The following is a 103,212-nucleotide window of genomic DNA, read 5'->3' as shown; positions in this document are numbered from 1 at the left end:
AATAAGTTTTTTTAATATTTCGTTTTTGTTAAACATAAAAAGTGTGCACCTTCCTTTTATATAGTGATATTTAATATTTTAATTATCACCATTTTTTAGAAGAATACACACTTTATTTTAAAGACCCATGAACTTGCTTTTTTATTATATTAAAGTTTTAAACTGATAACCATTGTCTTTAAAATATGTTATAATTTGGTCTAATGCATTTACTGTTTCTTGTTTTCCATAAGTATCATGCATTAAAAGAACGACCATTTCTTTCCCTTCAGAAGATTTCTTTGCATGTTCAAATAACTCTTGAGCATTTTTCTTTTTACCTTCTGCATCAGCATTTAGAGCATTCCAATCAATTGATGCCATGTTTTTCTCTTTTAAGTAGTTTCCGAGAGGTTCCATATTTTTCCATGACATATACCCACCTGGGCATCTAACTACATTTGAGGAAAAATTCTTTCCTAAAACTTTTTTCATAGCTTCATCAGTTTTGTTAAGTTCATTTACGAATGTATCAAGGTTTAGGCTTCTGCCAGGATATAGTTTTTTGTAGTCATGAGTATAAGAGTGATGAGCTATTGCATTTCCTTCGTCAAATGTTCTTTTTAAAATTTCATTAGCTCCTTTTCTTTCAAGAGAATCACCTTTAATAAAGAAAGTTCCTCTAATATCATGTCTCTTTAAGATATCTAGGACTTGTGGAGTATTAGTAGTAGATGGTCCATCATCAAATGTAAGAAAGACTATCTTTTCTCCATTGTTTGAATAGTCGTATTTGCTAAGTTTGTCCCAAACTAATTTTGCATCGTATCCATAGTCTTTTGCAGCTTCTTTTTTCGCACCAATAATAGGTTCATTTTTTTCTTTTTCAATTCTTTCTTTTTCTAATTTTTCAGCTTTAAGTCTTTCCTGAGTTTCTTTCATTTCTTTTTTTCTAGACATATCCGCCCATGCCATAGAAAAAATACCAATAACTATTACAACAATTATAGTAAGTGCAACAGTTTTATTCTTTCTTTTTTTTACCATGATTACAGCATTCCCCCTTTTGTCGAATTGTATCAAAAATATATTATAATTATATCGAAGAAAGTAGAAAAAGTAAACCGACAAAGTTGTAACCAAGATAACTAAAGTGTAACTTATATGACATTATTTGCATAATATTAAAGTATCACAAATATCAAAATTATCTATAAAATATTAAAATTATCTATAAAAAAATTTAGTATAAGTAAAAAAATATAAAAATTTATTAAAAAGGTGTTTACAAAAAATGATTAATATATTACTGTTAAATAGTGGATATAAATTTGGGCTCAAAATGCATGTAAATTTAGATTTAAAATACTGAAAAAATTTACTATATTAATTTATAGTAATGCTTATAGAAAAACTCTCTTGCTGTTTAGGGGGTTTATAATTTTGCAAAAAAATAAAAAGGAGGGGGCTTTATTGAAAAAATACTTTGGAGAAATAGGACTAATATTTATATCAATTATATGGGGAAGTGGCTTTGTAGCAACCCAATTTGCATTAGACGGTGGGCTTACACCTCTACAAATCATAACTTTAAGATTTTTCTTAGCGGCTATATTTATGAATTTACTGTTTTTCAAACAGATTCATGCCAATATGGGAAAAAAATTATTAAAAGCAGGAGGGATTTTAGGAATATTTTTATTTCTAGCCTTTACAGTACAAACCATTGGACTTATGTACACTACGCCATCTAAGAATGCATTTATAACAGCAGCAAATGTTGTAATAGTTCCATTCATAGGATTTATACTTTATAAAAGGAAACTTGATAAGATAGGAATAATAAGTAGTTTAGTAGCTCTTATAGGGATTGGGATACTTTCTTTAGAAGCCGATTTTTCTATTAATTTTGGAGATTTACTAACACTTATATGTTCATTCGGATTTGCATTTCATATATTCTTTACAAGTGAGTTTGCAAAAAATAACAACCCAATAGCATTGACAGCTATTCAATTTACTGTAGCGTTTTTAATGTCTTTAGTAGTTCAAACATTTGCAGGCCAACTAAAGATGGAAGCTGAATTATCTGGTTATATGGGAACTATGTACCTAGCTGTATTTAGTACTACAATAGGATTTTTATTTCAGACTATATGTCAAAAAAAGGTTGATGGAACTAGAACGGCTATAATATTATCCACAGAAGCTATATTTGGTACTATATTTTCTATAATAATTCTAAAGGAACTTATTACAGTAAAATTGGTTATTGGTAGCATCTTAATATTTGTTGCAGTCATAACTGCAGAAACTAAATTATCTTTTTTAAAGAGCAAAAAAGTAAAATTAAAGAGCAAAAAAGTAAAACTTAAAGACTCAGAAGAGTCTTCGTTGGAAAGTGTTTAATATGACAATTATTTCCTAATTAATCAAATAAATTATATATTATGTAGAAATTTGACATCAAAACTTGGTTGATACTGGCGTTTCAAAGTGATAAAATTAATTAGGAAATAATTTTATTTTTAGTGTTTAAACTACAAAGCCGGGGGTATATATATTCTTGTAGCAAGTTATTAAACTTAAAAATAAAAATTTAATTATATAAAATTGGGAGGAAATTAATTATGAAAAAATTTGTTTGTACAGTATGTGGATATATACATGAAGGAGATGCTGCACCAGCACAATGTCCAGTATGTAAAGTTGGAGCTGATAAATTCGAAGAAATGAAAGGCGAAATGGTTTGGGCTGACGAGCATAGAATAGGAGTAGCTCAAGGTGTAGATGCAGAGATAATAGAAGGATTAAGAGCTAACTTTACTGGAGAGTGTACAGAAGTAGGAATGTACTTAGCAATGAGTAGACAAGCTGATAGAGAAGGTTATCCAGAAGTAGCAGAAGCTTATAAGAGAATAGCTTTTGAAGAAGCTGAGCATGCTGCTAAATTTGCAGAACTTCTTGGAGAAGTTGTAGTTGCAGATACAAAAGAGAACTTAAGAGTTAGAGTTGACGCTGAATATGGTGCAACTGATGGAAAATTAAAATTAGCTAAGAGAGCAAAAGAATTAGGATTAGATGCTATACATGATACAGTACATGAAATGTGTAAAGACGAAGCTAGACATGGTAAAGCATTCTTAGGATTATTAAACAGACATTTTGGAAAATAATAATTAAAAATATAGATTAAAAGGAGAAACTTTGGTTTCTCCTTTTTTGAATTATACAAATAAATTGTTTTGATAAAAGGATGGAAATAATATGAAGTCAGTATCTGTTAGGAGTTGTAAAACTTACAATTATGAAAAAGTAAGAGATTCTATTGAAAAAAATTTAGAAGATATTGGAGGAATTGATAAATTTGTTAAAAAAGGGAGTAAAGTACTTGTAAAGCCAAATTTATTGATGAAAAAAAGACCTGAAGAAGCTACGACCACGCATCCTATGATTGTAAGAGTTGTATGTGAAAAGCTTTTAGAGTTAAATTGTGATATTACAATAGCAGATAGCCCTGGTGGTCCATATAATCAAAGTTCTCTTAAGAGTATCTATAAGGTATCTGGAATTGAAGGGGTAGCAAATGATTTGGGTATTAAGTTAAATTATGATGTTTCAGATGTTAAGATACATAGTGAAAAAGCGTATGTTCTCAAATATATGGATATTATTAAACCAATAGTAGATTCAGATTACGTAATAAATCTTTGTAAATTAAAGACTCATGTAATGGCAACTTTTACTGGTGGTACAAAAAACTTATATGGATGTATAGCTGGATTGAAAAAAGCAGAAATACATTACAGATTTCCTACAGAAGAATTGTTTTGTGAAAATGTACTTTTAGATATTTGCGACTATGTAAAGCCGACATTGACAATTATGGATGGGATAGTAGGTATGGAAGGTGATGGACCTTCAGCTGGCACTACTCGAGAAATAGGTGTCTTATTAGCATCACAAAATCCATATGCTATAGATGTTGTTGCATGTAAGATTATAAGTTTACTTCCAAATAGAGTTGCTACAATTAGAGGTGCTATTAAGAGAGGATATATACAAGAAGATTTTTCAGATATTGAGACTTTAGGTGAAGATATAAATGATTTAATTATAAAAGATTACAAGGTTCCAAATGTAAGTAAAGATTTAAGACTGTTTTCCGTAAAACTACCAAAATTTTTAAATGAACCTATTTCAAAGCTTATAACACCAAAGCCTGTGGTTAGATTTCAAGATTGTATAAAATGTGGAAAATGTAAGGAAGCTTGCCCTGCAACTACTATAGAGATAAGGGATAAGGGTGCTATTATAGACTTAAGTAAATGTATAAGATGTTACTGTTGCCATGAACTTTGTCCTAAAAAGGCTATTGATGTCAAACGTAATTTTGTATTTAAGTATGTAAAATAATGTATAATATTATATGAGTCTATATAAATTAAAAATATAAAGGAGAAATAAGATGATTTTAATTAAAAATGGTAGAGTAATAGACCCTAAAAGTCAGAGAGATGAGAATGTTGACTTAATTATAAAAGAAAATAAAATTTATAAGATAGGTAGGTTTGATGAAAGTGATGAATATGAAAAAGTAATAGATGCTAGTGGTAATGTAGTTGCGCCAGGTTTAGTAGATGTACATGTACACTTTAGAGACCCTGGATTTACATATAAAGAAGATATAGAAAGTGGGGCTAAATCTGCTGCTAGAGGTGGATTTACAACTGTTATATGTATGGCAAATACTAATCCTATTGTAGATAATGAAGATACTTTTAATTATGTTAAAGAAAAGTCAAAAAATGCATGTATAAATGTTTTACAAGCAGCTGCTATAACTAAAGGTTTTGAAGGGAAAGAGTTAGTTGATATGGAAACTCTTAAAAAAGCTGGTGTACCAGGATTTACTGATGATGGATTACCTTTAATGGATAGCAATCTAATTATGGAGGCAATGATTAAGGCAAAAGAGTTGAATGTACCACTTAGTTTTCATGAAGAAGACCCTTCTTTAGTTGGAAATCCAGGTGTGAATGCAGGAAAGATAGCTTCAGAGCTAGGATTAAAAGGTGCATCAAGTGTTACAGAAGATGTTATGGTAGCTAGAGATTGTATGTTGGCACTAAAGACTGGTGCTAAGATTGATATACAACATATAAGTTCAGGTGTGTCTGTTGATATGGTTAGATTTGCAAAATATCTAGGTGCAAATGTAGTTGCAGAGGCTTCACCACATCACTTTACACTGACTGAGGAAGATGTATTAGAGTTTGGAACAAATGCAAAAATGAATCCACCCCTAAGAAGTAAGTGGGATAGAGATAAGATTATAGAGGGATTAAATGATGGCACTATTGAAATAATAGCAACAGACCATGCACCACATAGTAAAGAAGAAAAAGACAGAGAATTCATCAAAGCTCCAAGTGGCATTATTGGGCTTGAGACTTCTTTATCTCTTGGAATAACAAACTTAGTGCATAAAAATCATCTTAGCATGATGCAGTTAATAGAAAAAATGTCTACAAACCCTGCGAAACTATACAATTTAAATATTGGCTTTATAGAAGAAGGGGCAGTAGCAGATATTGTTATATTCAACCCTGAAGAAGAGTGGACAGTTGAAAGCTTTGCTTCTAAAGCTGATAATTCACCGTTTAAAGGGAAGTCTCTATATGGTAAGGTTAATTATACAATATGTAATGGAGAGATTGTATATAACGCTTAATTTAGAAAAATGAATCATAGTGACTTTGAGGAAATAAGAGTTTGAAAATTTAAAATCTACGTAATTTAGATATAGAGAAAGAGAAGCTTTTTTAACAGATTTTATAAGAGAAATAATAGACTAGAAACTAAATAACGCACTACTATATTTGAAAAAGATTAAATTCTTAATCTATCATATATAATAGTGCGTTATATATTAAATTTGTTTTAGATAAATAAATATAAAAATCATAAATCTTTATATAATGTCTATTTATAAATTGCCTTTATAGGGTCGAGTTTAGAGGCTTTGAAGGCCGGTATCAGACCAAATACAACCCCAGTTAATATAGTAGCTACAATAGCATAAAATAAGCTATTTAAACTAGGAATGGCTTCAAATCCGATGTATTTAGAAACATAATTAGTAGCTATAAATCCAACCATAGTTCCTAAAATTCCACCACATACTGTTATAAATACAGCCTCAACTAAAAATTGAAATAATATGGACCTAGGTTTTGCACCAATAGCACGTCTTATACCAATTTCTCTTTGCCTTTCCATAACAGATACATACATTATGTTCATTACACCAATGCCACCAACAAACATTGCAACTACAGTTATTATAGATACATATTTGTTTACATTGGAATTAATGCTTTCAAGATAAGCTGTCTGTTCAGTTGGGTCTGGTGTAGTATAAGAACCATTGATACCAGGGTGCATCTCATATAATTTAGCTATGACATTGTTTGCAACTTCATTTACATTATAGCCTTTAGAAGAAACTAAGTCTAACTGGTAAATTTCATTTGAATAAGAATTTTGACTCATTAAAGTGTCAAAAGCCTTTTTAGGTATAAGGGAAGTAGTAAACTGTATATCTTGGTAACCTCCAAAGAATCCTCCAGCTTGGTTTTGCTGAGAGTCATCTAATACCCCTATTATCTCAAATATAGTTCCATTTATATTGATACCATGACCTAAGGCATCTTCTGGATTTTCAAAAATTTCACTTGTACTTTGTAATGTAAGCAAAATTACTTTTCTTTTTTCATCATCTAAAGAAAAATCTCTACCACAAATTAAATTTATTTTAGAATCTCTTTTTACTGGTCCAACATCAACATACGTAGTCTTTTTGTCAAAAGATGCTTGTGAAGAGTAAACCGAATCAAGATTAAATCCATCTCTTGAAGGAGCTATTCTTTCTACTCCTTCAACAAAGGATAATTCTTCTAAGTCTTTTGCATTAAATGGTTTTAAAAAAATACTCATATCATCAGTAAGACCTGTGTTATCAGCCGATTCAAATGAAATAGTAGTTTTATTAGGGTTTACATTATTAACTGATTTCTTAATTTCTTTTTGAAATCCATTACCTATAGAACTAACAAGTATTACTGAAGTTATTCCTATTATAATCCAGAGTAAAGCTACAAATACACGAAGCTTGTGACCTTTTAAATTAGCCAAAGAATTTTTTAATAAACTCATGATTACACCTCCGAAGTAAACACACCATCTTTAAGTCGTATAACCTTAGTTGCATACTTAGTTAAATCTTGATCATGTGTAACCATTATTATAGTCTTACCTTGTTTGTTAAGCTTTGTTAAAAGCTCCATAATTTCTCTGCTAGTTTCACTATCTAATGCCCCAGTCGGTTCATCTGCAAAGATTATTTGAGGGTCATTTGCCAAGCAGCGTGCAATGGCTACACGCTGTTGTTGACCACCAGATAATTGAAGTGGTTTCTGTTTAAGCTTGTCCAAAAGCCCAACAGAATCTAACTTATCTTTAACAATTTCTTCTCTATCAGATTTTTTTAGCGTTTTATTGTAAATTAGAGGCAACTCTACATTTTGATATACATTTAGAGTTTCTATTAAATTAAATTGTTGGAAAACAAATCCAATATTAAGATTTCTAAAAATAGAACGTTCATTTTCACTCAAATTAGTTACGTTTGTTCCGTCAAATATATACCTTCCTTCATCAAATACATCTAGAAAACCTAAAATATTGAGTAAAGTGGTTTTACCACTACCAGATTTGCCCATTATCATGACAAATTCCCCAGATTCAATTTCTAAATTTAATGATTTTAAAACATGTAATTCATCTTTCCCTACTTTGTAATATTTTTGAATATTTTCTAATTTAATTAACATATGTAAATTAATTCACATCCATATTAACTTCTTCTACTTCTTTGTTTGGAGTAGCATCTCCATTATTAGAGCCAGCAGTTACGCCATTGCCTTGAACTGGGTCTCCTTCTTTCATTTCTTTAGTAGGGTGTTTTATTACTATATCTCCTTGTTCAATACCGCCTCTAATTACAGCAAAATCATCATTTTGACTTGCTACATCTACAATTTGCTTTTTCAAAATACCATCTAAATCCTTAAATACATATGAGTGTTTTTTGTCTTTAAGAACACAAGATGCTGGTATTTTAAAGCTTGAATTGGCTACTTCAAGTGATGCTTGAAGATGAAATCCATTTACTAACCCTTCTTGACTATCGAATGTTATGTTTATATCATAATAAGATAGAGTATTCTGCTGAGCTCCCATCTCAGTATTTGGAGTAGATGGTTTATCAGATATAAAGTTTATTCTACCAGTAAGGTTTTGGTCAGTTGAGAAAACTAATATATTAACCATTTGGTCAATCTTCATTTTAGGTAAATCTTGCTCACTTGCTTGTCCTTTCATATAAAACTCTAGACCTTGAATAGTCATAAATGAGACTGGTTGGTCTGGGTTTCCGGTTTGGTTATTTAAGTATACTGTGCCATCAAAAGGAGCAGTAACTCTGTCATATGCTTTTCTATCCAGAGAAGTTATCTGAGAGTTTAAAGCAGTTATCTGAGCATTTATAGAAGCAATAGCATCTCTATTTTCAGCAATATTATAAAGTGATATTTTTTGTTTTTTGTATTGACTAAGTTGTGATTTTAAACTATCTATTTCTGCTATTATAGTTGGATTTTTGGCAGTAAAAAGAAGGTCTCCTTGATTTACTTTTTGACCATTTGTAACATTAACATCACTTAGCTCATAATCTCCAGATATATTGAAGTCCTTAGTTTGCTTAGGAATAACCATACCATTTATAAATATTTTTTCATTTTCAGGAATAGTATATGTTTCGATAAAGTTTTCCTTAGCTTGTAATCTAATGTTTTTTGAATCAACATAAGCAAGCACTCCTAGAATTAAAAGTATGATTATTACTATGCCTAAATATGTTTTGAATCTTTTATTTTTAAAGGGATTGTTTTTAAAACCTTTATTTTTAGACTTGAAGCTACTGCTTCCAAAACTGTTATTTCTAAAGTTGCTACTTTTAAAACTGTTATTTCTAAATTTTTTATTTTTAAATTTTTTTAGAAAAGACATGTCTTCCTCCTTTTTATAAAAACTACTTATTATATACTGGGATGTACATATAGAATTACTATAAGAAGTTGAATATAAGTTAATGAAAATAAACTATCAATAATAAGATACTATAAATCACATTTAAATGTAATAGTAAATTTTGTATATTGATTGTACTCTGAATCTACATCAATTTTATGACCAAGTTTGTCACAAAGTTCTTTTACTAAATAAAGTCCAAGCCCTGTAGATTTAGAATTATTTCTTCCATTATTACCTGTAAATCCTTTACTGAATATTCGATTTAAATCTTCCTTTTTTATACCACAGCCAGTATCTTCCACTCTTAATTGTAAATAATTTTTGGTTTTTTTGCAATAGATAGATATATTATCTCCTAATAAGGAGTATTTTAGGGAATTACTCAATAATTGCTCGAATATGAAGTAGAGCCATTTTTCATCATATAAAACTTTAAAATTCAAATGATTTAAGTTTAAAATAATTTTTTTTGAAATAAAATACTTTGAGTATTTTCTTATAATATCCCTAATAATTTTTTCGATATTTACTTCTTGAATCAAAAAATCCTTATGAAAATCATCAAGTCTCGATAAATATAAAATTTTTTCATCAATTAAATTTTCATTTTGCTCGAGGATAAGTTTTATTATAGCAATAGGCATTTTTACATCATGTACCCACATATTCAAAATCTCTTTATTTTCTTCAAACTTCTTAATATTATTGTTTATTATGTTATTGCACTGATATTGATAATTATAAAAACACAACATTTACAATTAATATATATAAAATAGTATCAATTAGAAAAATATCTACAGGAGAAAATATAATAACAGCTATTGTAAAAATTAAGAAAGTAAAATTGTATACTAAAAAACCTATTTTATCTTTGAGGAAATCTTTAAATCTCATAAATTCACCTACTTAGAGTTATTTTAACTGATTATATAACCCAATCCTCTTTTTGTTTCTATAAAATCTTCCAGACAAATTTCATTTAATTTTGAGCGTATTCTATTTACATTGACAGTTAATGTATTATCATCTACAAACCAATCATTTTCCCATAATTTTTTTCATGAGTTTATTTCTACTTACTATCTGATCTTTGTATTTCATAAGTTTATGAAGAATTTTAATTTCATTTTTTGTTAGCTGAGTAGTGTTGTCTTCATAACTTATGGTTGCAGTTGATAAATCTAAAGTAACATCATTGTGAACAATCTGATTTGAATTATTCTCAATAAAATTATAAGTTCTTCTTAAAAGGGCATTAACTTTAGCTACTAAGACATCTATAGAAAATGGTTTTTGTATATAATCATCTGCACCTAGATTTACACCCATTATTACATCCATATTAGAATTTCTTGAAGAAATAAAGATTATAGGAACTTTTGAAATTTTTCTTATTTCATTACACCAATGAAAGCCATCATAAAATGGAAGGTTTATATCCAATAAAACTAATTGTGGTTTATAGTTTCTAAACTCTTCTATTATATTTTCAAGATTTTCTATTTGATGCACATCATGTCCTCATTTAGAAAGACATTCTGCTATGATATTTTTCAATGAGGCATCATCTTCAATTACCATTATTTTAAACATTATTACCTCCTAATTCAAAATAGTTATATTAACATAACTATATTCTACTTGATAAGTTAAAATTTTTCTACCTTATTATTTAAAATAATTATATTAGAATAACTATATTTTACTTCCATTAGTTGTAGGTACAGTTCATAATTTATTTGCTATGTCGATAGCACAAAAGTTTATACCAAGGTCATTACTTGCACCAATTATCATAACTCTGGTCATTTATTATAATAGGATACTTCATATATTATTTCTTAACATTAAAATATGCTCAAAACATGATAACAGAATAAATAATAAATTATTTTTTATTTAAAAGAATTAGATGTATTTTTTGAATAAAAAGACTTATTTAAGTGAAGATAGAAAATATTAGAATTAAAATTAAGATATTTTTTAATGATGAAATTAAATATAGGAAAAAGTTTATATTTTATATCATTTTATATCATTTTATATCAGTTATATTACCTGATGTTATATAATAAATCTAAGCAAAATATTAAATAAAAAATGACAAGGAGCTGAAATTTATGAAGTTTAATGCTTACCAACATAAATATTCATCAATAAGAAATGTCGTGTATGCTAAAAATGGAGCAGTTGCAACATCAACACCACTAGCATCTCAAGCTGGGCTTGAAATACTAAAAAAAGGTGGAAATGCTATTGACGCAGCAGTTGCAACAGCTGCCACATTAGCAGTAGTAGAGCCTACAAGCAATGGTATTGGAGGAGATGCATATGCCCTTGTTTGGATAGAGGAAGAAAAACGTTTGTATGGTTTAAACTCTAGTGGTTTTGCTCCAGAAAAGATGGAATTAAAAAATTATAATAATATCAAAGAAATGCCAAAATATGGGTTTGGAGCAGTAACTGTACCTGGAATACCTGCGGCTTGGTCAGAATTAAATAAAAAATATGGGAAACTTAGCTTAATGGAATGCTTATCTCCAGCGATAAACTATGCAAGAGATGGTTACGTAGTATCTCCTAATGTAGCTAAGGTATGGAAAAAATCATATGAACTATATGAACAAGAGTTTGTTGGGGAAGAGTTCAAGCCATGGTTTGATACATTTTCTAAAGATGGTAAAGCTCCAGAAGCTGGAGATGTATTTATATGTGAAGAACAGGCGAGTACCTTAGAAGAAATAGCAAACACTCAAGCTGAAAGTTTTTATAGAGGAAGACTTGCTGATAAAATAGATGAATATTCTAGAAAGTTTGATGGGGCTATAAGAAAGAGTGATTTAGAGTGTTTTTACCCAACATGGGTAGAGCCTATAAGTACAGAATATAAAGGATATAAAATATTTGAAATCCCGCCAAATGGACATGGAATAACAGTTTTAATGGCACTTAATATATTAAAAGAACTGGAGATAGAAGGAAATATAGAAAATGTAGAAGATATACATAAGATTATAGAGAGTTTAAAATTGGCTTTTGCAGATTCTAAAACTTATGTAACAGATATAGAACATATGAAAGTAAAGGTTCAGGAATTACTAAGCCAAGAGTATGCAAAAAAAAGAAGTTTATTAATTGATAATAAAAAGGCTTTGTATCCAACTGCAGGAGAGCCGTATTGTGGTGGTACAGTATATCTTTGTACTGCAGACAAGGATGGAAATATGGTTTCATACATACAGAGTAATTATATAAACTTTGGTTCTGGAATTGTTATACCAAACACTGGAATTGCTTTACATAGTAGAGGTAATAATTTTAATTTAGACCCTGAACACCATAATGTAGTAAAACCATTTAAAAAACCTTATCATACTATAATACCTGGATTTTTAGGTAAAGAAGATAAAGCTATAGGGCCATTTGGTGTAATGGGAGCCTTTATGCAACCACAAGGACATATTCAAGTGCTAACAAATATGATAGACTTTGGCTTAAATCCTCAAGAGGCACTAGATGCTCCAAGATGGCAGTGGATAAAAGGAAAGGAAATAGAAGTTGAATCAGAGATGCCAAAGCCTATAATAGATTCATTAATTGAAAAAGGTCATGAAATAAAAGTAATTCATGATACTGTCGACATGGGGCGAGGTCAAATAATATTTAAAACGGAACAAGAGAGTTATATTTGTGGGACAGAATCAAGATGTGATGGTCATGTTGCAGTTTATTAATATTATCAACTAAAAATATATATAATGAATTTAAAGGGTGTCTAAAATAATAATTAAAGGCGAAAGTCTACAATGACTAACGCCTTTACAAAATTTAAGGTATTATACTGGTTTTATATATTATTAGCTCTATTCTTGACCAGTTTTAATTTCATTGTCGTCATAACTAATCCAGTCACTAAAGCTACCAATATAAATCTTATGAGGTATATCAAGTTCTCTAAGGGCAAGACTGTTAACACAAGCAGATATCCCTGAACCACAAGATAAAATTACTTCATCATAATTATTTAAATCTTTAAAGAATTCTTTTAAAAATTTTATGTCTTTAAGTGAGCCATTTTCAAAATCACTTTTTATTAAATCCTTACAAAAATAATTTTTTGCACTTGGTATATGACCAGCTTTTGAGTAAGCAGGTTCAACTAAACCCTGATATCTTTCATTGGCACGACAATCTATTATTACAGTATCCTTTTTGTATAATTTAGATTTAACGTATTCCATTGGGACAACCAAATCATTATTTATATTTGGTTTAATCTCCTTACCTGTACAATTTGGTATATTTACTTTCTCTTCTAATTCTCCACCTTCCTTCACGAAAGATGTTATTCCTCCATCTAGTACATAGACATTTTTAAGACCCAAGTGTTTTAATTGGAAAAATAATCTACAAGCTCCATTTAAATCTCCATCATCATAAGTTACAATCGTAGTGTCGTTATCAACACCCATTTTTTCTAATTTTTCTTTTAATATTAAAGGGTCTTGTAAAGGATTTTTACCACCATGTTCTTTTGTAGGAGATGATAAATCCTTGTCTATATCTAAGATGAAACTGCCTTTTATGTGTCCTTTTTTATAAGAATCAATACCATAAGTTCTATTGATAAGGTCAAATCTACAATCTATTACAACTAGATTATCATTTTGTTTTATTTTTGATATAAGTTCTTTTGCAGAAATAATGTTTTTCAAAGAATGTACCTCCTATGTTTATATTCTTTTAATTTATATTAATTATTAACTTTATAAGCTAATATTATTATAATTTATTACATAAGTAAATAAATCTTTAGAAATTGTAAAAATTTTATATAAAAATTCAAATAATTAATGAATATTGAAAATTTTAGATATATAATAAAATAAGAGCATATTTTATACAATATGAAAGATGATATTGCAATAGATTAAAGTCTTATACACGTTTAATTTTTAAAGAAATTAGTATTATTATGAAAATCCAAGTTAATTTATTAAGTAAATAATTGAATAAAAAAATTTTATTATGTATTTATAAAATTTTTGTTACAAATTTGGCATAATATAGTATACTTTAAATGTGTATTAGGTTAAATCTATAACAAATTAGACATATGATATAGACTTAGTTTTTATTGGCAGTTAAAAGAAATTTGTTAATATCAACTATTTGTAATTTGGGCAGTTACAATTACTATAGGGGGGATGTCCAATACAAAACATTTAATCAAGGACTAATATTGTATTATAAAAAGTTATAGTTTTGTGTGTTTATGTTTTTAATTAAATTTAAAGTGGGAAAAATATATTTGTTAGAATGGAGAATAGCGAGATGAGTAATAAAATAGTTAGTAAGAGACAATTAACAGATAGTATTTATTTAATGGAAATAGAGGCACCTAGAGTTGCAAAATCTTCTCAACCTGGTCAATTTATAATAATTAAAAATGACGAAAAGGGAGAAAGAATTCCTCTTACAATAGCTGACTATGATAGAGAAAAAGGAACAGTAACTATTGTATTCCAAACAGTTGGTGCTTCAACTAAAAAGTTAGCAATGTTTGAAGAAAACGATTTTGTAATGGACTTTGTAGGCCCACTAGGACAAGCAAGTGAATTTATACATGAAGATATAGAAGAATTAAAAAATAAAAAAATATTATTTGTAGCTGGTGGAGTTGGTTCTGCTCCAGTGTATCCACAAGTTAAATGGTTTAAAGAGCATGGATTAGATGTAGATGTAATAATTGGTGCAAGAACTAAAGAATTAATTATATTAGAAGATGATATGAAAAAAGTAGCTAAAAATGTATACGTATCAACAGATGATGGTACATATGGATTTAATGGAAGAGTTACAGACCTATTAAAAGATTTAGTTGATAATCAAGGCAAAAAATACGACCAAGCGATAGTAATTGGACCAATGATAATGATGAAATTTATGTGTCAATTAACTAAAGAGCTAAATATACCTACTATAGTAAGTTTAAATACAATAATGATTGATGGAACAGGTATGTGTGGTGGTTGTAGAGTTAGCGTTGGAAATGAAACTAAGTTTGCATGTGTAGATGGTCCTGAATTTGATGGTCATTTAGTTGATTTTGATCAAGCAATGAGAAGACAATCTATGTATAAGACTCAAGAGGGAAGAGCTATGCTAAAACTTGAAGAAGGCGATAGTCATCATCATAGTAATTGTGGATGTGGAGGTAACAAATAATGGATGCTAAAAAAGTAAAAGTACCAGTTAGAGAACAAGAACCTGCTGTTAGAGCAACAAATTTTGATGAAGTATGTTTAGGATATAATAAAGAAGAGGCTATAGCAGAGGCTAATAGATGTCTAGCTTGTAAAAAACCAAAATGTGTAGGTGGATGTCCAGTAGGAATCGACATCCCAGGATTTATAACAAAAATTAAAGAAGATGATATAGAAGGTGCTGCTAAAGTAATAGCTAAGAGCAGTTCATTACCGGCTGTTTGTGGTAGAGTATGCCCACAAGAAAGTCAATGTGAAGGTGTGTGTATACTTGGAATAAAATCAGATGCCGTGTCAATAGGTAAACTAGAAAGATTTGTAGCAGATTGGTCAAAAGAAAATGATATAAATTTATCTGATACAGAGCCTAAGAAAAATCAAAAGGTAGCAGTAATAGGAAGTGGTCCAGCAGGTCTAGCTTGTGCTGGTGATTTAGCTAAAAAAGGTTATGATGTAACAATTTTCGAAGCAATGCATGAGCCAGGTGGAGTTTTAACTTATGGAATACCTGAATTTAGACTTCCAAAACAAGCTGTTGTTCAACCTGAAATAGATAATATAAGAAAATTGGGTGTAAAAATAGAAACTAATGTAATTGTTGGTAAAACAATTACAGTAGATGAACTTATAGAAGATGAAGGATTTGAAGCTATATTCATAGGTTCAGGAGCTGGTCTTCCAATGTTTATGAACATACCAGGAGAAAATGCAAATGGAGTATTTTCTGCAAATGAGTTTTTAACTAGAGTAAACTTAATGAAAGCTTATAGAGATGACTATGATACACCTATTAGTTCTGGTAAAAAAGTTGCTGTAGTGGGTGGTGGAAATGTTGCTATGGACGCTGCTAGAACTGCACTAAGATTAGGTTCAGAATCATATATAGTTTATAGAAGAAGTGAAAAAGAGCTTCCAGCAAGAGCTGAAGAAGTTCACCATGCAAAAGAAGAAGGTATTATATTTAATACATTAACAAATCCTAAAGAAATTTTAGTAGATGAAAATGGATATGTTAAAGGTATGGTTTGTATAAGAATGGAATTAGGAGAGCCAGACGATTCTGGAAGAAGAAGACCTATAGAAATAGAAGGTTCTGAATTTGTACTTGATGTAGATACAGTTATAATGTCACTTGGAACAAGTCCAAATCCATTAATATCTTCTACAACAAAGAGTCTTGATATAAATAAGAAGAGATGTCTAATAACGGATGAAAATGGTCAGACTTCTAAAGAAGGTGTATTTGCAGGTGGAGATGCTGTTACTGGAGCAGCAACGGTAATATCTGCAATGGGTGCTGGAAAAACAGCAGCAGCTTCAATAGATGAATACTTAAAAGCAAAAGTTAATGCTTAATTTGTAAATTAAAAATACCAATCTAGAATATAATTTCTAGTTTGGTATTTTTTGATTGTGTAATAATGTAACAGTTATTATTGTAATATTTGATACTAAGTAACATAGTTCTGTGTAATTATGATAAAATATATAAGTAAAGGTTTTATAAGGAGGGAGTAATGTGTGGAGAATAAAATCAAATTTGTTAAATTTAATCTTAGATAACAGAAAAACAAATTGTATAATTAATGGTATTTTAATATGAAAAGAAATGAAAAAGTATTTGGTGGGCTAGCTTTTAAGCATATATTAATTTTATTAATACTATTAGTTTTAATTGATTTAACAAGCACTATTATGTATGCAAGTAATTATATGGAAGTTACTTCTAGAAATATGATTGAGGCGTCAAAAAGAGAACTTGAAGACTATTTAAAAGTAAACACATCTTTATTAAAAGCTCTTAGTCAAGATGATAGATTTTCTAATAGTGAAACATCTTTAATTGAAAAAGGAAAATTATTAACACCATATCAAAAAGAATATAATATTTTTATGATTGGTATAACGGATACAAAAGGAAATACTTCAAGTACATATAGGGAAAAGGTTAGCCAAATAAAAGATAAGCCTAGTTTTGAGAAAGCAATTAAAACAAAGCAAGTAGTAGTATCAGATATTGAAGTTAGCAATGTGACAGGTGATAAAGTATTTATTATATATGTACCTATTATAAAAAATAATGAGGTTTTTGGAACCATTTTTGCTTCTTTTTATTTTCAAGATGTAAATAATTTAATAAATAGAAGCTGTTTTGATGATTCTATTAAATTTCTAATGATAGATAAAGATTATACTATTATTTCTCATCCAAATAAAAAGTATGTAAATGATAAAAGTAAGATGCTTACTTTAGAAGGAAATATTATAAGAACGACTAAAAATAAAACCTTAAAAAATATAAATCAAAAGCATCAAGATAATTTTTTATCTTGGGATAATTGGAGATTATATAACATAAAATATACGAATGTAAAGTGTACTAATTGGACTTTAGTATTAAAATGTAATATATTTAAGAATTTTAAAAGTCTGATAGTTAATTTTATAATCAAATTGTATTTTTATATAGTAATATTTATGATATTGTGGAAATTAAGTAATGCTAAATTAATAGAACGACTTAAGAAACTAGCTTATTATGATTCTTTAAGCGGAATAAAAAACAAAGAAAAGTTTAGAAAAGATTCTATGTATATTTTAAAGAATTATTATCAGGATAATTTTTACTTGGTGCAATTAGATGTCAATAAATTTAAATACATAAATGAGATGTTTGGTTATGCTGAAGGAAATAAGATATTAATACATATAGCACAGGTTTTAAATAATAATATGAATAAATATGAAATTTGTGCTAGGATGGATAATGACCATTTTATATTGTTGATTTCTTGTGATACTGAAGACAAACTTTTAGATAGATTGTCTAAAATAAATAATGAAATTTGCAATTTAAAAACTATTAATTCATCTAAATATAAAATTGTTATGTCAAGTGGTATATATAAGGTTACTAAAAAAGATGATATTAAAAAGATTGACTTGTTAATTGATAGGGCAAATATTGCAGCAAAAAGTAAAAAGGAAAAATATGAACATTCATATTCGTTTTTTAATGAAGATACAAGGAATCGATTGTATAAGGAAAAACAATTGGAAGATAATATGAATAAAGCTCTAGAAAAAGGTGAATTTATATTGCATTATCAGCCTAAGTATAGTCTAAATGATATAAATGAAATTAAAGGAGCAGAAGCTTTGATAAGATGGAATAGCCCAGAACTGGGATTTATTTCACCTGCAGATTTTATACCTTTATTTGAAAAGAATGGTTTCATTGTAAATATTGATATGTTCGTATTTGAAGAAGTATGCAAAACCTTGAATAAGTGGATAAATAAAGGATATACTCCTGTACCAATATCTGTAAATATGTCTAGGGTTCATTTATACAGAGATAATTTTATAGAAAATATAACTGATTTGATAAATAAATACAATATATCTCCTGAGTTTATCGAACTTGAACTAACAGAAAGTGTTGTATTTGATAACTTAAACATATTGATTAATATAATGAAAAAGATTAAAAAAATAGGATTTCTTATATCAATGGATGACTTTGGTTCAGGATATTCATCTTTAAATCTATTAAAAGACCTTTCTTTTGATGTTTTAAAATTAGATAGAGGATTTTTAATTGAAACAACAGATACAAAACGTGGAAAAATTATTATTTCTAAAATAGTGGAGATGGCAAAAGCAATTAATATTGAAGTAATCTGTGAAGGAGTAGAAACTTATGAGCAAGTAGAATTCTTAAAAGAAATAGGTTGTGATAAAGTTCAAGGATACTTATTTGCTAAACCTATGCCATTAGATGAATTTGAAAATCATTTAAGCTTTAAATTTGATTAATGATTAATAACTATTAGACTATGAGGTACCCTAACAATTGACTTACAAATATGTAAGCTAATTGTTAGGGTATTTTTATGGTTAAAGCAGTATATTCACGATATTATAGTATTGTAGTAAAAATAAAAAAATTATGGAGAATATAAAATGAACATGTTAAGTATTAGATAAATTTAATTTAAATATTTATCAATTTAATATAACTATTTTCTTTGGAATATTGCCCTAAAGCCACTATTTGTATCATCATGCTATTACCTTTTAAATTTATTTTTATATAATAAAATGCACATATTTTCTTTTTAATTTGCTTATAATTTAATGGTTTGATATAAGAATTTAAATTATTTTCTTTTAAATACTTATAGTTTTCTTCACTTTCATATCTATAATCACAAACAATATTTTTAAATTCTTTATTGTAATTGTTTTTTATATTATCTAAAATATATGGTATAAGTTTAGTTACATCAGATTTGTTACTGCTAACATCTAAAATCATTATATGATTACTTTCAACATCAATTTGAACATTATAAGCATATTCTAATTGTCCATTTTTCATATCACAATTGTTACATAGATTATGGGTTCCTAGGAATCTGTTTTTTATTTTTTGTCAAAAGATAAGGCTGTCTCAATTTTGAGACAGCTCTATTATTTTTATATTCGAATTAATATTAAGTTTGTTTTTTAATGTTTTTGTAACAATTACCTCACTTGCTTAACATTATTTGTTTTATGAAAGTTGTGTTATAACAAGATGTGCAGAAACAGGTCTTGTTCCACCTGCAAGAGGTGTAATTGTTAATGCTGTTGAATTACCTGCAGGATTTCTTACTGTTAGTGTTGAATTAATAGTACTGGTAGTAACAAGTGCCATACCTATAATTTGAGAAGTACCTGTTGCTCGACCAACCACAGTGTATAATAGATCAGCACCATTAAGGGTTAAAATTAATTGTCCTGCTTCATCTACACCAACTTGAAATAATATTTGATATGTGCCAATTAATGACAAGTTGAATGCACTAGGGCTTATACGTGTAATAACTGAACCGCCAGAGGGTCCATCCTGAGGAAAGCTTACATCAATACCAGGTGCAACTGTTGCTGCATTATCAGGAGGCATTAATGCAAAAAAGTCTGCAAAACTTAATATTCCTCCAGTGGCGCCAGTAGGCCCAGTATTTCCAGTAGGCCCAGTTATACCAAAGCCAGTAGGCCCAGTAGCTCCAGTAGGCCCAGTGATTCCTGTGATACCAGTGGCGCCAGTAGGTCCAGTAGCTCCAGTAGGCCCAGTGATTCCTGTGATACCAGTGGCGCCAGTAGGTCCAGTATTTCCAGTAGGACCAGTTATACCAAAGCCAGTAGGACCAGTAACCCCAGTAGGACCAGTATTTCCAGTAGGTCCAGTAATTCCTGTGATACCAGTGGCGCCAGTAGGCCCAGTATTTCCAGTAGGCCCAGTGATTCCTGTGATACCAGTGGCGCCAGTAGGTCCAGTATTTCCAGTAGGACCAGTTATACCAAAGCCAGTAGCTCCAGTAGGCCCAGTAGGTCCAGTGATTCCTGTGATACCAGTAGGTCCTGTATTTCCAGTAGCACCAGTAGGCCCAGTAATTCCAGTGATACCAGTGGCGCCAGTAGGCCCAGTATTTCCAGTAGGTCCAGTGATTCCAGTGATACCAGTGGCGCCAGTAGGCCCAGTTATACCAAAGCCAGTAGGCCCAGTATTTCCAGTAGGCCCAGTAATTCCAGTGATACCAGTGGCGCCAGTAGGTCCAGTATTTCCAGTAGGCCCAGTTATACCAAAGCCAGTAGGACCAGTAGCCCCAGTAGGACCAGTATTTCCAGTAGGGCCAGTTGCTCCTACTCCCGGACCAGTAGGCCCTTGTGGACCAGTAGCCCCAGTAGGCCCTTGTGGACCGGTAGCACCTTTTGGTCCTCGTGGACCAGTTATACAACATGGAAAATATTCACAAGAATCGCAACATGAATTGCATCCTTTATGATAATGATTACCTGAACAATTATCCATTAACTTATCTCCTTTATTATAATATTTTGTAACCATAAATTAATTCCATTTAATTAGTTACTCTTATATATTATGAAACTAGGTGGACACAAGTTCATATTGAGGTTGTGAATTATATATTATAAAATTTTTTTATCGGTTTATTTTAGTTAGGAAAAAATATGTCTAAATTTATTAATGAAATTTGTTTATTAATTTTTATATTATTATGATATTCATGTGTGTTTTTATTTCGAGTTCGTACTTTATTCTTTTTAAATAAAGTATTAAATAGTAGTTTTAACTTAGAAAATATGGGTATATTACTAAGGATATTCTATATATTCACTTTATTTTTATCTGTTAAAAAAATTTTATACTAGAAAAGTTTGGTTTTTTGATTAAAGTGGTATATAATAGATATATAAAATTAATATTTAAAAAGTAGTTAATATTAAGGGAGGGCATTTGCACCTCCCTTGTAATATGTGAAAAATTGAATATTAGAAGAAGGAGGAGACTTGATGGAAAATCAACAATTATTAGGAACAGAACGAATTAGTAAATTACTACTGAAATATTCTATACCAGCTATAATAGGTATGTTGGTAAATAGTTTATATAATGTAGTAGATAGAATCTTTATTGGAAATATACCAGGAGTTGGGCCACTTGCAATAACAGGTCTTGGTGTAACAATGCCAATAATGACAATAATACTTGCATTTGGAATGTTGATAGGTATAGGAACTACTACTACCATATCGATAAAGCTTGGGCAAGGTAAAGTAGAAGATGCAAGAAAACTTATAGGAAATGCAATGACTTTATCTGTAGTAACAGGAATTATCATAATGATATTTGGAATATTATTTGCAAATAAAATACTTACATTGTTTGGAGCAAGTGAAAATACTTTAATATATGCAAAATCATATATAAACATTATATTATTAGGTACAGTAGTAAATCTTCTTTCCTTTTCTTTAAACCACTCAATAAGAGCTGATGGTAGTCCTAAAATTTCAGCAGGAATAATGATAGTAGGATGTTTAACTAATATAGTTTTAGACTGGATATTAATATTTGGATTAAATTTGGGAATACAAGGAGCTGCAATTGCTACAATAACTTCTCAAGCTCTTACAGCTATTTTAACTATAGGATATTATATAAGTGGAAAATCAAACTTACGATTCAGTAAATCTAATCTAAAATTAGATAAAAAGCTAGTAAAAGCAGTGTTTGCAATAGGTATGTCGCCATTTGCGATGCAACTTGCAGCAAGTTTAGTTCAAGTAATATCGAATATTGCACTTAAAACTCATGGTGGAGATTTAGCTATAGGGGCTATGGCTACTATTTCTTCTATCGCAATGGTATTTTTAATGCCTATCTTTGGAATAAATCAAGGGGCGCAACCTATTATAGGTTTCAATTATGGAGCTGAAAAATATGATAGAGTTAAAAAAGCATACTTAGGTTCACTGGTAGTAGCTACCATAATTTTATGTATGGGTATGGTAGTAATTATGCTTTTCCCAGAAGCTATTATAGGTATATTCAATAAAGACCCTGAACTTATGAATATATCTGTTAATGGATTAAGAATATACCTACTTATGTTGCCAATTGTAGGCTTATCAGTTACAGGAACAAACTTTATACAATCTATAGGAAAAGCTAAAATGGCTATGTTATTGAGCCTTTTAAGACAAGTAATTTTATTGATACCAGCAGTACTAATTCTTCCTACATTCTTAGGTTTACAGGGTGTATGGACAGCTCAACCAGTATCTGACTTTATAGCCACAGTAATTACAGGTATAGTTGTATTTAGAGAGTTAAAAAGATATACTCCTAAAAGTGAAAAGTTAAATGAAAATGAAAGATTAAATGAGATAACTACTGAATAAAAAATTAAATTCAGATAATTGAGCAAGAAATTGCAAAAAATACGATTATATGATAAAATAAAACCGCTGTTAAGGATAAGAGAAATTCTGATTATGGAGTGATTTTATGGAATTTACAAAGAAAAGCAAATTAAAAAATATGTATGTAAACATGAATGTAGCTAGAATGTTGTCTAAGATAAATGAATATAAGGGTAGACAACTGCTTTACAAAAAACAACCAAAAGAAATTTTGGAAAGCCTAGAAAAAAAGTCTTTAGTAGATTGTTCAGAGTCTACATACATTGGAAATCAAAGAGATAGTAGTAATTTTAATTTAGAAAAGTTAATAAGTAATGAAGTTACACCTAGAAGTAGAGAGGAATTAAGTATTGTTGAATACAGAGATGTAGTAAAAACTATTAACAGTGCTTATGAAAGTATTCCAATAAGTTCACAAACAATTCTTGAGCTTCATGGATACTTATATAAATTTTCATCTACTAGAGGAGGAAGTTATAAGTCAGATAATGATTTTATTGAACATAATTTAAAATCTAGTGAATTTATAAGTATTGATTCAAGTGTCAATAAAGTCGAAAAAGCTGTAGAAGAAATATGTGAAGCTTATAATATATTGGTAGAGGAAGATGAAATTGATATATTAATATTAATTTCAGCATTTGTGTTAGATTTCATATTGATACATCCATTCAAAGAAGGTAATATAAAAATGGCGAGAGTACTTATTCTATTGTTACTAAATAAAAATGGATATGAAGTTGGAAGATATATTAGTTTAGGAAAAATATTTGATGATAGTTCATATGAATATTATAGTAATCTAAATTATTTGAAAGCTTCTATAGGCAATGAAAAAGCAGATATGAATGCGTGGATTGAGTATTTTTTAGAGACAATATTGACTGCATATGAGAAGTTGGATGATAGTTTAAATATATCTGATAAGAAAAGGCAGACAAAAACTAGTAGAATAGAAAAAATAATAAATTCTACTCTTGGATATTTTACAAAAGAAGATATAAGAGATTTATGTCCTGATATTCCAGAGCCTACTATAAATAGAGTTTTTAATAATCTAAGAAAACAAGATAAGATAGAAGTTGTTGCAAGAGGTAGAAGTGCAAAATGGAAGAAAAAATATTAAAAAATATTTAAATAACTGTAATGTGGGTGTCTCAAAATGAACTTTTTAGTTCATGAGGCACTCTTTTTTGTATGAAATCAAGTATATTTTTATCATTTCAATAATGAAAAAGAGTCTTATCTCTATTTTGATACAATCACATTTTTAATATTAGTAGCATGGGCAATAATTTGACAGTTTAAGTAATATCAATTTTATTTATTGATTATTTTTGTATGGAATATGGAATTATATGGTATAATGTTGACATAAATAACAGACAATATGAATGTAGTTAATATTTAAAGTAAGGAGTATAAAATGCAATTAGATAAAAATTTTCTAAATAAAAATGGGTTTATAACAATAAATATAGCAAGAGAATTAATATTATTATCAGTAGGTGATAAAATAAAGACTATAAATGAATATAGCAACAAATTTAAAGTTGGTAGAGGAACTATACAATCTGTAATTAAGCATTTTGAACAGGTAGGTGCAATTTCTTTAGAAAGAAAGGGACATTTAGGTACATTTTTATCACAAGTAGATTATAAAATTCTATGGAGCTTTACAAAATACAACACTATAGTAGGTGTAATGCCTTTACCATATTCAAAATTATATGAAGGGCTAGCCACAGGATTGAATATAACACTAGAAAAGGAAGAATTTTCTATAGCTATGGCATATATGAGAGGTGCAGAAACAAGAATAAATAGTTTAAAATCAGGAAGATATGACTTTGCAATAACATCTAAATTAGCAGCTACAAGCATATTAAGTACTGATGAAGATATGGAAATAGTTTTAGATTTAGGTGAAAATAGCTATGTAAATAAACATGTATTAGTGTTTTCAGGGCAAGATGATATCGAGATAAAGAAAGGCATGAGAGTAGGTGTAGATAGAAGGTCTATAGACCAATATTCACTAACCTTAAAAGAGTTTGAAGGAATAGATGTAGAATTTGTAGATATGTCATATAATCAAATTGTAACAAAAATATTAAATAAAGAAATAGATGCGGCAGTATGGTCTATAGATGAAATAAAAGAGAAAGAAATACATTTAAAGCATAGAGATTTAAAAAGTAATACTAGTAAAGAATCAAATACAGCAGTTATTGTAATTAATAAAAATAATCTAGGAATAAAGGGATTCATTGAGAAATTTGTAGATGCTAAAAAAGTGAGAGAGGTACAACAAGATGTTATAGATGGCAGGTTATCACCAAGATACTAATTGAAAATTAGCAAAAAATGTTAGAAAATATTTGACAAATAAAAAAAAAGAAATTATACTATACAGTATAAGTTAAATTTTAAACTTAAAGTACAAAAAACTGTATATTGAATATTTTTTTAAATTTAAAGTACAGAAAATTGTACATTAATCAAAAAAGTGAGAGGTGGATTATGGAAACAAGAATTATGATGTTATATCATGCAGGAATGATAGACGAAAGTACTAAAGACTATTTAATCTATGTGATAAATCAATTGGAATCAAAAGGATTTGATAAAGAATCAGACAATATGGCTAGGATGATTACTCACTTTGCAATGGCAATATCTAGACAACAACAAGGTAAGATTGTTGACGAAATGGATTCATTTTTGTTTGAGGATATTAAAAATAATGAAAACTATGAACAAGCAAAGAATCTATGGGATGATATGAATTTAAAATTGCCAATTAAATTTAATGAAAATGAGGTAAGATTTATGATGTTACATCTGAGTACATTAGTAGGTAATAAATAAAAATTATTTATATATTGGGGAGGATATATTGTATGTTAAAAATAGTAGTAGGTGGACAAATGGATAAAGATAGGATAGCTAAAAAGATAGAGGAGATAGCTAAGGATAAGGTATCAATAGAAGTTAAAAGTGATTTGGAGGCTGCTATGGCAATGAAAAATGGACAAGCAGACTATTATTTTGGAGCCTGTAATACAGGTGGGGGTGGAGCATTAGCGATGGCTATAGCTTTATTAGGTATGCCAATGTGTTTAACAGCTTCAATGCCAGGAAGCATGTTATCAAAAGAAGAAATCATAAAAGGTATAGAGGCAGGAAAGAAAGCTTATGGATTTACACCACAGCATGCAGAACAAGTAATTGAGATTATATTAGAGAAAATCTTAGGATAATAAAGGGAGGTGTTTTGTATGGATACACGAACAGTGGAAACTAAGAATTTAAATGATATTTTTAAAAAGGCTGTGTTACTAGTATGTATAGGAATTATATTTTCAGTAATATATTACTTAACAGTTGATATGGCTAATATATTTAAGTATATAGTTGCAGCTTCATTAGGAGGTCTGTCATGTATATTAGTAAATAAAGGGATAGCAACTTTTAATGATGCATTAAGACCTATTATGCCTGAGTACATAGAAGGTAGAATGACACGTGCAGAATTAGCAGCTACTAGTTTTGCATTAGGATTTGGATTAGTTATAGGATTTGGGATACCGTTTTCTATAGGCTCACCAATAATATTGGCACATAGTATATTATTGGGGTCAGATATTATAGGAACATGGTGTCCAGATTCCAAAAAAGGAACTATATTGTCTGGAGTTATAGGCTCTTTATATGGAGTAGGCATAGTTTATGGACTTGAAATAGTGGTAAATTTATTTGCAATGCTACCAGTAAATTTCCTAGATGCATTAGGAAGTGTAGGTTCACCTGTAGTTGCAGCATTTTCAATATTTCCAGCAATTGTTGTTGGATATCAACATGGGTTTGGTAAGGGAGCAATTACATTTATAGTAATAGCTCTTGTAAATCAGATAACTGTAAAATATGGTGTTATACCAGTAGGAGATGTTACAGTTAAGTTAAGTGCAGATGGAATGGCTTTATTGGTAGGTGTACTTATGATGTTGGTATTTGCTATGTATGAAAAAAGTGATGGAAGTAATTCCAATCAGGCTTTAGTCGGTATATTTGCAGAAAGATTAAAAAATATAAAGAAGAACATATTTGTAATAGCAGTGATGGGTGGACTTGTAGCAGCAGCAACTTCTCTAAGTTTCTTTGCAGGAGATCCAATATCATTAGAACTATTGAGTGCTGGAAAAAGTACAGAAGCATCTATTGCAGCATTTGCTAGAGCTATAGGTTTTATACCTCTTGTATATACAACAGCAATAACTACAGGCGTATATGGACCAGTAGGAACAACACTAGTATTTGTAGTAGGAATAATTTTAATAGGAAATCCAATAGTAGCATTTCTAGTAGCGTCAGTAGTAATGTTTTTGGAGGTATTATTACTAGAAAAAGCTGCTGCAGGGCTTGATAAATTCCCAGGAATAAAAAAATCTGGTGACCATGTAAGAACAGCAATGAATAAAGTTTTAGAAATTGCTATCATGGCAGGTTCAATGATGGCAGGTAATACCTTAGCTCCGGGAACAGGATTCTTATTTGTAGCTGGTGCATATGCTTTAAATAAGACAGCTAAAAAATCTTTGGTTGAGATAGCTGTAGGACCAGTAGCTGTAATAGTATTAGGTATATTGTTAAATATATTATTTGTAATAGGTCTATATACACCAATAGCATAATTAATATAAGATGGGCTGGGATAAGATTTAGGTATGATTTATACTCAAGGTTTTATTCAGCCCATATTTAAAAGTTTAATGTATAAAAAATTGTAAGTTGAGGTTTATATAATGATTAACTTGTTAAGAGTAGTGAAATATGGAAAATCAACAATTAAGGCAATACATAATGTAGGTAAAAGTGTAGTAAGTGTAAATGAAGATGCAATACTAGATTATGTGGAAATGATTGAACAAGGAAAAAAACCATATTATATGGGTGTAAAAGATACTAAAGGTATAGGGAGAGAAATATTAATAAAGTTAAAAAAAGAGGGATTTATATTTCATACAATCGATGAAAAATCAGTAGGAGGAAGGGCTGTAGATACAAAACTTATAAATCCATTGACTGGTAGATTTATGACAGGGTCATCAAGTGCTACAGCAATAAACGTACTTTTAGGTATGAATGATATTGGAGTAGGGACTGATGGAGGGGGATCTGTGCTAGCTCCAGCTATATCAGTTCAATTATACTCATTTTTAGCAAAAGGCATGGGACTGAAAGTAAATCTTAGAAAAAATTCTACTGATGGTATAAGTTTTGAAGCAGGAATAGGATTTATAGCACAAAATATGGATGTTCTTGAGAAGGCAGTTAATGTGTTTAGAAAAGAGGAAATCAGCAATAAGTATGAAATTTGCATTATTAAAAGTAGGTTGGATGAAAGTTACATAAGGTTTAATGTTGATAGAGTAGAGATTACTACAAAAATAATTGATTTATATAGTGATAGAGAAACATTAATTGATAATTTAAATAAGCTTAATAAGAAAAATACAATATATATATCCTATGAGAAAAATATTGATACATATGGAATTGGAGATTCTGTTGTTGGTATGTTTTCAGATAGTGGAAGAATACTCCAACAAAAAGCAAACAAGGGGGTAATAAGAGTATTAAATATGGTAAATGCAAATTGTCTATCAATTCCTGATAAGGAGTTAGGTTCTGCGTTTGTTTTATATAGTTTTGATAATAATATGACAAAAAATATGCTAGATTTAGGGCGATATATTGATCAAAACATAAGTAAAAACAAGGTGTTTGAAGGGTATTTTAAAGATAACTATGAGCTAAGAAAAAATAGTATAGTGTTTGATTTAGAATAGCTGAGTTTATGATTATTTAGGGAGTATAAGTTATGAAACTAGTAGACGGAATTACATTATGTCATGAGCATATGTATATAGATTTATCTGGAATTAAAGAAAATGAAGATTGTAAACTAGATTGTCAAGAAGAAACTATAAAAGAAATGAGAGAAATATATGCAAGTGGGGTTAGGAATATAATAGAAGTAACAAATATAGGTATAGGCAGAAATTTAAATTATATAAAAAAAATACAAGAAGAAACTAACATTAATTTTTTACTATCCACAGGATTTTATAAAGAACCATTTTTACCGAAAGAGGTTAACTCGAAAACAAACAGAGAGTTAGCAGATATAATGATAAAAGAAATTGATTTAGGAATAGATGATACTGATATTAAAGCAAGTATCATAGGTGAAATAGGTACGAGTAAAAATTGTATGACAGATTTAGAGAAAAAAGTTTTTGAAGCATCTGCAATAGCCCATATGGAAACTGGTGTACCTATAACTACCCATACAACACTAGGAACCTATGGTATGGAACAGGTTCAACTATTTAAGTATTATGGAGTTGATTTGTCTAAAGTAGTAATAGGGCATGTAGATTTAAGTGGTGATTTAGACTATATATTAAGACTTATAGACCAAGGTATATATGTTCAATTTGATACTATAGGAAAAGTTAATTATCTAGACGAAAATAAAAGAGTAGATTTATTGTATGAAATAATAGCTCGAAATTTAGAAGAAAGAGTATTATTGTCAGTGGATATAACTAGAAAATCTCACCTTAAGTATAAGGGTGGAATAGGATACAATTATTTATTTGAAACGTTTATACCTATGTTAAGAGAACGTGGAGTTAAAGAAAATGTTCTAACTAAGATATTAGTAGAAAATCCAAAACAATTATTTAAATAAGGAGATACAGCATGAAAACTTATCCGTTAAAAAGTATATCATTAAAGGAAGCTACACAATTACAATTTAGACTTATAGATGAAATAACAAAGGAGTTTAAGGGAGATGAAATATTAACTAGAGGTGATTTAGGTGTTGTAAAGGGTTTGAATAAACCAAAAATGACTCTCAAGGTGGAAAAGGTACTAGCAAAGTTTTTTAATTCAGAAAAAGCTATGTTAGTGAGAGGTGCAGGTACGATGTCTATAAGAATAGCGCTCTATTCATCTATAAAAAGAGGAAATAAAGTACTTATACACAAAGCACCAGTATATCCAACAACAAGTGTATCCATAGACATGTTAGGTATAGACACAGTAGAGGCAGATTTTAATGATTTAGAAGATATAAAACGTGTTTTAAAAGGAAATGAAGATATAAAAGGTGCAATAGTTCAATATACAAGACAACAACCTCAAGATTCATATGAGGTTAGAGATGTGATAAAAACTATAAAAGAAGTAGATGAAAATATAGCTGTAATAACAGATGATAATTATGCAGTTATGAAAGTCCCCTATATTGGAGTAGAAGGAGGAGCTGACTTATCTTGTTTTTCATTATTTAAAATATTAGGTTCAGAAGGCATAGGGTGTATAGTAGGTAAAGAAAAATATATTAATAAACTAATAGAGACAAATTACTCAGGGGGGCTTCAAGTACAAGGGCATGAAGCAATAGATTCTTTGAAAGGACTAGTATATGCTCCAGTTATGTTAGCAATTCAAGCTGAAGTAAGTGAAAATATAGTCAAGAGACTGCTAAATAAGGAAGTTGAAGGTGTAAGTAATGCATTTATCGCAAATGCACAATCAAAGGTTGTATTGGTGGAATTAGAAGAAGAAATTGCAGATAAAGTTTTAGAGGAGGCAGAAAAGTTAGGTGCAGCACCAAATCCAGTAGGTGCAGAATCTAAGTATGAATTTGTACCCATGTTTTATAGATTATCGGGAACTTTTAGAAGCTACAATCCCTTATTATCTAAGAAAATGATAAGAATAAATCCTCTTAGAAGTGGAGAGGATACAGTACTTAGAATACTTGAAGAATCAATAAATAACGTAAAAATAAATAAATAACCATATGAATTTAACAGAGAGAGGGAAGAAAATGTTCTTAAAACAGACACTAAAGGATAATAAAAATCTTGTAGACTATTCTATAAAGCTACATAAAGAGGGAAAAATACTTCCAGATACTTATGTTATAGATATGGATATGTTAATACAAAATGCTAGTAAAATATATGAAAAAGCCAGCAAATATGGAATTAAACTATATCAAATGACTAAGCAAATAGGAAGAAACCCATACATAGCAGCTAAATTGCAAGAGATAGGATATGAAGGTGTAGTAGCAGTAGATATAAAAGAAGCATTAATAATGCATAGGAATGGAGTAAAAGTTTCTCATGTAGGTCATCTAGTACAAACTCCAAAATACATATTAAAGAAATTAATTAAAGATGTAAGACCAGAAGTAATAACTATATTTTCTTTAGAAAAAGCAATACAAATAAATAATGTATGCAAAGAGTTGAACACAACACAAAAAATACTTATTAGATTTGTTGAAGAAGAGGATACAATATATCCGTTACAGTATGGTGGATTCAAAATAGATAATATTAAAGAAATTATGGTGGAATTATTAAAGCTTGAGTATATAGAAATCGAAGGTCTTACTGCATTTCCATGTTTTTTATTTGATAGCAAGAAGCAAAGTATAATAGAAACGAATAATATTTCTACTATTAAAAAGGCAAAACAGATAATAGAAACACAATTTAATATTAAGATAAACCAAATGAATATGCCATCATTAACATCTGTATATAATATGAGCTTAATAGATAAGCATGGAGGTACTCATGGTGAGCCAGGTCATGCTCTTACAGGAAGTACACCACTACATTCAGTAAAAAATCTAGAAGAAAAGCTATGTATGTTATATGTATCAGAAATATCTCATAATCTTAAAAATACAGCATATGTCTATGGAGGAGGACACTATAGAAGGTCACATATGAAAAATGCGTTAATAGTGGATGATGTGTACAATGAACATATTGTAGAAACGTTATATAATAATCCAGAAAACATAGATTATTACTTTGAAGTAAAAGGAAATCATCAAGTTGGGGCTACTGTAATAATGAATTTTAGAACACAAATCTTCGTTACAAGAAGTGATGTAGCGATAGTCAGTGGTATTGGCAAGAATACGCCTAGATTAGAAGCAATCTATGATAGCTTAGGTAGAAAAAAGGAGCTATATTAAATATGGGAAGGTTTATTGTTATAGTTTTAGATGGATTTGGAATTGGAGAGATGAAAGATACAAAGGAAGTTAGAGTAAAGGATGTAGGGTCTAACACATTTAAGCATATAATAGGATATAGAAGCGTAAATTTACCTACACTTGAGAAGTTAGGTATATGTAATTCTGCTAATATAGAAGTTGGTAATATGAAATTTTCAAAGACTGCAAAATTCGGAAAGGCTAATTTAATGCATTTTGGGGCAGATACGTTCTATGGTCATCAAGAAATAATGGGATCAAAACCAAAAAAACCATTAAAAGAGGCTTTTTCATTTGTTAGAGATAAGGTCAAAACGGAATTAAAAAAACATGGTTATTCAGTTAGAGAATATGGTAAAGGTGTAAAAATATTAGTTGTAAATGAGTGTGTAACTATAGGAGATAACTTGGAAACAGATTTTGGACAAGTATATAATGTTACATCTGCGCTTGATTTAATTAGTTTTGAAGATGTTAAGAAAATTGGAAAAATAGTTAGAGATAATGTATATACTTCAAGGGTAATCACTTTTGGAGGAGAAGGTATAACATTACAGAATATACTAGATGCATATGTAGAAAAAAGTAAAATCTATGCAGGAATTGATGCTCCTAAGAGTGGCGTATATAACAGAGGATATAGTGTTGTTCATTTAGGGTATGGAGTAGATTCTAATACACAAGTGCCAACAGTACTAGGAAAAAATAATATAGGCGTATATCTATTTGGAAAAGTCGCGGACATAGTACAAAATGATTATGGAGTAAGTTTGCCTGGTGTTGATACAGAGCAAGTATTTGGGAAATTAATAGAAAAACTTAGAGGCAATACAGAAGGATTTTTTTGCCTAAATGTTCAAGAAACTGATTTAGCAGGTCATCAACAAGATGTAGATAAGTATATAGAGGTTCTTAAGATATCAGATAAAAATATTAACAAAGTCATTGAACTTATGAATGATGAAGATATACTGATTGTAATGGCTGATCATGGTAATGATCCTCTGATAGGACATAGTCAGCACACTAGAGAGCAAGTGCCAGTTTTAATATATAAAAATAATATGGTGCCGGGTTATATAGGAGAGCTTAGTACATTATCGGATATAGGAGCAACAGTGTTAGATTACTTTGGATTTAGTGGTATTGATAATGGACGAGCATTTAGTATATAGTTTAAATATAAAATATAATAAAAGTGTGAGGTTTAGTAATTAACAAATTACGAGGCTTCACACTTTTTTATAAAATAAATATACTATATTTTAGTTAATATGCTTACAAAAAATAAAATATATACTATAGTGCTACAGATGTTAAACTATTTTCTAAAATATCTAATTTTGTATTAAATCTTAAGGATGGATACTTAGATACAGTGGTTAGTAAGCAATCGAATTAACTCAAAATTTAAGTGTCTAAATCATATTGAATTAAATTTTCATAGACAGAAAAAATAAGTTCATTTTTATGTATTTTAATCTTAGTTTTTGTAGTACTGATGATTATATTAAGTATGTGGAATAAGAGATTATTATCATAGGATTATTAAGTTTATTAATTTTAAGTATAGAAAATGTAAGTGTTACTTATTTAGGTGAGAGTATAAATAATAAAAAAATAGAAATTATGTATATCAAAATATATAAGTCTACATTTTACAATAATAATTATTTTATAATTCAACAAAAGAATAGAATGGGTATATTTGTGAAATAATAATATAAAATAATCTTAGGAGTGAGCTTATGAAGAAAAAATTATTATATATAAATGTAAATTCAAAGCCTGAGGACTTGTCTTCAAGTAAAACTGTAGCAAGAAAATTTATAAATAAATTTATGGAAAAAAACAAGGATTTTGAAGTTGAAGAGATAGACCTTTATAAAGAACATATACCAAGACTTGAATATCAGTACTTTGAAAAGAGAAATAGCATAGTTAGTGAAGAAAATGCTAAGAATCTAGATGATAAGGATAGAAAAGAGCTTACAAAGATTAGAAATCTTTGTGACCAATTTGTGAGTGCAAGTGTATATGTAATAGCAGCACCTATGTGGAGTTTATCTTTTCCAGCACCACTTAAAGAATATATAGACTGTATAATTCAAGATGGAAAAACTATATCCTTTGAAGGTAATGATAAACCACAAGGAATTTTAAATGATATTGATAGAAGTATGGTGTATATACAATCTTCAGGTGGACACATACCATGGGTGTTAAAACCAGTTATGAATAAAGGGTTAAATTATGTGGAAAGTATCATGAAGTTTATAGGAATTAAAAAATTTGATGAATTATTGGTAGATGGAACTGGAACTAGTGAAGAGGAAAGACAAAGTGCAATAGAAAAAGCGTCTGAAAAAATAGATGGTATAATAGATGATATGAAGTTCTAGTTATAATATTTTATCAAAAATATAAAGGAAAAACCTCTTTTAATGTAGAAACTTATATTGAAGGAGGCGAGAATCATGCGAGAAGAAAAAAGTAATGAAAAGTATGATTGTTATTGGTGTAATCAAGAAAATAATTTCTGTGTAGAAATAAAAGACAATGTAGTTATGATAGATGATGGCACTGGTACATTAAAACAAGCCGTTTTCATAGGGTATAAACAAATCCAAATTAATTTAAATTGTTCACATTGTCAAAACTTAAATAGAATAAAAGTAAATTTGTAGAACTTTAAAATGGAGATTATTGGAAGAATTGAAAATAGAAAGTATTAATATTTAGACTGAAAATTATATTTTATACAATAAAAGTTGATTTAAGTAATATTGTATTTTAATATTTATTTTCAGTCTTACTTTATTAAAATTATTTTTTGGCTGTCTCAGGAAAGTATATATCTACTAATTTTTCTGAAATATTTTTTAATTGGTCAGCCATTGAAGTTAGACTTAGTAAGGCTATCAGCAAATCATCTTTATTTTCTGGGTTTATATTGATATTTTCAAAATTAGACTCTATAAAGTTTGGTATATTCTTTCTTTGATTTTTTTTTATCAATATGAATTTTTCGTAACATGCAACTAAGTCTTTTTCATTGAAATCGTCTTTTTCATACACACCATGTAAGATTCTTTTAATTTCTTGTATTGTAAGTGTATTTTTCAGCGAATAAATAATTATCATTTGTAAAATTTGTTCTTTAGTATACTTTTTTCCCTTAATTGGTTTAATTAATCCCTCTTTACTGTAATTATTTATCATGGTTTTTGTAAGAATTTTGTCACTCTCAAATCTTTTATTGGCAGAAAGCTTATTGTCAATTAGAGAAATAATTTGATCCATATATAAGTCAATAGAGGGAATATCATTTGAGGTTATATCTGCATTATTTAGTGTTTCTAGTATTATAGTATTAAGTTCATTATTCATCATATGTTACCTCCATAATATATATAATACACTAAATTAGAAAGCAAAACAATATTAAGACTTGTAAAAAAAACATAAAGTGGTATAATTAAATATATAATATAGTAATGAAAACTATATTAATGAATGTGATTTTTAAAATACATAATTGTAGGAGGACGAAATGTATCAATTTTTTTTAAAGGGTAGAGACCCAATAAGCAGTTTAACTCATTTTATAGGTGCTTGTTTATCTCTTTTAGCAACTATAATTTTAGTTTTTCAAGCTGTATCATTACAGGAAACTTCTCTTTTGATGATAGTATCTGTATCGATATTTGGACTGTCGCTAATTGCTTTATATAGTGCAAGTTCGTATTATCATTTTTTAAAGGGAACGCCAGAACAAGAGTTATTTTTTAGAAAAGTAGACCATGCAATGATTTATGTATTGATTGCTGGCTCTTACACACCAATATGTCTGAATTTTATGGGAAAAAAAGAGGGCATAATATTTGTTGCAGCAATATGGATAGTTGCTTTTATTGGCATAATAATAAAAATCTTTTGGATGGATGCACCTAGATGGTTGTCTACGAGTATATATTTACTTATGGGTTGGGCAATTGTTTTTGATGTAAATGCGTTCAATTCAATTCCTAAGGATTGTCTTAGATTATTAATTATGGAAGGTACATCTTATTCTATAGGTGCGATTATTTATATAATTAAGAAACCTAATATAAGTCCTGAATTTGGATTTCATGAAATATTTCACATTTTTATTATGATAGGCTCTTTATTTCACTTTTTAGCAGTTTTATTGTATGTTTTATAGTTTTAAAAGATTTGATTAATTGATACTAAAATTCTACAATGAATAAAATGAAACTGTCTTATATAGATTATATCTTCTACAATAAGACAGTTTCCTTATTATTATTATAAATATTAAATTCTATTTATAATAAATTTTTGATAAAAATAGTCCATTCAAAATGTCTATTCCATGACTCCTTTAATGTACTTTTCATTTACGACATATAGTTTGAATTTATGTACTATAATTATATCCTCTAAATTCTCTGAAACACTAACAATTCTGACACATTTATTTCTAATTTCTACAGGTAAATCTAAATCATTTGTTAAATTCACATAGTCATCATATTTATACATAAAATCATCCCTTTACATTAAGATATACTTATTATACTATATTTTAATAAGTTTTTTTAAATTATTACAATTTTTCCCGAAATTTCATTTTTTATACATAAAATTTCCAATTTAAGTGAGGATTAAATTTTTAACTGTATAAACAAAAGTTACATATAAAATATTTTATTCAATTTTCTAAATAACTATTGCCAATTTTTGAAAAGTATATTGTTATTAATAGTAATAAAAATACTGTAAATTTAGAATATTAATAAAAATTATTTGGAAGGAAATTATCATGGTGAGATTAAATATAGCAAAATTAAATACAAAATTAAATCATCATCATCATCATAGATTAAAGGGATTGTAATATGAAATTAATTCATAGACACAAGCCCTGTTTTTAGTGTAATTGGTCTTGTATCTATGATGGGAAGTAATTTTAAGAGAAAATTATAGCCATATAGGTATAAAGCCTATATGGTTTTTTATTGTTTTAAATTTGAAAATGTAAGAGTAATTTTAATGAAGAGGGTGAGAATATGAAGTTTTTGAGGATTGAAGATGAAGTTATTTATTCTAAAAAAAGATATAAATTAAAAAGAGAAATAGATAAACTTTTTTTAGATGAAGAATATTTTCAAATAGAGCCACAATTGTTTGAAGAATACGATGAATTTACAACTATAAACAATAAAATTCCAGAAGAATCTATGGTAAAGGTTGTAAATGGAAAAGTAATGGTACTTAGAGCTGACATAACTACAAGTATAATAAAAAGTCTTGTACCAAGATGGGAAGATGGTTTAAAGCTTAAGCTTTTTTATAATTCGTCAATATATAAAAATAAAAATACCGTTGGAATAAAAGAAATAAGACAAATAGGTTGCGAGTATCTAGGAGAATCTTCTGTAGAAGCAGATAGAGAAGTAGTAAAATTAGCTCTTAAGATACTTGAAAAATACAATAATAATTTTATCTTAGAGGTTGGAAGTAGTAAGTATATTCATGGTTTGTTAGAGGAATTAAATTTAAATAAGAATTGTGAAAATCAAATTAGAAATTTACTATATACGAAGAACACTCATGAATTAAAAGTATATATTGAAGAGCTAAAAATTAAGAGTGAAGTAAAAGAATTATTCTCAAATATTTTAAGTTTACAAGGAAATTTATACAACGTTATTGAAAAATCAAAAAAATTCTATTGTAATAATAAGATGAAGCAAGCTCTTGAAGAATTAAAGCAAGTGAATAATTTAATTGAGGAATGTAATTTTTTGGATAAGGCTAGATTCGATTTGTCAATGGTTACAATGCTTGACTATTATGAAGGTATTATGTTTAGAGGATACTACCCAAATTCATATAAAGAAATTCTTAGTGGTGGAAGATATGATTCTTTAACTAAAGAATATGGAAAAGAAATTCCGGCTATTGGATTTACATTAAGTGTTGATGAACTAATGAAGTATGTATATAAATAAGACTGAAAAGGAGCGATTATTTTGGATTATTTGACTATAGCACTGGCAAAAGGAAGAATTGAAGGAGAATCATTTAAAAAATTAAAAAAAATGGGCTTGGGAGATAGTATATACATAGATACAAGAAAACTAATCTTTAAAGATGAAGAAAATAAAATCATATATATACATGTCAAACCATCAGATGTAGTTACATACGTTGAAAAAGGAGTCGCTGACCTTGGCATAGCAGGTAAAGATACTATTTTAGAGAATGAGACAGATGTATATGACTTAGAACTTTGTCAAAGGCATTTGGATTGGCTGGAATAAGAACAGGATATATGTTATCTAATAGTAGTTTAATAAATTCTGTTGAAAAGGTAAGACCTCCATATAATTTAAATTCATTATCAGATTTTATTGCTACAAGAGCACTTAGAAATAAAGATATAGTAAAGGATTATATAAAGGAAGTAAAAGAGGAAAGAGAAGTTTTATATAAAGAAATGCTTAGTATAGGAATTAGGGCATATAAATCACAAGCAAATTTTATATTATTTTATTCTGAAATCGAAAATTTATCACAAAAACTTATTGATAGAGGAGTTTTAATAAAAAAGTTTTCTGGAAAGTTAGAAAATTATTATAGAGTTACAATTGGCGATAAAGAAGAAAATGATATATTTATAGATGCTATAAGAGACATTTTGGAAAAGGAGAAGTAGGTATGAGAATTTGGAGGATAGAAAGAAATACTCTTGAAACACAGATTTCAGTGGAACTAAATGTTGATGGCTCTGGTAAATCTGAAATAGATACTGGAATAGGATTTTTAGACCATATGCTTACTTTAATGGCATTTCATGGCAAGTTCGATTTAAAAGTGATTTGTAAAGGTGATACATATGTAGATGACCACCATAGTGTGGAGGATATAGGTATAGCTATAGGTGAAGCATTTAAAAATGCTCTAGGTGATAAAAAAGGAATAAGAAGATATTCTAATATCTATATACCTATGGATGAATCTCTATCAATGGTGGCAATAGATATAAGCAATAGACCATATCTTGTATTTAACGTTAAATTTGATACTCAAATGATTGGTAGTATGAGTACTCAATGTTTTAAAGAATTTTTCAGAGCTTTTGTAAATGAATCTAGAGTAACACTACATATTAATCTTTTATATGGAGAAAATGACCATCATAAGATAGAAAGTATCTTTAAAGCATTTGCAAGAGCTTTAAAAGAAGGTAGTGAAATAGTTTCTAATGAGATAGTATCTTCAAAGGGGGTTTTGTAGAATGAATATAATAGTAGACTATGGTCTTGGAAATATAGATTCTGTGTCTAGAGGTTTTAGAAAAGCTGGAATAGAAACTAAAATTTCTAGTGATATAAATGAGATAAAGAATGCTGATTCACTTATACTTCCAGGAGTTGGAGCTTTTAGAGATTCTATAAGTGCCTTAGATAAACTAGGCTTGATAACGATAATAAAAGAACATGTTTCTAAGGGGAAATTTATGATAGGTATATGTTTAGGAATGCAGTTGCTTTATGAAAAAAGTTATGAGTATGGAGAATATGAAGGATTAGGGCTTATAAAAGGAAGTATTGATAAACTGGGCATAAGTTTAAAAGTGCCACATATGGGATGGAATAATCTAAAATTTAGTAAGGCAAATGATGATATACTTAAGTATATAAACGAAGATGACTATGTATACTTTGTTCACTCATATTATGCAAATTCATCAAATGACGAACTAATTGCATTTTCAGAGTATGAAAAGAAAATTCCTGCTATTGTTAGAAAAGGTAATGTATATGGTATACAATTTCATCCTGAAAAAAGTGGAGAAGTAGGTTTAAATATATTAAGAGCATATGGGGAGATGATAAAATGATAATATTTCCAGCAATAGATATAAAAGATAATAAGTGTGTAAGACTCACTCAAGGAGAGTTTGACAAAGTAAATGTATATTATGATAATCCATTAGAAGTAGCATATAAATGGAAAAATGAAGGAGCAGAATACATACATATAGTAGATTTAAATGGAGCTAGAAGTGAATTTGGTGTAAATACCAAAATAATTGAGGATATAGCAAACAACATAGATATACCTATTCAAGTTGGTGGTGGAGTTAGAGATAAGGAAAAAGTCAAAAGTTTAATAAATGCTGGTGTTACTAGAGTAATATTAGGTAGTATGGCGATTGAAAATTTAAATTTGCTTGAAGAATTGGTCAATGAATATAAAGATAAAATTGTAGTTTCTATAGATGCTAAAGATGGAAAGGTAGCAGTTAGAGGTTGGGAAGTTTTAAGTAATGTAGACTCCTTAACATTATGTAAACAACTTGAAAAGATAGGTGTGCAAACTATTGTTTATACAGATATATCAAAAGATGGGATGTTGCAAGGTCCAAATTTTGATATATATGAAAAAATAGCAGAGGAAACGTCATTAAATGTTATTGCTTCTGGAGGAGTAACTTCTATAGAGGACGTAAAAAGACTGAAAGATATGAACTTATATGGTGCAATAATAGGTAAGGCACTTTATGATAAAAAGATAGATTTTAAGGAGGCACAACGATTATGCTTACTAGAAGAATAATACCTTGTCTAGATGTAAGAAATGGAAGGGTCGTAAAAGGAAAAAAGTTCAAAGATATAGTAGATGTTGACAGTCCAGAAGTACTTGGAAAATTTTACAGTGATTGTGGTGCAGACGAACTTGTATTCTGTGATATAACTGCATCAAATGAAGAGAGAAAGACATCCTTAGAATTTGTGACAAAAGTTGCAGGAAATATAAATATACCATTTTGTGTTGGTGGAGGAGTGAATAAATTAGAAGATTTTACTGATATTTTAAGAAAAGGTGCTGATAAAGTTTCTATAAATTCATCAGCAGTTAAAAATCCTGAATTAATAAGAGAAGCTTCATTAAAATTTGGAGCACAATGTGTTGTTTTATCGATAGATGCAAAGAAAAATGAAGAGGGTTCATGGAGTGTATATATCAAAGGTGGAAGAGAAAAGACTAATCTGGATGCAATTGAGTGGGCTGTTAAAGGCGTAGAACTTGGGGCAGGAGAAATTGTTGTAAATAGCATGGATGAAGATGGAATGAAAAATGGATACGATATAGAATTATTATCAAAAATAACTACTTTAGTAAATGTACCTGTCATAGCATCTGGAGGTGCTGGAAAAATGGAAGATTTTTATGAGGCAGTTAAAAAGTCTGATGTAGATGGAATTTTAGCAGCATCTGTTTTTCATTTTGGTGAGATAAAAATAAATGATTTAAAGAAATATTTAAAAAGCATGGGCATAGAAGTAAGATTATAAGTTAAATACCTAAAAGGAGATTAGAAAGATGGATAATAAATGTAACAATGTATACAGTGATGAAGTAGAAGAATTTATAAGAAGTGTAAAATTTGATGATAAAGGGTTAGTTCCTGTTGTTGTTCAAGAGGTATTGAGTAAAGATGTACTGATGTTAGCATATATGAATAAAGAGGCTATAAGGAGAACCTTAAAAGATAAAGTGGCTTGCTATTTTAGTAGAAGTAGACAAGAACTTTGGGTTAAAGGTGAGACGTCTGGTAATACTCAAAAAGTGGTTAAGATGTCTTATGATTGTGATGTAGATACTATACTACTTTTTGTTGAACAAACTGGTGTAGCTTGTCATACAGGAAATTATTCTTGTTTTTATAGAGATTTATTTGATGATACTGCTAAAATGGAGTTTGAAGTACAAAAAAATATATTGAAAGAATTATATGATTTAATTAATGAAAGAAAAAGTAATCCGGTTGAAGGTTCTTACACTAATTATCTTTTTGAAAAAGGTATAGATAAGATTCTTAAAAAAATAGGTGAAGAGAGCAGTGAGGTAATTATAGCATCAAAGAATACAGATAAAAGTGAACTCATTTATGAAATTAGCGATTTAGTATATCATACATTGGTTTTAATGATAGAAAAAGATGTTGAAATTGATGAAATAAAAAAAGAATTACTTAAAAGAAGAAAATAGAATAAGGTAGATTGATGGAAAATAAGAAAATATACCGCTTTTAATAAAAAGTGGTATATTTTTTTATTTTATATTTTCGATTTATAGAATAATATTTAAATTACTTGCTAAAATTAACTATATATATAATTTATTAATAAAATAATTGTAGTACATTATTTATTTTAGAAAAAATATAATTATCTAATTATATTTAAGGATAATAATATGAAAATAATTTTTATATTAAAAATATGAATGAAAATCGTGGGTTTTATTAAAAAATATATTTATATTTCAACATATAAAAGGAGTTTTCAAACATAATATTTCATTTTTAAATAAAAAAATAAAATATTAGTTTTGATTTCTGGTTTAAATTGGGTTATAATAAATTGTCAAATTATTTATTACTATAAAATAGACTATAAAACAAGCAAAAATCATACTATTATGTAAAAGACATTAAGAATAGAAAATTACAGAAAGAAGTCAAAATGTTTTTGAAAAATAGTGAAATTTTATTGCAAAAAATTTAGAATGATTTCAACTTAATAGTTATAATGTATTTTTAGTGTTATAAATATACAATATATATTATACAGTATAAAAAATATATTTACTTTTACGAAATATTATTACATTTGGATTTATAATTTTTTAAAATATTTTGAACTAGAATAAAAGTAAAAGATTACAAAAGTTGAGTAGAGTTTATTTTAATAGATAATAAAACTGTTTTTCTATAATATTGGCATAATATGTGGTTATTTAACTATGAAATTAAAATTAAATAGGATTAAGTAGGAGGAAAAAATGGGAAGTAATGAACTAAAAAAGACTCTTGGCGTATCAGCAGCATTATCAACTGTTGTTGGTTCCGTTATAGGAGCTGGTGTGTTTTTTAAACCACAAGCAGTCTATACATTAACTGGAGGAGCTCCAGGTCTTGGTATATTGGCGTGGTTAATAGCTGGAATGATAACTATAACAGCTGGTCTTACAGCTGCAGAGGTATCAGTTGCGATACCAAAGACTGGTGGAATGATGGTATATATAAAAGAAATTTATGGAGAAAAATTAGGTTTTTTAACTGGATGGATGCAAACTGTATTATTCTATCCTGGGATGGTGGCAGCATTAGGTGTTATATTTGGAGAACAAGCATCAGCGTTAATTGGTAGTCCATCACTGTTACTTCCAATAGCAATTGGAATTATAGTAATAGTTGCAGGGCTTAATATGCTAGGTTCAAAAACTGGAGGAGCTATACAGACAGTTTCTACAATTTGTAAATTAATACCACTTATTTTAATAATGATTGTTGGATTTATTAAAGGTGGTGGAGATAATCCAATACTTACACCTATAGTTGGTGAAGGATTAAGTCTAGGGAGTGTATTAGGTCAAGTTTTAATTGCTATATTATTTGCATTTGATGGATGGATGAATGTTGGGACTTTAGCTGGAGAAATGAAGAATCCTGGAAAAGACCTTCCAAAAGCTATAATAGGTGGATTATCAGTTGTTATGGCTGTTTATTTTATAATAAACTTAGCATATCTTTGGGTGTTACCAGCTAATGAATTAGCAAATTATGCTTCTCCTGCATCAGCAGTTGCTGAAGTTATATTTGGTTCAATAGGTGGAAAAATAATATCCGTAGGTATATTAATTTCAGTGTTCGGAGCATTAAATGGATTTTTACTAACTGGTTCAAGGGTGGCATATACTTTAGCTACAGATAAGACTTTACCAAAATATAGTATATTTTCTAAATTAAATTCTGCTCAAGTTCCAGCAAACGCTATAACATTAGTATCTGTTATTGCATCTATATATGCTTTATCGGGTCAATTTAATTTATTAACTGACTTAGCTGTATTTGCTACTTGGATATTCTATGTATTAACATTTATAGGAGTAATGAAACTTAGAAAGACTCATCCAGATATACCAAGAGAGTATAAAGTACCATTATATCCGATTGTTCCAATAATAGCTATAGCAAGTGGTATATTTGTTGTAGTTAATCAATTATGTTTTGCAGGTATGAAAACTACTATGATATCTATAGGAGGTCTTATAATAACGGTTATCGGCTTACCAGTGTATGCTTATATGACTAAAGGGATAAAAAGATAGTCTAAGTAGTTTACAAATGCTTTATAATTATTTAAAAAATAAAAGTGGCTATCTCAAAATAGAGATAAGCCTTTTTTTCATTGTTAAAATGATAAAAATATATTTGATTTCATACAAAAAAGAGTGTCTCATTAACTAAAAAGTTCATTTTGAGACACTTTTTTTTATGTTTAATTTTTGGAATACAAAATTAAACATCTAAAAAATTATTTGCTTTAAAATACTTTATTTTTAAGTATTTTTTTACCAAACTAAATGATGTTTATATAGCAAATAGTATACATAATTTTATGAAAATTAAATCTTTCCATTATAGATAATAGGATATTGTATTAAATAGAAAACATTACCTGATTAATGTAGTGGTTTGTGAATAAGATTAGGAATTTTTATTTGATAACAAAAATTAGCTGACATAAATATATAATGTATGTATTAAAAATGTGATATAGCATGGTTTTAGTATTTATTTTTTATTTAATATTTCTAATCTATAAAAAAAATCATAAATTTTAAAACTTATAAATGACATTTTAACTAGAATTAATTGTAAAAAACACTATATAATACTCAATTTTCAACATTCTATACAATTATACAGAAATTATACAGCATAATAATCATCAAAATAACAAATTTTAAAAATTAAGCAAAACTTTTTGTCGAAGTTCAACGTCTATATATATGTAGTGTAAATTTTTGGTATAAAATACTACAACAATATAAATGTAAAAATATAGTAATATTGGAGGTCGAACTATGAGAAATAAAAAGAAAAAAATAAATAGAAAGAAACTGTATTTGCTTTTAAGTGCTATTGTAGTGTGTCTGGCTTTTATAGTGGTTGGTATACGCGTTAGCTCTTTAAATATGAAAGAAGATGAAATTAGTAGAAATATAAAGTTGTCAAGTTCTACTATTACGGATATAGTATCTAATACAGCAACGGAAGTTAGCAAAGGGCCAAGTAAAAGTTCTGGAAAAGTAGCATACATAACTATAGATGATGGTCCGTCTAAATTTACTGACCAGATGATAAAAACTTTAAATAAATATAATGTTAAAGCAACTTTTTTTATGATAGATGGAAATATGAAGGAATATCCACAGCAAGTTAAAAATATAATTAAAAATGGGAATACAGCAGGATTTCATAGTGTATCACACGATATTCATAAGCTTTATGTTACTAGTACATCAGCAAAAGAGGAATTTGATACAAATGACCAAACTTTTTATAAGATAACTGGTAAACATTCAAAAGTAATAAGAATACCCTATGGAAGTAAGCCATATACACCACAGGCTTCTTATCAAGCTTTAATTGATGCTGGATATAAGATTTGGGATTGGGATTTAGATACAGAAGACTGGAAGTCAAACTCTGCTCAAATTGTACAAAATGTAAAAAGTAATATTAAGAATAAAAAAGGTGAAGATAAAGACCAATTAGTAGTTTTAATGCATGAGAAAAAACAAAGTAGAGAGGCGTTAGATTCAGTTTTAAAATTCTTATCAGATGAAGGTTATGAATTTGCAGCAGTAGACCAAAATCAAATGCCAAAAAATTATTGGTTACGTAATTTAGAGTAGTTAAAATATAAGAATATTTATTGAAATTTTAAAAATTGAGAATAAAAATGAGTGAGGTGTAGGTATATTGAATAAAAAACTTTATATAGGAATGGTCGGAATACTATCTTTGATGATGGTTGGTTGCAATAAAAGTTTAGCAAAAGTAAACGATGTGGAAATCACAAAAGAACAGTATAAAAAAACGAAAGCAGTTTTATCTGCTACTAATAATTATATAAATGGTCAGTCTTTAGATGAATTAGAAAAAACTTTGGATAAAAAAGGTAGAAATAAATTAGAAAATGTTATAATATCGTTTATGGTGGATAATGAACTTTTATATCAAGAGGCTAGGGATAAAGGATTAACTCCAAGTAAAAGTGAAGTAGACTCAAAATATCAAGAACTAGAAGAAAAAATGAATTTGAATGCTAGTTATAAAGAAAAAATGGACAAAGCAGGTATTGATAAAGAATATTTAAAACAAGAAATATCTAAAGATTTAGCCATAGATAAAAATAAAAAGGTCTTTGAAGATAGAATAAATATAAGTGATGCTGATATGGAAGCTTATTATACAAGTCATAAGAAGGATTTTAATGTAGAAGAAGTAAGTGCTTCTCAGATACTTATATCGACTTTAGACAAAAATAAAAAAGAAGTAAGTAAGGATAAAAAAGAAGCTTTAAAGAAAGAGGCAGATAGTATATTAACTAAAATCAAAAATGGAGAAAGTTTTGAAAATTTGGCTAAAAAATATTCAGATGATAAAGCAACTGGAAAAAATGGAGGACAGCTAGGATATTTTTCAAAGGATGACAAAAATGCTGAGTTTACAAAAGAAGTGTTCAAATTAAAGAAAAATGAAGTTTCAAATGTATTTGAAACTAGTTATGGATATCATATAGTCAAAGTTACTGATAAAAGAGAAAGACAAAAAAGTTTTAATGAGTGTCAGAGCTTAATAAGAGAATCTATTTTAAATAAAAAGTATATTGAGCATATAAAAAAATTGAATGAAGATGCTAAAATAGACAGATAGAATTTCTAAAAGTTCAATCCTAGCCTGTAATCGGAGGGAGATTTTACAGGAATGTTTAAGAGTTTAAAGAGAACGAAAGTTGAGAAATACATTATCGATAATAAGGACTCTTTTTATAGAATTGCATATAGTTATACAAAGAATGAAGAAGATGCCTTAGATGTGGTTCAAGAAGCCATGTATAAGGCACTATGTTCAGTGGAAAATATTAAAGAAGTAAATTATATAAAGACATGGTTTTATAAAATTTTAGTTAGAACGAGTATAGATTTTATTAGAAAAAACCGTAAATATAGTAATATGACAGATATTGACCTTGTAGATGAGACTGGAGAATATGATAAATATACTGATTTGGATTTAAGAAGAGCTTTGGAAGAATTACCTATTGAATACAAATCTATTATAATATTAAGATTTTTTGAAGATTTAAAGATTGAAGAAGTAGCAATAATATTGGATGAAAATGTGAATACTGTTAAAACTAGGTTATATACTGCTTTAAAAAAACTAAAATTAAAAATTGAAGAGTAGGGATAAAAAGAATGACAAGCAAAGAAAGGTTAAATAAGTTAAAAGAGGAGTATCATAAAATTCCAATACCAAAGAAACTAGATACTATAATAAATCATGAAAAAATAGAAAATATATATCGAGAGAAAAATAAAAAGGTAAATAGATTAAGATTTAAAGTTGCAATAGCTTTTGTATGTGTATTTACAGTATTAGTAAATATAAGCTCTGTGTTTGCAGATAACTTTTCTAAGATACCTATAGTTGGGGCAATAGTAGAAGTAATAACTATAAAAAATTATAGTTTAAAAAGTGAAAATTATGAAGCCGAGATTGATATTCCTAAAATACAAGGTTTAAAAGATAAAAACTTAGAAAAAAGATTAAACAGTAGTTTTATGGAAGATGGAAAAAGGCTTTATCATGAATTTCAAGAGAGAATGGATAAGATACAATCATCAAAGAATAAAGGATATAAGTCTTTAAGTTTGAGTTATAGTGTGAAAAATAATTCTAAAAATTTGCTATCAATAGAGATGACAAAAAATGAGATAGAAGCTTCGTCATATGTGAGTAAGGTACATTATAATATTGATAAAAAAAGACAAATAGTTTTGACTTTGCCAATGCTTTTTAAGAACGATAAGTATATAAAAGTTATCAGTGATAATATAAAAGAACAAATGAGAGAACAAATGAAAAAGGATAATACAAAATCCTATTTTATAGACCAAAAAAAAGATTTACCTGTTGAAGATTTTAAAACAATCAGTAAATATCAAGATTTTTATTTTAATAAAAATGAAGACCTTGTAATTTGTTTTGATGAATATGAAGTAGCACCTGGTTATATGGGTGCAGTTGAGTTTGTAATACCATATAAAATAATAAAAAATTTGTAAATTGAATAGGAGTTTATATAAATATATTAAGTAGGTCAATATGAATACATATAAAAAACTTAAAAAATCTATATTTAAAAGTACTATAGTTTCAATATATTTATTGGTATCATTGGTAAATATAAACCCTATATTTGCAGGTAATTTCTCTAAGGAGGATTTAAACAATAATACAATAAGGATGGTAAATGCTAAGAATCTCAACTTTAAACAAGGTAATTATGAAGTGAAGGTTAGCATTCCTAAAATAAAAGGTTTAAAAGATAAAGATTTAGAGAATAGATTAAATAATGAATTTTTACAAGATGGGAAAAACTTTACAGTTAATTTCAAAATAAAATGAAAAAAGAAAATAATAAAGGTCATAGATACCTAAATGTAAGCTATAATGTCAAAAATAATTCTAAGGACTTTTTATCAATAGAAATGGAAAAAGAAGAGATAGAAGCTTCTTCATCTGTAACTAAAAAGCATTACATTATTAATAAAAATAGAGAAATACTATTAAATTTGCCAATATTTTTTAAAGATAGTAGATATATTAGAGCTATAAGTGATAATATAAAAGAGAAGATGAGAAATCAAATTTAAGAAAGATAATACAAAATCTTATTTTATAGACCAAGATAAAGATTCACCAGTGAAAGATTTTGAATCTATAGATAAGTATCAAGATTTTTATTTTAATAAAAATGGAAACCTTGTAATTGGCTTTGATGAATATGAAGTAGCGTTTGGTTATATGGGAGCAGTAGAATTTGTAATACCAAATAAAGTAATAGAAAACCCAAGATAGATATATAGAAGATTTTTAGATAGACTGGTAAGGAGAATTATATGAATATATATGAACAAGCAATAAAATTAATAGAAAATAATGAGGATTTTGCATTTGCTACAATAACTTCTCACTCAGGTTCAACACCACGTGAAACTGGAGCAATGATGATTGTAAAAAATGATGCTACTATATTTGGTTCAGTAGGTGGAGGTAGTGTAGAAGCAGCATGTATAAAACATGCAATTAATGTTATAAAAAATAGAGAATCAATGTTGTATAAATTTACTTTAAACAAATCTGATATAGCAAAACTTGGAATGATATGTGGAGGTACTGGAGAAATACAAATAGATTTTATAGATAGTAAATTAAAAAGTAATATAGAAAAATTCAACAGAAGTCTAAAAGAGAATACAAGCAAAGCGTACATATTTGGGGCAGGTCATATTTCAAGAGATGTTGCTGTAATACTATCTCTTTTGGAATTTAGAACAGTAGTAATAGATGATAGAGAAGAATTTGCTAATTATGAAAGGTTTCCAGATTCAGAAGTAATAGTTTTAGATTCTTTTGAAAATATACCAGATTTTCCAACTGATGAAAATAGCTATATAATTATTTTAACAAGAGGGCATTTATATGATTCAAGTGCTTTAGAATGGGCTCTTAAAAGAAATTCTGGTTATATAGGTATGATTGGAAGTAGAACAAAAATTGGATTGACATATGAAAAGCTTATGAAAAAAGGTTTTAAAAAGGAAGAATTATCAAAAGTACATGCACCAATAGGCATAAAATTGGATGCTCAAACACCAGCTGAAATAGCTGTATGTATAGCTGCTGAACTTATAAATTGTAGAGCTAATAAGGAAAAATAAACTAATGAATACAAGAAGTAAAGATGTTGATATTTTAAATGTTACTTTTAGAGGTAAAGAAATAAAAGCAATTTTAGTCTATAAAAATAGAAAAAATATTTCTATAAAAATAGACTCATTTGGCAAAGTAATTGTAATAAGTCCTCCTAAAATATCTAAAAAAATAATAAAAGATATAATAATTGAAAAAGGAGACTGGATACTTAAAAAATTAGAAAAATATAAAGATAGAGAAGAAGTATACAGACAAAGAATGTTTATAACTGGCGAAAAATTTCTTTATTTAGGTAAAGAGTACCATCTAGTTATAAAAAAATTATTAGAGGACTCTGTCAAAAAAAGTAACTGTAGAATAAATATTGATGAATCTGAGATAATTATTCAAACAAATGATGTAAGTACAGAGTTTATTAAAAAATCTTTAAAGTCTTGGTATAAAATGGAAAGTGAAAGAATAGTTTTAGAGAGAATAGATTTTCTTAAATTAAATTGTGAAATAATGAATCAATTGATTCCAGCAAGCGTTAAGGTAAAAGAACAAAAAAAGAGATGGGGAAGTTGCACATCTCAAAAAAATATTTATATAAACTCAAAAATATCTATGGCAAGACTAGATGTAATTGAGTATGTAATAATACATGAGTTTAGCCATTTAGCACATATGAATCACTCTAAAAAATTCTATGATTTGGTAAAATCTATTATGCCAGATTATAAAGATAAAGAAAATTGGCTAAAAATAAATGGATATAAGATAACAATCTGAAAACGATTATTCCAAAATATATACTTAGAATATAAAAGAAATATTATTGCGAAAAAAATAAATAATCTGAAAATTTTAAAAAAAGTCGTTGACATTGTAAATAATAGGGAATATAATCTATATTAACAACAAAACAGAATTGAAATATAAAATTAAAAAAGCAAAAGCAATGACAGAGACAACAGTACTAATAGTGTTATCCACAGAGAACCAATGTTGCTGAGAATTGGTGTTAACAGTAGTATAGTGATCACTCTGGAGCTTTTGTACTGAATATTTTTAGTAAGTACAAACGTCTGCCAACGTTACATGGCTAAGGTTAAGGTAATTAATTATCCGACCTGAAAAAAGAGGGGTAGATGTATTTTTTATATCTACAAATAAGGTGGTACCGCGGAATATAACTTTCGTCCTTATAAGTAATATTTATATTGCTTATAAAGATGAAAGTTTTTTTATTTTAAGCGATATAAAGAAATTTAATCCATATAAAATTAATAAAAAATAATAAAAATAAGGAGGCATTTTTATGGAAAATACTGTATATGCTAAATTAAACCAAGGAATAGATTCTTTTTTAAGAGTGGCTATGACTCTAAGAAGAAGAGAAGTTGATATACAATCAATAAGTATGACTGTAGATAATATGAATAACTCAGGTATAAAATTAATAGTAAATGAAGAAAAGACATCCTTAGATTCTGTCTTAAACCATATGAAAAAACTACATGATGTAAGAGAGATAACTGTTGAGAAGATGAGACATTAATTAAATATGCTTTATAAAACTAAAGATAAATACACTTATTTTAAAATAAAAAGCTAAAGATAAATATTAAATAAGAAAAATCTTAGATTTAAAATACAAGTATCATTGAATTTATTAGTTTATTATAGTTAATGAATTAGTTTATTATAGTTAATAAAAACTGAAAATTCTAAAATATAATTTTTAAATTATATAAATTGAGAAATTAAATCTGTTAAATAGTATCAAATCAATGATAATGAGTATGAATTTCTAATAAAAATAAATATCATAAAATGAGAAAAAGTATTGGGAGGAAATAAAAATGGCAAAAATGTATTATGAAAATGATGTGGACTTAGAGGTTTTAAAAAGTAAAAAGGTTGCAGTTTTAGGTTATGGAAGCCAAGGACATGCACATGCACAAAATCTTAGAGATAATGGTGTAGATGTAGTGATAGGGCTTTATGATGGAAGTAAATCAGCACAAAAAGCAAAAGAAGATGGATTTGAAGTTAAGAATGTAGCAGAAGCTACAAAAGAAAGTGATTTGACAATGCTATTAATGCCTGATGAAAAGCAAAAGAAAGTTTATGAAGAAAGTGTAAGGGATAATTTAAAAGAAGGTCAGACCTTAGCATTTGCACATGGATTCAATATACATTATAATCAAGTACAACCACCAGAATTTGTTGATGTTGTAATGGTGGCTCCTAAAGGTCCTGGTCACCTAGTTAGAAATGTATTTACAAAAGGAAGTGGAGTTCCTGCATTATTTGCAGTATATCAAGACTACACTAAAAAAGCTACAGAGACAGTTTTAGCATATGTAAAAGGGATAGGAGCAACAAGAGCAGGTGTTTTAGAAACTACTTTTAAAGAAGAAACAGAAACAGATTTATTTGGAGAACAATCAGTACTTTGTGGTGGAATAAGTGAACTTATAAAGTTGGGATATAAAACACTTGTAGAAGCAGGTTATCAAAAAGAAGTAGCATACTTTGAATGTCTACATGAAATGAAACTAATAGTCGACCTTATATATGAAGGTGGATTTGAAAGAATGAGATATAGCATAAGTGATACAGCAGAATATGGAGATTATGTATCTGGTAAAAGAGTAATAACTGATGCAGCAAAACAAGGTATGCAAAATGTTTTAGAGGATATACAAAATGGAAAATTTGCAAAAGCATGGATTAAAGAGAATGAAGAAGGACGTCAAAACTTCCTAAAAACTAGAGAAGCAGAATATACTACAGAAATTGCTGAAGTTGGTAGAAATCTAAGAAGTATGATGTCATTCTTAAAATAAATGTATTAAATGGATTAGTTTGAGGGAAAGAGTGGTGTATAGTAGTGCGTATGAACGGAGCAAAGGTAATTTTAGAATGTTTAAAGAAAGAGGGAGTTGACACGATATTTGGATATCCTGGTGGAGCAGTGATACCTCTTTACGATGCTCTATACGATTATCCAGATGATTTTAGGCATATAAGGACATCCCATGAACAAGGTCTGGTTCATTCTGCAGATGGGTACGCAAGAAGTACTAATACAGTGGGGGTTTGTTTTACAACATCTGGTCCAGGAGCAACAAATGCTATAACCGGAATAGCAACAGCCTTTATGGATTCTTCACCTATGGTTGTAATCTCAGGTCAAGTTCCAACAAGTTTATTAGGTAAAGATTCTTTTCAAGAAATTGATATAACTGGAGCAACATTATCTATGACAAAACATAATTATTTAGTTAGAAACACTAAAGAATTAGTTCCTACAATAAAAGAAGCTTTTAAAGTTGCAAATTCAGGTAGAAAAGGACCTGTACTTGTAGATGTTCCAAAGGATTTATTTTTAGCAGAAATGGATTTTAGTGATGAGGATTATGATTTATGTCAAATAGATGATTATATGGATTATAAGAGTGATTTTGGTCTAGATGACGAAACTAATGTTAAGCTTTTAAATAAAGCAATAGATATCATAAAAGAATCTAAAAGACCTGTAATATATGCTGGTGGAGGAGTTAAGTCTTCAGATAGTGAGGATATTCTTGAAAAATTTGCAACTAAAATAGATACACCTGTACTAAACACACTTATGGGTCTTGGCAATATAGATAGAAAAAATGAATTATCTCTTGGAATGGTTGGAATGCATGGAAGCAGAGAAAGTAATTTAGCCCTTTCTAATTCAGATTTAGTGATAGCAATAGGTGCAAGATTTAGTGATAGAGTAATAAGTAAAAGCTCTGAATTTGCTAAAAATGCAAAAATAATACACATAGATATAGACCCATCTGAAATAAGCAAAAATATAAAATCTAATATATCTTTGGTTGGAGATGTGAAGTTAGTTCTTAGTTTACTAATTGAAGGAGTTGAGAGTAAGAATAATAGTAATTGGAAAGAAGAGATAAAGACATTTAGAAAGAGTGAAGGGGTACAAAAGGGAGAATTTCATCCACAAAATATACTTAAAAAAATAAATGAGAAATATGAAAAATTAGGTAATTCTACTGTAGTGGTAACTGATGTTGGTCAACATCAAATGTGGACTGCTAAGTACTGGAGTTTTAGAGGGAGTAAAAGTTTTATAACATCAGCAGGGTTAGGAACTATGGGCTTTGGTTTAGGTGCAGCTATTGGAACTAAAGTTGGTAATGTAGATAAAAATGTAGTTTTAGTCACTGGTGACGGAAGTTTTAGAATGAACTGTAATGAACTAGCTACAGTTGCAAATTATAATGTACCTATACTTATTTTACTACTTAATAATAGAACATTAGGAATGGTAAGACAATGGCAGAAATTGTTTTCCAATCAAAGATACTCTCAAACTGACATTAATGAAAATGTAGATTATGTTAAACTCGTAAATGCATATAATATTGATGGATATAAGATATCTGATATGAAAGAATTAGAAAAAGTTCTAGACATAATAGATTTTAATAAACCTGTATTTTTACAATGTGATATAGATAAGGATTATGATGTTTATCCTATTGTAGCACCTAATGATAAACTTGAAAATTTGATATGTAACTAAAATTTATACTGAATATTGATAAAGTTTTTATTAAAATTTTGTTGATGTTCAGTTTCTGTTTAGGTATAGATTGGCGTTTTTTACCTTTGTAAATAAATTAATGAATATATAATTAAGAATTTATTAAATTTTAATTATACAATTTAGAATATTATTACAACTTAAGTAAATAATAATTTTGAATAATAATTTACGGAGGTATTTAATATGTTTAAACACGATAAAGCACTATTAAAAGAAGTAAAAGTAGAAAGACCAAATCCTCAATATGCTGTTTTAATGCAAGAACAGTTGGGTGGTGCAAATGGAGAGTTAAAAGCAGCAATGCAATACTTGTCCCAAAGTTTTAGAATAAAAGACCCTCAAATAAAAGATTTATTTCTTGATATAGCAGCAGAAGAGCTTAGCCATATGGAAATGGTAGCACAAACTATAAATTTATTAAATGGACATGATGTTGATTATAATGCAGTTGCTACAGGTGAAATAGAAACACATGTATTAACTGGTCTATCACCAGTCTTAATAAATTCATCAGGAGCTCCATGGACTGCTAATTATGTTACAGTTACAGGTGATTTAGTGGCTGACTTACTTTCAAATATAGCTTCTGAACAAAGAGCTAAGGTAGTTTATGAGTATTTGTATAGACAAATAGATGATAAATATGTAAAAGAAACAATAGATTTCTTACTTAATAGAGAAGAAGCACATAATGCTTTATTTAGAGATGCTTTAAATAAAGTTAAAGATACAGGTTCAAATAGGGATTTTGGAGTTACAGAAGATTCTAAATTGTATTTTGATTTATCAACTCCAGGACCAAATCATGATACTAAGATAGATGTTAATCCTCCTTCTTTTGAAAAACCTTTGAAAAAATAATTTGATATTTTTTATGTTGTTTTGTTTTAGTAGATATTAAAAAAATTATTTATCTAGAAGAATTAATTAGATAAAAACTTAAATGTATATAGTTAAAGATGGGTATACACTTATTATAAGTGTATATCTATTTGTTTATTGTAAAACATATAATAAAATAACAAATGAGGTGGTATTTTGAAAAGTAGTAGAAAACCAAATAATCTAATAAATGAAAAATCTCCATATCTTTTACAGCATGCATATAATCCTATAAACTGGTATAGTTGGAATGATGAAGCTTTTAAAAAAGCAAAAGAAGAAGATAAACCAATATTTTTAAGTGTAGGATATTCAACATGTCATTGGTGTCATGTTATGGAAAAAGAATCTTTTGAAGATGAAGAAGTTGCTGAAATAATGAATAGAAATTTTATAGCAATAAAAGTAGATAAAGAAGAAAGACCAGATATAGATAGTGTATATATGACAGTTTGCCAAGCTATGACAGGTAGTGGCGGATGGCCAATGACTATAATAATGACACCAGATAAAAAACCTTTTTTTGCGGGAACATATTTCCCAAAATATTCAAGATATAATAGACCTGGAGTTATAGATTTATTAGAGAATGTATCTAAAAAATGGGATACAAGTAGAGATATATTAATAAAATCTGGAGATGAAATAGTAGAAGCTCTTAAGGATGATTTTGGGGTGAAAAATACAGAGGGTAATTTATCAAAGGAGATGTTAAGTTCATCAGTTAGGGTATTTAAGGCTATTTATGATGAAAAGTATGGCGGCTTTGGCAATGCACCAAAATTTCCAAGCCCTCAAAATCTTATGTTTTTGATGAAATACTATAGTATAGAAAAAGATAAAGATGTATTAAAAATGGTAGAAAAAACTTTGGATGGAATGTATAGAGGAGGTTTGTTTGATCATATTGGATTTGGTTTTTCAAGATACTCCACTGATAAAAAATGGCTGGCTCCTCATTTTGAAAAAATGTTATATGACAATGCTATGCTTACTATAGCTTATTTAGATGCGTATAAAATAACAAAGAAAGAGCTGTATAAAGAAATTGCTATAAAAACCATAGATTATGTAATTAGAGAGATGAAGGATAAAGAGGGTGGATTTTATTCAGCTCAGGATGCCGATAGTGAAGGTGAAGAGGGAAAATTTTATACATTTAATCCTCTTGAAATAGTTGAAGTGTTGGGTGAAGAAGATGGAACTTTCTTTAATAATTATTTTGATATAACTAGTAGTGGAAATTTTGAAGGTAAAAGTATTCCTAATCTTATAAAAAATAAAGAATATGAGAGACCTAATGAAAAGATAGCTAATCTTAGTAAAAAGGTATTTGAATATAGAAAAGAAAGAACATCTTTGCATAAAGATGACAAGATACTTACATCATGGAATGCATTGATGGTAGTTGCCTTGGCAAAGGCATATAGCACTTTAAAAAGTGATACGTATTTAGAGTATTCAAATAAGTGTCTTGATTTTATAAATAATAATCTTGTAAATGAGTCAGGTAGATTGTTAGCTCGATATAGAGATGGAAGTTCTGATTATTTAGCTTATTTGGATGATTATGCTTTTTTAATATGGGCGTATATAGAGCTTTATGAGTCAACATTTAATATGAAATATTTAGAAAAGGCGTTAAATTTGAATGAAAGCTGTATCGACCTTTTTTGGGATTATGAAAAAAATGGATTTTATATATATGGTAAAGATAGTGAAAGTTTAATAGCAAGACCAAAAGATTTGTATGATGGAGCTATTCCATCAGGAAATTCTGTTCAACTATACAATCTTATAAGGCTTGCAAAAATTACTGGCGATAATAAACTTGAAGAAATATCATATAAACAATTAAAACTGTATGTAGATAATGTAAAGAGTTCTCCAACAGGGTACAGTTTTTATATGCTTTCATTGATGTTTGAACTTTATTCTACTAAGGAAATTATATGTATTTTTAAAGAAGATTCTGATTTAATTGCATTTAAAGAATTGATAAGTGAAAACTTTATACCAAATACAACTTTTTTAGTAAAGAAATACGATGAAGAAGATACTAAGATAGATTTTTTAAATAACTATAAATTAAAGAATGATAAGACTAGTTATTATGTGTGTCAAAATAATAGTTGTAGTCAACCAATTAATAATTTACAAAAACTAAAAGATATGATTTTGGAAGTAGAATAACCAGAATAGTGTAAAAGGAGATGTATCAAAATAAAAATTTGAATCATCTCCTTTTTTGTAAAAAAACAGAAAAAGAATTCCTAAAAACGCCTAATCTATGTAATAATTTCTATGAATAATTAATAAATCCTAAATTTCTATAGAAAGATTTTGACTTGAAAATACTTGTAATATAATATATAAATTAATATACTAAATAAAATCAATCTGGAGGGATAATTATGAAGTGTACAAACTTCACTTTCAAAGGAGAGGAAGGTTTAGATATATATACATATAAATGGGAGGATGAAAATATAAAAAATCCAAAGGCAGTTGTCCAAATTGCACATGGAATGGCTGAAACTGCACAAAGGTATGAGACTTTTGCTAAGGAGCTTACTAAAAATGGCTATATAGTATATATAAACGACCATAGAGGTCATGGTAAGACTGCAAAGACAGTAGAAAATGTTGGGCATTTAGCTGAGAAAGAAGGCTTTAGATGTCTTGTAGAGGATATGTATGCTTTAACAAATATTATAAAAAAGGAAAACGAAGATTTACCAATTTATCTATTTGGTCATAGCATGGGTTCATTTGCAAGTCAAAGATACATAATGGATTACAGTAATAATTTATCTGGTCTTATACTATGTGGTTCAAATGGAAAGCAAGGAATCATCTTAAATTTTGCTCACATGATAATTAATCGTGAGATTAAAAAGTATGGAAGACATTCTAGAAGTAATAAAATAAATGACTTGATATTTGGTGGAGAAATAATAAAAAGAAATAAAAAGACTAAGTTTGATTGGTTAAGTAGAGATAAAGAACAAGTTGAGAAATATATAAATGACCCATTTTGTGGAGTAGTGTGTAGTTGTGGCTTTTTTTATGATTTAGTTCAAGGATTAAAAGAAATTGAGGATAAAGAAAACTTAAAAAAGGTGCCTCTTGATATACCTATTTACATAATATCTGGAGATAAAGACCCTATAGGAAAAAATGGAAAAGGTGTCTTAAGACTAAGGGATAGATACATAAAGTTAGGAGTAAAAGATGTGGCTTGCAAACTTTACAAAGGTGGAAGACATGAATTATTGAATGAAATAAATAAGGAAGAAGTTTTTGAGGACATAATTTGTTGGCTAAATAATAAAATAGAAAAGAAAGTGCTTCAAAATGATTCTTTGTTATAATGCCATTTATTGCAAAGACAGGTGTTATTATAAATATGTTGTTAACATTAGGTATTGTTATCATTGTATATGGAATTTATTTTATTTCAAGTTTCTTTGAAAGTCTAAATATAGTAAGTGACAGTAAAGAGATAATATAAATCTTTAAAAGGTTATTTAATGTGAATCTATTAATTAGGTTGTACTTAAACTTAATTAATAGATTTTATATTTCAAGTCAATGAAATAAGGTTTTAGGTTAAAATATAACTAATGGTTAAATTACATACATTTTGTTAACTTTCCCTCGATTTACTAGTAAATATTTTTTTTATATACTTAAATTACAACAAATGTACTATGGAGGTATATATATGCAAATTAAAATAGGTAAAGTTATACAAAATCTTAGAAAAGAACGAAGTTTAACTCAAGAACAATTGGCAAAGTTTATAGGCGTGTCAACACCAGCAGTATCTAAGTGGGAGAGTGGAAATTCTTACCCAGATATAGAATTATTACCATTATTAGCAGACTTTTTCAATGTATCTATTGATAAACTTTTAAACTACAAGATTGATTTAAGTGAAGAAGAAGTAACGAAAATTTATAAAGAATTAGAAACAGTTTTTGCTAGAATTGAAATTGATTTATCAACAGAAGAACCAAAAGAAGAATGTAGGAAAGACTTAGAATCTGTGAAAAAACTTTCTAATATGTATATAGAGAAATATCCTAAAAGCTATTTATTAAAGTTAAGGATATGCTCGTTATATCAGATGTATTCATATAAATTTGGTAAGAGTGAACTTAATAACAGAGTAAAAGAAACAACAAATATTCTTGAAGATATAGTAAGAAATACAGATGATATTCAAATAAAAGAGACAGCTCTCATTATATTATCAAATGCATATTGTATGTTGAATGATTATGAAAAGGCAGAGTTGTACTTAAATATGATATATAAGCCAATAGGAGATACAAGTGTCAATTTAGCTATGATATATTTAAAGCAAAATAGACTGGAAGAAGCAGAAGTATTACTTCAAAATAAATTGTTTAGCAATATATTCAATGTAAGCATGGATTGTAAAGGAATAATCAATGTATACAAAAATCAGTATAAGAAATTAAAGAAAAAACTGGAGAATGGAGATTCTAATAAAAAAGCAATAGAGAAAGAAATGGAATATATAAAAAATAAGTTGCTAGGGTATGCAAATCTTTCTTTAGAAATAAAAAAAATGCTCAGTGAAGATAAGGGTGCATTTTTTGGTATATATATGGATTATATGGAATTATCTTTAATTTTTTTATTTTTTAACATGAAAGAAGAAGCAAAAAAGACCTTATGTAGTCTAAAAGAAATATTAGAAAAATATGCTATACATGAAAGTTTGGACGTGAGTCAAATGAGATTTTTTGATAAGCTAGAGTCCAAAAATTTATATACTTTTAATATATATACGAACTTGTTAATTATGTTTAATGATGATAGCTATAATGAGCTTAGAGAAGAAGCAATTTTTAAGGCTATAATTGAAAAGATTTTAGAGATGGAAAAATTATTAAAAGATAAAGAATAAGTAGAAATTTAATATATAACTTAAAGATTAATTAAATTAAAAAGGAGGTGTTTTAAAATAAAAATTTGAATCATCTCCTTTATTATACAAAACTAGAAACCTCAATTGATGAAAGTGGAATAAGATTTGTTATATTTTTATCATTTCAACAATGAAAAAGATGCTTATCTCTATTTTGAGACAGCCCTTTTATGTAATTGTTATGAAATTTTGCACATTTCAATAAATAGGAATTATATTTAGAAGCTCATTACATTATTTCTTAAATACTTATTAAATTTATTGTATTCCATTTTAGATAACCTTTCTGGATAAGACATTACAATTAGGTTATGACCATTAAATTTCTCCTGGTATGGTGGATGAATGTGTTCGTAATCATTTTCCCATTTTATTTATGTCTATATCTCATTGGCTGAGATATAATTGTTTACATATAACTTAAAATTATTATATTAAGCTTTGATAATTTAAAAACAGCATATTTGTTAAATTTTCTAAGTCTAAAAGTAATCTTAATACTTTTAGAAGTTACAAAAAAGTTACATAAATTTGGAAAGATATAATATACATATATAATATAAGGTTAAAATTGTAATGAATAATATTAATTTAAAATTTGAACATGGAAGGAGATTATTATGGAGAAAAGAGAAAAGAGGATAATAATATTGTCTTTATTAAGTGTATCAATTTTAATGAGTTTGGTAAGTATATATTCTATATTAAATAAAGAAGATATAAGTTTAATAGTTAAAGGTAAAGAGCAAAAAGTCTCTTCATTTAAAAAAACAGTTGAGGAACTTTTGGATGAACAGGGTGTGAAGTATAATTCTGAAGATAAAATTAATCCAAGTTTAGATACAGAATTAAAAGATGATATGAAAATAAAAGTTGTTAAGGTAACTAAAAGTAAAAAAGAAGAGTTTGAAAAAATTCCATTTGATACAAAACATGTAAATGACAGTAATTTGTTAAAGGGAAAATCTAAAGTTTATCAAGAAGGTAAAGAGGGAGAAAAAAAACTAGTCTATAATTTAACTTACCATGATGGAAAGTTAGTCAAAAAAGTCTTATCAAAAGAAGTAATATCTAAAGAGCCAACTGCAAAAATTATAAAATATGGAACTAAAGAAAAAGTACTAATTGCATCAAGAGGAGCAAATATAAGAGGAGGTAAACATATGAAAGTGGTTGCAACTGCATATGCAGGAGATACAATAACATCTACTGGTACAACTCCAAGATGGGGTGTTATTGCAGTTGACCCACGTGTAATACCATATGGAACAAAAGTATATATACCTAAGTTGGGTATGACTTTTGTGGCAGAAGATTGTGGAGGTGCAATTAAAGGTAATAGAATAGATATTTTTATGAATAGTGAAGGAAAAGCCTCAAATTGGGGAAGGAAAAGTATAGATATATATTTACATTAAATTAGTGAATAGAATAACTTTACTTGAAAGATAAAAAAGTATAAAATATGAATTAACTAAACTGTTAGATTATTCTTAAAACATAAAAATATATCTAAGGGGGGATAAGATGAAAATAGTCTGTTTAGGAGACAGTTTAACATATGGATTTGGAGTATCACGAAGTAATTCATGGACAAACATTGTAAATAAAGAGACTCGATTAGAAATAGTAAATAAGGGTATAAATGGTGATACAACAAGTGGTATGTTAGTTAGATTTAATGAAGATGTTGTAAAAAACTCTCCTGATATAGTTTTTATAATGGGTGGTACCAATGATTTTATTGCTGGTGCAGGAAATGAAGTTATTAATTCTAATATAATGGCTATGGTACATCAATCATATTCAAAAAATATTATACCTATTGTAGGGATACCATTAAAACCAGATATTCCAAATGTTAGAGAAGATTGGAGTTGTTTTACTGATTTTAATATAGTATCTCAAAAATTAGAATCATATAGTTATTGGATAAAAAAATTTTGTGTGACATTTAATACTAATTTCGTAGATTTTTATTCAGAATATAATAAAAATATGGAACTAGAAGGATATAAAAAATTGTATTTTGATGGATTGCATCCAACCAAGGAAGGTCATAGAATAATGGCAGATATTTTTATTAATTCAATTAATTAAGTATACAGAAGATTTATAGTTGTATCAAAATGGTTGTTTATATGTCAGTTGTAATAAATACATAAGATAGGGAGGGTTTTTATGGATTATACTAAAACTTATGAAGAGTGGATAAAGGGTTCATATTTTGATGAAGATACAAAACTAGAATTGGAGAAAATAAAAAATAATGAAAAAGAGATAGAGGATAGATTCTATAAGGATTTAGAGTTTGGGACTGCTGGTCTTAGAGGAATAATTGAAGCAGGAACGAATAGAATAAATAAGTACACAGTTAGAAGAGCTACTTTTGGATTGGCAAACTATATATTAGAAAATACTACAAAAGAAGAAAAAAACAGAGGAGTAGTAATAGCTCATGATAATAGACACAAATCTAGAGAGTTCTGTATAGAGTCTGCAAACACTTTGGCAGCATGTGGTATAAAAGCATATATATTTGATAGCTTGAGAACTACTCCAGAATTATCTTTTGCTGTTAGAAACTTAAATGCAATAGCTGGTATAGTCATAACAGCAAGTCATAATCCTCCAGAATATAATGGATATAAGGTATATTGGGAAGATGGAGCACAAGTTATGCCAGAAATTGCAAATGCAATAACAGACAAAGTAAATAGTATACATGACTATAGTATAATACCAATCCTGAGTGAAGATAATAAAAATTTAGTAGTTTTGTTGGACGAATCACAAGATACTAAATTTATAGAAGCAGTAAAAAGTCAAATTATAAGAAAAGATTTAGTTAAAAATGTAGGTAAAAGCTTTAAGATAGTTTATACACCTCTTTGTGGAACAGGGAATATTCCAATAAGAAGAGCATTAAAAGAAGTGGGTTTTGAAAATATAATTGTAGTTCCAGAAGAAGAAAATCCAGACCCAAATTTCGCAGGGCTTGATTATCCAAATCCAGAAGAGAAAAAAGCCTTAAATAGAGGTATATTACTTGCAAAAGAAAAAGGAGCAGACCTCGTAATAGCAACTGACCCAGATTGTGATAGAGTAGGTGTAGCAGTAAAAACTACTACAGGAGAGTATGCTTTACTTACAGGAAATCAAATTGGTGCTATGTTGACACATTATATAATAGAAGGATTAAAGGAAAATAATAAATTAAAAGAAAATTCTACAATGATAAAAACCATAGTTACATCAGAATTTGGAGCAGATATAGCTAAAGCAAATAATGTTGATGTGTTAAATGTTCTTACAGGTTTTAAATTTATTGGTGAAAAAATAAAATTATTTGAACAAGATAAAAACAGAAGTTATGTATTTGGATATGAAGAAAGTTATGGTTATTTAGTTGGTACTCATGCAAGAGATAAAGATGGTGTAGTTTCTTCATTATTGATATCTGAAATGGCGGCATTTTACTATTCAAAAGGTATGAGTTTATATGAAGGCTTAATAGAGCTTTATAAAAAATATGGATTTTTTAAAGAACAGACTATATCTTTGACTTTAAAAGGTATAGAAGGTGTAGAAAAAATAAAAGAAATAATATCTTACTTTAGAGAGAATCAAATTGATTATATAAACAGTATTAAAGTAGTTGATAAAAAAGATTATAAAAATGGTATAGATAATCTTCCTAAATCTGATGTTTTAAAATACTTTTTGGAAGATGAATCTTGGGTAGCTATAAGACCATCTGGAACAGAACCAAAACTTAAATTTTATATAGCTGTAAAAGGAGCTAGTGATATTGAAGCAGATAAAAAGATTCAAGGTTTAAAAGAGTATATAGATACCATGGTTGAAAAATTAAAATAAAATATTATTATTTTATAATAATAATTTGTTTAGCTGAAAATTATAATTTACTTTCATTGAGTAGAATATGGAAATGTTAGTAGAATTGTTATTTTCAGCTTTTATTTGTGTTATTTTTACTTAAATAATTATATTATGGTATGAATCTGAGTATAATTAGTATTGTATAATGAAATTAATTTGAGAGAAAAGAGGATATTTATGTTTGGTATAGATAAAAAATTGATTGAATATATAATTGCAAAATCCAATTACAGTGAATTAAGTTCAAAGTCAGCAGAAGTATCTTTCTTCTTAATGTTGTCCATATTTCCTTTTTTGATATTTACAATAAGTTCTATAGCATATATACCAATTCTTCATTTAAATAAATATATAGCTTTGTTTAGAAATATGATGCCAGAAGGAGCTTTTGCTGTATTATCTTCAATCATAGTTTCTGCAATAGACAATAGAAATCTAAAATTTTTAGCTGTTAGTTTTATACTTACTATGTGGACATTTTCAAGAGCAGTAAAAGCTCTTATTAAAGGAATGAATAGAGCCTATAAAGTTAAAGAAACGAGGTCTTTTTTTAAGATTCTATCTATATCATTTTTATTTACAATAATGCTTTTGGTACTTATTTTTTTATCTATGATATTTCTAGTTTATGGAGAAAAAATAGGTTATTTTATTTTTAACCTTATAGGATTGGATGAGATATTCATAAAAATATGGGATATTCTAAGATACACTGTAGGTATAATAACAATAATAGTGATATTTACACTTTTATATAAATATACTCCAAATAAAAGATTAACTATTAAAGAATCTGCGCCAGGCGCTATTTTTGCTACATTCGCTTGGTTTTTAGTATCATTTTTATATTCTTATTATACAAATTACTATGCTAATTATGAAGTAATCTATGGAAGTATAGCTGAAATAATTGTACTTATGACATGGATGTATTTTAGCAGTTGGTCTATCGTTATTGGTTATGAAGTAAATTCAAGAATGTATTTTAGAAAGATAAGAAATGAAATGTTAAAGTAATATATTAAAATAAAATATAGTGTTTAATATTATAAATGTAATTTAATTAATGCAAAAATATTGACATTTAAGTTAAAAAGTCTAGAATTTTTCTGGGCTTTTTTATTTTTAATACAACTTGACAAATTTTATTTTATGAGATAATTTTAATTTATAATCATCTTTGAAAGGATGACTATTGATAAGCAAAGTGTTAAATAGAGCAAAAGAGTGAAGAGACTATATCTTTAAAGGATAAGTATATCCATTGGTTGGAATGGTAAATATACCAAATAAAGGTTATAATCCTGATGAGTTAATATCTGCGTTTTCAAATAGTGCAGGATTTAGTCCTGTATTTTTATATGTGCTTGTATCTCCAATTACCCACAGGCACTAGAACAAGTTACTATAATTAGATTTTGGAAAAAAGCGACACAAATAATTATAAACAAATAATAAATTACATAAAATTAAATTTATTCACAAGTATACCTTATAAAATATGTTATAATTAATAGAAAATTGTCATATAATTACTTAAGGAGTATTAGTGTAAATAAGATTGAGAGGTAGTGGTTAGAATATGGATACCCATAATAAATATGTAAGTTTTATAAAAAATATACCTGTACCTTTTTTATATTGTAGAATTATAAAGAGACAAGAAGATATAGAATATCGAGTTGAATATATAAGTAAGGGTATGGGCAAATTACTACGATTAGAAGAAGGTAGTTGTGATAAAAATATATTAGATATATTGCCTGTATTTAAGTCTAAAAAATATTTCAAAGAGTTGTTCTCAGATGAGGTAGATTGTATAAAAAGATACATTCCAACACTTAAAACTTGGATAAACATAAAAAAACAGATAATAGGGGATTCATACATAATTTTGTATTTTGGTAAAATTGTATTTGATTATAGACAGATAATAGATTCTCTTGATAAAAAGGATAAAGTAGCCTATATTAAAGATGAAGAAGGCATATATATAGATTGCAGTGAAAATTTAATACCAATATTAAATAACAACATTAAAATGACAAAAGATATATTTGGGAAAAATGATATCGAAGTATGGGGAGAGAGTACTGGCAAATTGTTTGGAGATGATTATAGAGAAGGAGTATCTAGTAAAAAAAAATTTTTACAAAGCCTCCTTGAATATGAAGAAACTTTCTTTATGGTTGAAAAATATTTTTTGTATGATGAAGATGAACTTTTAGGTACTATAGGGATAATAGACAATATAATATACAGTGGATACAGTAATAAAAATTATAACTCAAAAGATTTAATGAAAATGATAGAGTATTCAATTCCAGAGAATATGTTTTATAAAGATGTGTATGGAAATTACATTGGATTTAACTCAGGTTTTTTGAATTTAGCTTGTATGAATAAAGCAGAATTATTAGGAAAGAATAGTTACAAAATATCAGAAGAGGAAGCTTTAATAGATAAGATATTTGAAAGTGATAGGGGTGTAGTTGAAAATAAAAAAGTAGTTACATTTGAATTAAATATAAATATGAATGAGGAAAACAAGTGTATTGAGATTACAAAAAGACCATTTTTTGATAACTATGGAAGTGTCATTGGAATAATTGGAACAGCAAGGGATATAAGTAGAAGAAAAAAACTAGAAGAGGAAATTGATAAAACTAGAATGGAATTTTTTGCAAATTTATCTCATGAACTCAAAACACCTATAAATTTAATATCATCTTCATTACAAGTTATAGAAAAAAAAGAAGCAGATTTAATAGAATCAAATGATACTTTAAAAAGAAATTTAGGTATAATAAAACAGAATGGAAATAGAATACTAAGGTTAGTAAATAATGTTATAGACTTTACAAAAATGCAGTCAGGATATTTGGATTTTAGCCCAGAAGAATCTGACATAATTGCATTTATAGAAGATATATGCATGTCTGTAGCTGACTTTGCAAGTCAAAATAATATACAGCTTACATTTGATACAGAAATAGAAGAATTTTCAATGCTATTTGATTCAGAAAAATTGGAAAGAATAATATTAAATTTACTTTCTAATGGAATTAAGTACAATAAGGAAAATGGAAAAATAAACATATTTTTATATGTGAAGGATAATGTATTTAATATGAAAATATCAGATAGTGGCATAGGTATACCAAAAGAAAAAATAGATAAAATATTTAATAGATTTGAACAAATTGACAATGAACTTTCCTACAGAGTTAAAGGAAGTGGAATTGGACTTTCATTGGTAAAATCTTTGGTTGAGTTGCATGAGGGTAGTATATCTTTAAAAAGTCAACTTGGTATTGGAAGCGAATTTATAGTTTCATTGCCTGTTAGAAGTAAAAATAATATTGAAAAATACAACTATAACAGAGAAATCAGCAATGAACTAAGTAAAAAATTAGAAATAGAATTTTCGGATTTATAAGTTTAAGTATAAAAAATAAAATTTTAAAAAGGTATTGACAATTGATTTATAAGGGTTTAAAATAAATTACAACATAATAAATAAAAAAGCGATGAATAGGAAGAGTAAATCTAATTCGATTGTCAGAGAGAGAAGTCCATCGGCTGGAAGACTTTTTAAATTAGAGGGATTGAAAACTACCTAGGAGCTACTTTCTGAAGTTATCTGTATCAGTAGATTTTAGTAAGAATAGTCGTTAACTGCGTTAAAGTGTAAAGTGAGTTTTCATAATAGATGAAGACTAAATTAGGTGGAACCGCGGGAATAATACTCTCGTCCTTATGTTATAAGGATGAGAGTTTTTTGTTATTTAAAAATATAAATATTAATTATAAAATAAAAAAGCGATGAATAGGAAGAGTAAATTTAATTCGACTATCAGAGAGGAAAGTTCACAGGCTGAAAGACTTTCTAAGTTTGAGAAATTGAAAACTACCTAGGAGCTGTGGTCTGAAGTTGCTTTAAAAAGTTTTAGTAAGACTGACCGTTAACTGCGTTAAAGTCTAAAGTGGATTTTATCAATAAATGATAAAATCAAATTGGGTGGAACCGCGAGTATGGACTCGTCCCTTTGTATAGGGATGAGTCTATTTTTATTGCAATAAAAGATTGAAAATAAAAAAAAAACTGAAAATTATAAATTTAGGAGGAAAATAAAATGAAGAATAAAGTAAAAATTGGAGTACTAGGATATGGAATTGTAGGAAGTGGACTTATAGATATAATAGATAATAATAAAGCAAAAAGAAACATAGAAATAGTTGGAATTTTAGTTAATAATTTAGAAAAACATAAGGGAAAAAAATACTCTAATATAATAACTAATAATATAGATGATATATTTAATAAAGATATAGATATACTTGTTGAAGTTATGGGTGGTTTAGAACCAACACTATCTTATATTAAAAAAGCATTAAATAATAAAATTCATGTTGTTACAGCAAATAAAGATTTGTTAGCTGAATGTGGAGATGAACTTGCAAAATTAGCCAGTGAAAATAAAGTAAGTATCAAATTTGAAGCTTCAGTTGCAGGAGGTATACCAGTATTAAAACCAATAATAGAATCACTAGAAGGAAATAACATAGATAGTATAAATGCTATTTTAAATGGAACTACTAACTTCATATTATCTAAAATGTATGATGAGAATCTATCTTATGATATGGCCTTAAGACAGGCTCAAGAATTAGGTTTTGCTGAAGCAAATCCAGAGTCTGATGTACTAGGGTATGATGCTGCTAGAAAACTATCAATATTATCAACTCTAGCTTATGATAATAGAGTGTATTGGAAAGATGTGTATTTAGAAGGAATTACAGATATAGATGAAAAAGATATTGAATATGCAAAAAAATTAAATTGTAAAATAAAATTAATTGGTCAAAGTAAGTATGAAAACGATAAAGTAAGTGCTTTTGTTAGACCTGTTTTAGTAGAAAAAGATAATATTCTTGCTAGAATAGACAATGAGTTTAATGCTGTCATAGTGAATGGAGATTCAGTAGGAGAAGTTTCTTTTGTAGGTAAAGGAGCTGGAAGTTTAGCAACAGGAAGTGCAGTTTATTCAGATATTATAGATATAATAGATAATAGAGTTTCAAGTATAGATTCTTTTACTAAAGATAAAATACAAGTTAATAAAATAGTTAGAGAAAAGTGTGGAGCACTTCTTAGATTTAAAAAATGTAATAAAGATGAAATTCTAGACATAGTTGAGAATTGCTTAGTAAAATTCGATGTTTTAAATGATGATGATGAACTTGCTATTATGGTTTATGCTGACTCTGAATATGAAATAAACAACAGTTTATGTCTAATAAAGGATAAAGGATATTGCGAAAAAATGAATAAAATGTTGAAAATAGGTTAAAAAAGAAAAAATATAAGTTTGTATGTAACATATTTTGAATATTTTAATACTATATAGTATGAGATGAAACAAAACATCTCATAAAAAAATTAAAATTAAAGGGAGAGATATGTTATATGGAAAATAAAAAATATGCAAATGGTGGTTATTCAGAAGATTGGTATGAAAGAGGAGAATCTACAGCTAAATGGTTCAAAAATGATAGAGAAGAATATGAAAGAGAAGAATATGAAAGAGAAGCATATGATGAAGATAGAGAAAGAAGAGGTTCAAATTCAGGAGAAAATAGACCTAGAAATTGTGAACAATTTAGAAGAGAAGCTGAAAAAAGAGAAAGAGAAGCTAGAGAAGCGTTTTGTGAATCTGCAGAAAGAAAAAAAGAAGCATTAGCATATGAATGTGAAGCTAGAAAATTATGGGAAAAAGCAGAAAAATACTGGGATGAATATTCAGAGTACAATTATGAGGGAATAGAATCTTTAGCAGAAGCTGCTAGACTATTTGATAAAGGTATGGAATGTGAATCTAGAAGAAGTGGAAATAATGGAGGAAACAATAATAATTGCCATAAATGCCATAAATGTAATTGTAACTGCTGTAGAAAATAAAAGAATTTCATTGACAAATCAATAGTTAAAATATATCATATTATGATAATAAAGAGAAAATTCAGAAAAACATTAATGATTAGAAGAAATATAAGTATAGTTATTAGACAAATAGTGCTCAGTTAGTGAGGCGAGTACAATATGATTAGACTCCTATCCTCTGGCTTTTAATAGAGGATGGGAGTTTTTATTTATTGATATATCTTAAATGAGAATAATATTGAAAAACTAGGAGGTAAAAAATGAAGAGTATTAAAATATCAAGTACGAAAGAAAAGGTAGATGAAAAAGTTTTAAGAGAGCAAGTAAGCTCTATAATAGAAGATATAAGAAGAGATAAAGATGTTGCACTTAAAAAATACAATGAAAAGTTTGATAGAAATACAAAAGGTGAATTTAGAATCACTAAAGAAGAGATAAAAGAAGCTTATAAGCATGTAGATGACGAATTTATAAATAACTTGAAGATTGCTGCTGAAAATATAAGGGAATTTGCTAAGGCTCAAAAATCAAGCTTTGAAAGCTCTTTTGAAAAGGAAATTTATCCAGGTGTAATCCTAGGGCAAACTAATATTCCAATAGAGTCATGTCTTGCATATGTTCCTGGTGGTCAGTATCCATTGTTTTCAACAGCTCTTATGCTTATAATACCTGCAAAAGTCGCAGGAGTAAAAAGAATAGTGGCATGTTCACCAACTATGAAAAATACTGAAGATATAAATCCTAAAACATTGGTAGCCATGGATATAGCAGGGCTGACGAAATATATGCAACTGGGGGAGTTCAAGCTATAGCAGCGTTTACATATGGTACAGAAAAAATTAATCCAGTTGACATAATCGTAGGTCCAGGAAATAAGTTTGTAACTGAAGCTAAAAGACAATGCTATGGTCAAGTAGGAATTGATTTTGTGGCTGGTTCAAGTGAAGTTCTTATAATAGCTGATGAAACTTCAAATCCAGTTTATATTGCAGCTAACTTATTAGCACAATGTGAGCATGATTTAAATGCAAGAGGTATATTGTTGACAAATAGTTTATAAATAGCACAAGAAGTTGAAAAAAATATAGAAATTATGCTAAAAGATTTGCCAACGAAGGATATAGCATATAGTTCATGGGAAAATAATGGAGAGATAATTCTGGTTGATGATATAGAGGAAGCCATTAAAATAAGTAATTTTTATGCACCAGAACATTTAGAAGTTGCAGTAAATAAGTATGATGATATTTGTGATAGATTAACGAACTATGGTTCTTTATTTATTGGAAATCTTTCTGCTGAGGTATTTGGTGACTATGTTTCAGGTACCAATCATACATTACCAACACTTAAAGCATCAAGGTATACTGGTGGTGTTTGGGTTGGAACTTTTATAAAAACTTGTACAAAGCAGATATTTAGTGAAAAGGCTATAGAATCATTAGCACCTGTAGCTGAAAAACTAGCAAAAGAAGAGGGCTTATATGCACATGCAAAGGCAGCTGAGGTTAGATTTAAAAAATAGTATAAAATTCTGCTATTGTAAATCTAGATTTCGTATTAGATAAAGGATAGGAAAATGCCGCCAACCTGAATAAACACTATATTTTATAGGTCGTCGGCGTTTCTTTTATACCTGTATATGATGGGATAATACTACTGAACATTGATTCCACTTTTAAGATTGAGTTCAATGACAAATTTACATTTTTATTATATATATTCAGGAAGATAATTGCAACTGGTTTTGTATGACGATATTTTATTTTAGTCAATAGTATAATATGTGTATTTATGTCATGAAAAGAATAGGAACAGTAAAATTTAGTCAGGAAGAATAATTATGAAGCGGACAATAGATAAATTTGATTTTAAGGTTTTATTGAAAATTTATTGACAAATTTAACCTGTAAATATTATACTAAACTTAATAAATAAAGTTTATAAAGTAAGGTGTTGTTTATGAAAAATATAGTTGGAAAACCACAAACGATAAAAAAAGTAAATGAAGATTTAATAAAAAATATTATAAAAAATGAAGGTCCTATAACAAAACCAGAAATTTCAAGCATTACTGAATTGAGTTTAGCTACAGTTAATAAGATTGTAGAGCAATTAGCTTTGAAAAATGAAGTTAAAGTAAGTGGATTAAGTGAATCTACTGGAGGAAGAAGAGCTCAATTATTTGAAATAAATGCAAACTTAGAACACATAATAGCTTTATATTATTATAGAAATAGTTGTATAGGGGTAGTTGCCAATTTATTAGGTGAAATAATTTATCAAGAAGAATTTAATATAAGAATGGATACGTATGAAAACGTTAACCAAGATACTTTTTTTGTTATAGATACTTTAATCAAAAAGGTAAAAGGAAACAATATAAGAGCTATTGGGATTGGCGTCCCAGGAGTTGTAAAAAAAGGTGTAGTTAAAAATATACCAACTATAAAAAGTTGGGAAGGTATAAATTTAGAAAATTTAATAAAGAGTAAATACAATACTAAAGTATTTATAGAAAACGATACAAATATTACTACTATAGGAATTTATCAAAAACAGTATAAAGACGAATATAAAAATATGGCTCTTATGTATTTAGAAGATGGCATTGGCTCAGGTATAGTTATAAATGGTGAATTATATTTAGGTTATACAAATTTTGCTGGAGAATTAAGTTACCTAAATATAGAGTTTGGTAAGTACAACTACAATAATTTAAATCTTGAAGATTATATTATGAGTTTAAGAAAAAGATATTTAGAGAGTAATGATAATAAATTTAAAAAAGAACTTTTATCTATAATATCAAATTTCGTAAGAACTCTTGTATGTGTCTTAAATCCTCAAGCTATGATTATACAATGCAGTATATTGACTAAGACTGACATGGAATTTATAGAAAAAGATGTAAGTAAGAGTGTTGAAGAAGAAAATTTTCCTAAATTAATAAAAGTGGAGTCACTGAGAGAAGGAAGTATAAATGGAGTAATTAGTATGTGTTTAAAAGAAACTGACTATCAATATTCCTTATCTAATAAAAAAGGAGGATATTAATGTGAAATATTTGGTTTCAATAGATGGAGGGGGAACAAAAACTAAATTTTGTGTAAGTGACTTAGATGGAAACATACTTAAAGAACATACCACTGGTTCAACTAATTATAAGTCAGTTGGAATTAAAAAAACATATGAAAATATTAATAATGGATTTAAAAGACGATATTGAGTACACTGTATTTGGTATATCTGGTTGTGATTCTCCTAATGATTATAAGATTATAATGGATGAAATATTAAAAATTGGGATTAACAAAGAAAAAATATATCTGGCAAATGATGCAGTTTTAGCTTTTTATGCACAAGCTGATTCCCCTGGTTTAGTAATTGTGGCTGGGACAGGTTCAATTATACTGGGAATTAAAGAAGGTGGAGAAATATATAGAGTTGGTGGATGGGGGTATAATTTTAGTGATTTGGGTTCTGGATATGATATAGGGAGAAAATTATTAAAGAAAGTATTGCTTTATTGTGATGAATGTCATGAGTATAGTGATTTATTTAGTTGTGTCTTGGATTTCTTTGGAGCAAATAGTTTTGAACAACTTGCATATATGATTACTGATATAAACGATAATGTTGAAATAGCAAACTTAGCTTCATTAGTGATTGATTGTGCCGAACAAGGTGATAAATTGGCTATTGAAATATTAAGAGAATCATCAACTGAACTATCTAAATTAGCTCAAGTAATATTGAGAAAAATATCTAATCCAATGAAAATGGATAAAAGCGAAATAAATATAGTTTTGTCTGGTGGTACATTAAATAAAACTGTATATGCTCAAATGTTAATGAATAATTTAAAAACAGAAAATACAGATAAAAATTTAAAATTTATATCTCAAGAAAATCAGCCAGTATATGGGGGGATAAGACTTGCTATGGCATTAGCTAATAGGAGGGTCAAGCATGGATAGAAAAAAGGTAATAGTACAAATTTTTACTGGAGGTTTTAAGGCTAAAGAAATAAAGTTTAATGATATAAAATGTAAACTACTAGAATTATTGGACTGTATTGATATAGAAAAGGTTATCATGGGATGGAGTGTAGATGAAGAATTATATGTAGAAACTAAAAAACTATTAAATAAATATAATGTTGAACTATATCTTTGGTTGCCATGTTTTTCTGAAATAGGATTACTTGAAAAAAGTAATTTACTAATTGATTATATGGGGAAGGAAGTCAAGGGCTATGCTTTACAAGAGGATGAAAATTTTGAATTTTATTGCCCAAATAATAAGGAAAATATAAAAAATATAAAGAAAATATATAGTACTTATTTTAGTGATATTAAATTTGATGGAATTTTTTTAGATAAAATAAGGTATGGTTCTTTTTCGAATAAACTAAATGGTGTTTTTAATTGTTTTTGTAAAGATTGTTTAAATATATATGAAAAAAATAATATTGATAAAGAGTCGTTAATGAGAGAAATGAATAATGTGTCTAAGGGAGTTATAGATAATGAAGATACTCCATTTGGTATAACAGAATACATTAATGGAAAATACAAATTTAAAAATAAAATATGGGAAGATTTTTTTGAAACAAAAAATCAAAATATATACAAGGCATTATTAGAGATAAGTAGTTATTTTAAAAGTAAGGGATTGAAAATAGGTATAGATACTTTTTCTCCTTTTATTTCTTACTTTACAGGTCAAGATTTAGAAAAATTACAAGAAGTAGCAGATTTTATAAAACCAATGATGTATAGAACTACAAAAGCTCCAGCTGGTTTACCATTTGAATTTGAAAGGTTTATTGATGAATCCATACATAAGAATAAAGAGATTGGAAAAAGAAATTTCTTAGATATTTTAGGAATGAAGGAGTATGAAGGAGATGTATATCCTATAGAATTTGTACTAGAGGAAATCGATTTTATGACAAGAAATCTTAATAAAGATATATATGTAGGAGTTGAAATAAATAAAAAGGAAATTATAGCTCCTGTTACACCTAAGTACATAAGTGAAAATATTTCAAATATAAATAAGACAACAGTAAAAGGATATGTTTTATCTTGGGATTTGTTATCAGCACCAAAAGAAAATATTGATGAAATTATAAAATGGTTTCGGAATTAGTGAGGTGATATAGTGAGTAAGATATTGGAAATGCAACAAATATATAAAAGTTTTGGAAAGGTAGATGTTTTAAAAGGGATAAATTTTGAGTTAGAAAAGGGAGAAGTAAGAGCTCTTTTGGGAGCTAATGGAGCAGGAAAATCTACACTTATTAAAATTTTAGGAGGAGTTCATTCTCAAACTAAAGGTAAAGTAATTTTGACTGGTAATGAAATAATGTTTAAAAATCCACATCATTCTAAAGAAAATGGTATTAGTATAATTTATCAAGAATTAAGCTTGATACCAACGCTTACAGTACTTGAAAATATTTTTCTTGGTAGAGAAATTTTAAAAGGAAGTGTGTTTTTAAACAAGAAAGACATGCTTGAGGAATATATGAAAATTTGTGAGGATTTTGATTTTAATATAGACCCACATACAGTAGTTTCTAATTTAAGTGTAGCAAACCAACAAATGGTTGAGATAATGAAAGCTGTTTCATGTAATTCTGAAATTATCATAATGGATGAACCTACAACATCACTTACTAATAATGAAAAAGATGGGCTATTTAAAATAATAAGTAGACTAAAGTCTAAAGGTAAAACAATAGTCTATATTTCTCACATATTAGAGGAAGTTTTTAAAGTATGTGATAGTGCAAGTATAATGAAAAATGGAATTATGATTGGAACTTATGATGTAGAGAATTTAACTAAATTAAAGATAACTCAACTTATGACAGGAAATGATAATCACAAACTTATTGAGAAGAAGGATTATACATTTGCAAAATATGAAGAGCCACCAGTACTAGAAGTAAAGAATATAAGCTGGTCTAACAAAATAAAAAATGTTTCATTTAAAGTTTATAGAGGCGAAGTTGTAGGTCTTGCTGGTCTTGTAGGTTCAAGAAGAACTGAAATTATAAATTTGATATTTGGTATAGATAATAAAGATAGTGGAGATATTTTTATCAATGGTAAAAAAGTAGACATAACTTCTCCTAAGGTTGCTATAAAAAACAAAATAGGATTGATTCCTGAAGATAGAAAAAATCTAGGATTAATTTTAGAACAAGCTATATACACAAACTCATCATCAGTACAAATTGATAAATTCAAGAAATTTTTGTTTATAGATAGAAATAAAGAAATTGAGTTTTCTAAAAAAGGTGTTAAGGAATTAGGAATAAAAGTTAGTGATGTAAAGCAAGAAGTAAAAGAGCTTAGTGGTGGAAATCAACAAAAAGTAGTAGTTTCTAAGTGGTTAGAGAAAGATTTAGATTTAATAATATATGATGAGCCGACAAAGGGAATAGATATTGCTGCAAAAGAAGATATTTTCAATACAATCAAAGAATTTTCAAGTAAAGGAATAGGAGTAATATTTATATCTTCTGATTTAGAAGAAGTAATAAGAGTAAGTGATAGAATTTTAGTAACTAGAGAAGGTTCTATTGTAGATGATTTAAAAAATGAGAATATACAGGTTCAAGATATAATGAACAGTATATTTAATGTATAAAAAATGAAAATGGAGGACTGAGATGAAGAAAGCTTTTGAGAAGTTAAATTTAAGAGATTATGGAGTATTATTAGGTTTTTTAGCTTTATGTATAGCTATAAGTATTGCAACTCCATCATTTTTAGGTAAACAAAATATACTTAATCTTTTACGACAATCTTCTATAATTGGAATAATTTCAGCAGGTATGACTTTTGTTATAATATCTGGAAACTTTGATATATCAGTTGGAGCAGTAGCAGCTCTTGCAGGTGCTATAACAATGAAATTTGCGACTGGTGGAACTAATTTGTTTGCATCCATGCTCTTAGGTGTAGCGATTTGTGCAGTAATAGGATTAATCAATGGTATAGTAGTTGCAAAGATAAATGTACCATCATTAATAGCAACTATGGCTATGGTCACTATTGTAAGAGGATTGCTGTTGATGCTTACAGGAGGATATCCAATTACTGAAAATATACCAATACTTGATTACATTGGAAATGGATATTTGTTTAATATACCAATACCAGTAGTAATTTTCTTTATAGTGGTGTTAGTTTCATTTATTGTACTTAATAAAACTAAGTTTGGTAGATATGTTTATTCTGTAGGAGGGAATCAAGAAGCAAGTAAACTTAATGGTATAAATGTAGATTCTCACAAAGTGAAAGTGTTTATTATTAATGCTGTACTTGCAGGAATAGCTGGAATCGTACTAACAGGAAGACTTGGGACTGCAACTGCTATTGCAGGTGAAGGATATGATATGGATGCAATTGCATCTGTAGTAATAGGAGGTACATCAGTGGCAGGAGGTTCTGGTTCTGTACTTAAAACTGTTATAGGAGTATTACTTATGAGTGTTATAAACAACAGTTTTAATCTTCTTGGAATAGATGTATATTTCCAGTACATATTTAAAGGATTAATAATTTTAGCAGCAGTTGGATTTGATTCTTATAGCAAGAAAAAGCTTGCTTCAAGATAAAAAATAAGGGGGATTTTTTTATGAAAAAATTAATGAAACATTTAGCATTGTTGCTATCACTTGTTATGATATTTGGTTTAGTTGGTTGTTCAAATGGTGGTGACAAAGAAAAAAATGGAGAAAAGAAAATAGCAGTATTACTACCAGGTTCAACAGGTTACTTTGTAGCAACTAAACAAGGTATAGATGCAAAATCTAAAGAATTAGGTGTAAGCGTGGAATATGCAGATGCTCAATGGGATGCTAGTAAACAATTATCACAAGCTGAAGATTTTATGGCTAAAGGGGTAGACATGATTGCATTATGTGGAGTTGATTCTGCTGTAAGTGAGAGAATAGTTAAAGCTGCTAATGATTCAGACGTTCCTATAGTAGCATTTACAAATTCTATAGGAAGTAACCCAACTGGAGAATTTAAAGGTTTAGTTACATATATAGGACAAAATGAGGAAGAAACAGGAGCATTAACTGGAAAAATTGCTAAAAACTTATTAGGAGAAGCTGGTGGAAAAGCTGTATTAATAGAAGGAGTACCAGGAACTACTCCACAAGTATTAAGAAAAAAAGGTCTTGAAAAAGAATTAAAAGATAGTAATATAGAAATAGTTTATAATCAAACTTCAAATTGGGAGAAAGAGCAAGCTTTAAAGGTAACAGAAGATTTAATTCAAAAGAAAACTGATTTTAATGTTATAATATGTCAAGATGATAATTCTGCTACAGGTGCAGGTCAAGCTTTAAAAGATGCTGGTCTTAAGGATAAAGTTAAAGTCATAGGTTTGGGTGGAAGTAAAGATGGATTAAAAGCTATAACTGATGGGTTAATAGATGGTACAACTTATATGTCTGCTGTAGAAGAAGGTGGATTAGTCATAGAAAAGGCATCTAAATTCCTTAAAGGTGAAAAAATAGAACCTGTTACACAAATTAAACAAGTTGAAGTTAACAAGGATAATATTTCAGAGTTCAAGGGTGAATGGTAAATTGTCATAGATAATAAATAAGATTTTTAGAGTTACTTTAGAAACTATATAAAGTAACTCTTTTTTTAATTTAATTTAGTGATAAATTATTGAATAGTATTTCTAAACAAATAAAAAATTAATATAAACAAAGACTTAATTATACTAAATTATAAGTAAAACTAATATAAACTTATGGAAAAAAGGAAAACGTCTAAAGTATTGGAATTACTATAGCGTAGGTGTGGTATTAAAAAAACATAAAAAAACATAAAAAAATTGTTGAAAAAAATATAGAAATTTTGTATAATTAAAGATTTGAAAAGTGCGGTATACAAAGCCAATTCTTTTGTATATAATATATATAAATTCAGAAAAAGGAAGGGATATGTATGGCCAGGCGGTTATTTTTAGAAAGGATTGGACTTATATTTTTAGGTTCAGCAATATTAGCATTTGGAGTTTATAATTTTTATTATTTAAACAACATAACAGAAGGTGGAGTGTTAGGTATTTTACTACTGTTAAAAAATTTATTCAATATACAACCAGCAATAGCAAATGTTGTAATAGATGGTTTACTACTTTTAGTAGGATATAAATTTTTCGGTAAAAAATTCCTTATATATTCAATAGTAGCTTCTATAACTTTTTCAGTGTTATATGACTTATTTGAAGCTATAGGACCTCTAGTACCACAATCACAAAATATGCTTTTATCAACTATTTTGGCAGGTGTAACTGTTGGAACTGGTGTAGGTATAGTAGTAAAAGCAGGTTGTGCATCAGGAGGAGACGATGCTTTAGCATTAGTAATTTCTAAGACTACATCTTTGAACATAGGGCAAGTTTATTTAGCAACAGATGTTATTGTATTGTTGTTATCATTATTTTATCTATCAGCTTTTGACATTTTTTACTCTTTGATTGCTGTTACAATTAGTGGAAAGGTAATTGATTTTATTTATTATCATGGTAAAAGTTTGGATATGGATATGAGTAATGATATAGTTCCAGAATGTTAATATAAATTAAATAACTTTAGATTTTATTAGGGGGTGGCAAATTTGCCACCTTTTTTGTGTCTAAATATTTATAGAAAGCATAATCCCATCTAGATTTTTACAAATCTCAAATATAGAATTGTGTTGGAATGTCTGGGAATACGGTTGCTAGATGCATATTTTAAAAACTCAATTTTATATTTACGAAATACTAATCAGTAACAGATGTTTCTTAATCCTATCTTTATACCTAAAATGATAAGATAAATGAAGTAGCAATACAAAACTAAAATTTGTAAAAGAAATTAAATGGAGGAGCTAAAATGTTGGATATAGTTATGATAGCATTGTTACTTGTAGGATTTGTTTCCGTGAAGTTACTTGCTAACTGGTGTGGGAAACAAATTGAAAAAAATTTACAACCTAGTGCGGAAAGCCCACTCATTTAGGTGTGGGATGGATAGCACAAATAGTGTATAAAAGGTATTGATACATGCACATATAATGTTAATATAAATATATGGAAAATAAATATAAGGGTAAAGATAGAAATAAAATATTTAACGATATTACTAAGAAATATAATTTGACAGAGTATTCACTTCATAATTTTGTTAAATCTATTTGTAAATATTATAAATTACATTCTGCTATATCTCAGAAAATAGCCACAAGATGTTTTAATGCTTTTAGTAAGTATATATATCATCAAGCTAAACAGGTTAATTATATTAGATATAATGAATTAACATCAATAGAAGGAAAACAAAATTCAACTGGAATTAGTTATAAAGATGGTGTTATTAAATTTAATAAGATGGCTATTCCAGTAATAATAAAGAATAACGACAACTATGCTCAAAGAGCAATTCAAGATAAAATAAAATATTGTAGAATACTTAAAAAAGAAATTAAGGGTAAAATTAAATGGTATGTACAATTAGTCTTAGAAGGAGTTCCACTTAAAAAAGCAACCACTCAAGGAAAAATAAAAGGGCAAATTGGTTTGGGTAATGTAGGTATAGATATTGGAACTCAAACTATAGCCATATCTAGTAAATATGATGTTAAGCTATTGGAGTTAGCCCCTAATGTTAATAATATAGATAGGCAATTAAAATTAATTCAACGTAAAATGGATAGAAGTAAACGTTCAACTAATCCTAATAAATTCAATGATAATGGTACTATAAAACAAGGAAATAGAGATAAGTGGATATTTAGTAATCACTATATTAAATTAAAAACACTAAGAAAAGAGCTATATAGAAAGCAAACTGAAATAAGCAAGACCATTATGTGTTAATTAACAAATTATTAAATTTAGGTAATAAGTTTTATGTTGAAACGATGAGTTATAAAAGACTTCAAACTAGAGCAAAGGATACTACTATTAATGAAAAGACTGGTAGAATTAATAAGAAGAAACGTTTTGGAAAATCATTAGCAAATAAAGCACCATCAATGTTTTTGACTATGTTAGACAATAAGTTAAAATATAATGGTGAAAAACTATATAAAATAGATACTGCTAAATGTAGAGCTAGTCAATATAATCACTTTTCAGATGAGTACAATAAGAAGGAATTAAGGGATAGATGGAATAATAGTATGGATATTCAAAGAGATTGCTATTCTGCATTTTTAATAATGAATGTTAATGATGATTTAAAATCAATCAACAGAGAATTATGTATTGACACATATGATAACTTTAAAGTATTACATGATAAAGAAATAAGTAGATTAAAGAAATTAAAATTAAATGGTTATAAATTAATATCTAGTATGGGGATATAAAAACTATATAGGTTGAGAAACGAGCCTAATATTAATGTTAATGGTGTCAACAGATACTTTGTTAATAAAAGTCTTAGGGAATATGATTAGTGATAATATGTTGTAGGTTATGATTTATTGTAACTGAGAGATTTATTGTAACTGAGAGTATTATAGAAATTCATGTAGTACCTAAGAACCCCATGCCTTTAGGCGTGGGAGTTTCAGAACAGGTACAGTTAATAATATGCATGATACACTAACTCCTTTAGGAGGGTTAGTACCAACTAATGTTCTCTGGTCTTTCAGTAGCAGTACCAGCAGGGTTTGAAGGAATTTCAAATCCTGGATTCTATGGATTATCACAAGTATTATATGAATTTACATCTTCAGCAGCCAATAATGGTTCAGGATTTGAAGGTTTAGGAGATAACACTATGTTTTGGAATATAACAAAAAGATAATCCAACTGTACAAAAAGAAGATATACCAACAGATTTACTTACAGCATCAGGTTCAGGACTTGATTCTAATATAAGTCTAGCATCTGCAAAGGTTCAGATACCTGCTATAGCAAAAGCGTCAGGAATATCAGAAAATAAATTACAAAAAATTGTAGATGATAATACTTCCAAAAAACTTTTTGGAGTTTTAGGTGAAGACAGAGTCAATGTGTTAAAGGTCAATGTTGAGGTTGCAAAGATATTAGGTCTTATATAGTATTTTGTAGAATTTTAGTAACAAAATATTATACGTGATTTAGTCTAAAGCTTAAAGTTTAAAGAGTGAAAATCGATAATGATTTTCACTTTTTTATTTGAATATTAATAATATTTGGAATAAATCTATTATAAGTATAAAATCCAAAAAAAGGTTGCATTATCAAAATGATAATACTATAATATATTTATCGTTATCAATTTGATAATAAATTTAGGAATGTAGGAGGAAATAGTATGTTATATAATAACGCATTAGAGTTGATAGGAAACACACCTGTAGTAAGGCTGAATAATTTAGGTTGTACTAACGGGTGTTCTAATATATATGTAAAATTAGAAAAAGTAAATCCAGCAGGAAGTATAAAAGATAGAGCAGTTTATGAAATGTTAGAAGGGTTAGAGAAAAGAGGAGAATTAAAAAAGGGAGATGTATTAGTAGAAGCAACTAGTGGAAACACTGGTATTGCATTATCTATGATAGGAAAATTAAAAGGATATGAAGTAGTAATCGTGATGCCTGAAACGATGAGTGTTGAGAGAAGAGATTTAATGAAGGCTTATGGAGCAAATTTGGTACTTACAGATGGTAAAGCTGGAATGGCAGGTTCTATAGAAAAGGCAAATGAACTTTTAAAAGAAAATTCAAACTATAAAAGCTTAAAACAATTTGAAAATAGAGATAATCCAAACGCACATTATAAAACAACAGCAGTTGAAATTATGAATGATGTTAAAGATTTAGATATATTTGTATGTGGAGTAGGAACAGGTGGTACTTTAATAGGAACTGCTAGGTATTTAAAAGAACAAAATCCAAACATAAGAGTAGTTGCACTTGAACCAAAAAAATCTCCAGCTATATCAGAAAACAAGACTGGACCTCATAAAATACAAGGGATAGGTGCTAACTTTGTTCCTGAAAATTATGATTCTAGTGTAGTTGATGAAGTAATATTAGTAGATGATGAAGATGCATTTGATACAGTTAAATTACTTGCAGCAAAAGAGGGAATTTTAGTAGGTATCTCTTCTGGAGCAAATATATTTGGTGCTATAGAAATGGCAAAAAAGTATCCAGATAAAAAGATAGTTACAGTAGCTCCAGATGGAGTTGATAAGTATATGTCGATGGGAATATTTTAATAATTTTATTTGAGGGAGTGAATACTTTGTTTAAGAAAATAAATAAAGATATTGAATATATAATGAAAAATGACCCAGCAGCTAGGTCTAAGATAGAAGTCTTTTTACTTTATCCATCAGTTCATGCAATGATAATGCATAGGGTGGCTCATGCTCTTTATAAAAAGAAGATGCTTTTTACAGCAAGATTAATATCCCAGATATCCAGATTTATGACTGGTATAGAAATACATCCTGGTGCTAAAATGGGTGAAGGTATATTGATAGACCATGGAATGGGTGTTGTAATTGGGGAGACAGCTGAAGTAGGTAATAGGGTAACAATATATCAAGGAGCTACTTTAGGAGCTACAGGAAAAGATACTGGAAAGAGACATCCAACTGTTGGTGATGATGTACTAATTGGTGCTGGAACAAAAATACTAGGACCTTTAAATATAGGTTCAAATTCAAAAATTGGTGCAAATTCGGTTGTTGTTAAGGATGTACCTAATGATGCAACAGTTGTTGGTATACCAGCAAAGATAGTAAAAATAAGAAACCTAGAACCTGTAAAAAAGAATAAAAAAGAAGTAGCCTATGAGCATTATGAATTAGACAATGTATATTATATATAGCTTTGCTATAACTATAAAATAAACTTTATAAAAATTATTTTTAAAAGGTATTTTTTTCAAATTTGAGGGCATAATAAAAAAGAACTGAATGTTAAAGTTTTGGTTCATCAATCTTTGATAAACAAGATTTTAAATTTGTAACGTCTAGGAGGATTTTATTATGAAAGCAAATGTTAATCAAGATACTTGCATAGGTTGTGGATTATGTCCATCAATATGTCCAGAAGTATTTGATATGAAGGATGATGGGAAATCACATGTTATAGTTGACGAAGTACCAAGTGATGCTGAAGAATCAGCAGCAGAAGCTAGAGAAAGCTGTCCAGTTGATGCAATAGATGTGCATTAATAAAACAAATGCCTATAAAAATTGAAGATTCAATTTTTATAGGCATTTGTTTTTTATTCAGTCAATATTTCAACACTTGTTTCTGTAACTAAAACCATACACTCCCATTGAGCAGATAATTTACCATCTCTTGTATAGATAGTCCAATTATTTTCTTCATCAATAAAAATTTCGTGAGTTCCTTCATTTACCATGGGTTCTATTGTGAATATCATTCCAGGAACCAATAACATCTCAGTTCCTTTTTTAGATACGTAACTTACAAAAGGGTCTTCATGAAAGCTTAAGCCAACTCCATGCCCACCAATTTCTCTAACAACAGAGTAGCCATTTTTTTTTGCATAAGAGTTAATAGCATCACCTATATCGCCTAAGAACCCCCATGGTTTAGCAGTCTCAAGACCTTTTTGAACACATTCTTTGGTAACTTGAACTAGTTTTTTTGCATTTTCATTAACATTACCTAACATAAACATTCTTGAAGCATCTGAATAGTATCCATTAAAAATAGTAGAAATATCTACATTTATAATGTCTCCATCTTTTAAGATAATGTCCTTACTAGGAATACCATGACACACTTCATTGTTTATTGATGTACATACACTCTTAGGAAATCCATTGTAGTCCAGTGGAGCAGGAATAGCTCCATTTTGTACTGTAAAGTCATGAACCAATTTATTTATATCTTCTGTAGACATTCCAATTTCAATTTTATCTGAAATATAATCTAAAATCTTTGTATTTATTACTGCACTCTTTTTTATTTCTTCAATTTGTTTTGGATTTTTAATAATATCATGAGTTGGTACAATATGACCTAGCTTTGCAAATGAATCTATTTTATTATCCATATCCATATGGCATTTTTTATATTTTTTAGTACTTCCACACCAACAACTATCATTTCTATTCAATTTCATAGCTCTTCATCCTTTTTCTATTATTTATTTAAATTATGGTTTACATAAACTATTTTAAAATATAGCCATTATGAATATTATAACATAAATAATAAGAAATATTTTAATGATAGTATTTTATTAAAAATATAAATTGTCATCTTACCATCATTTATGAAGAGGGTATAGTTAAGTTATTATTATGTCCAAAATTTAGTATTAGACCTATGTGAAGTATGTTTTATACATATATATTAGAATTACTGTTAAGAATAAATATTATGTAAAATCAACAGCATTCTTATCAATTTTATAATATAATATTCATATATTTAACTTAAGGATGTGATTTAAGATGTATTTTACATATATTATAAGATGTAAAGATGATTCTCTATATACTGGATATACTAGTGATATAGTTAGAAGAATGAATGAACATAAGTCGGGAATTAATTCAAAGTATACAAGAGCGAAAGGATTTAAAAAACTAGAAATTTATTTTGCAACCAATACAAAAAGTAATGCAATGAAACTGGAATGTTATATAAAAAAATTAACTAGAAATAAAAAATTGTCTATAATAAAAAATCCAGATGTACTTATAGATTTAATTGACAATAAATATGATTATGTTATTGGAAAAGAACTAGAAGCGTTAGCATAAATCTCTATTGTAGCTTTATAGTGAGTGTATATTGTGTAAAAACTTGACAATAAATACTATTGTAATATAATGAAGTTATAAATATATAAATTAAAATAGCTAGGGGAGCCAAGAGCTGAGAGGAATACCGACCCTTACACCTGATCTGGATAATACCAGCGTAGGAAAGCTTAGTATAAAACTTAAGTATGTATTATTTATGATATATGCGACTTCTAAGCTATACCTATTGTAGGTATGGCTTTTTTAATTAGATTATTTAAATTAAACTTTAGGAGGAAATAATGAGCAATTATAAGATACCAACGCTTACGATAGCTGGGTCAGATTCATCTGGAGGAGCTGGAATTCAGGCAGATTTGAAAACTTTTAGTGCAATTGGAACTTATGGCATGAGTGTAATAACAGCCATAACAGCACAAAATACTCAAGGAGTTTTTGCTGTAGAAGATTTAAGTAAGGAAATAATAAAAAAACAGATAGAGGCAGTATTTGAAGATATACCTCCAAAAGCTGTAAAAATAGGAATGGTTTCAAGCCCTGAAATTATACTTGAAATAGTTGAGAATCTAAAGAGATACAGTCCAAAATATTTGGTAGTAGACCCAGTGATGATATCTAAAAGTGGATATTATCTATTAAAGCCAGAGGCAAAAGAAAACTTAATTAAACATTTGATACCACTTGCATACATAATTACACCAAATATACCAGAGGCAGAAGAAATTACAGGAATAAAAATACATAATGTAGATGATATGAATAGAGTAGGAAAAGAAATACTACAGCTTGGACCTAAATTTGTACTTATGAAAGGAGGTCATTTAGATGGAGAAGCAGTGGATATTTTAGTTGGTAAAAATATATTTAAAGTTTATAGAAGCGAAAGAATTGATAAAAAAAATACACATGGAACAGGATGTACATTATCTTCTGCAATAACATCTTATTTAGCATTAGGATATGAAATGACAGAAGCAGTAAATTTAAGTAAAATCTATATAACAGAAGCAATAAAAAGAAGTTTTGATATAGGGCATGGAGTAGGGCCAGTACATCATTTTTATAAATTTGAATAATAAAAAATTGTTGGAGGTAGAATATGTATAATTTAATTAAGGACGTAAAAGAATTAAATCCATTGGTAATTCATTATACTAATAATGTAACTATAAATGATTGTGCTAATGTAACTTTAGCTATAGGAGCAAGTCCTCTTATGAGTTTTTCATATGAGGAAGTAGAAGAAATGGTAAGTATAGCAAACTCTGTAGTAATAAATATAGGAACTATGAATTCAAATATGTTAGATTTATTTTTATTAGCAGGAAAAGCAGCTAATAAGTACAATAAACCTGTTATATTAGACCCAGTTGGAGTATTTGCAAGCAATGCTAGGGCAGAACTTACAAGTAGACTTTTAAATGAAGTCAAATTTAATGTTGTTAAGGGGAATATGGCAGAAATAAAGTTTATAGGTGGTTTTGATGTAAGGGGGAAAGGTGTAGATTCATTTGATGAAGAAGAAGATTCTACTGATATAATAAGAAAGGTTTCTGAAAAGCTTGAATGTATAGTCGTAGCAACTGGGAAAACAGACATAATAACTAATGGTAAAAGTACATATAAAATAAACAATGGAACTAATAAATTAAAAGGAATTACAGGGACTGGATGTATGACTGCTAGCTTGATTGCAAGTTTTATGGCTGTTACTGATAATATATTAGAAGCAGCAACAATGGGTGTTCTTACAATGTCTTTAAGTGGAGAATTGGCTAATTTAAATAATCCACCAATAGGGACATTTAAAGAAAATCTTATGAACGCTGTTTATCAAATGGACATAGATACTTTAAGTAAAAATTCTAGTATTGAATTTTTAAATGAATAAAGTGTAAGGGGAGGTTTAAAATGATAGATAAAGAATATTTAAAAAAATACTTAAAGTTGTACTTAGTAACTGACTCTGAAATGCTTGAAGGGAGAGATTTTTGCAAATGTATTGAAGATGCAATAGCTTCTGGAATAACAACTGTACAACTTAGAGAAAAAAATACTTCTGGAAGAGAGTTTTTAAGAAAAGCTATGGAGCTTAGAGAAATAACTAAAAGATATGGAGTTAAATTTATAGTAAATGATAGAGTGGATATAGCACTTATCTGTGATGCAGATGGAGTGCATGTAGGTCAAAGTGATATTGATGCGAGAGAAGTTAGAAAACTTATAGGAAACGATAAGATACTAGGTGTATCAGCAAGGACTTTAGAAGAAGCTATTCATGCAAAAAATGATGGTGCAGATTATTTAGGAGTAGGGTCTATATTTACGACATCTACTAAATTAGATGCAAAATCAGCTTCATTTGAAACTGTTAAAGAAATTAGAGAAAAAGTAGATATACCATTTGTACTAATTGGAGGTATAAAATTAGACAATGTAGATAAACTTAAATGTTTAGATAGTGATGGGTATGCTATAATATCAGCCATACTAAAAGCTGAAGATATATCTAAAGAAGTAGAAAAGTGGATATTAAAAATATAAAATTAGCATTAGTAGTGAAAAAAATGGGAAAATTTGATATAATCTAAGAGTAAAATTTAAGCAGTTATAAATGGTAAACTTTTCTACGTATACTTTTTAATCAAGATATATGTAGATTTGATTAAAAAGGAGTCATGAATGATTAGGATATTGTTAGTATGTGTTGGAGGTATGTCTTCTACTCTATTGGTAAATAAAATGGAGAAGGATGCAAAAAAAAGAAATATAGACTGTAAAATATGGGCAGTTGGAGAAGGAAATATAAAATCGGAACTTGGTAACTTTGATATTTTACTTCTTGGACCACAACTTAGATTTATGTTTGATGACGTAAAATCTATAGTTGGAGATAGAGCTCCAGTGTCTATAATAGATATGGTAAACTATGGTACTTGTAATGGTCATGCTGTGTTAAATTCAGTTTTAGAAATATTAAAATAAATAATAAAAAAGGGTGTCTCAAAATGAACTTTTTAGTTCATGAGGCACTCTTTTTGTATGAAATCAAATATATTTTCATCATTTTAACAATGAAAAAGAGACTTATCTCTATTTTGAGATAGCCTCTTTTTGTTATTTTTCATTATGGGTTTAAAACTTAGCTTATCATTTCCTTTTTTAATCTCCACATAGCAAGTGAAAAACTTGCACAGCACAATATTAAGAATAATAGAATAACAGGTAGTATATCTCCAATAAGAATAGTTTCACCGAATATTAAGCTACGTAAAGCATTAATAACATGGGTAAATGGATTGAGCATTACTGCTACTTTTAATCCTCCAGATAAATTTTCTATAGGGAAAAGTGCTGAACTTAAAAAGAAAATAGGGAGTACAATTGCAGTCATAATTGTTTCATAAACTATTTCATTTGGCAATAATAAACTTATAGAATAAGCTAGACTTGATAAAAAAAAGGCTGTCATAAATATCAGTACTATCATAAGTATGATTCCACCAATGCCAGATTCTATCCTTACTGAAAAGAATATACTTACTATACACAAAATAGCTACTTCTAGAAAAGAAACTAAGATAGCTTCTAATAATTGACCAAGGACGATTGAATACCTACTAATAGGTGCAATTAAAACTCTATAGAAACTTCCACTGTTTTTCATTATGAAGTTGATGATACCACCACTACTACATGAAGAAAACACAACCAGTACAATGATACCTGGTAGTATAAAAGCAGTATAATTACTGATATTCATATTATTCATACTTTGGTTTGCAATAGAGCTATAAAGTACAAGCCAAAGAAAAGGTTGTAATATAGTAACTACAAATGAAATTGGATTTTTAAAACGCCATTTCATACTACGCCATAAGATATTTAACATTCCCATCCCTCCTTTAAGTCTTTTTTAGAACTTGTCAATGCTAAAAATACATCTTCTAGACTTGGCTCCACAATTTCTATTGCATCAAACTGTATATCACGTTCTAAAAGCCATTTATTTATCAAAGTAAAAGCAACTCTACTATCACTTACACTTATAAAAATTGAATTTTCTCGTACGCTCATAAACTTGACTAAACCGATATTTTTAATTGCATCTTTATATTTTTTTATATCTTCGATATTATGAAAAGCTATACGTAGTATGTTTTGTCTAATGTAACTACGTAAACTGGATGGTGTTCCTTGTGCTAAATCTTTTCCGTTTTTCATAATACAAATATTATCACTCAATTCTTCAGCTTCTTCAAGATAATGAGTAGTTAGAAATATAGTTGTGCCATACTCATCTCTAATTTTTAATAACATATCCCACATAGATTTTCTTGAATCTACATCCATACCAACAGTTGGCTCATCTAGAAATAGAATTTTAGGAGATGATACCATATTCATAGCTATGTCCAATCTACGCTTTACCCCGCCAGAATATGATGAAGTAGGGTATTTTAAGTAATTAGATAAGTCGAATTTATCAATTAAAGATTCTATTCTTTGTTTTGCAATCTGTGGTTCTACTTTATACATCTTGCTTTGAAATACCATATTCTCCATAAGAGATAGATGTTCATCAATAGAGATTTGTTGTGCTACACAAGCAATTTGAGTACGTATCCAAGAAGGATTATCGACTAAATCTTTTCCAAACATTGTTACATTTCCAGATGTAGGCTTGTAAAAAGTAGTCAAAATATTGATAAGAGAAGATTTACCAGCACCATTAGGACCAAGTAAAGAAAAAATTTCTCCAGCATTTACATTAAAACTTAGACCATTTAAAGCTTTCACACCATTTTTATATTCTTTTACTAAATTGTCTATTTCAATCGCTAACATATATTATTCCTCCTCTTTAAGTGGAAATATTATCTCTGTAATATAATTATCTGGATTTCCTTTTATTAGCATACCTGGACCTTTAATAAATACTTCTCTCCAAGGCGTTTGTATTTTTATATTATTTTCATGAATATATTTAAATATCATTTCATACGTTTTTGGTAAATTACTATAAGAACCTATGTGAGTAAAAAACAAAGCTTTTGTTTTAGGAAATTCTTTTACAGTTATACCCATACGATTTGGAGTTTCAGCAGTTGGAACACATAATTCCATTTCTGCAATACCAGTTTTTTGGTCGACATCATAGTAGCAAAAGAATGGTGCACCATTGGATTTCCCTTTTATAGATTTAAATACATTTGGAAAATACTTTGTCGCTTCAGTCATAGGTCCATTATAACGCATAGTAGCTGCAGTGACTGATTCAATATTTTTGATTTCAATTTTATAACTCATTTGTTTACCTCCTAATGTGTGTTCATATTTTTACTAGAGTTTTAAGCGTTAATACATATAAGATTTTTAACTAGTTGAAAATGTATAACCTTATCTTGTTTTCAAGTCTAACATAACATAAAATATATATCCTCTCATTTGATGCTCCATTTTGTAAAGTTATTATTTAAGCTTTACTTTAGATATTTTAGCAAATTAAAATAAAGCAATTTATAAAAAAAGTATTTACAAATTAAGTGTATTAATAGTATAATACACTTAACAGAATATTAAATAAGGTCTGAACTGAATGTGTATTTTTTTCAAGTGAGTGTATTAACGTATTAATACACTAGAATAGGAGGAAACATGAATTTTGAACTAGATAATACAACTCCCATTTATTTACAAATAGTAAAGTATATAAAAAGACAAATAGTAATAGGAGAGTTGAAACCAGGAGAGACAATACCATCAAGAAGAGAAATGGCACTTAATCTAAAAGTAAATTTAAATACGGTTCAAAGAGCATACAAGGAGATGGGTGATATGAATATAATAAATACTTTTAAAAATTATCAAAGTAGTGTAACGGTTGATGAAAATATATTAAAAAACTTGAAATTAGAGCTGATAAATGAATCATTATCTGTTTTTATAGAAGATATGAAAGCAATAAATGTTACCAAAGAAGAAGTTTTAAAGAGAATAGAGGATGAATATTAGCGTTTTAACAAATAGAAAACTTAGTTTAGGAAGTTTATTTTACAAGCATATTGTATATGGAGGATAGTAAATATGATAGAAATAAAGAATGTCAGCAAAACATATAAAAGGATGCAAGGGCTTAAAATAATAAAGATAGAGGCTTTAAAGAATGTAAGCTTTAATATAGAAAAGGGTAAAATAACTGAATTACTTGGTATAAATGGTGTTGGTAAATCAACTATGTTAAAAGCAATAGCAGGGCTTATAAACATTGATAGTGGAGAGATTCGTATAGATGGAGAAAAAATAAATGATAAGATATATGATAAACTAGCATTTGTCCCAGATGTAGAGTCTCATTTTAGCAATACAACAATAAAAGAAACATTTGAATTTATGGAAATTTTTTATTCAAAATGGAATAAAGAAAAATCAAAAGAAATGATGAACATATTTAAATTAGATGAAGATGAAATAATTGATAATTTGTCGAAAGGAAATATTGCAAGAGTAAAATTGATACTTGGATTTTGCCAAGACCCAGAATACATACTACTTGATGAACCATTTACAGGAATTGATTTATTTAAGAGGGAAGAGTTTATAGGGGTAATAGCACAATATATGGAGGAAAATCAAGCTATTATTATAACTACTCATGAGATAGTAGAGATAGAAGGTTTAGTGGATGAGGTTATAATTCTTGATGAAGGGCAGATTATAACTTCATTTAATGCAGAAGAATTAAGAGAAAGAGAAGGTAAATCTATATTAGATAAGATGAGGGAGGTATATAAGAATGAATAAACTTCTATATCTAATAAATGTAGATTTGAGAAGAAACAATAGGTTTTATATAATTAATCCAGAAAGTAAAAAAATACAGACTATAAAAAGTATAAATTTAAGTAATTATTTTTCTGAAAAATACCAAAACATAGAAACTATTGGTGTAAGTTATGCTAGCAAATATGAGGATAAGATGTATATTTTAGTAAATGTATTAAATAAAGGTGATAATAGTAGTTCTAAATTTCATTTACTTGAGTATAATCTCGAAGAAAATAAGGAAAACATAATGGAATTAAAAACTGATAGCAGAATGGTCTTAGCAAAATCAAAATTAGAAGATAATAAATTATATATGGTAATGTCAAATGATTATGATGGTAGTACAATTACGGAGTTAAATTTACTTACCTATAATATAGTAGATAAAAACTTAAATGAAGATAAATATGTTTTAGATAATAGAGAAAAAAGAGAGATTAGAAATATTGAAATTGATTCAAATAAAATAATTGTATATACATCAAAGTTACACTCTATATTATCTTGGGACAATAAATCTATGTTATATATAATAAATAAAAACTCTAAGGAAGTCGTATACGAAGGGGAATTACAATTTAACAGTTCAAACAGTAAGTTAGAATTTGAAATAAAGCAGGTGAGTTAATGAAAGATTTAATGAGATTATTTGAATTTGAATTAAAAAGAAATATGAAAAATTACATATTTATAATAATTTGTTGCTGTTCTTTTGTAATTTTAAATACAGTAAAAAATTTAAATGACTATAATTACATAATAGAAAATGCCGTTAAAAGCGAACAGTTAACAAAAATAGGAAATACAATAGAAACGGTAAATGTCACAGGTTTTTCAAGTTTTAGAAATATAATGAGTTCTACAGAATCAAGGTTTATATTTGGTATAATTGCATGTATTTGCTATGCTTTTTTATTTGGTATAGAGACTTTGATGGGAGGAGTAAATCTATATATACACTAATAATGCTACCTAAAAATAGAATCAATATTTATATATCTAAATTATTAAATATATTATTTCTAGTGTATAGCTATACAATAGTATTTACAATAACTTTGTTTATTACAAGTAAGTTGTTGCCTAGATATATGCTTGGCAATATTGCAAGCTATGGTTTTGTACAAGAAACAATATATAAGTTAAAAATGTTACTTCCATATAGCTTTGAAATACTATTTGTGGAGTATATATTTTTATTGATAGGATTTGTATCTATAGTGTTTACATCAATTCTTATCAATAAATCTATTTGTAAACTAAGCACTTTAGTAAGTTTCCTGTTTTTAGTTTTGGAAATTTTAGTATTTATAATTTCTGTAGAATTTATTGTACCTTATGAACACAGTAAGATATTTATTGTTCTATATTCAAGTATAAACATATTTGTATGTAGTCTTATATCTAATAAACTTTTGAAGCAGAAGATTGATTTTTAGGGGGGATGTTATGAAAGCAAAAAATATAGGAAAATATACAATATGTTTTATAATAGTGTGTTTTTTAATGATTATCATGACTTTAATATTGAGTTATTTTAATAAGGATAAACTATCTGTAAAAACTTTAAAAGGGAATATAAAAGATATAGGCAGGGTAAGTTTAGTATATACACCTAATATAGGCAAATTTTCTTATGAAGAGGTAATTATAAATAGAAATGGAATAAGAAGTGATACAAATCCTAAGTTAAGAATTAGAAATGACTATTTAAATATTGACAAAAAATATAGTGATTTTATTGATGATAAAGGAAATGAATTTACGTATAAAGATTATTTGAATATAGGAGAAGCATATGTTTCTGCTGAGTCTGATTTAGCGAAAGAGATGAATAATTTAAATGATTGTATAAAGATTTCAAATAAAAGTTTAAAAAGTGGTGTAGAAGAAAATTTTGATATTAGTTTAAAGAAATCTGATTTTAAAGAAAATAGTTGGAAAACTGTGTTTAATAAAATGTATAAATGTAATTTATATATGGTAATTAGTGAAACTAATATTTCAGACCCTAAAGTCAACAATATTTGCATATTAAAAATAGATATAAAAAATAAATCTTATAAATTATTAAATAGATTTAATTTAGGCTTACAGAATGGATATAATCAAAATATCAATGAAATTAAATTCTCTATTGGGAGCAAAATATATTTAGAGATGGTAAATAATAAAAGTACAAATGGAGATATTGAAGGACATGATAATTACTCTAATTTTATTATATATCATATAGAAGATAATACATTTAATATAAGCAATAAATTTATGGATAATCTAAATAAAGAAAAGAATGCAAATCCAAAGGAGATTGGTTTATTAAGTAAAACTAAATTAGATTATATTGTAAAAAATAATAAATTGAATATTATAGTTACAGATAGGAGTCATTCTATAATCAATCTTGTTTATGATATTAATTCTAATCAGGTTAAATTAGAAGATTATGAGATACTTGATTTAAAAGTAGAATATAATGAATTATTATCTGGAGTTAGGAAAGTTAAGTTACTGGATGATAAGATATATTCTATTTCAAGTATAAAAGATAATATATCAGGAGAATTAAAAGGAAGTAAAGGAGTTTTTGATATAGTCGGAACTAAGCCAGTAAAATTTCAAGTATTTGATATGAAACTTAAAAAGAATCTGTATGAAGCTGAGCTAATAAATGGAGATGTAAGTTTACAAGATAGGTTATTTTTTGTTGCAAATTAAGTGATAAAATTAATTTTATAACTTTGAACTTTTATATGTATTTATTACAGGAAAATATAAATAAGAGGCTGTCTCAAAATAGAGATAAGCCTTTTTTCATTGTTGAAATGATGAAAATATATTTGATTTCATAGAAAAAAGAGTGACTTATGAGCTAAAAAGTTTATTTTGAGACACCACCTTATTTTTAATTTCAATACAAAAATATTTTTTAATATTTTTGTGCTATATATCATAATTTAATTTATATTAATACACTTAAATTTGAAATAGAATGAGGATAGTGGTAAAATTAATTATTAGAATATTAGAAATAATAAATGAATAATACATTGCACTTAAAAAGGGGGAGACATTTAAGATGAACAAAAAATATATTAAAGCAGGGAATTTAATTGATGGAACAGGAAATAGTATTATGAAAAATAAGGGTATAATTATTGATGGAGATACCATAGTTGAAATTGAAGATATAAGAGAAGATTTAAACGGATATGATGTGTATGATTACTTAGATAAAACTGTTATGCCAGGGATTATGAATTGTCATGTTCACTTGACAATGGAGCCAGTTGGAAACCCAAAGGTTTATTATGAAAATGTATCAGATGTAGAGCTTGTAGTAAATACAATAAAACAGCTTGATGCTTATTTAGCTTCAGGAGTGACATATATTAGAAGCTTAGGCTGTCCAAAATATGTGGATGTACAACTTAAAAATCTTATAGACAAAGGGTCTATAGATGGTCCTGGTATAGTTACTTCAGGTCCAGTTATATGTATGACAGGAGGACATGGATACTATTTTGGTATTGAAAGTGATGGAGTAGATGAATGTAGAAAATCAGCCAGAACAGTTTTAAAAAATGGAGTAGATTGTGTAAAGATAATGGCAACTGGAGGTGTAACAACTGATGGAGTTGAGCCAGGTTCACCACAATTAACTTTGGAAGAAATGAAGGTTGCTGTAGATGAAGCTATAAAAGCAGGCAAAACAACTGCTACACATGCACAAGGAAGAACTGGTATAAAAAATGCAGTACTTGCAGGAATAACTTCTGTAGAACATGGTGTTTATTTAGATGATGAAATAATTGATTTGATGCTTGAAAGAGGAACTTACTTAGTTCCAACCGTGGCTGCACCATATTTTATTCTAAATGCAGGAAAAGAAAGTGGAATAACTGAGGCTACTCTTAGAAAGTGTGAGATTGTTGCTATTCCACATAAGGAGTCATTCTTAAAAGCATACAAAAAAGGAATTAAAATTGCAGTTGGTTCTGATGCAGGAACTTCTTACAATGAACATGGAAAAACATATTATGAAATGAAACTAATGTCGGATTATGGTATGGATAATATGGATGTAATAGTTGCTGCTACAAAAACAGCATCTGAACTCTTAAGAATTGATAAAAATTATGGAACTCTAGAAAAAGGAAAGAAAGCAGATGTTATAGTTGTAAATGGAAATCCAATAGAGAATATAGACGTACTTGCAGATGTGTTAGCAGTATTTAAGCTTGGTAAAAAAGTTAGATAAGTAATATGAAAAATAAAAAAGAGTGTCTGAAGGGATTTTTAAATAATTATAGACACTCTTTTTTATCAGTAATAATTAAATTTTTTACACTTTAGAAAATGGATGCTATTCTGTATTTAGATATAGCTCTTTAAATTTATTCTATGCAATATAATCTATAGAATCTACACATACAAAGTATATTCTTGAATCATTGGAATTTCCAAGTACTAGAACATCATTTTTCTTTCCTAGAACTTCAACACCAGTTAGAACTAAACTACCAGCTACTACAGTAACTTGATTATTTATATTGGACATATAAAGGTTATCTAGGATACCTTTATTACAACAACAATCGTCACAATTGCAGTTACAACTACATTCTTTGTAATGCTTTTTGTCAAGGTAGTAACTTAAATATGCTATGAAATCTTCATAATCTTCAGGTGTAATATCAAATGCAACAGCTTTAAGATTACACAATGATGCTAAATCTACATTAGCTAATGGAGTAGATGTAGCAAGTATAAAATCGATTATAGTAGCAAGTACTGCATCTAATATAGCTCCAAGGTCTATAGTAGGAGGAAGAGCTGCATCAATAAGTGCAATTAATTCTGCTACTCCTGGTACAGTTCCTATAGTAGTAATTAATCCTTCAAGAGTTAAAGGTACTGGAATAGGATAAGATACTCTACCAGCTATATCTATTAAATCACAGTTACAAGCAGAAAATCTTTCAAAAGTGCCATCAAGTGCAGATAAATTATCTTTTGGTGGAGCTGAAAGATCTATACCTACCAAATTAGCACCTACTATAAAGAAATCGGAGATAAAAGCAAATTGATTAAAGTTTACAAAAGGTCTTAGAGAATCACATCTTAAAAGTTCTAATGCCTCTCTCATGCTTTTTTTACAACAACAATGTTCTATCTTAGGTTCTTTATATTTATTTGGGTAATTATAGTATCTATCAGCTATTTGATAATTGTTATAGTATCTATCATTTGTATTTATATAATCTTCTTCGTATTCTTGGTTAAATCTAAAGTCCTCTCTACATTTATTATTTTCCATTAAATACACTCCTTTTATATTTTGATTTAAATGTATAGATAATTAAGTTTATCTATATAGTAATATTATATTTATCATGTAAAAAAATGTTACAAAAGACATTATAAAAGAATAAAAAATAATAATTTGTCAGATAAGCTTATAAATTCTTATGAATAATCTATTTTAAAATAAAAAGATGTGTATAAAAAGGTTCATATACTATATTTATATAAATATAACATATGAATGAGAAAGGAGTAATTTAATAAATGATTGAGTTAAATAAATTTTGTAAGTTTTTTATAAGGTTTGTAAAAGACGATAAGAATAAAAGTTCAATAAGAAAGTTAAAGAAAGTAAAAACTAGAAAAAAAGAATTTTTTGCTGTAAATAATGTTTCATTTAAAGTTGTAGAAGATGAAATTGTTGGAATATTAGGTCCAAATGGTATAAGTAAAAAAACTAAATAGAATATTAACTATAGAAGAGTGTAAAATAGATGATTTCTTAGAGATAGGATATGATTTGATAGATGAAACTAGTAAGGCAGTAAAGTATGGTAAGTCATTAAATGTAAAAGATTTAATAGCTGAAAATAATATTTTAAGGTCAAAAGTTAAGTCTTTAGAAGGAGAAAATAAGCAGCTTAATGAGAAAGTAAAGGTGTTAGAGAAAGAAATCGGTCAATTTATAGAAAAAGCAGAATCTACAGAAAAAAATAAGTCTAACAAAAAGTAGGTGGATATTATGAAAAAAGAAGCTGATAACATAATTGACAATATAGAAAGAAGACTTGAAAGTTTTGGATATATTCTAAAAGATGGAGATAAAAGAAACCCCGAAGGGAGGACTCTTTATGGAGACTAGAAAAACAACATTAGATGAAAGGGTTGAAATTATTAAAGATTGTATTGAACATGATTTTAATTACAATTTAATAGCAAAAAAATAGTTTGTTTCATACAGCCAAGTTAGAAGATGGACTCTTAAATATAAAGAAAATGGGATAGATGGTTTAGAAGACCGAAGAGGTAAAGCAAAAAAAGAAGATGAGTTAACTCAATTAGATAAAATAAAGCTGGAATTGAAAATTGTAAAAGCAGAAAAACACAAATTACAACTGGAGAATGAATTCTTAAAAAAGTTAAAAAATATAGAAAGAGGGTGGTAATTACACTATCTAAGAATGAAGATAAATATAAAGCTATTTAATCCTTATTCAATGAAAAAAAAGCTTCGCTTATCCAATTAGGTGAAATTGCTAAAGTAAATCGTTCTGGATACTATAAATGGCTTGGTCGAGATAAAAGTAATTTAGAACTTGAAAACATTAAATTAGCAGCTTTGATAACTAATATATATGAAGAAAAGAATGGGGTTTTTGGCTCTTTAAGGATGACTCTGCAGTTAAACCGAGAGTATAACTTAATGCCAATCACAAGAGAGTATACAGACTAATGAGAGCCGTAGGCTTAAGGTCTATTTGTAGAAAAAAGAAATTTAGTTATGTTAAATGTACACCAGAAGTAATCGCTGAAAATGTATTAAATAGAAAATTTAGTGCAGATAAAACCTCTCAAAAATGGTTAACAGATGTAACTGAATTTAAATTAACCAATGGGACGAAGGCCTATTTAAGTGCAATTCTAGATTTAGGCGATAGAAGTATAATTTCATATGTTATTGGAAAATCAAATAACAATAACTTAGTGTTCGAAACTTTTGATAAGTCAATAGAACTATATCCAAATGCAAAACCTATTTTTCATAGTGATAGAGGTTTTCAGTATACTAGTAAGGTGTTTAAATCAAAACTTTTAGCACAAGGTATGATACAAAGTATGTCAAGAGTTGGTCATTGTATTGACAATACTCCTATGGAAGGATTTTGGGGAATTTTAAAGGTGGAAATGTACTATTTAAGGAAATTTGATACATACGAACAATTGGTCAAAGCAATAGAGGATTATATATATTACTACAATAATTTTAGATATCAAAAGAGATTAAATTCTATGTTTCCACTTGAATTTAGGAAATATTTAAGTACAGAGGTAGCATAATTTATTTTAAGTAGCTCTAAAAAAAATTAAATATCTAGGGTTTTATTTGACGTGCTCTTTTTTAGATAGTAAACTTTAAAATATAGATATTAATTATATGAATATAATAAAAAAAGTACTAATGATTAACACTAGTACTTTATAACTACTTTTACATCAGTGGGTATAGTTCATCTTAAATCAAGTATCCTTTGTGATATTTTCATAAGTTTTAAAAATATAAATTTTTTAAGACTTGTGTCCAAAAAACAAGAGTAAATACGTTATATATGCAAAGGGTTAATTTTAAAACCTTAAATTTATTATATTTAGAGGGATTTAAATGAATAGTAAAAGAATTAATCGTCTTTTATCAACAGTGATGGCAACTGTGATGATATCTTTACCACTTGCTATTACAGCAAATGCAATGGAAAAAACAGAATCAGATAATTTTGAAAGATAATAACAATTAACATGGATGGTATAAATACTAATTATGGGATTGTTTTATCATATATAGAGGATAAGTGGAATTTTCAGGGTACAACATATACTTATAGATATGATCATTGGTTCTATCAAACTTAAAAGATATGCTTTTTTAGGAGGAATAATATGAAAAAAAGACTTTATAAAGTTTTTTTAAAAACAATTCCAAACTTGATAATTGTATTATTATCACTTGTATTATCATTTTACACTAATACATTTAATATTGATTTAAAAATATTACTTTTAATACCATTAGTATATGTACTTTTATTTATATACTATTACATCAAAACAAAAAAAGATTAATTTTTATAGAATTAAATATGTACAAAAATAATTAATTTCAAAATTCCACTTTGAGAATTAGTTATAAGGCCTTTATAACCCATAAAATAGATTATAAGGTTTTTTTACTAGATACCTTTAAATAAGCTTTTTAAGCATAGTTATATTCTATTTAAGTAGAGTTAATTATATATTTATGTTATAATTAGACTTTAAAATATTAATTCAGAATTTTTATATTGGAGGAATTCTAAATGTTAATTTATTTAGCTATGCTTGAACTCGAAGAAGATAAAATCAAGTTTGAAAAGATATATGAAAAATATAGACAGATAATGTTTTATGTGGCAAATAAAATATTAAAGGATGATTATTTAGCAGAAGATGCTGCACATAATGCTTTTCTAAGAATAATTAAAAATATAGATAAGATTGATGAAGTAGATAGTCCAAGAACGAAGGTTTTTATCGTTATAATAGTAGAAAGGATTGCTATAGACTTTTACAGAAAGAGAAAAAGAGAAAAGGTATCTGATATTGAAGAAGAGTATAAAAACAGGGAAATAAATTTTTCTATAGAAGATAAAGTATATGAAAGTAATTTAGCTATAGCACTTGCAAAACTTAATGAAAGTTACTTTCAAGTGCTTTCTTTAAAGTTCCAGTATGGTTTTTCAAATAAAGAAATAGCAAAGACGTTAAATTTAGGGGAGGAGAATGTATATAAGAGAATTCAACGTGCTAGAAAAAAATTAAAAGAAATATTAGGAGAAATGGAGGTTGGAAATATTGAGTAATAAAAAAGATGATTTTGATATTACAGATGATATGCTTCAAGAAAGTATCCCAATCGCGACAAAAATTATTCTTGATGACCTTCCTTCAGATGATGAATTAAATCATGTTTTTTCAAAAAGTTTTGAGCGAAAGATGAAAAAGCTCATTAAGCAGCAGAAAAGAAGTAGTTTTACAAGTAAAATTATTTTCTATTCAAAACGAACATCTATTATATTTTTAATAGTGTTAGCTAGTTTATTTACTGTTACTATGAGTAGTGAGGCATTGCGTACACGTTTATATGAATTGGTAATAAGAGTATATGAAGATTTAACTTCTTTTGTATTTTCAAATAAAGAAAATATTGAAATCAAAAACCTTAAGATTAAAGAACCAGGATACATCCCAGAAGGATTCAAAGAAGTAGGTAGGGTTGATAATTTTATGATTGTATATGAAAATGAAAAAGGTATAAGAATAGAATATACAAGTACTGAAATTGATACGAATTCTATTATATTAGATACAGAAGATGCAAAAGTTAAAGATATATTTATAAATGGTTATAAGGCAAAATATATAGAAAAAGAGACTTTCTTACAAGTATTTTGGAATGATAACAACTTTATATATCTGTTAAATGTAGATTATCAAAATAATAAGGATTTAGAATTATATAAAAATATTTTATTAAAAATGGCTAAAAGCATAAAATAATTTCTTAAGTGTCCAAAAGCCATCTCTTTATTCGTTATATATTTGCTGTTATAAAAAGGTATAAGAAAAAGAGGTGGTTTTTATAGTTTAAAAAATGGAGTATAAGTCAAATACGAATATATCTTAGTTATTATAATTAAGACAAAACAATAAACCTCTTATACTAGAAGAATGATTTAAAATTGAAAGAGTCTATTTATTAGTAAAACCTGATCTAAATTGGGTATTTATGATTTTATAAGGGGCTGTAAGTAGATTTGTGTAAAAACAAATTTACCTATAGCCCCAAAATATCAAAATAAGGCTATGATTTTTAAAGCCATAGCCTTACCAATAAATGTTTAATTATCACTTAAAAAATAAATTTTTATTTAAAGAATACACATAAATATTTCCAGACTCGATTAATTGTTATTATAAATCTCTTTAATTTCATCTTCACTTAAATCAAAATCATCAAATTTGCTTAATATATCATTTAATTTAAAACCATTCTTTTTTAACATTACAATTAACTTATGATCTTTTC

At 27.9% G+C, this 103,212-nt stretch carries 105 protein-coding genes, 5 pseudogenes, 1 riboswitch and 3 other annotated features; of the genes and pseudogenes, 93 read left to right on the top strand and 17 right to left on the bottom strand.

Features of this window, described 5'->3' with window-relative positions; translation table 11 throughout:
• Positions 1-144: 144 nt before the first annotated feature.
• The gene (locus IR152_RS14155; protein ID WP_227452585.1) at positions 145-1,026 is read right to left on the bottom strand and encodes a polysaccharide deacetylase family protein; all 882 of its coding nucleotides are present in this window, start codon (positions 1,024-1,026) and stop codon (positions 145-147) included.
• Positions 1,027-1,422: 396 nt separating this feature from the next.
• Here IR152_RS14155 and IR152_RS14150 point away from each other — a divergent pair, with 396 nt between their 5' ends.
• The 4 genes from IR152_RS14150 to IR152_RS14135 all read left to right on the top strand — a co-directional run bounded on the left by IR152_RS14150 (position 1,423) and on the right by IR152_RS14135 (position 5,713).
• Entirely contained in the window at positions 1,423-2,388 is a 966-nt protein-coding gene (locus tag IR152_RS14150; RefSeq protein ID WP_227452584.1) for a DMT family transporter, read from the top strand.
• Positions 2,389-2,609: 221 nt separating this feature from the next.
• Positions 2,610-3,155, top strand: coding sequence for an NADH peroxidase (locus IR152_RS14145; protein WP_009889371.1), 546 nt, complete (start codon positions 2,610-2,612; stop codon positions 3,153-3,155).
• A 91-nt stretch (positions 3,156-3,246) separates the two neighbouring features.
• Entirely contained in the window at positions 3,247-4,395 is a 1,149-nt protein-coding gene (locus IR152_RS14140) for a DUF362 domain-containing protein (RefSeq protein ID WP_227452583.1), read from the top strand.
• 52 nt (positions 4,396-4,447) lie between these two features.
• Positions 4,448-5,713, top strand: coding sequence for a dihydroorotase (locus IR152_RS14135; RefSeq protein ID WP_227452582.1), 1,266 nt, complete (start codon positions 4,448-4,450; stop codon positions 5,711-5,713).
• A 251-nt stretch (positions 5,714-5,964) separates the two neighbouring features.
• Here IR152_RS14135 and IR152_RS14130 read toward each other — a convergent pair whose 3' ends face one another.
• The 5 genes and pseudogenes from IR152_RS14130 to IR152_RS14110 all read right to left on the bottom strand — a co-directional run bounded on the left by IR152_RS14130 (position 5,965) and on the right by IR152_RS14110 (position 10,731).
• On the bottom strand, positions 5,965-7,197 hold the full coding sequence (locus tag IR152_RS14130) for an ABC transporter permease (protein ID WP_227452581.1): 1,233 nt from the start codon (positions 7,195-7,197) through the stop codon (positions 5,965-5,967).
• A 2-nt stretch (positions 7,198-7,199) separates the two neighbouring features.
• Positions 7,200-7,874, bottom strand: a complete 675-nt coding sequence (locus tag IR152_RS14125; protein WP_227452580.1) for an ABC transporter ATP-binding protein — start codon at positions 7,872-7,874, stop codon at positions 7,200-7,202.
• Positions 7,875-7,881: 7 nt separating this feature from the next.
• The gene (locus IR152_RS14120; RefSeq protein WP_227452579.1) at positions 7,882-9,111 is read right to left on the bottom strand and encodes an efflux RND transporter periplasmic adaptor subunit; all 1,230 of its coding nucleotides are present in this window, start codon (positions 9,109-9,111) and stop codon (positions 7,882-7,884) included.
• A gap of 110 nt (positions 9,112-9,221) precedes the next feature.
• Positions 9,222-9,890 (bottom strand): ATP-binding protein, encoded by a 669-nt coding sequence (locus tag IR152_RS14115; protein WP_227452578.1) that lies wholly within the window; start codon positions 9,888-9,890, stop codon positions 9,222-9,224.
• Positions 9,891-10,055: 165 nt separating this feature from the next.
• A pseudogene (locus IR152_RS14110) lies at positions 10,056-10,731 on the bottom strand (response regulator transcription factor).
• A 527-nt stretch (positions 10,732-11,258) separates the two neighbouring features.
• Here IR152_RS14110 and ggt point away from each other — a divergent pair.
• Positions 11,259-12,872 carry a gamma-glutamyltransferase gene (gene ggt, locus IR152_RS14105; RefSeq protein WP_227452577.1) on the top strand — a complete coding sequence of 538 codons (1,614 nt, stop codon included), beginning with the start codon at positions 11,259-11,261 and terminating at the stop codon, positions 12,870-12,872.
• 129 nt (positions 12,873-13,001) lie between these two features.
• Here the strand turns inward: ggt and IR152_RS14100 are convergent, their stop codons facing one another.
• Positions 13,002-13,853 carry a sulfurtransferase gene (locus IR152_RS14100; protein WP_227452576.1) on the bottom strand — a complete coding sequence of 284 codons (852 nt, stop codon included), beginning with the start codon at positions 13,851-13,853 and terminating at the stop codon, positions 13,002-13,004.
• 619 nt (positions 13,854-14,472) lie between these two features.
• On the opposite strand from IR152_RS14100, the gene IR152_RS14095 reads away from it, so the two are divergent.
• From IR152_RS14095 to IR152_RS14085, 3 genes are all read left to right on the top strand, one after another.
• Positions 14,473-15,366 (top strand): sulfide/dihydroorotate dehydrogenase-like FAD/NAD-binding protein, encoded by an 894-nt coding sequence (locus IR152_RS14095; RefSeq protein WP_009905491.1) that lies wholly within the window; start codon positions 14,473-14,475, stop codon positions 15,364-15,366.
• Positions 15,366-16,760, top strand: coding sequence for an NADPH-dependent glutamate synthase (gene gltA / locus IR152_RS14090; protein WP_227452575.1), 1,395 nt, complete (start codon positions 15,366-15,368; stop codon positions 16,758-16,760). Before IR152_RS14095 ends, gltA begins: the two co-directional genes overlap by 1 nt.
• A gap of 243 nt (positions 16,761-17,003) precedes the next feature.
• Entirely contained in the window at positions 17,004-19,223 is a 2,220-nt protein-coding gene (locus IR152_RS14085) for an EAL domain-containing protein (RefSeq protein WP_227452574.1), read from the top strand.
• A gap of 178 nt (positions 19,224-19,401) precedes the next feature.
• Here IR152_RS14085 and IR152_RS14080 read toward each other — a convergent pair whose 3' ends face one another.
• The 3 genes and pseudogenes from IR152_RS14080 to IR152_RS20090 all read right to left on the bottom strand — a co-directional run.
• Positions 19,402-19,788, bottom strand: coding sequence for a hypothetical protein (locus tag IR152_RS14080; protein ID WP_227452573.1), 387 nt, complete (start codon positions 19,786-19,788; stop codon positions 19,402-19,404).
• A gap of 174 nt (positions 19,789-19,962) precedes the next feature.
• On the bottom strand, positions 19,963-20,355 hold the full coding sequence (locus tag IR152_RS20095) for a hypothetical protein (protein WP_255624816.1): 393 nt from the start codon (positions 20,353-20,355) through the stop codon (positions 19,963-19,965).
• 33 nt (positions 20,356-20,388) lie between these two features.
• Positions 20,389-21,300: pseudogene (locus IR152_RS20090) on the bottom strand (hypothetical protein); the annotation flags it as partial.
• Positions 21,301-21,767: 467 nt separating this feature from the next.
• Between IR152_RS20090 and IR152_RS14070 the strand changes: the two are divergent.
• The 13 genes from IR152_RS14070 to IR152_RS14010 all read left to right on the top strand — a co-directional run bounded on the left by IR152_RS14070 (position 21,768) and on the right by IR152_RS14010 (position 34,967).
• The gene (locus IR152_RS14070) at positions 21,768-23,159 is read left to right on the top strand and encodes an MATE family efflux transporter (RefSeq protein ID WP_227452572.1); all 1,392 of its coding nucleotides are present in this window, start codon (positions 21,768-21,770) and stop codon (positions 23,157-23,159) included.
• A gap of 106 nt (positions 23,160-23,265) precedes the next feature.
• Positions 23,266-24,306 (top strand): Fic family protein, encoded by a 1,041-nt coding sequence (locus IR152_RS14065; protein WP_227452571.1) that lies wholly within the window; start codon positions 23,266-23,268, stop codon positions 24,304-24,306.
• 300 nt (positions 24,307-24,606) lie between these two features.
• On the top strand, positions 24,607-25,530 hold the full coding sequence (gene yhfZ / locus IR152_RS14060) for a GntR family transcriptional regulator YhfZ (protein WP_227452570.1): 924 nt from the start codon (positions 24,607-24,609) through the stop codon (positions 25,528-25,530).
• Between the two features lie 173 nt (positions 25,531-25,703).
• Positions 25,704-26,051, top strand: a complete 348-nt coding sequence (locus IR152_RS14055) for a PRD domain-containing protein (protein ID WP_227452569.1) — start codon at positions 25,704-25,706, stop codon at positions 26,049-26,051.
• Between the two features lie 32 nt (positions 26,052-26,083).
• The gene (locus IR152_RS14050; RefSeq protein WP_227452568.1) at positions 26,084-26,443 is read left to right on the top strand and encodes a DUF2620 domain-containing protein; all 360 of its coding nucleotides are present in this window, start codon (positions 26,084-26,086) and stop codon (positions 26,441-26,443) included.
• 18 nt (positions 26,444-26,461) lie between these two features.
• The gene (locus tag IR152_RS14045; RefSeq protein ID WP_227452567.1) at positions 26,462-27,874 is read left to right on the top strand and encodes a YhfT family protein; all 1,413 of its coding nucleotides are present in this window, start codon (positions 26,462-26,464) and stop codon (positions 27,872-27,874) included.
• 111 nt (positions 27,875-27,985) lie between these two features.
• The gene (locus IR152_RS14040) at positions 27,986-29,032 is read left to right on the top strand and encodes an amidase (RefSeq protein ID WP_227452566.1); all 1,047 of its coding nucleotides are present in this window, start codon (positions 27,986-27,988) and stop codon (positions 29,030-29,032) included.
• 32 nt (positions 29,033-29,064) lie between these two features.
• Entirely contained in the window at positions 29,065-29,940 is an 876-nt protein-coding gene (locus IR152_RS14035; RefSeq protein ID WP_227452565.1) for a phosphotriesterase, read from the top strand.
• 11 nt (positions 29,941-29,951) lie between these two features.
• The gene (locus tag IR152_RS14030) at positions 29,952-31,058 is read left to right on the top strand and encodes an aminotransferase class V-fold PLP-dependent enzyme (protein WP_227452564.1); all 1,107 of its coding nucleotides are present in this window, start codon (positions 29,952-29,954) and stop codon (positions 31,056-31,058) included.
• A gap of 31 nt (positions 31,059-31,089) precedes the next feature.
• The gene (locus IR152_RS14025) at positions 31,090-32,259 is read left to right on the top strand and encodes an alanine racemase (RefSeq protein ID WP_227452563.1); all 1,170 of its coding nucleotides are present in this window, start codon (positions 31,090-31,092) and stop codon (positions 32,257-32,259) included.
• Positions 32,260-32,261: 2 nt separating this feature from the next.
• The gene (locus tag IR152_RS14020) at positions 32,262-33,455 is read left to right on the top strand and encodes a phosphopentomutase (protein ID WP_227452562.1); all 1,194 of its coding nucleotides are present in this window, start codon (positions 32,262-32,264) and stop codon (positions 33,453-33,455) included.
• A gap of 573 nt (positions 33,456-34,028) precedes the next feature.
• Positions 34,029-34,682: an FMN-dependent NADH-azoreductase gene (locus IR152_RS14015; protein ID WP_227452561.1), complete on the top strand. Its 654-nt coding sequence runs from the start codon at positions 34,029-34,031 to the stop codon at positions 34,680-34,682.
• A 75-nt stretch (positions 34,683-34,757) separates the two neighbouring features.
• Entirely contained in the window at positions 34,758-34,967 is a 210-nt protein-coding gene (locus IR152_RS14010) for a hypothetical protein (RefSeq protein WP_227452560.1), read from the top strand.
• A 139-nt stretch (positions 34,968-35,106) separates the two neighbouring features.
• On the opposite strand, the gene IR152_RS14005 is transcribed toward IR152_RS14010, so the two are convergent.
• Positions 35,107-35,673 carry a DUF1836 domain-containing protein gene (locus IR152_RS14005; RefSeq protein ID WP_227452559.1) on the bottom strand — a complete coding sequence of 189 codons (567 nt, stop codon included), beginning with the start codon at positions 35,671-35,673 and terminating at the stop codon, positions 35,107-35,109.
• Positions 35,674-35,833: 160 nt separating this feature from the next.
• Here IR152_RS14005 and trhA point away from each other — a divergent pair, with 160 nt between their 5' ends.
• Positions 35,834-36,487 (top strand): PAQR family membrane homeostasis protein TrhA, encoded by a 654-nt coding sequence (gene trhA, locus IR152_RS14000; protein ID WP_227452558.1) that lies wholly within the window; start codon positions 35,834-35,836, stop codon positions 36,485-36,487.
• A gap of 164 nt (positions 36,488-36,651) precedes the next feature.
• On the opposite strand, the gene IR152_RS13995 is transcribed toward trhA, so the two are convergent.
• Positions 36,652-36,828 (bottom strand): hypothetical protein, encoded by a 177-nt coding sequence (locus tag IR152_RS13995; RefSeq protein ID WP_227452557.1) that lies wholly within the window; start codon positions 36,826-36,828, stop codon positions 36,652-36,654.
• Positions 36,829-37,355: 527 nt separating this feature from the next.
• Between IR152_RS13995 and IR152_RS13990 the strand changes: the two genes are divergently transcribed.
• The 51 genes and pseudogenes from IR152_RS13990 (at position 37,356) to IR152_RS13755 (ending at position 84,665) form a co-directional block, all read left to right on the top strand.
• Entirely contained in the window at positions 37,356-38,300 is a 945-nt protein-coding gene (locus tag IR152_RS13990) for an ATP phosphoribosyltransferase regulatory subunit (RefSeq protein WP_227452556.1), read from the top strand.
• 21 nt (positions 38,301-38,321) lie between these two features.
• Entirely contained in the window at positions 38,322-38,612 is a 291-nt protein-coding gene (locus IR152_RS13985; protein WP_227452555.1) for a hypothetical protein, read from the top strand.
• Complete coding sequence (locus tag IR152_RS13980) at positions 38,582-39,007, top strand: aminotransferase class I/II-fold pyridoxal phosphate-dependent enzyme (protein WP_227452554.1); 426 nt, start codon at positions 38,582-38,584, stop codon at positions 39,005-39,007. Before IR152_RS13985 ends, IR152_RS13980 begins: the two co-directional genes overlap by 31 nt.
• A gap of 2 nt (positions 39,008-39,009) precedes the next feature.
• The gene (gene hisB, locus IR152_RS13975; RefSeq protein WP_227452553.1) at positions 39,010-39,588 is read left to right on the top strand and encodes an imidazoleglycerol-phosphate dehydratase HisB; all 579 of its coding nucleotides are present in this window, start codon (positions 39,010-39,012) and stop codon (positions 39,586-39,588) included.
• 1 nt (position 39,589) lies between these two features.
• On the top strand, positions 39,590-40,195 hold the full coding sequence (hisH, locus tag IR152_RS13970; protein WP_227452552.1) for an imidazole glycerol phosphate synthase subunit HisH: 606 nt from the start codon (positions 39,590-39,592) through the stop codon (positions 40,193-40,195).
• The gene (gene hisA / locus IR152_RS13965) at positions 40,192-40,914 is read left to right on the top strand and encodes a 1-(5-phosphoribosyl)-5-[(5-phosphoribosylamino)methylideneamino]imidazole-4-carboxamide isomerase (protein WP_227452551.1); all 723 of its coding nucleotides are present in this window, start codon (positions 40,192-40,194) and stop codon (positions 40,912-40,914) included. The genes hisH and hisA overlap by 4 nt, the downstream gene beginning before the upstream one ends.
• Positions 40,896-41,654: an imidazole glycerol phosphate synthase subunit HisF gene (gene hisF, locus IR152_RS13960; RefSeq protein ID WP_227452550.1), complete on the top strand. Its 759-nt coding sequence runs from the start codon at positions 40,896-40,898 to the stop codon at positions 41,652-41,654. Before hisA ends, hisF begins: the two co-directional genes overlap by 19 nt.
• Positions 41,655-41,682: 28 nt before the next feature.
• Positions 41,683-42,351 (top strand): bifunctional phosphoribosyl-AMP cyclohydrolase/phosphoribosyl-ATP diphosphatase HisIE, encoded by a 669-nt coding sequence (gene hisIE / locus IR152_RS13955; RefSeq protein ID WP_227452549.1) that lies wholly within the window; start codon positions 41,683-41,685, stop codon positions 42,349-42,351.
• 795 nt (positions 42,352-43,146) lie between these two features.
• On the top strand, positions 43,147-44,475 hold the full coding sequence (locus IR152_RS13950; RefSeq protein ID WP_227452548.1) for an APC family permease: 1,329 nt from the start codon (positions 43,147-43,149) through the stop codon (positions 44,473-44,475).
• Positions 44,476-45,234: 759 nt separating this feature from the next.
• Positions 45,235-46,068 (top strand): polysaccharide deacetylase family protein, encoded by an 834-nt coding sequence (locus tag IR152_RS13945; protein ID WP_227452547.1) that lies wholly within the window; start codon positions 45,235-45,237, stop codon positions 46,066-46,068.
• Positions 46,069-46,135: 67 nt separating this feature from the next.
• Positions 46,136-47,092, top strand: a complete 957-nt coding sequence (locus tag IR152_RS13940) for a peptidylprolyl isomerase (RefSeq protein WP_227452546.1) — start codon at positions 46,136-46,138, stop codon at positions 47,090-47,092.
• Between the two features lie 51 nt (positions 47,093-47,143).
• The gene (locus IR152_RS13935; protein WP_227452545.1) at positions 47,144-47,626 is read left to right on the top strand and encodes an RNA polymerase sigma factor; all 483 of its coding nucleotides are present in this window, start codon (positions 47,144-47,146) and stop codon (positions 47,624-47,626) included.
• An 11-nt stretch (positions 47,627-47,637) separates the two neighbouring features.
• A complete protein-coding gene (locus tag IR152_RS13930; RefSeq protein ID WP_227452544.1) occupies positions 47,638-48,507 on the top strand; it encodes a DUF3298 and DUF4163 domain-containing protein in 870 nt (289 codons plus the stop codon).
• Between the two features lie 40 nt (positions 48,508-48,547).
• A complete protein-coding gene (locus IR152_RS13925) occupies positions 48,548-48,850 on the top strand; it encodes a hypothetical protein (RefSeq protein WP_227452543.1) in 303 nt (100 codons plus the stop codon).
• Entirely contained in the window at positions 48,847-49,098 is a 252-nt protein-coding gene (locus IR152_RS13920; RefSeq protein ID WP_227452542.1) for a hypothetical protein, read from the top strand. Before IR152_RS13925 ends, IR152_RS13920 begins: the two co-directional genes overlap by 4 nt.
• Before the next feature lie 49 nt (positions 49,099-49,147).
• Entirely contained in the window at positions 49,148-49,303 is a 156-nt protein-coding gene (locus IR152_RS13915; RefSeq protein WP_413927504.1) for an RsiV family protein, read from the top strand.
• 41 nt (positions 49,304-49,344) lie between these two features.
• A complete protein-coding gene (locus tag IR152_RS13910; protein WP_227452541.1) occupies positions 49,345-50,166 on the top strand; it encodes an XdhC family protein in 822 nt (273 codons plus the stop codon).
• Between the two features lie 4 nt (positions 50,167-50,170).
• Positions 50,171-50,932: a M48 family metallopeptidase gene (locus tag IR152_RS13905; RefSeq protein ID WP_227452540.1), complete on the top strand. Its 762-nt coding sequence runs from the start codon at positions 50,171-50,173 to the stop codon at positions 50,930-50,932.
• Positions 50,933-51,092: 160 nt separating this feature from the next.
• Positions 51,093-51,350: a binding site (T-box leader), on the top strand.
• Positions 51,351-51,461: 111 nt separating this feature from the next.
• Positions 51,462-51,701: an ACT domain-containing protein gene (locus IR152_RS13900; RefSeq protein ID WP_227452539.1), complete on the top strand. Its 240-nt coding sequence runs from the start codon at positions 51,462-51,464 to the stop codon at positions 51,699-51,701.
• Positions 51,702-52,005: 304 nt separating this feature from the next.
• Entirely contained in the window at positions 52,006-52,995 is a 990-nt protein-coding gene (gene ilvC / locus IR152_RS13895; protein ID WP_227452538.1) for a ketol-acid reductoisomerase, read from the top strand.
• A 50-nt stretch (positions 52,996-53,045) separates the two neighbouring features.
• Positions 53,046-54,734 carry a biosynthetic-type acetolactate synthase large subunit gene (ilvB, locus tag IR152_RS13890; protein WP_227452537.1) on the top strand — a complete coding sequence of 563 codons (1,689 nt, stop codon included), beginning with the start codon at positions 53,046-53,048 and terminating at the stop codon, positions 54,732-54,734.
• A gap of 207 nt (positions 54,735-54,941) precedes the next feature.
• Positions 54,942-55,619, top strand: coding sequence for a manganese catalase family protein (locus tag IR152_RS13885; RefSeq protein ID WP_227452536.1), 678 nt, complete (start codon positions 54,942-54,944; stop codon positions 55,617-55,619).
• 177 nt (positions 55,620-55,796) lie between these two features.
• The gene (locus tag IR152_RS13880; RefSeq protein ID WP_227452535.1) at positions 55,797-57,833 is read left to right on the top strand and encodes a thioredoxin domain-containing protein; all 2,037 of its coding nucleotides are present in this window, start codon (positions 55,797-55,799) and stop codon (positions 57,831-57,833) included.
• 221 nt (positions 57,834-58,054) lie between these two features.
• Positions 58,055-59,014: an alpha/beta hydrolase gene (locus IR152_RS13875; protein ID WP_227452534.1), complete on the top strand. Its 960-nt coding sequence runs from the start codon at positions 58,055-58,057 to the stop codon at positions 59,012-59,014.
• On the top strand, positions 59,014-59,154 hold the full coding sequence (locus tag IR152_RS13870) for a hypothetical protein (protein WP_227452533.1): 141 nt from the start codon (positions 59,014-59,016) through the stop codon (positions 59,152-59,154). The genes IR152_RS13875 and IR152_RS13870 overlap by 1 nt, the downstream gene beginning before the upstream one ends.
• 213 nt (positions 59,155-59,367) lie before the next feature.
• Positions 59,368-60,582 carry a helix-turn-helix domain-containing protein gene (locus tag IR152_RS13865; protein ID WP_227452532.1) on the top strand — a complete coding sequence of 405 codons (1,215 nt, stop codon included), beginning with the start codon at positions 59,368-59,370 and terminating at the stop codon, positions 60,580-60,582.
• Positions 60,583-61,223: 641 nt separating this feature from the next.
• Positions 61,224-62,021: a 3D domain-containing protein gene (locus IR152_RS13860; RefSeq protein WP_227452531.1), complete on the top strand. Its 798-nt coding sequence runs from the start codon at positions 61,224-61,226 to the stop codon at positions 62,019-62,021.
• 109 nt (positions 62,022-62,130) lie between these two features.
• Positions 62,131-62,703 (top strand): SGNH/GDSL hydrolase family protein, encoded by a 573-nt coding sequence (locus tag IR152_RS13855; RefSeq protein WP_227452530.1) that lies wholly within the window; start codon positions 62,131-62,133, stop codon positions 62,701-62,703.
• A gap of 81 nt (positions 62,704-62,784) precedes the next feature.
• A complete protein-coding gene (locus IR152_RS13850; protein ID WP_227452529.1) occupies positions 62,785-64,482 on the top strand; it encodes a phospho-sugar mutase in 1,698 nt (565 codons plus the stop codon).
• Between the two features lie 201 nt (positions 64,483-64,683).
• The gene (locus tag IR152_RS13845) at positions 64,684-65,523 is read left to right on the top strand and encodes a YihY/virulence factor BrkB family protein (RefSeq protein WP_227452528.1); all 840 of its coding nucleotides are present in this window, start codon (positions 64,684-64,686) and stop codon (positions 65,521-65,523) included.
• Between the two features lie 247 nt (positions 65,524-65,770).
• Positions 65,771-65,902, top strand: a complete 132-nt coding sequence (locus tag IR152_RS20085) for a hypothetical protein (protein ID WP_255624814.1) — start codon at positions 65,771-65,773, stop codon at positions 65,900-65,902.
• A gap of 186 nt (positions 65,903-66,088) precedes the next feature.
• Positions 66,089-67,945: a PAS domain-containing sensor histidine kinase gene (locus IR152_RS13840; protein ID WP_227452527.1), complete on the top strand. Its 1,857-nt coding sequence runs from the start codon at positions 66,089-66,091 to the stop codon at positions 67,943-67,945.
• 82 nt (positions 67,946-68,027) lie between these two features.
• Positions 68,028-68,268: a binding site (T-box leader), on the top strand.
• A 54-nt stretch (positions 68,269-68,322) separates the two neighbouring features.
• Positions 68,323-68,558 (top strand) — a binding site (T-box leader).
• Positions 68,559-68,642: 84 nt separating this feature from the next.
• Positions 68,643-69,860, top strand: a complete 1,218-nt coding sequence (locus IR152_RS13835; protein ID WP_227452526.1) for a homoserine dehydrogenase — start codon at positions 68,643-68,645, stop codon at positions 69,858-69,860.
• Positions 69,861-69,976: 116 nt separating this feature from the next.
• Positions 69,977-70,468 (top strand): hypothetical protein, encoded by a 492-nt coding sequence (locus IR152_RS13830; protein ID WP_227452525.1) that lies wholly within the window; start codon positions 69,977-69,979, stop codon positions 70,466-70,468.
• Positions 70,469-70,710: 242 nt separating this feature from the next.
• Positions 70,711-71,975 (top strand): annotated as a pseudogene (gene hisD / locus IR152_RS13825) (histidinol dehydrogenase).
• A gap of 437 nt (positions 71,976-72,412) precedes the next feature.
• Positions 72,413-73,507: an ROK family protein gene (locus tag IR152_RS13820; protein WP_227452524.1), complete on the top strand. Its 1,095-nt coding sequence runs from the start codon at positions 72,413-72,415 to the stop codon at positions 73,505-73,507.
• Between the two features lies 1 nt (position 73,508).
• Complete coding sequence (locus IR152_RS20080; RefSeq protein WP_311315446.1) at positions 73,509-73,679, top strand: BadF/BadG/BcrA/BcrD ATPase family protein; 171 nt, start codon at positions 73,509-73,511, stop codon at positions 73,677-73,679.
• Positions 73,642-74,430 (top strand): BadF/BadG/BcrA/BcrD ATPase family protein, encoded by a 789-nt coding sequence (locus IR152_RS13815; RefSeq protein ID WP_255624805.1) that lies wholly within the window; start codon positions 73,642-73,644, stop codon positions 74,428-74,430. The genes IR152_RS20080 and IR152_RS13815 overlap by 38 nt, the downstream gene beginning before the upstream one ends.
• Positions 74,423-75,607: a hypothetical protein gene (locus IR152_RS13810; protein ID WP_102822625.1), complete on the top strand. Its 1,185-nt coding sequence runs from the start codon at positions 74,423-74,425 to the stop codon at positions 75,605-75,607. Before IR152_RS13815 ends, IR152_RS13810 begins: the two co-directional genes overlap by 8 nt.
• A 12-nt stretch (positions 75,608-75,619) precedes the next feature.
• A complete protein-coding gene (locus tag IR152_RS13805) occupies positions 75,620-77,116 on the top strand; it encodes a sugar ABC transporter ATP-binding protein (protein ID WP_103950486.1) in 1,497 nt (498 codons plus the stop codon).
• Positions 77,117-77,138: 22 nt separating this feature from the next.
• Positions 77,139-78,089, top strand: coding sequence for an ABC transporter permease (locus tag IR152_RS13800; RefSeq protein ID WP_009889477.1), 951 nt, complete (start codon positions 77,139-77,141; stop codon positions 78,087-78,089).
• A 20-nt stretch (positions 78,090-78,109) separates the two neighbouring features.
• Complete coding sequence (locus tag IR152_RS13795) at positions 78,110-79,072, top strand: sugar ABC transporter substrate-binding protein (protein ID WP_045145622.1); 963 nt, start codon at positions 78,110-78,112, stop codon at positions 79,070-79,072.
• 371 nt (positions 79,073-79,443) lie between these two features.
• Positions 79,444-80,076 carry a YitT family protein gene (locus tag IR152_RS13790; protein WP_227452523.1) on the top strand — a complete coding sequence of 211 codons (633 nt, stop codon included), beginning with the start codon at positions 79,444-79,446 and terminating at the stop codon, positions 80,074-80,076.
• Positions 80,077-80,378: 302 nt separating this feature from the next.
• Positions 80,379-80,504 (top strand): hypothetical protein, encoded by a 126-nt coding sequence (locus IR152_RS20075; protein WP_255624803.1) that lies wholly within the window; start codon positions 80,379-80,381, stop codon positions 80,502-80,504.
• Between the two features lie 71 nt (positions 80,505-80,575).
• On the top strand, positions 80,576-81,361 hold the full coding sequence (locus tag IR152_RS13785; RefSeq protein WP_227452522.1) for a hypothetical protein: 786 nt from the start codon (positions 80,576-80,578) through the stop codon (positions 81,359-81,361).
• The gene (locus IR152_RS13780; protein ID WP_227452521.1) at positions 81,355-81,855 is read left to right on the top strand and encodes a hypothetical protein; all 501 of its coding nucleotides are present in this window, start codon (positions 81,355-81,357) and stop codon (positions 81,853-81,855) included. Before IR152_RS13785 ends, IR152_RS13780 begins: the two co-directional genes overlap by 7 nt.
• A 269-nt stretch (positions 81,856-82,124) precedes the next feature.
• A complete protein-coding gene (locus tag IR152_RS13775) occupies positions 82,125-82,298 on the top strand; it encodes a potassium-transporting ATPase subunit KdpA (protein ID WP_413927503.1) in 174 nt (57 codons plus the stop codon).
• A 22-nt stretch (positions 82,299-82,320) separates the two neighbouring features.
• On the top strand, positions 82,321-82,554 hold the full coding sequence (locus tag IR152_RS13770) for a potassium-transporting ATPase subunit C (protein ID WP_413927505.1): 234 nt from the start codon (positions 82,321-82,323) through the stop codon (positions 82,552-82,554).
• A gap of 236 nt (positions 82,555-82,790) precedes the next feature.
• Positions 82,791-83,699 carry a cysteine synthase A gene (cysK, locus tag IR152_RS13765; RefSeq protein WP_227452520.1) on the top strand — a complete coding sequence of 303 codons (909 nt, stop codon included), beginning with the start codon at positions 82,791-82,793 and terminating at the stop codon, positions 83,697-83,699.
• A gap of 26 nt (positions 83,700-83,725) precedes the next feature.
• Positions 83,726-84,316 carry a serine O-acetyltransferase EpsC gene (gene epsC / locus IR152_RS13760; protein WP_227452519.1) on the top strand — a complete coding sequence of 197 codons (591 nt, stop codon included), beginning with the start codon at positions 83,726-83,728 and terminating at the stop codon, positions 84,314-84,316.
• Positions 84,317-84,476: 160 nt separating this feature from the next.
• Positions 84,477-84,665 carry a ferredoxin gene (locus IR152_RS13755; protein WP_003430011.1) on the top strand — a complete coding sequence of 63 codons (189 nt, stop codon included), beginning with the start codon at positions 84,477-84,479 and terminating at the stop codon, positions 84,663-84,665.
• Positions 84,666-84,718: 53 nt separating this feature from the next.
• Here the strand turns inward: IR152_RS13755 and IR152_RS13750 are convergent, their stop codons facing one another.
• Positions 84,719-85,588, bottom strand: coding sequence for a methionyl aminopeptidase (locus IR152_RS13750; protein ID WP_227452518.1), 870 nt, complete (start codon positions 85,586-85,588; stop codon positions 84,719-84,721).
• 334 nt (positions 85,589-85,922) lie between these two features.
• On the opposite strand from IR152_RS13750, the gene IR152_RS13745 reads away from it, so the two are divergent.
• The 5 genes from IR152_RS13745 (at position 85,923) to IR152_RS13725 (ending at position 89,222) form a co-directional block, all read left to right on the top strand.
• Positions 85,923-86,234 carry a GIY-YIG nuclease family protein gene (locus IR152_RS13745; RefSeq protein ID WP_227452517.1) on the top strand — a complete coding sequence of 104 codons (312 nt, stop codon included), beginning with the start codon at positions 85,923-85,925 and terminating at the stop codon, positions 86,232-86,234.
• Between the two features lie 91 nt (positions 86,235-86,325).
• Positions 86,326-86,418: riboswitch (TPP riboswitch) on the top strand.
• A gap of 100 nt (positions 86,419-86,518) precedes the next feature.
• Positions 86,519-87,313: a bifunctional hydroxymethylpyrimidine kinase/phosphomethylpyrimidine kinase gene (thiD, locus tag IR152_RS13740; RefSeq protein ID WP_227452516.1), complete on the top strand. Its 795-nt coding sequence runs from the start codon at positions 86,519-86,521 to the stop codon at positions 87,311-87,313.
• Between the two features lie 23 nt (positions 87,314-87,336).
• Positions 87,337-88,128 (top strand): hydroxyethylthiazole kinase, encoded by a 792-nt coding sequence (thiM, locus tag IR152_RS13735; RefSeq protein WP_227452515.1) that lies wholly within the window; start codon positions 87,337-87,339, stop codon positions 88,126-88,128.
• Positions 88,129-88,148: 20 nt separating this feature from the next.
• Positions 88,149-88,781 (top strand): thiamine phosphate synthase, encoded by a 633-nt coding sequence (gene thiE, locus IR152_RS13730; RefSeq protein WP_227452514.1) that lies wholly within the window; start codon positions 88,149-88,151, stop codon positions 88,779-88,781.
• Positions 88,782-88,919: 138 nt separating this feature from the next.
• Positions 88,920-89,222, top strand: a complete 303-nt coding sequence (locus tag IR152_RS13725) for a PTS sugar transporter subunit IIB (protein WP_227452513.1) — start codon at positions 88,920-88,922, stop codon at positions 89,220-89,222.
• A gap of 157 nt (positions 89,223-89,379) precedes the next feature.
• Here IR152_RS13725 and IR152_RS13720 read toward each other — a convergent pair whose 3' ends face one another.
• The 3 genes from IR152_RS13720 to IR152_RS13710 are packed head-to-tail and all read right to left on the bottom strand — an operon-like array spanning position 89,380 to position 91,547.
• The gene (locus IR152_RS13720) at positions 89,380-90,129 is read right to left on the bottom strand and encodes an ABC transporter permease (RefSeq protein WP_227452512.1); all 750 of its coding nucleotides are present in this window, start codon (positions 90,127-90,129) and stop codon (positions 89,380-89,382) included.
• Positions 90,123-91,085 carry an ATP-binding cassette domain-containing protein gene (locus IR152_RS13715; protein ID WP_227452511.1) on the bottom strand — a complete coding sequence of 321 codons (963 nt, stop codon included), beginning with the start codon at positions 91,083-91,085 and terminating at the stop codon, positions 90,123-90,125. The genes IR152_RS13720 and IR152_RS13715 overlap by 7 nt, the downstream gene beginning before the upstream one ends.
• 3 nt (positions 91,086-91,088) lie before the next feature.
• Positions 91,089-91,547: a GyrI-like domain-containing protein gene (locus IR152_RS13710; protein ID WP_227452510.1), complete on the bottom strand. Its 459-nt coding sequence runs from the start codon at positions 91,545-91,547 to the stop codon at positions 91,089-91,091.
• A gap of 348 nt (positions 91,548-91,895) precedes the next feature.
• Here IR152_RS13710 and IR152_RS13705 point away from each other — a divergent pair, with 348 nt between their 5' ends.
• The 7 genes from IR152_RS13705 to IR152_RS13675 all read left to right on the top strand — a co-directional run bounded on the left by IR152_RS13705 (position 91,896) and on the right by IR152_RS13675 (position 97,326).
• The gene (locus IR152_RS13705; RefSeq protein WP_227452509.1) at positions 91,896-92,252 is read left to right on the top strand and encodes a GntR family transcriptional regulator; all 357 of its coding nucleotides are present in this window, start codon (positions 91,896-91,898) and stop codon (positions 92,250-92,252) included.
• A 72-nt stretch (positions 92,253-92,324) separates the two neighbouring features.
• A complete protein-coding gene (locus IR152_RS13700; protein WP_227452508.1) occupies positions 92,325-93,041 on the top strand; it encodes an ABC transporter ATP-binding protein in 717 nt (238 codons plus the stop codon).
• Entirely contained in the window at positions 93,034-93,693 is a 660-nt protein-coding gene (locus IR152_RS13695; RefSeq protein ID WP_227452507.1) for a hypothetical protein, read from the top strand. The genes IR152_RS13700 and IR152_RS13695 overlap by 8 nt, the downstream gene beginning before the upstream one ends.
• On the top strand, positions 93,693-94,028 hold the full coding sequence (locus IR152_RS13690; protein WP_227452506.1) for a hypothetical protein: 336 nt from the start codon (positions 93,693-93,695) through the stop codon (positions 94,026-94,028). Before IR152_RS13695 ends, IR152_RS13690 begins: the two co-directional genes overlap by 1 nt.
• 2 nt (positions 94,029-94,030) lie before the next feature.
• A complete protein-coding gene (locus tag IR152_RS13685) occupies positions 94,031-94,504 on the top strand; it encodes a hypothetical protein (RefSeq protein WP_227452505.1) in 474 nt (157 codons plus the stop codon).
• 10 nt (positions 94,505-94,514) lie between these two features.
• Complete coding sequence (locus IR152_RS13680) at positions 94,515-95,783, top strand: hypothetical protein (RefSeq protein ID WP_227452504.1); 1,269 nt, start codon at positions 94,515-94,517, stop codon at positions 95,781-95,783.
• Positions 95,784-96,144: 361 nt separating this feature from the next.
• The gene (locus tag IR152_RS13675; RefSeq protein WP_227452503.1) at positions 96,145-97,326 is read left to right on the top strand and encodes a metal-dependent hydrolase family protein; all 1,182 of its coding nucleotides are present in this window, start codon (positions 96,145-96,147) and stop codon (positions 97,324-97,326) included.
• 141 nt (positions 97,327-97,467) lie between these two features.
• Here the strand turns inward: IR152_RS13675 and IR152_RS13670 are convergent, their stop codons facing one another.
• Complete coding sequence (locus tag IR152_RS13670) at positions 97,468-98,385, bottom strand: CotA family spore coat protein (protein WP_227452502.1); 918 nt, start codon at positions 98,383-98,385, stop codon at positions 97,468-97,470.
• A gap of 251 nt (positions 98,386-98,636) precedes the next feature.
• On the opposite strand from IR152_RS13670, the gene IR152_RS13665 reads away from it, so the two are divergent.
• From IR152_RS13665 to IR152_RS13635, 8 genes and pseudogenes are all read left to right on the top strand, one after another.
• The gene (locus IR152_RS13665) at positions 98,637-98,837 is read left to right on the top strand and encodes a hypothetical protein (RefSeq protein WP_227452501.1); all 201 of its coding nucleotides are present in this window, start codon (positions 98,637-98,639) and stop codon (positions 98,835-98,837) included.
• Positions 98,838-98,892: 55 nt separating this feature from the next.
• On the top strand, positions 98,893-99,105 hold the full coding sequence (locus IR152_RS13660; RefSeq protein WP_227452500.1) for a hypothetical protein: 213 nt from the start codon (positions 98,893-98,895) through the stop codon (positions 99,103-99,105).
• A 256-nt stretch (positions 99,106-99,361) separates the two neighbouring features.
• Positions 99,362-99,538: pseudogene (locus IR152_RS13655) on the top strand (transposase); the annotation flags it as partial.
• A 268-nt stretch (positions 99,539-99,806) separates the two neighbouring features.
• A pseudogene (locus tag IR152_RS13650) lies at positions 99,807-100,430 on the top strand (IS3 family transposase); the annotation flags it as partial.
• Between the two features lie 322 nt (positions 100,431-100,752).
• Complete coding sequence (locus tag IR152_RS20070) at positions 100,753-100,875, top strand: hypothetical protein (protein WP_255624800.1); 123 nt, start codon at positions 100,753-100,755, stop codon at positions 100,873-100,875.
• Positions 100,876-101,027: 152 nt separating this feature from the next.
• Entirely contained in the window at positions 101,028-101,210 is a 183-nt protein-coding gene (locus IR152_RS13645) for a hypothetical protein (protein ID WP_227452498.1), read from the top strand.
• A 233-nt stretch (positions 101,211-101,443) separates the two neighbouring features.
• Positions 101,444-101,986 (top strand): RNA polymerase sigma factor, encoded by a 543-nt coding sequence (locus tag IR152_RS13640; protein ID WP_227452497.1) that lies wholly within the window; start codon positions 101,444-101,446, stop codon positions 101,984-101,986.
• Positions 101,979-102,683 carry a DUF4367 domain-containing protein gene (locus tag IR152_RS13635; RefSeq protein ID WP_227452496.1) on the top strand — a complete coding sequence of 235 codons (705 nt, stop codon included), beginning with the start codon at positions 101,979-101,981 and terminating at the stop codon, positions 102,681-102,683. Before IR152_RS13640 ends, IR152_RS13635 begins: the two co-directional genes overlap by 8 nt.
• The last annotated feature ends 529 nt before the right edge of the window (positions 102,684-103,212 follow it).

It is taken from the genome of Clostridioides sp. ES-S-0108-01, assembly GCF_020662285.1.
In the GTDB taxonomy this organism is placed as follows: Bacteria; Bacillota; Clostridia; order Peptostreptococcales; family Peptostreptococcaceae; genus Clostridioides.
Note: the sequence above shows the minus strand (reverse complement) of the source record. Positions and strands in the feature narration are given on the sequence as shown.

What these genes read in the sequence shown, in the direction of transcription:
- IR152_RS14155 (WP_227452585.1), bottom strand. Translation starts at nt 1,026, where the DNA reads ATGGTAAAAAAAAGAAAGAATAAAACTGTTGCACTTACTATAATTGTT.
- IR152_RS14145 (WP_009889371.1), top strand. Translation starts at nt 2,610, where the DNA reads ATGAAAAAATTTGTTTGTACAGTATGTGGATATATACATGAAGGAGAT.
- IR152_RS14140 (WP_227452583.1), top strand. Translation starts at nt 3,247, where the DNA reads ATGAAGTCAGTATCTGTTAGGAGTTGTAAAACTTACAATTATGAAAAA.
- IR152_RS14135 (WP_227452582.1), top strand. Translation starts at nt 4,448, where the DNA reads ATGATTTTAATTAAAAATGGTAGAGTAATAGACCCTAAAAGTCAGAGA.
- IR152_RS14130 (WP_227452581.1), bottom strand. Translation starts at nt 7,197, where the DNA reads ATGAGTTTATTAAAAAATTCTTTGGCTAATTTAAAAGGTCACAAGCTT.
- IR152_RS14125 (WP_227452580.1), bottom strand. Translation starts at nt 7,874, where the DNA reads ATGTTAATTAAATTAGAAAATATTCAAAAATATTACAAAGTAGGGAAA.
- IR152_RS14120 (WP_227452579.1), bottom strand. Translation starts at nt 9,111, where the DNA reads ATGTCTTTTCTAAAAAAATTTAAAAATAAAAAATTTAGAAATAACAGT.
- IR152_RS14115 (WP_227452578.1), bottom strand. Translation starts at nt 9,890, where the DNA reads ATGTTGTGTTTTTATAATTATCAATATCAGTGCAATAACATAATAAAC.
- ggt (WP_227452577.1), top strand. Translation starts at nt 11,259, where the DNA reads ATGAAGTTTAATGCTTACCAACATAAATATTCATCAATAAGAAATGTC.
- IR152_RS14095 (WP_009905491.1), top strand. Translation starts at nt 14,473, where the DNA reads ATGAGTAATAAAATAGTTAGTAAGAGACAATTAACAGATAGTATTTAT.
- gltA (WP_227452575.1), top strand. Translation starts at nt 15,366, where the DNA reads ATGGATGCTAAAAAAGTAAAAGTACCAGTTAGAGAACAAGAACCTGCT.
- IR152_RS14085 (WP_227452574.1), top strand. Translation starts at nt 17,004, where the DNA reads ATGAAAAGAAATGAAAAAGTATTTGGTGGGCTAGCTTTTAAGCATATA.
- IR152_RS14080 (WP_227452573.1), bottom strand. Translation starts at nt 19,788, where the DNA reads ATGAAAAATGGACAATTAGAATATGCTTATAATGTTCAAATTGATGTT.
- IR152_RS20095 (WP_255624816.1), bottom strand. Translation starts at nt 20,355, where the DNA reads ATGCCTCCTGATAATGCAGCAACAGTTGCACCTGGTATTGATGTAAGC.
- IR152_RS14070 (WP_227452572.1), top strand. Translation starts at nt 21,768, where the DNA reads ATGGAAAATCAACAATTATTAGGAACAGAACGAATTAGTAAATTACTA.
- IR152_RS14065 (WP_227452571.1), top strand. Translation starts at nt 23,266, where the DNA reads ATGGAATTTACAAAGAAAAGCAAATTAAAAAATATGTATGTAAACATG.
- yhfZ (WP_227452570.1), top strand. Translation starts at nt 24,607, where the DNA reads ATGCAATTAGATAAAAATTTTCTAAATAAAAATGGGTTTATAACAATA.
- IR152_RS14055 (WP_227452569.1), top strand. Translation starts at nt 25,704, where the DNA reads ATGGAAACAAGAATTATGATGTTATATCATGCAGGAATGATAGACGAA.
- IR152_RS14050 (WP_227452568.1), top strand. Translation starts at nt 26,084, where the DNA reads ATGTTAAAAATAGTAGTAGGTGGACAAATGGATAAAGATAGGATAGCT.
- IR152_RS14045 (WP_227452567.1), top strand. Translation starts at nt 26,462, where the DNA reads ATGGATACACGAACAGTGGAAACTAAGAATTTAAATGATATTTTTAAA.
- IR152_RS14040 (WP_227452566.1), top strand. Translation starts at nt 27,986, where the DNA reads ATGATTAACTTGTTAAGAGTAGTGAAATATGGAAAATCAACAATTAAG.
- IR152_RS14035 (WP_227452565.1), top strand. Translation starts at nt 29,065, where the DNA reads ATGAAACTAGTAGACGGAATTACATTATGTCATGAGCATATGTATATA.
- IR152_RS14030 (WP_227452564.1), top strand. Translation starts at nt 29,952, where the DNA reads ATGAAAACTTATCCGTTAAAAAGTATATCATTAAAGGAAGCTACACAA.
- IR152_RS14025 (WP_227452563.1), top strand. Translation starts at nt 31,090, where the DNA reads ATGTTCTTAAAACAGACACTAAAGGATAATAAAAATCTTGTAGACTAT.
- IR152_RS14020 (WP_227452562.1), top strand. Translation starts at nt 32,262, where the DNA reads ATGGGAAGGTTTATTGTTATAGTTTTAGATGGATTTGGAATTGGAGAG.
- IR152_RS14015 (WP_227452561.1), top strand. Translation starts at nt 34,029, where the DNA reads ATGAAGAAAAAATTATTATATATAAATGTAAATTCAAAGCCTGAGGAC.
- IR152_RS14010 (WP_227452560.1), top strand. Translation starts at nt 34,758, where the DNA reads ATGCGAGAAGAAAAAAGTAATGAAAAGTATGATTGTTATTGGTGTAAT.
- IR152_RS14005 (WP_227452559.1), bottom strand. Translation starts at nt 35,673, where the DNA reads ATGATGAATAATGAACTTAATACTATAATACTAGAAACACTAAATAAT.
- trhA (WP_227452558.1), top strand. Translation starts at nt 35,834, where the DNA reads ATGTATCAATTTTTTTTAAAGGGTAGAGACCCAATAAGCAGTTTAACT.
- IR152_RS13995 (WP_227452557.1), bottom strand. Translation starts at nt 36,828, where the DNA reads ATGTATAAATATGATGACTATGTGAATTTAACAAATGATTTAGATTTA.
- IR152_RS13990 (WP_227452556.1), top strand. Translation starts at nt 37,356, where the DNA reads ATGAAGTTTTTGAGGATTGAAGATGAAGTTATTTATTCTAAAAAAAGA.
- hisB (WP_227452553.1), top strand. Translation starts at nt 39,010, where the DNA reads ATGAGAATTTGGAGGATAGAAAGAAATACTCTTGAAACACAGATTTCA.
- hisH (WP_227452552.1), top strand. Translation starts at nt 39,590, where the DNA reads ATGAATATAATAGTAGACTATGGTCTTGGAAATATAGATTCTGTGTCT.
- hisA (WP_227452551.1), top strand. Translation starts at nt 40,192, where the DNA reads ATGATAATATTTCCAGCAATAGATATAAAAGATAATAAGTGTGTAAGA.
- hisF (WP_227452550.1), top strand. Translation starts at nt 40,896, where the DNA reads ATGCTTACTAGAAGAATAATACCTTGTCTAGATGTAAGAAATGGAAGG.
- hisIE (WP_227452549.1), top strand. Translation starts at nt 41,683, where the DNA reads ATGGATAATAAATGTAACAATGTATACAGTGATGAAGTAGAAGAATTT.
- IR152_RS13950 (WP_227452548.1), top strand. Translation starts at nt 43,147, where the DNA reads ATGGGAAGTAATGAACTAAAAAAGACTCTTGGCGTATCAGCAGCATTA.
- IR152_RS13945 (WP_227452547.1), top strand. Translation starts at nt 45,235, where the DNA reads ATGAGAAATAAAAAGAAAAAAATAAATAGAAAGAAACTGTATTTGCTT.
- IR152_RS13935 (WP_227452545.1), top strand. Translation starts at nt 47,144, where the DNA reads ATGTTTAAGAGTTTAAAGAGAACGAAAGTTGAGAAATACATTATCGAT.
- IR152_RS13930 (WP_227452544.1), top strand. Translation starts at nt 47,638, where the DNA reads ATGACAAGCAAAGAAAGGTTAAATAAGTTAAAAGAGGAGTATCATAAA.
- IR152_RS13925 (WP_227452543.1), top strand. Translation starts at nt 48,548, where the DNA reads ATGAATACATATAAAAAACTTAAAAAATCTATATTTAAAAGTACTATA.
- IR152_RS13920 (WP_227452542.1), top strand. Translation starts at nt 48,847, where the DNA reads ATGAAAAAAGAAAATAATAAAGGTCATAGATACCTAAATGTAAGCTAT.
- IR152_RS13910 (WP_227452541.1), top strand. Translation starts at nt 49,345, where the DNA reads ATGAATATATATGAACAAGCAATAAAATTAATAGAAAATAATGAGGAT.
- IR152_RS13905 (WP_227452540.1), top strand. Translation starts at nt 50,171, where the DNA reads ATGAATACAAGAAGTAAAGATGTTGATATTTTAAATGTTACTTTTAGA.
- IR152_RS13900 (WP_227452539.1), top strand. Translation starts at nt 51,462, where the DNA reads ATGGAAAATACTGTATATGCTAAATTAAACCAAGGAATAGATTCTTTT.
- ilvC (WP_227452538.1), top strand. Translation starts at nt 52,006, where the DNA reads ATGGCAAAAATGTATTATGAAAATGATGTGGACTTAGAGGTTTTAAAA.
- ilvB (WP_227452537.1), top strand. Translation starts at nt 53,046, where the DNA reads ATGAACGGAGCAAAGGTAATTTTAGAATGTTTAAAGAAAGAGGGAGTT.
- IR152_RS13885 (WP_227452536.1), top strand. Translation starts at nt 54,942, where the DNA reads ATGTTTAAACACGATAAAGCACTATTAAAAGAAGTAAAAGTAGAAAGA.
- IR152_RS13875 (WP_227452534.1), top strand. Translation starts at nt 58,055, where the DNA reads ATGAAGTGTACAAACTTCACTTTCAAAGGAGAGGAAGGTTTAGATATA.
- IR152_RS13870 (WP_227452533.1), top strand. Translation starts at nt 59,014, where the DNA reads ATGCCATTTATTGCAAAGACAGGTGTTATTATAAATATGTTGTTAACA.
- IR152_RS13865 (WP_227452532.1), top strand. Translation starts at nt 59,368, where the DNA reads ATGCAAATTAAAATAGGTAAAGTTATACAAAATCTTAGAAAAGAACGA.
- IR152_RS13860 (WP_227452531.1), top strand. Translation starts at nt 61,224, where the DNA reads ATGGAGAAAAGAGAAAAGAGGATAATAATATTGTCTTTATTAAGTGTA.
- IR152_RS13855 (WP_227452530.1), top strand. Translation starts at nt 62,131, where the DNA reads ATGAAAATAGTCTGTTTAGGAGACAGTTTAACATATGGATTTGGAGTA.
- IR152_RS13850 (WP_227452529.1), top strand. Translation starts at nt 62,785, where the DNA reads ATGGATTATACTAAAACTTATGAAGAGTGGATAAAGGGTTCATATTTT.
- IR152_RS13845 (WP_227452528.1), top strand. Translation starts at nt 64,684, where the DNA reads ATGTTTGGTATAGATAAAAAATTGATTGAATATATAATTGCAAAATCC.
- IR152_RS13840 (WP_227452527.1), top strand. Translation starts at nt 66,089, where the DNA reads ATGGATACCCATAATAAATATGTAAGTTTTATAAAAAATATACCTGTA.
- IR152_RS13835 (WP_227452526.1), top strand. Translation starts at nt 68,643, where the DNA reads ATGAAGAATAAAGTAAAAATTGGAGTACTAGGATATGGAATTGTAGGA.
- IR152_RS13830 (WP_227452525.1), top strand. Translation starts at nt 69,977, where the DNA reads ATGGAAAATAAAAAATATGCAAATGGTGGTTATTCAGAAGATTGGTAT.
- IR152_RS13820 (WP_227452524.1), top strand. Translation starts at nt 72,413, where the DNA reads ATGAAAAATATAGTTGGAAAACCACAAACGATAAAAAAAGTAAATGAA.
- IR152_RS13815 (WP_255624805.1), top strand. Translation starts at nt 73,642, where the DNA reads ATGAAAATATTAATAATGGATTTAAAAGACGATATTGAGTACACTGTA.
- IR152_RS13810 (WP_102822625.1), top strand. Translation starts at nt 74,423, where the DNA reads ATGGATAGAAAAAAGGTAATAGTACAAATTTTTACTGGAGGTTTTAAG.
- IR152_RS13800 (WP_009889477.1), top strand. Translation starts at nt 77,139, where the DNA reads ATGAAGAAAGCTTTTGAGAAGTTAAATTTAAGAGATTATGGAGTATTA.
- IR152_RS13795 (WP_045145622.1), top strand. Translation starts at nt 78,110, where the DNA reads ATGAAAAAATTAATGAAACATTTAGCATTGTTGCTATCACTTGTTATG.
- IR152_RS13790 (WP_227452523.1), top strand. Translation starts at nt 79,444, where the DNA reads ATGGCCAGGCGGTTATTTTTAGAAAGGATTGGACTTATATTTTTAGGT.
- IR152_RS20075 (WP_255624803.1), top strand. Translation starts at nt 80,379, where the DNA reads ATGTTGGATATAGTTATGATAGCATTGTTACTTGTAGGATTTGTTTCC.
- IR152_RS13785 (WP_227452522.1), top strand. Translation starts at nt 80,576, where the DNA reads ATGGAAAATAAATATAAGGGTAAAGATAGAAATAAAATATTTAACGAT.
- IR152_RS13775 (WP_413927503.1), top strand. Translation starts at nt 82,125, where the DNA reads ATGTTCTCTGGTCTTTCAGTAGCAGTACCAGCAGGGTTTGAAGGAATT.
- cysK (WP_227452520.1), top strand. Translation starts at nt 82,791, where the DNA reads ATGTTATATAATAACGCATTAGAGTTGATAGGAAACACACCTGTAGTA.
- IR152_RS13755 (WP_003430011.1), top strand. Translation starts at nt 84,477, where the DNA reads ATGAAAGCAAATGTTAATCAAGATACTTGCATAGGTTGTGGATTATGT.
- IR152_RS13750 (WP_227452518.1), bottom strand. Translation starts at nt 85,588, where the DNA reads ATGAAATTGAATAGAAATGATAGTTGTTGGTGTGGAAGTACTAAAAAA.
- IR152_RS13745 (WP_227452517.1), top strand. Translation starts at nt 85,923, where the DNA reads ATGTATTTTACATATATTATAAGATGTAAAGATGATTCTCTATATACT.
- thiD (WP_227452516.1), top strand. Translation starts at nt 86,519, where the DNA reads ATGAGCAATTATAAGATACCAACGCTTACGATAGCTGGGTCAGATTCA.
- thiM (WP_227452515.1), top strand. Translation starts at nt 87,337, where the DNA reads ATGTATAATTTAATTAAGGACGTAAAAGAATTAAATCCATTGGTAATT.
- thiE (WP_227452514.1), top strand. Translation starts at nt 88,149, where the DNA reads ATGATAGATAAAGAATATTTAAAAAAATACTTAAAGTTGTACTTAGTA.
- IR152_RS13725 (WP_227452513.1), top strand. Translation starts at nt 88,920, where the DNA reads ATGATTAGGATATTGTTAGTATGTGTTGGAGGTATGTCTTCTACTCTA.
- IR152_RS13720 (WP_227452512.1), bottom strand. Translation starts at nt 90,129, where the DNA reads ATGTTAAATATCTTATGGCGTAGTATGAAATGGCGTTTTAAAAATCCA.
- IR152_RS13715 (WP_227452511.1), bottom strand. Translation starts at nt 91,085, where the DNA reads ATGTTAGCGATTGAAATAGACAATTTAGTAAAAGAATATAAAAATGGT.
- IR152_RS13710 (WP_227452510.1), bottom strand. Translation starts at nt 91,547, where the DNA reads ATGAGTTATAAAATTGAAATCAAAAATATTGAATCAGTCACTGCAGCT.
- IR152_RS13705 (WP_227452509.1), top strand. Translation starts at nt 91,896, where the DNA reads ATGAATTTTGAACTAGATAATACAACTCCCATTTATTTACAAATAGTA.
- IR152_RS13700 (WP_227452508.1), top strand. Translation starts at nt 92,325, where the DNA reads ATGATAGAAATAAAGAATGTCAGCAAAACATATAAAAGGATGCAAGGG.
- IR152_RS13695 (WP_227452507.1), top strand. Translation starts at nt 93,034, where the DNA reads ATGAATAAACTTCTATATCTAATAAATGTAGATTTGAGAAGAAACAAT.
- IR152_RS13690 (WP_227452506.1), top strand. Translation starts at nt 93,693, where the DNA reads ATGAAAGATTTAATGAGATTATTTGAATTTGAATTAAAAAGAAATATG.
- IR152_RS13685 (WP_227452505.1), top strand. Translation starts at nt 94,031, where the DNA reads ATGCTACCTAAAAATAGAATCAATATTTATATATCTAAATTATTAAAT.
- IR152_RS13680 (WP_227452504.1), top strand. Translation starts at nt 94,515, where the DNA reads ATGAAAGCAAAAAATATAGGAAAATATACAATATGTTTTATAATAGTG.
- IR152_RS13675 (WP_227452503.1), top strand. Translation starts at nt 96,145, where the DNA reads ATGAACAAAAAATATATTAAAGCAGGGAATTTAATTGATGGAACAGGA.
- IR152_RS13670 (WP_227452502.1), bottom strand. Translation starts at nt 98,385, where the DNA reads ATGGAAAATAATAAATGTAGAGAGGACTTTAGATTTAACCAAGAATAC.
- IR152_RS13665 (WP_227452501.1), top strand. Translation starts at nt 98,637, where the DNA reads ATGATTGAGTTAAATAAATTTTGTAAGTTTTTTATAAGGTTTGTAAAA.
- IR152_RS20070 (WP_255624800.1), top strand. Translation starts at nt 100,753, where the DNA reads ATGAATAGTAAAAGAATTAATCGTCTTTTATCAACAGTGATGGCAACT.
- IR152_RS13645 (WP_227452498.1), top strand. Translation starts at nt 101,028, where the DNA reads ATGAAAAAAAGACTTTATAAAGTTTTTTTAAAAACAATTCCAAACTTG.
- IR152_RS13640 (WP_227452497.1), top strand. Translation starts at nt 101,444, where the DNA reads ATGTTAATTTATTTAGCTATGCTTGAACTCGAAGAAGATAAAATCAAG.